Annotated in this window: 101 protein-coding genes, 1 tRNA gene and 1 pseudogene (1 of these 103 running past the window's edge); 52 read left to right on the forward strand and 51 right to left on the reverse strand. The window is 36.9% G+C overall.

Annotated elements, in window-relative coordinates; genetic code table 11:
• From DLD82_RS05250 to DLD82_RS05260, 3 genes and pseudogenes are all read left to right on the forward strand, one after another.
• Nucleotides 1-634 (forward strand): IS1634 family transposase (locus DLD82_RS05250; protein ID WP_455323826.1); only part of this gene is annotated, 634 nt, incomplete at its 5' end.
• 31 nt (nucleotides 635-665) lie between these two features.
• A pseudogene (locus tag DLD82_RS05255) lies at nucleotides 666-1,208 on the forward strand (response regulator); the annotation flags it as partial.
• Nucleotides 1,192-3,336 (forward strand): hybrid sensor histidine kinase/response regulator, encoded by a 2,145-nt coding sequence (locus DLD82_RS05260; protein WP_109940064.1) that lies wholly within the window; start codon nucleotides 1,192-1,194, stop codon nucleotides 3,334-3,336. The pseudogene DLD82_RS05255 and the gene DLD82_RS05260, both read left to right, overlap by 17 nt.
• A 41-nt stretch (nucleotides 3,337-3,377) precedes the next feature.
• Here DLD82_RS05260 and DLD82_RS05265 read toward each other — a convergent pair whose 3' ends face one another.
• The 5 genes from DLD82_RS05265 to DLD82_RS05285 form a co-directional block, all read right to left on the reverse strand.
• Entirely contained in the window at nucleotides 3,378-4,697 is a 1,320-nt protein-coding gene (locus DLD82_RS05265; protein ID WP_109940065.1) for a hybrid sensor histidine kinase/response regulator, read from the reverse strand.
• 53 nt (nucleotides 4,698-4,750) lie between these two features.
• Nucleotides 4,751-7,147 carry a hybrid sensor histidine kinase/response regulator gene (locus DLD82_RS05270; RefSeq protein ID WP_109940066.1) on the reverse strand — a complete coding sequence of 799 codons (2,397 nt, stop codon included), beginning with the start codon at nucleotides 7,145-7,147 and terminating at the stop codon, nucleotides 4,751-4,753.
• Between the two features lie 7 nt (nucleotides 7,148-7,154).
• Nucleotides 7,155-9,542: a methyl-accepting chemotaxis protein gene (locus DLD82_RS05275; RefSeq protein WP_109940067.1), complete on the reverse strand. Its 2,388-nt coding sequence runs from the start codon at nucleotides 9,540-9,542 to the stop codon at nucleotides 7,155-7,157.
• An 82-nt stretch (nucleotides 9,543-9,624) separates the two neighbouring features.
• Nucleotides 9,625-10,632, reverse strand: a complete 1,008-nt coding sequence (locus DLD82_RS05280) for a chemotaxis protein CheW (RefSeq protein ID WP_109940068.1) — start codon at nucleotides 10,630-10,632, stop codon at nucleotides 9,625-9,627.
• Between the two features lie 146 nt (nucleotides 10,633-10,778).
• On the reverse strand, nucleotides 10,779-11,993 hold the full coding sequence (locus tag DLD82_RS05285) for an ISAzo13 family transposase (protein WP_109940069.1): 1,215 nt from the start codon (nucleotides 11,991-11,993) through the stop codon (nucleotides 10,779-10,781).
• Nucleotides 11,994-12,148: 155 nt separating this feature from the next.
• On the opposite strand from DLD82_RS05285, the gene DLD82_RS05290 reads away from it, so the two are divergent.
• The 4 genes from DLD82_RS05290 (at nucleotide 12,149) to DLD82_RS05305 (ending at nucleotide 18,113) form a co-directional block, all read left to right on the forward strand.
• On the forward strand, nucleotides 12,149-12,541 hold the full coding sequence (locus DLD82_RS05290; RefSeq protein WP_109940070.1) for a hypothetical protein: 393 nt from the start codon (nucleotides 12,149-12,151) through the stop codon (nucleotides 12,539-12,541).
• 195 nt (nucleotides 12,542-12,736) lie between these two features.
• Nucleotides 12,737-14,329, forward strand: coding sequence for a CARDB domain-containing protein (locus DLD82_RS05295; protein WP_109940071.1), 1,593 nt, complete (start codon nucleotides 12,737-12,739; stop codon nucleotides 14,327-14,329).
• Nucleotides 14,330-14,397: 68 nt separating this feature from the next.
• The gene (locus DLD82_RS05300; RefSeq protein ID WP_109940072.1) at nucleotides 14,398-17,598 is read left to right on the forward strand and encodes a methyl-accepting chemotaxis protein; all 3,201 of its coding nucleotides are present in this window, start codon (nucleotides 14,398-14,400) and stop codon (nucleotides 17,596-17,598) included.
• Between the two features lie 41 nt (nucleotides 17,599-17,639).
• Nucleotides 17,640-18,113 (forward strand): hypothetical protein, encoded by a 474-nt coding sequence (locus DLD82_RS05305; RefSeq protein ID WP_109940073.1) that lies wholly within the window; start codon nucleotides 17,640-17,642, stop codon nucleotides 18,111-18,113.
• A 3-nt stretch (nucleotides 18,114-18,116) separates the two neighbouring features.
• On the opposite strand, the gene DLD82_RS05310 is transcribed toward DLD82_RS05305, so the two are convergent.
• A complete protein-coding gene (locus DLD82_RS05310) occupies nucleotides 18,117-18,605 on the reverse strand; it encodes a helix-turn-helix domain-containing protein (RefSeq protein ID WP_109940074.1) in 489 nt (162 codons plus the stop codon).
• A 136-nt stretch (nucleotides 18,606-18,741) separates the two neighbouring features.
• Here DLD82_RS05310 and hypD point away from each other — a divergent pair, with 136 nt between their 5' ends.
• Together hypD and DLD82_RS05320 are read left to right on the forward strand one after the other, a co-directional pair.
• Complete coding sequence (gene hypD / locus DLD82_RS05315; protein WP_109940075.1) at nucleotides 18,742-19,770, forward strand: hydrogenase formation protein HypD; 1,029 nt, start codon at nucleotides 18,742-18,744, stop codon at nucleotides 19,768-19,770.
• A 702-nt stretch (nucleotides 19,771-20,472) separates the two neighbouring features.
• Nucleotides 20,473-20,544: transfer RNA gene (locus DLD82_RS05320), tRNA-Arg, on the forward strand.
• 263 nt (nucleotides 20,545-20,807) lie between these two features.
• Here the strand turns inward: DLD82_RS05320 and DLD82_RS05325 are convergent.
• On the reverse strand, nucleotides 20,808-21,452 hold the full coding sequence (locus tag DLD82_RS05325; protein ID WP_109940076.1) for a hypothetical protein: 645 nt from the start codon (nucleotides 21,450-21,452) through the stop codon (nucleotides 20,808-20,810).
• A 710-nt stretch (nucleotides 21,453-22,162) separates the two neighbouring features.
• Here DLD82_RS05325 and DLD82_RS05330 point away from each other — a divergent pair.
• Both DLD82_RS05330 and DLD82_RS05335 read left to right on the forward strand, forming a co-directional pair.
• The gene (locus DLD82_RS05330; RefSeq protein ID WP_109940187.1) at nucleotides 22,163-22,555 is read left to right on the forward strand and encodes a hypothetical protein; all 393 of its coding nucleotides are present in this window, start codon (nucleotides 22,163-22,165) and stop codon (nucleotides 22,553-22,555) included.
• Between the two features lie 311 nt (nucleotides 22,556-22,866).
• On the forward strand, nucleotides 22,867-25,566 hold the full coding sequence (locus DLD82_RS05335; RefSeq protein WP_109940077.1) for a PAS domain S-box protein: 2,700 nt from the start codon (nucleotides 22,867-22,869) through the stop codon (nucleotides 25,564-25,566).
• Between the two features lie 36 nt (nucleotides 25,567-25,602).
• On the opposite strand, the gene DLD82_RS05340 is transcribed toward DLD82_RS05335, so the two are convergent.
• Together DLD82_RS05340 and fdhF are read right to left on the reverse strand one after the other, a co-directional pair.
• Complete coding sequence (locus DLD82_RS05340; protein ID WP_109940078.1) at nucleotides 25,603-26,757, reverse strand: Coenzyme F420 hydrogenase/dehydrogenase, beta subunit C-terminal domain; 1,155 nt, start codon at nucleotides 26,755-26,757, stop codon at nucleotides 25,603-25,605.
• A 1-nt stretch (nucleotide 26,758) separates the two neighbouring features.
• A complete protein-coding gene (fdhF, locus tag DLD82_RS05345; RefSeq protein WP_394339580.1) occupies nucleotides 26,759-28,822 on the reverse strand; it encodes a formate dehydrogenase subunit alpha in 2,064 nt (687 codons plus the stop codon).
• 20 nt (nucleotides 28,823-28,842) lie between these two features.
• Between fdhF and DLD82_RS18465 the strand changes: the two genes are divergently transcribed.
• Nucleotides 28,843-29,136 carry a hypothetical protein gene (locus DLD82_RS18465; RefSeq protein WP_181391267.1) on the forward strand — a complete coding sequence of 98 codons (294 nt, stop codon included), beginning with the start codon at nucleotides 28,843-28,845 and terminating at the stop codon, nucleotides 29,134-29,136.
• Nucleotides 29,137-30,140: 1,004 nt separating this feature from the next.
• Here the strand turns inward: DLD82_RS18465 and DLD82_RS05355 are convergent.
• Nucleotides 30,141-32,222 carry a methyl-accepting chemotaxis protein gene (locus tag DLD82_RS05355; RefSeq protein WP_109940080.1) on the reverse strand — a complete coding sequence of 694 codons (2,082 nt, stop codon included), beginning with the start codon at nucleotides 32,220-32,222 and terminating at the stop codon, nucleotides 30,141-30,143.
• An 840-nt stretch (nucleotides 32,223-33,062) separates the two neighbouring features.
• On the opposite strand from DLD82_RS05355, the gene DLD82_RS05360 reads away from it, so the two are divergent.
• Nucleotides 33,063-34,553 carry an MFS transporter gene (locus DLD82_RS05360; RefSeq protein ID WP_109940081.1) on the forward strand — a complete coding sequence of 497 codons (1,491 nt, stop codon included), beginning with the start codon at nucleotides 33,063-33,065 and terminating at the stop codon, nucleotides 34,551-34,553.
• 22 nt (nucleotides 34,554-34,575) lie between these two features.
• On the opposite strand, the gene DLD82_RS05365 is transcribed toward DLD82_RS05360, so the two are convergent.
• From DLD82_RS05365 to DLD82_RS05390, 6 genes are all read right to left on the reverse strand, one after another.
• Nucleotides 34,576-35,259: an ABC transporter ATP-binding protein gene (locus DLD82_RS05365; RefSeq protein ID WP_109940082.1), complete on the reverse strand. Its 684-nt coding sequence runs from the start codon at nucleotides 35,257-35,259 to the stop codon at nucleotides 34,576-34,578.
• 5 nt (nucleotides 35,260-35,264) lie between these two features.
• Nucleotides 35,265-36,470, reverse strand: coding sequence for an ABC transporter permease (locus tag DLD82_RS05370; RefSeq protein ID WP_109940083.1), 1,206 nt, complete (start codon nucleotides 36,468-36,470; stop codon nucleotides 35,265-35,267).
• Nucleotides 36,470-37,714, reverse strand: coding sequence for a COG1361 S-layer family protein (locus DLD82_RS05375; RefSeq protein WP_109940084.1), 1,245 nt, complete (start codon nucleotides 37,712-37,714; stop codon nucleotides 36,470-36,472). The genes DLD82_RS05370 and DLD82_RS05375 overlap by 1 nt, the downstream gene beginning before the upstream one ends.
• Nucleotides 37,715-37,797: 83 nt before the next feature.
• Complete coding sequence (locus DLD82_RS05380) at nucleotides 37,798-38,565, reverse strand: toast rack family protein (protein WP_109940085.1); 768 nt, start codon at nucleotides 38,563-38,565, stop codon at nucleotides 37,798-37,800.
• Nucleotides 38,562-39,143, reverse strand: coding sequence for an HAAS signaling domain-containing protein (locus DLD82_RS05385; protein ID WP_109940086.1), 582 nt, complete (start codon nucleotides 39,141-39,143; stop codon nucleotides 38,562-38,564). Before DLD82_RS05385 ends, DLD82_RS05380 begins: the two co-directional genes overlap by 4 nt.
• On the reverse strand, nucleotides 39,130-39,456 hold the full coding sequence (locus tag DLD82_RS05390; RefSeq protein ID WP_109940087.1) for a PadR family transcriptional regulator: 327 nt from the start codon (nucleotides 39,454-39,456) through the stop codon (nucleotides 39,130-39,132). The genes DLD82_RS05385 and DLD82_RS05390 overlap by 14 nt, the downstream gene beginning before the upstream one ends.
• Nucleotides 39,457-39,679: 223 nt before the next feature.
• Here DLD82_RS05390 and DLD82_RS05395 point away from each other — a divergent pair, with 223 nt between their 5' ends.
• A complete protein-coding gene (locus DLD82_RS05395; protein ID WP_146199701.1) occupies nucleotides 39,680-40,366 on the forward strand; it encodes a DUF4013 domain-containing protein in 687 nt (228 codons plus the stop codon).
• Nucleotides 40,367-41,087: 721 nt separating this feature from the next.
• Here the strand turns inward: DLD82_RS05395 and DLD82_RS05405 are convergent.
• The gene (locus DLD82_RS05405) at nucleotides 41,088-42,434 is read right to left on the reverse strand and encodes a COG1361 S-layer family protein (RefSeq protein WP_109940089.1); all 1,347 of its coding nucleotides are present in this window, start codon (nucleotides 42,432-42,434) and stop codon (nucleotides 41,088-41,090) included.
• A 148-nt stretch (nucleotides 42,435-42,582) separates the two neighbouring features.
• Here DLD82_RS05405 and DLD82_RS05410 point away from each other — a divergent pair, with 148 nt between their 5' ends.
• Nucleotides 42,583-43,944: a PAS domain S-box protein gene (locus DLD82_RS05410; protein ID WP_109940090.1), complete on the forward strand. Its 1,362-nt coding sequence runs from the start codon at nucleotides 42,583-42,585 to the stop codon at nucleotides 43,942-43,944.
• Nucleotides 43,945-44,052: 108 nt separating this feature from the next.
• Here the strand turns inward: DLD82_RS05410 and DLD82_RS05415 are convergent, their stop codons facing one another.
• The 3 genes from DLD82_RS05415 to DLD82_RS05425 form a co-directional block, all read right to left on the reverse strand.
• Nucleotides 44,053-45,060, reverse strand: a complete 1,008-nt coding sequence (locus DLD82_RS05415) for a PEGA domain-containing protein (protein ID WP_109940091.1) — start codon at nucleotides 45,058-45,060, stop codon at nucleotides 44,053-44,055.
• 524 nt (nucleotides 45,061-45,584) lie between these two features.
• The gene (locus DLD82_RS05420) at nucleotides 45,585-48,203 is read right to left on the reverse strand and encodes a PAS domain S-box protein (RefSeq protein WP_109940092.1); all 2,619 of its coding nucleotides are present in this window, start codon (nucleotides 48,201-48,203) and stop codon (nucleotides 45,585-45,587) included.
• 115 nt (nucleotides 48,204-48,318) lie between these two features.
• Nucleotides 48,319-48,777 (reverse strand): hypothetical protein, encoded by a 459-nt coding sequence (locus DLD82_RS05425; protein ID WP_109940093.1) that lies wholly within the window; start codon nucleotides 48,775-48,777, stop codon nucleotides 48,319-48,321.
• A 217-nt stretch (nucleotides 48,778-48,994) separates the two neighbouring features.
• On the opposite strand from DLD82_RS05425, the gene DLD82_RS05430 reads away from it, so the two are divergent.
• From DLD82_RS05430 to malQ, 5 genes are all read left to right on the forward strand, one after another.
• The gene (locus tag DLD82_RS05430) at nucleotides 48,995-50,266 is read left to right on the forward strand and encodes an APC family permease (protein ID WP_109940190.1); all 1,272 of its coding nucleotides are present in this window, start codon (nucleotides 48,995-48,997) and stop codon (nucleotides 50,264-50,266) included.
• 62 nt (nucleotides 50,267-50,328) lie between these two features.
• Complete coding sequence (locus tag DLD82_RS05435; RefSeq protein ID WP_109940094.1) at nucleotides 50,329-51,687, forward strand: TrpB-like pyridoxal phosphate-dependent enzyme; 1,359 nt, start codon at nucleotides 50,329-50,331, stop codon at nucleotides 51,685-51,687.
• Entirely contained in the window at nucleotides 51,684-52,793 is a 1,110-nt protein-coding gene (locus tag DLD82_RS05440) for an ATP-NAD kinase family protein (RefSeq protein WP_109940095.1), read from the forward strand. The genes DLD82_RS05435 and DLD82_RS05440 overlap by 4 nt, the downstream gene beginning before the upstream one ends.
• A gap of 359 nt (nucleotides 52,794-53,152) precedes the next feature.
• Nucleotides 53,153-55,654 carry a DUF3536 domain-containing protein gene (locus DLD82_RS05450; RefSeq protein ID WP_109940097.1) on the forward strand — a complete coding sequence of 834 codons (2,502 nt, stop codon included), beginning with the start codon at nucleotides 53,153-53,155 and terminating at the stop codon, nucleotides 55,652-55,654.
• Between the two features lie 76 nt (nucleotides 55,655-55,730).
• On the forward strand, nucleotides 55,731-57,227 hold the full coding sequence (gene malQ, locus DLD82_RS05455; protein WP_109940098.1) for a 4-alpha-glucanotransferase: 1,497 nt from the start codon (nucleotides 55,731-55,733) through the stop codon (nucleotides 57,225-57,227).
• Here the strand turns inward: malQ and DLD82_RS05460 are convergent.
• A complete protein-coding gene (locus DLD82_RS05460) occupies nucleotides 57,212-59,911 on the reverse strand; it encodes a PAS domain S-box protein (RefSeq protein ID WP_109940099.1) in 2,700 nt (899 codons plus the stop codon). The genes malQ and DLD82_RS05460 overlap by 16 nt on opposite strands.
• Nucleotides 59,912-60,064: 153 nt before the next feature.
• On the opposite strand from DLD82_RS05460, the gene DLD82_RS05465 reads away from it, so the two are divergent.
• Nucleotides 60,065-60,313 carry a hypothetical protein gene (locus tag DLD82_RS05465; RefSeq protein WP_109940100.1) on the forward strand — a complete coding sequence of 83 codons (249 nt, stop codon included), beginning with the start codon at nucleotides 60,065-60,067 and terminating at the stop codon, nucleotides 60,311-60,313.
• Nucleotides 60,314-60,317: 4 nt separating this feature from the next.
• Here the strand turns inward: DLD82_RS05465 and DLD82_RS05470 are convergent, their stop codons facing one another.
• Nucleotides 60,318-60,920, reverse strand: a complete 603-nt coding sequence (locus tag DLD82_RS05470; protein WP_109940101.1) for a DUF2179 domain-containing protein — start codon at nucleotides 60,918-60,920, stop codon at nucleotides 60,318-60,320.
• Nucleotides 60,921-61,049: 129 nt separating this feature from the next.
• On the opposite strand from DLD82_RS05470, the gene DLD82_RS05475 reads away from it, so the two are divergent.
• The 6 genes from DLD82_RS05475 (at nucleotide 61,050) to DLD82_RS05500 (ending at nucleotide 66,169) form a co-directional block, all read left to right on the forward strand.
• On the forward strand, nucleotides 61,050-61,493 hold the full coding sequence (locus tag DLD82_RS05475) for a universal stress protein (protein WP_109940102.1): 444 nt from the start codon (nucleotides 61,050-61,052) through the stop codon (nucleotides 61,491-61,493).
• Between the two features lie 61 nt (nucleotides 61,494-61,554).
• The gene (locus DLD82_RS05480) at nucleotides 61,555-62,439 is read left to right on the forward strand and encodes a DUF4349 domain-containing protein (protein WP_109940103.1); all 885 of its coding nucleotides are present in this window, start codon (nucleotides 61,555-61,557) and stop codon (nucleotides 62,437-62,439) included.
• A gap of 33 nt (nucleotides 62,440-62,472) precedes the next feature.
• The gene (pyrC, locus tag DLD82_RS05485) at nucleotides 62,473-63,810 is read left to right on the forward strand and encodes a dihydroorotase (RefSeq protein WP_109940104.1); all 1,338 of its coding nucleotides are present in this window, start codon (nucleotides 62,473-62,475) and stop codon (nucleotides 63,808-63,810) included.
• Nucleotides 63,811-64,178: 368 nt separating this feature from the next.
• Entirely contained in the window at nucleotides 64,179-64,454 is a 276-nt protein-coding gene (locus DLD82_RS19530; RefSeq protein WP_369333089.1) for a DUF167 domain-containing protein, read from the forward strand.
• A gap of 93 nt (nucleotides 64,455-64,547) precedes the next feature.
• A complete protein-coding gene (gene dnaG, locus DLD82_RS05495; RefSeq protein ID WP_109940105.1) occupies nucleotides 64,548-65,825 on the forward strand; it encodes a DNA primase DnaG in 1,278 nt (425 codons plus the stop codon).
• 59 nt (nucleotides 65,826-65,884) lie between these two features.
• Complete coding sequence (locus DLD82_RS05500; RefSeq protein ID WP_109940106.1) at nucleotides 65,885-66,169, forward strand: UPF0058 family protein; 285 nt, start codon at nucleotides 65,885-65,887, stop codon at nucleotides 66,167-66,169.
• Nucleotides 66,170-66,184: 15 nt separating this feature from the next.
• On the opposite strand, the gene DLD82_RS05505 is transcribed toward DLD82_RS05500, so the two are convergent.
• Together DLD82_RS05505 and tes are read right to left on the reverse strand one after the other, a co-directional pair.
• On the reverse strand, nucleotides 66,185-66,967 hold the full coding sequence (locus DLD82_RS05505; protein ID WP_109940107.1) for an ATP-grasp domain-containing protein: 783 nt from the start codon (nucleotides 66,965-66,967) through the stop codon (nucleotides 66,185-66,187).
• Nucleotides 66,968-66,983: 16 nt separating this feature from the next.
• Entirely contained in the window at nucleotides 66,984-68,471 is a 1,488-nt protein-coding gene (gene tes, locus DLD82_RS05510) for a tetraether lipid synthase Tes (protein ID WP_245920375.1), read from the reverse strand.
• 114 nt (nucleotides 68,472-68,585) lie between these two features.
• On the opposite strand from tes, the gene DLD82_RS05515 reads away from it, so the two are divergent.
• Together DLD82_RS05515 and pyrE are read left to right on the forward strand one after the other, a co-directional pair.
• The gene (locus DLD82_RS05515) at nucleotides 68,586-69,086 is read left to right on the forward strand and encodes a CDP-2,3-bis-(O-geranylgeranyl)-sn-glycerol synthase (protein ID WP_245920382.1); all 501 of its coding nucleotides are present in this window, start codon (nucleotides 68,586-68,588) and stop codon (nucleotides 69,084-69,086) included.
• Nucleotides 69,080-69,598: an orotate phosphoribosyltransferase gene (gene pyrE / locus DLD82_RS05520; protein WP_109940109.1), complete on the forward strand. Its 519-nt coding sequence runs from the start codon at nucleotides 69,080-69,082 to the stop codon at nucleotides 69,596-69,598. Before DLD82_RS05515 ends, pyrE begins: the two co-directional genes overlap by 7 nt.
• Here the strand turns inward: pyrE and DLD82_RS05525 are convergent.
• The 4 genes from DLD82_RS05525 to DLD82_RS05535 all read right to left on the reverse strand — a co-directional run bounded on the left by DLD82_RS05525 (nucleotide 69,570) and on the right by DLD82_RS05535 (nucleotide 73,687).
• Complete coding sequence (locus DLD82_RS05525) at nucleotides 69,570-70,061, reverse strand: alpha/beta hydrolase (RefSeq protein WP_181391268.1); 492 nt, start codon at nucleotides 70,059-70,061, stop codon at nucleotides 69,570-69,572. The two genes, pyrE and DLD82_RS05525, sit on opposite strands and share 29 nt — an antisense overlap.
• Nucleotides 70,058-70,213, reverse strand: coding sequence for a hydrogenase maturation nickel metallochaperone HypA (locus DLD82_RS18210; RefSeq protein ID WP_146199702.1), 156 nt, complete (start codon nucleotides 70,211-70,213; stop codon nucleotides 70,058-70,060). The genes DLD82_RS05525 and DLD82_RS18210 overlap by 4 nt, the downstream gene beginning before the upstream one ends.
• 73 nt (nucleotides 70,214-70,286) lie before the next feature.
• Nucleotides 70,287-72,095: a KUP/HAK/KT family potassium transporter gene (locus DLD82_RS05530; RefSeq protein WP_109940110.1), complete on the reverse strand. Its 1,809-nt coding sequence runs from the start codon at nucleotides 72,093-72,095 to the stop codon at nucleotides 70,287-70,289.
• 83 nt (nucleotides 72,096-72,178) lie between these two features.
• Nucleotides 72,179-73,687 carry a sodium:solute symporter family protein gene (locus DLD82_RS05535; protein ID WP_109940111.1) on the reverse strand — a complete coding sequence of 503 codons (1,509 nt, stop codon included), beginning with the start codon at nucleotides 73,685-73,687 and terminating at the stop codon, nucleotides 72,179-72,181.
• A 289-nt stretch (nucleotides 73,688-73,976) separates the two neighbouring features.
• Here DLD82_RS05535 and DLD82_RS05540 point away from each other — a divergent pair, with 289 nt between their 5' ends.
• Complete coding sequence (locus tag DLD82_RS05540; RefSeq protein WP_181391269.1) at nucleotides 73,977-74,597, forward strand: tetratricopeptide repeat protein; 621 nt, start codon at nucleotides 73,977-73,979, stop codon at nucleotides 74,595-74,597.
• On the opposite strand, the gene DLD82_RS05545 is transcribed toward DLD82_RS05540, so the two are convergent.
• Nucleotides 74,488-75,843 (reverse strand): DNA-methyltransferase, encoded by a 1,356-nt coding sequence (locus DLD82_RS05545; protein WP_109940113.1) that lies wholly within the window; start codon nucleotides 75,841-75,843, stop codon nucleotides 74,488-74,490. The two genes, DLD82_RS05540 and DLD82_RS05545, sit on opposite strands and share 110 nt — an antisense overlap.
• A 124-nt stretch (nucleotides 75,844-75,967) precedes the next feature.
• Between DLD82_RS05545 and DLD82_RS05550 the strand changes: the two genes are divergently transcribed.
• From DLD82_RS05550 to DLD82_RS05590, 9 genes are all read left to right on the forward strand, one after another.
• Nucleotides 75,968-78,157 carry a sensor histidine kinase gene (locus DLD82_RS05550; RefSeq protein WP_181391270.1) on the forward strand — a complete coding sequence of 730 codons (2,190 nt, stop codon included), beginning with the start codon at nucleotides 75,968-75,970 and terminating at the stop codon, nucleotides 78,155-78,157.
• Between the two features lie 16 nt (nucleotides 78,158-78,173).
• Entirely contained in the window at nucleotides 78,174-78,560 is a 387-nt protein-coding gene (locus tag DLD82_RS05555) for a response regulator (protein WP_181391271.1), read from the forward strand.
• A 22-nt stretch (nucleotides 78,561-78,582) separates the two neighbouring features.
• Nucleotides 78,583-79,134, forward strand: coding sequence for a CheB methylesterase domain-containing protein (locus tag DLD82_RS05560; RefSeq protein WP_109940115.1), 552 nt, complete (start codon nucleotides 78,583-78,585; stop codon nucleotides 79,132-79,134).
• Between the two features lie 87 nt (nucleotides 79,135-79,221).
• Nucleotides 79,222-79,599, forward strand: coding sequence for a hypothetical protein (locus tag DLD82_RS05565; protein WP_109940116.1), 378 nt, complete (start codon nucleotides 79,222-79,224; stop codon nucleotides 79,597-79,599).
• A 59-nt stretch (nucleotides 79,600-79,658) separates the two neighbouring features.
• Nucleotides 79,659-81,827, forward strand: coding sequence for a polyphosphate kinase 1 (gene ppk1 / locus DLD82_RS05570; protein WP_109940117.1), 2,169 nt, complete (start codon nucleotides 79,659-79,661; stop codon nucleotides 81,825-81,827).
• Nucleotides 81,828-81,839: 12 nt separating this feature from the next.
• The gene (gene ruvC / locus DLD82_RS05575) at nucleotides 81,840-82,337 is read left to right on the forward strand and encodes a crossover junction endodeoxyribonuclease RuvC (protein WP_109940118.1); all 498 of its coding nucleotides are present in this window, start codon (nucleotides 81,840-81,842) and stop codon (nucleotides 82,335-82,337) included.
• Nucleotides 82,334-82,921 carry a Holliday junction branch migration protein RuvA gene (gene ruvA / locus DLD82_RS05580; protein ID WP_109940119.1) on the forward strand — a complete coding sequence of 196 codons (588 nt, stop codon included), beginning with the start codon at nucleotides 82,334-82,336 and terminating at the stop codon, nucleotides 82,919-82,921. Before ruvC ends, ruvA begins: the two co-directional genes overlap by 4 nt.
• Nucleotides 82,922-82,933: 12 nt before the next feature.
• Nucleotides 82,934-83,950 (forward strand): Holliday junction branch migration DNA helicase RuvB, encoded by a 1,017-nt coding sequence (gene ruvB, locus DLD82_RS05585; RefSeq protein ID WP_109940120.1) that lies wholly within the window; start codon nucleotides 82,934-82,936, stop codon nucleotides 83,948-83,950.
• A gap of 181 nt (nucleotides 83,951-84,131) precedes the next feature.
• Complete coding sequence (locus DLD82_RS05590; RefSeq protein WP_181391272.1) at nucleotides 84,132-85,337, forward strand: CAP domain-containing protein; 1,206 nt, start codon at nucleotides 84,132-84,134, stop codon at nucleotides 85,335-85,337.
• On the opposite strand, the gene DLD82_RS05595 is transcribed toward DLD82_RS05590, so the two are convergent.
• The 3 genes from DLD82_RS05595 to DLD82_RS05605 all read right to left on the reverse strand — a co-directional run bounded on the left by DLD82_RS05595 (nucleotide 85,338) and on the right by DLD82_RS05605 (nucleotide 88,261).
• Nucleotides 85,338-86,759 carry a hypothetical protein gene (locus DLD82_RS05595; protein WP_146199704.1) on the reverse strand — a complete coding sequence of 474 codons (1,422 nt, stop codon included), beginning with the start codon at nucleotides 86,757-86,759 and terminating at the stop codon, nucleotides 85,338-85,340. It abuts the gene before it with no gap.
• 173 nt (nucleotides 86,760-86,932) lie between these two features.
• Nucleotides 86,933-87,826: a DUF2156 domain-containing protein gene (locus DLD82_RS05600; RefSeq protein WP_109940123.1), complete on the reverse strand. Its 894-nt coding sequence runs from the start codon at nucleotides 87,824-87,826 to the stop codon at nucleotides 86,933-86,935.
• Nucleotides 87,827-87,829: 3 nt separating this feature from the next.
• A complete protein-coding gene (locus DLD82_RS05605) occupies nucleotides 87,830-88,261 on the reverse strand; it encodes a GNAT family N-acetyltransferase (RefSeq protein ID WP_109940124.1) in 432 nt (143 codons plus the stop codon).
• A 119-nt stretch (nucleotides 88,262-88,380) separates the two neighbouring features.
• On the opposite strand from DLD82_RS05605, the gene DLD82_RS05610 reads away from it, so the two are divergent.
• Entirely contained in the window at nucleotides 88,381-89,376 is a 996-nt protein-coding gene (locus DLD82_RS05610) for a phosphate uptake regulator PhoU (RefSeq protein ID WP_109940125.1), read from the forward strand.
• Here DLD82_RS05610 and DLD82_RS05615 read toward each other — a convergent pair whose 3' ends face one another.
• The 6 genes from DLD82_RS05615 to DLD82_RS05640 form a co-directional block, all read right to left on the reverse strand.
• On the reverse strand, nucleotides 89,377-89,940 hold the full coding sequence (locus tag DLD82_RS05615) for a chemotaxis protein CheW (protein WP_109940126.1): 564 nt from the start codon (nucleotides 89,938-89,940) through the stop codon (nucleotides 89,377-89,379). It lies immediately after the preceding gene.
• A gap of 56 nt (nucleotides 89,941-89,996) precedes the next feature.
• Nucleotides 89,997-91,511: a hypothetical protein gene (locus tag DLD82_RS05620; protein ID WP_181391273.1), complete on the reverse strand. Its 1,515-nt coding sequence runs from the start codon at nucleotides 91,509-91,511 to the stop codon at nucleotides 89,997-89,999.
• 201 nt (nucleotides 91,512-91,712) lie between these two features.
• Nucleotides 91,713-92,195: a tetratricopeptide repeat protein gene (locus DLD82_RS05625; protein WP_181391274.1), complete on the reverse strand. Its 483-nt coding sequence runs from the start codon at nucleotides 92,193-92,195 to the stop codon at nucleotides 91,713-91,715.
• Between the two features lie 109 nt (nucleotides 92,196-92,304).
• Nucleotides 92,305-93,018, reverse strand: a complete 714-nt coding sequence (locus DLD82_RS05630) for a DUF169 domain-containing protein (RefSeq protein WP_109940129.1) — start codon at nucleotides 93,016-93,018, stop codon at nucleotides 92,305-92,307.
• Nucleotides 93,019-93,076: 58 nt separating this feature from the next.
• Nucleotides 93,077-93,898: an NAD(+)/NADH kinase gene (locus DLD82_RS05635; RefSeq protein WP_245920376.1), complete on the reverse strand. Its 822-nt coding sequence runs from the start codon at nucleotides 93,896-93,898 to the stop codon at nucleotides 93,077-93,079.
• Nucleotides 93,899-93,902: 4 nt separating this feature from the next.
• Nucleotides 93,903-94,679 carry a bifunctional fructose-bisphosphatase/inositol-phosphate phosphatase gene (locus DLD82_RS05640; RefSeq protein WP_109940130.1) on the reverse strand — a complete coding sequence of 259 codons (777 nt, stop codon included), beginning with the start codon at nucleotides 94,677-94,679 and terminating at the stop codon, nucleotides 93,903-93,905.
• An 85-nt stretch (nucleotides 94,680-94,764) separates the two neighbouring features.
• Between DLD82_RS05640 and DLD82_RS05645 the strand changes: the two genes are divergently transcribed.
• Nucleotides 94,765-95,148, forward strand: coding sequence for a translation initiation factor IF-5A (locus DLD82_RS05645; protein WP_109940195.1), 384 nt, complete (start codon nucleotides 94,765-94,767; stop codon nucleotides 95,146-95,148).
• Between the two features lie 6 nt (nucleotides 95,149-95,154).
• On the opposite strand, the gene DLD82_RS05650 is transcribed toward DLD82_RS05645, so the two are convergent.
• A complete protein-coding gene (locus tag DLD82_RS05650; RefSeq protein ID WP_109940131.1) occupies nucleotides 95,155-96,465 on the reverse strand; it encodes a hypothetical protein in 1,311 nt (436 codons plus the stop codon).
• A 6-nt stretch (nucleotides 96,466-96,471) separates the two neighbouring features.
• Nucleotides 96,472-97,122: a hypothetical protein gene (locus tag DLD82_RS05655; RefSeq protein ID WP_109940132.1), complete on the reverse strand. Its 651-nt coding sequence runs from the start codon at nucleotides 97,120-97,122 to the stop codon at nucleotides 96,472-96,474.
• Nucleotides 97,123-97,282: 160 nt separating this feature from the next.
• Here DLD82_RS05655 and DLD82_RS05660 point away from each other — a divergent pair, with 160 nt between their 5' ends.
• From DLD82_RS05660 to DLD82_RS05690, 7 genes are all read left to right on the forward strand, one after another.
• Nucleotides 97,283-98,158, forward strand: coding sequence for an Mrp/NBP35 family ATP-binding protein (locus DLD82_RS05660; protein ID WP_109940133.1), 876 nt, complete (start codon nucleotides 97,283-97,285; stop codon nucleotides 98,156-98,158).
• A gap of 1 nt (nucleotide 98,159) precedes the next feature.
• A complete protein-coding gene (locus DLD82_RS05665) occupies nucleotides 98,160-98,468 on the forward strand; it encodes a hypothetical protein (protein WP_109940134.1) in 309 nt (102 codons plus the stop codon).
• A gap of 5 nt (nucleotides 98,469-98,473) precedes the next feature.
• A complete protein-coding gene (locus DLD82_RS05670) occupies nucleotides 98,474-99,988 on the forward strand; it encodes an MBL fold metallo-hydrolase (protein ID WP_109940135.1) in 1,515 nt (504 codons plus the stop codon).
• Between the two features lie 54 nt (nucleotides 99,989-100,042).
• Nucleotides 100,043-100,642, forward strand: coding sequence for a 6-phospho-3-hexuloisomerase (gene hxlB, locus DLD82_RS05675; RefSeq protein WP_109940136.1), 600 nt, complete (start codon nucleotides 100,043-100,045; stop codon nucleotides 100,640-100,642).
• A 7-nt stretch (nucleotides 100,643-100,649) separates the two neighbouring features.
• Nucleotides 100,650-101,756 (forward strand): pyridoxal phosphate-dependent aminotransferase, encoded by a 1,107-nt coding sequence (locus tag DLD82_RS05680; RefSeq protein ID WP_109940196.1) that lies wholly within the window; start codon nucleotides 100,650-100,652, stop codon nucleotides 101,754-101,756.
• Nucleotides 101,756-102,793, forward strand: a complete 1,038-nt coding sequence (locus DLD82_RS05685) for a M42 family metallopeptidase (protein ID WP_109940137.1) — start codon at nucleotides 101,756-101,758, stop codon at nucleotides 102,791-102,793. Before DLD82_RS05680 ends, DLD82_RS05685 begins: the two co-directional genes overlap by 1 nt.
• Nucleotides 102,794-102,952: 159 nt before the next feature.
• Nucleotides 102,953-103,696 carry a tetratricopeptide repeat protein gene (locus DLD82_RS05690; RefSeq protein WP_181391275.1) on the forward strand — a complete coding sequence of 248 codons (744 nt, stop codon included), beginning with the start codon at nucleotides 102,953-102,955 and terminating at the stop codon, nucleotides 103,694-103,696.
• Between the two features lie 34 nt (nucleotides 103,697-103,730).
• On the opposite strand, the gene DLD82_RS05695 is transcribed toward DLD82_RS05690, so the two are convergent.
• Nucleotides 103,731-104,276, reverse strand: a complete 546-nt coding sequence (locus DLD82_RS05695; RefSeq protein ID WP_146199705.1) for an archaemetzincin family Zn-dependent metalloprotease — start codon at nucleotides 104,274-104,276, stop codon at nucleotides 103,731-103,733.
• 17 nt (nucleotides 104,277-104,293) lie between these two features.
• On the opposite strand from DLD82_RS05695, the gene DLD82_RS05700 reads away from it, so the two are divergent.
• Nucleotides 104,294-104,698 (forward strand): UPF0146 family protein, encoded by a 405-nt coding sequence (locus DLD82_RS05700; RefSeq protein WP_109940139.1) that lies wholly within the window; start codon nucleotides 104,294-104,296, stop codon nucleotides 104,696-104,698.
• Here DLD82_RS05700 and DLD82_RS05705 read toward each other — a convergent pair.
• The gene (locus DLD82_RS05705) at nucleotides 104,688-106,142 is read right to left on the reverse strand and encodes a replication factor C large subunit (protein ID WP_109940140.1); all 1,455 of its coding nucleotides are present in this window, start codon (nucleotides 106,140-106,142) and stop codon (nucleotides 104,688-104,690) included. The two genes, DLD82_RS05700 and DLD82_RS05705, sit on opposite strands and share 11 nt — an antisense overlap.
• Before the next feature lie 137 nt (nucleotides 106,143-106,279).
• Here DLD82_RS05705 and DLD82_RS05710 point away from each other — a divergent pair, with 137 nt between their 5' ends.
• From DLD82_RS05710 to DLD82_RS05720, 3 genes are all read left to right on the forward strand, one after another.
• A complete protein-coding gene (locus tag DLD82_RS05710) occupies nucleotides 106,280-107,281 on the forward strand; it encodes a methanogenesis marker 2 protein (protein WP_109940141.1) in 1,002 nt (333 codons plus the stop codon).
• Nucleotides 107,265-108,044 carry a methanogenesis marker protein Mmp4/MtxX gene (mtxX, locus tag DLD82_RS05715; protein ID WP_245920377.1) on the forward strand — a complete coding sequence of 260 codons (780 nt, stop codon included), beginning with the start codon at nucleotides 107,265-107,267 and terminating at the stop codon, nucleotides 108,042-108,044. The genes DLD82_RS05710 and mtxX overlap by 17 nt, the downstream gene beginning before the upstream one ends.
• Before the next feature lie 181 nt (nucleotides 108,045-108,225).
• The gene (locus tag DLD82_RS05720) at nucleotides 108,226-108,432 is read left to right on the forward strand and encodes a histone family protein (RefSeq protein WP_011447948.1); all 207 of its coding nucleotides are present in this window, start codon (nucleotides 108,226-108,228) and stop codon (nucleotides 108,430-108,432) included.
• A gap of 82 nt (nucleotides 108,433-108,514) precedes the next feature.
• Here DLD82_RS05720 and hisB read toward each other — a convergent pair whose 3' ends face one another.
• The 9 genes from hisB to DLD82_RS05770 form a co-directional block, all read right to left on the reverse strand.
• Nucleotides 108,515-109,096: an imidazoleglycerol-phosphate dehydratase HisB gene (hisB, locus tag DLD82_RS05725; protein WP_109940142.1), complete on the reverse strand. Its 582-nt coding sequence runs from the start codon at nucleotides 109,094-109,096 to the stop codon at nucleotides 108,515-108,517.
• Nucleotides 109,093-109,803, reverse strand: coding sequence for a 1-(5-phosphoribosyl)-5-[(5-phosphoribosylamino)methylideneamino]imidazole-4-carboxamide isomerase (gene hisA / locus DLD82_RS05730; protein ID WP_109940143.1), 711 nt, complete (start codon nucleotides 109,801-109,803; stop codon nucleotides 109,093-109,095). Before hisA ends, hisB begins: the two co-directional genes overlap by 4 nt.
• Nucleotides 109,804-109,807: 4 nt before the next feature.
• Nucleotides 109,808-110,710, reverse strand: coding sequence for an ATP phosphoribosyltransferase (gene hisG / locus DLD82_RS05735; RefSeq protein WP_109940144.1), 903 nt, complete (start codon nucleotides 110,708-110,710; stop codon nucleotides 109,808-109,810).
• Complete coding sequence (locus DLD82_RS05740; protein ID WP_109940145.1) at nucleotides 110,710-111,912, reverse strand: methionine adenosyltransferase; 1,203 nt, start codon at nucleotides 111,910-111,912, stop codon at nucleotides 110,710-110,712. Before DLD82_RS05740 ends, hisG begins: the two co-directional genes overlap by 1 nt.
• A 534-nt stretch (nucleotides 111,913-112,446) precedes the next feature.
• Nucleotides 112,447-113,478 carry a sensor histidine kinase gene (locus tag DLD82_RS05750; protein WP_109940147.1) on the reverse strand — a complete coding sequence of 344 codons (1,032 nt, stop codon included), beginning with the start codon at nucleotides 113,476-113,478 and terminating at the stop codon, nucleotides 112,447-112,449.
• Between the two features lie 63 nt (nucleotides 113,479-113,541).
• On the reverse strand, nucleotides 113,542-113,883 hold the full coding sequence (locus tag DLD82_RS05755; protein WP_109940199.1) for a hypothetical protein: 342 nt from the start codon (nucleotides 113,881-113,883) through the stop codon (nucleotides 113,542-113,544).
• A 46-nt stretch (nucleotides 113,884-113,929) separates the two neighbouring features.
• Complete coding sequence (locus tag DLD82_RS05760; protein ID WP_109940148.1) at nucleotides 113,930-114,433, reverse strand: ferredoxin-thioredoxin reductase catalytic domain-containing protein; 504 nt, start codon at nucleotides 114,431-114,433, stop codon at nucleotides 113,930-113,932.
• A complete protein-coding gene (locus DLD82_RS05765) occupies nucleotides 114,430-114,714 on the reverse strand; it encodes a glutaredoxin family protein (protein ID WP_245920378.1) in 285 nt (94 codons plus the stop codon). The genes DLD82_RS05760 and DLD82_RS05765 overlap by 4 nt, the downstream gene beginning before the upstream one ends.
• A gap of 50 nt (nucleotides 114,715-114,764) precedes the next feature.
• Nucleotides 114,765-115,343, reverse strand: the 3' portion of a protein-coding gene (locus tag DLD82_RS05770; protein ID WP_109940149.1) for a histone deacetylase family protein. Its footprint extends 510 nt past the window's final position; 579 of the gene's 1,089 nt are visible here — the last part of the coding sequence; the start codon falls outside the window, past its right edge — the gene reads right to left on this strand; its stop codon occupies nucleotides 114,765-114,767.

Raw genomic sequence — 115,343 nt, forward strand, 5'->3', positions numbered from 1 at the left:
ATACAAAGGGGATAATCTGAAGGAATCTCGTCGGATTTACATCCACTATTATTATAACATCGAACAGGCAGCTGATGATGAAAAAGACTTTGATCGAAAGCTAATCTCATTAAAGCAGGAATTAGAGTCTGGTGAACGCGTTCTACAACATGAGAAACTCTATCAGCAATTTTTCACATGGAAGACAACACCTAAACGGGGAACTCAGGTGATGGTCAAGGAGGAGAGCGTGATCGAAGCTAAACGCTATTTTGGATTTTTTGCCCTGATTACCAATGAGACCATGAATGCAGTAACTGCCCTTGAACTTTATCGGAACAAAGATGTGGTCGAAAAGGCCTTCGGAAATCTCAAAGAACGGTTGAACATGCGTCGAACCCTGGTTTCTTCAGAACAAAGTCTTGATGGAAAACTGTTTGTCCAGTTTGTGGCCCTGATTTACCTCTCATATATAAAAAAGCAGATGCAGGAGAAGGATCTTGTCAAAAGATTTTCAATTCCTGGTTTATTGGATAAGCTGGATGTGATTGAATGTTTCGAACAGCCGGGAAAAGCTCTGCAGGTGGGTGAGATGGTGGAAAAACTAGAGCAGTTATATTACGATCTTGGGGTAACCCCCCCTACATCGTTATGAGGGGGCGGGAATGTAGGCTGCAAACAACGGCACAAGTGCAGTTACCCTGATAAAAAATATCCATCCAGATCTCGTATTACTCGACCTTGTCATGCCTGGAATGAATGGTCTTGAAGTTATCAAAGAAATCCGAAAAGATCATACTCTTGATGATATAAAATGCATTGGAATTTCAGCAACGGTGACGGATAGTATTTTAAAAGATGATTTTTTCGAAAATTGTAATGACTTTTTGACAAAACCGGTCAATTTATCATTATTCTTTGAAAAAATTCAAAAATCTCTAAATATTAAATGGGTTTTGATTAAACCGTCGGCAAGTTCAGAAAAATCTATCCGGAAAGATGAATTTGATCGCCTTCCTCCCGTTTCATATATGACACGCATCCGGGAAGCAACAGAACTAGGAGATTTTACATTAGTTGAAGATATTTTAAAAGAGTTAGATAAGATGAATATTGATTATTCCTGGTTTAATAAAAAAATCAGGGATTTTTCATTACAGTATGACGACGAAGGTATATTGACTATGTTGGATAAGACATTATCAAAGGAAGATGGACAGCAGAACTGATCAAAAAGAACGGATTCTTGTCGTTGATGATTCTCCGGAAATCTTAGGAATTATCCGCGATGCACTTGAAGAAAATGGCTTTCTGGTATCTGTTGCGAAAAATGGAGAGAAAGCAATACGGATAGCAACAGAATCCAAACCAGATCTAATCCTGCTTGATATTTTAATGCCGGAAGTGGATGGCTATGCAACATTAGGAAAATTGCAGAAATATGAGAAAACACGTGATATTCCAGTAATATTTCTAACCGGAGTTGCTGATACCCGGAATAAAGTGAAAGGTTTCTCTCTTGGTGCGGTGGATTTTCTTATAAAACCAATAGAAATTGAAGAACTCATTGCCCGTGTCCATACACATCTATCGATCAATCGGTTAAAATTAGAACTTATTGAAGCAAATAGAACGCTTGAAGATCGGGTAGCTACCCGGACTGCAGAATTAACTTCACTGACAAACAGGTTATCTGAAGAAGTAGAGATACGGAAAAAAGCTGAACAGGAAGTACGAAAGAAAAATGAAGATCTCTATCTTGCATATGAACAATTATCACAAGCAGAAGAAGAATTAAGATCAAATTATGAAGAACTGAAGATACAGGGTGTACAGTTAAAAAATAGTGAAAGAAGAATCCGAGATCTCATTGAATTATTACCTCAGACAATATTTGAAATAGACAATTCAGGCAAGATTCTTTTAATAAACCAAGCCGGACTTGAAACATTTAAAGTCACTCCTGATGACATTAAATCCGGTGTTAATGTTCAGGATTACACAGCTGAATCATATCGTGAACAATCTAAAATTTTTTTTGACCGGACATTTGCAGGAGAAAAGAAAAATGGTATAGAATATCTGGCACAAAAGAAAGATGGAACAATTTTTCCTGCTGTATTATATGCAAATGCAATCATTGAGAATGATAAACCGGTTGGCGTCCGGGGCATTGTTATTGATATCACCGAATTAAAACAGGTGCATGAAACGCTGGAAAAAAAGAATTTAGAATTAATTGCTGCAAACAGGGAACTGATTGAAAAAGAGGATGCACTCAAAATCAATTATCAGGCACTTCTTGAAACAGATCAAAAACTCCGTATTTCAGAATCAAATTTCAGGGCAGTTTTAGAAAATTCCAGCGTTGCATTATTTAAGCGTAACTTCATTAAGGATTGTTATGATTACATAAGTCCGGCAATAACCGGAATTACTGGCTATCCTATTCAAGTGATGGAAAAGATGTCTCTTGATACTGTCTTCTCCCTTATACTCCCAGAAGATGTTGATACGTTTAAATCAGCGCTTGACAAGATAATTGCTACAGGTGGAGGTCTATTCACGGTCGATTACCGATTTGTTAACAAATCCGGAGTAATTACCTGGGTTCATGAAATTGGAAGAATTTTTCTGGATGAACAAGGATACCCACTCTATAATATTGGAAGTGTACAGGACATTACCGATAAGAAAACAGCAGAAGAGGGGTTGTCCAAGGCAACCAGGAAATTAAATTTTCTCAATTCCACTGTTTTTTCTGATATACAGAATGCAATATTCTCTTTAAGCGGATATCTTGAGATTGGGCGTGAATATACCCGGGATGAGACACTTCTTAAATTTTTTGAAATGCAGAATCAAATCATTATTAAAATCAGAGATTCCATGACATTTGCCCGGATCTTTCAAAATCTTGGAATGAAACCGCCAGAACGTCAGAATGTTATCCAGGTATTTTTATATGGCATATCCCACCTGGATATGAGTAATTATGAACGTGATATACAAATAGAAGGTCTTGAAATTTTTGCCGATCCTCTACTTGAACAGGTGTTTTTGTCTCTTGCAGATAATATTATCCGACATAGTGTAAAGGCAACAGCAATCCGGCTTTGGTATAAGGAAACAGACATAGGAACTACCATTTTTTTTGAAGATAATGGTGTAGGCATTCCAGATCACATGAAAGAGAAAGTTTTTGAGAGAGATGGAGAAGAGAAAAAAGGAGTTGGGTTATTTCTGTCCAGAGAGATTCTTTCCATTACTAATATTACTATTAAAGAAACGGGTATCTTTGGAGAAGGTGCACGTTTTGAAATAGAAGTTCCGAAAGGATCATACTGGATAAATTAACTACTATGTTAATTTTTTTATTCCTATTCAAAAACTTCCGGTCATGTAGTATCATCAAACCGAATAGTGTTATCAGGACAAATAATCTCAAACCTGGCCCCTTTACCCGGAATTCCAGTCTCGAAAATTGATATTCCGGTTATCGAAAGAATTTCCTGTGAGAGAAATAAACCCTGGCCGGTATTTTTTCCATATTGATAATGAAAAATCATCGCTTTCTCTTCCTCCGGAACTCCTGATCCATCATCTTCACAAATAATTCTCTTCAAATCTGACAATTCCTCATAATCAATAAGAATCCGGGTGATTTTTCCGCCATATCTGACAGCATTTTCAATTAAGTTGGAAAAAACTTTTTCGATAAGAGGATCCGCGTATATCTCCAGTGAGTCTGGAATGGCATTAATTAATGATACATGATGTAAAGAGGTATGTTGAAGTGATTTTGAAACCAATCGTTTGCAATTTTGCCAGACAGGTGATTTAATGCCGATTTCCTGGTATTCTTTGGTAAATTTTACCGTACTGACCGTCTGCTGTAAAATTACATGAGCTTTATCTATGTATGTCCATGCGAGTTCCGGATTTTCATTCCGGTCAAGCGTTGCAAGTTCCAGGTATCCCTGGAGAGAATTGAGCTGATTCAGTAAGTCATGACGGGTAATGCTTGCCATGAGTTGAAGTTTATTATTCGCAGCCTCAAGAGCAGTCTCTACCATTTTTCGCTCATGATTTTCTACAGAAAGGTCATCGTTGGATTTTTTAAGTTCTGATAGAGTCTTTTGCATCTGGTCATTTAAATAATGAAGTTTTTCCTGGGCTATCTGAAGATCAGAATTATTTTTGATGGCAACCTCATACGTTGATAATAAAATATTGATGATTTGAAGTCTTGTGGCACGAATAACATGAGACCTGTCTGAAAAAACTACATGAAGGGGTGTCGGTTTATCGTTAGGATTGGGTTTGTTTTCCGCTTTTAGGATACTGTTTATTCTGGTGTGAATGATTTCAGGAGTATACGGTTTGATGATAAAATTATCTGCACCAGATTCAAGACCTTTAATTACATCCACCGGATTAAACAGGTGAGTTACTAAAATAACAGGGATATCCGCGATATCCGGATCATTTTTCAGGAAAGAACAGAGTTCATAACCATCCATCTCAGGCATCATGATATCGGTAAGAATCAGTAAAGGTCTGGTTTTTCTAACAGTACTGATTGCTTCATGTCCGTTTGAAGTTATAACTACTGAGTACCCTTCTTTTTCCAGAATATATCGTAAATACTCTGCCTGAGTCCGATTATCCTCTACAATAAGAATCGGTGCAGAATTAGGCTGGGTAATACCCGTCATTTCATTCAACTGTTTACATAATAATTGATTCTTTCTGTAAAGAATCTTCGGATTTATGATAATAACCGTATCACGGTTCTGACAAGTTCATTTCGCTCAAAACTTCCCTTTTGAATATAGGCATTAGCACCTGATGAAAGTCCATGATCTCTGTCTTCATGTGAATCAAGCGCTGTAACCAGCACCACCGGGAGGTGACGTAATTGTTCATCCTTCCGAATCTTTTCAGTCAGAGTAAATCCGTTCATCCTGGGCATATCAACATCAGATACAACAATATCAACCTCTTCTTCATGGAGGAGAGTATATGCTTCCATTCCGTCAACTGCAGTTATTACTATAAATCCTACTTTTTCCAGGGTATTTCTAAGAAGTGCCCGGGAGGTTACCGAATCTTCAACAATGAGAACTTTTCCTGCTTTGGGAATTGTTTTTCCCGGGGTTTGTATCTGTCCGGAGAGACGAAGACCTTCCTGGATTAATTCTGGTGGATCCAGAACTAATGCAAGTTTTCCATCTGCAAGAACAGCAGCACCGGTAATGCGTTTAACCCGGCGGAGTTGAGATCCCAGCGGTCGGATTACAATCTCCTGGACCTGGCTTACTTCGTCAACACAATAAGCAATTTTTCCTGCACCATATGCAATAATTATTATTGGAACTTCCTTCATTGCCGGAGGTGGGCCAAAATCATCACAACCAAGAGCTTCTGCAAGCCGGATCACCGGTATTACTTCATCCTTATAGTGGATAACCCGTCTTACTTCTCCAGGTTCAATTAAGTCAGCTGATACCTGCACCACCTGTAATATCTGCTGAACTGGGATTACAAAAAAAGCGGTTCCATACCGGACAACAAGCCCTCGCAAGGTAGCAAGTCGCATTGGAAGGACCAGAGAAAATTTCGTTCCTTTCCCCAGTTCTGAAGACACATGAACTTCTCCTCCCATACGAGCTATGGTATCTTCTACTATAGCGAGACCTAAACCCCTGCCTGAAAGATCCGTAATTACAGGGCTGGTGGTAAGCCCGGATTTAAAAATGAGCCAAATTGCATCGTTATCATTAAGAATCTGATCCTCTTCACTTGTCAATACTCCTTTATCTCGGGCAGTATCTCTGATCTTCTGAGGATCAATACCTCTTCCATCATCTGACAGGGTTATTTCTACCTTACTCCCTGAATGGGGAGTAATTTTCATCCGGATAGTTCCTCTCCTTTGTTTTCCAAGTTCCTGTCGTTCATCCGGATATTCAATGCCATGATCAACACTATTATTTACAAGGTGCATCAGGGGAACTTTCAGGATATCGAGGATACGTCGGTCCATTTCGATATCTCCACCTTCTGTTCTCAGATCTACTTCCTTACCGAGCCTTCGCGAACTTTCCCTGACTTGCCCGCTTATAAGAATAATAATAGTGGATGCAGGTATGAGAACTGCATCATGAATAAGATCAGCAATCTCTGTTGTACTTGCTTCCAGAGCAAGCCGGTCATGATCTGTTTCATGAATATGGGCAGTAAGATCATGTTGCAAACCGGTGACAAATTCCCGATCATAGACCAGGTAATCCATCACCCTTTCAAGAAAAAGTGTTAATTCCGGAGGGAGGGTGGCACGATTACTACCAAGAATGGTGTTTTTTATTAAATGCAGATCATTGAAGACAAGATTATGGTTCCATCTCCATAATGAAAATCTGCTTATCATCTCTTCCAGTTCCTGCATCCGGTGAGTTAGAAAAAGTCTTGTTGAGAGAAGATCATCTGAACCTGCAATGAGACGATCAAGTTTTTTTGATGCGATTCTGACGGTTCCAGTATCTTGTGAAAATGCCGGCCCATATCCATCGGCAGGGTATTCATGGCTGTTGTGGTATCCGGCAGGTTTAACTTCGAGGAATGTACTGGGTGCTGCAAATACTGCCGGATCCTGACTAAGAGGCGAAATTATTCTTTTTTCTACAGATTTCATATCGGATGATGATATCCTTCCTGAATTCGTAATGTTTTCTTCAGGAAATGTCATTTCCTCTTTTGGTTCCTGCTTTCGCTCTGCAAGAAGGGCACGAAGTTTTTGTACTATCTCCATCGGCTGGGGATTTTTTGTTTCACCTTCATGGAGAAAATTCCAGATACTTTTTACTGAATCATGAAAAAGATCAAATTCTGTTGCTGATGCTGTAAACTCTTCACGTTTCATAAGAGAGAAAATATTTTCAAGATTCAGACAGACTGATTCAATCTCTCTGAGATTTACTGCCCGGGCAGCTCCTTTCAGACTATGGGTTTTCCTGAATACATTTTCAATAAGGCATGTGTCTGGATCTTCATCTGCCTCTTCAAGTTTGATAAGCCCTGCGGTAATTTCAGTCAGAAGCTCTTCTGCATCCTCGCGAAAAGTAGCAAGGAGAGAGTCGTAAAACTCATCATCCTGTTGTGTCATGAAGGTTTTATACCTGATACTGGAGGGTGATTTTTTTCAGCCTTATACCGAGTTCATGTAAGTCTTCAGCAGTTTTTTCCGCTTTCCTTGTTATCTCAAGATTTTTCTGTGCTGCCATCCTGATATTTTCAATGGCATCAGAGATCTGATCCATTCCTGCTACCTGATCCTGAATTGAACTGGTTATTTCAATGGCTTCATGTGATGAATCAGCGATGGACCTTGTCAGAACCTCAATTGCCTTTCTTGCATCAGTGGTAAGTCTTACTGCATCTGCAACGGTATTAGATCCCCGTTCTGCAGAAACCACCGTGGATGAAACACCACGTTGAATATCAGTCAGAATGGTTCGGATTGTGCCGGTGGCCTGTTTGGATTGTTGTGCTAAATTGTGGATTTCATGAGCGACTACTGCAAAACCCTTTCCGAAATCACCTGCTTTGGCAGCTTCAATAGATGCATTTACGGCAAGAAGGTTTGACTGTTCGGAAATATCAGTAACTGTTGCAATAATTTCTCCAATAGCCTGACTCTGTTCAGAGAGCTTTACCACATTCATACTGATCATATCCATCTGTCGTTGAATATGATTCATTCCGTCAAGAATTTCCTGTACTGATTGCTGACCGGTTTCTGAAACCTCAATCGCTTTCATGGCTTTTTCCGACATTGATTTTGTCTTGAGGTTCACCACATCAGTCTTTTTCCTTACCGTTTCCACGGTGTCTGATGTTTCGTTGACGGTATTTGCGGTCTGACTGCTTGCAGATGAAAGTTGTGAGGTAACAGTCAGAATTTCACTTGAAGCAACTGAAAGAACTGAAACTCCCTCAAACAGTTCTTCGGTTATAAGTTTCATGAGCCTTGAGAGTTCGATACCAATAGTGTTCAGAGCATTACGATATGCGACAAATTCCCCGGCAACAGGAATTTTTTCATCAAATCTAGCGGTAAAATCACCGGATGCATAACATCCGGCAAGTCTCATTGCTTCATTAACTGGTTCAGTGATACTTTCCAGGGTTTTATTAAACCCTGCAATGATCATCCGGTATCCTCCCCGGAATGCTTTCTCATCTCCTCTGATTGAAAGATCTCCTGCACGGGCAGCATCAGTTAATTTGATAGTTTCAATATGCAGGTGATCCAGAGATTCTACCAGAAGACGAAGTGAGGGTCTAATTTGATCCTGCTCATCTACCGGACCAGTAAATTCCTGAATATATTCACCGTTTGCAATCTTGACAATATTCCCTACCACATTTGTCTGCAGGTCATCAGCAAACTCATCCATGGTAGCTGCCATGATACCAATTTCATCTTCCCGTTTAATATTCAGCCTGGCTGAAAGATGACCATTACGTAATTCTTTGATCATCACAACAACCTGCTGGAGCGGCCCTGCAATTGAACGTCCGAATAAAATTGCAATTACTGCACCAATTATTATCGAAGCTGCAACGATAGCAAAGATGGTATTTCTGATGGCATCAATTGGCCCGGTAAAATCGGACATCTCGGCCCTTGATACGATAAACCAGTCAAGAGGTTCAAAGTAGGTATATGCATCCAGAACCGTAGTTTCATTCACATTATGGATGATGGCCCCTTCTTTTTTATCCATCATCTCCTGTACATAGTCCATACCGGACCAATCTGATCCGTCCTGTGAGGGATGGACTAAAACCATACCATTACTATCCAGGACATACATGTACCCGTTTTCGCCGACAACTGTGTCCCTGATACTTTTCTTAACAACATCAAGGGTCTGCTCTTCTTCAGTTCCGACAAATAAAACACCAATTACCGAACCATTCTTATCAGTTATCGGTTCATATGCTGTGACATAATTTACCCCGAAGAGATCCCTTCTCCCGTAATATGTCTCACCCTCTTTGACTGCCACTTCGTATACATTATCGGTCAGATGAGTTCCGACAGCTCGTTCACCATCAGTTCCTTTAACGTTTGTTGATATCCTGACTGCATAACTGTCATTAACTACCTGAAAGACCGTTGCAGCTCCCCCTACAAGATCGCGGACTCCATCAACTATTTCAAAATTATCATTTACAACAAAATTTTTCCCGTTTTTGTCGATAAGAGTCATTTTTTCATTTATTATTTCAGGGGTTCCTTTTGAGTAAAAATTCTGTCTGAGCACATTCAGGTCACTATTGACCTTGTTTCTTGCCAGTTTATAAACATCATTAGTCCACCCTTTCATATCCTGGACCTGGGTTTCCAGCAGTGTTTCTATTTGTTCATTGATTACATTTGTAGAACTAGAATATGCAACCAGACCAAGCATTAATGTGGGAATGATTGCTAAAAACAATGATATTACCAGAATTTTCGTTCCTACTTTCATGTCTGCAAAAAATTGATTCATAAAATCACCGGTTGTGTCTTTTCTTCGGTCTTATCAGGCAATCGTATTCTGATTTTATTTCTATTCTCCGAATCTGACATTTTTATGCCTCACTGTCATCAATTATCATCCTGGGATCCGCCAGTAGTGATGCTGCATTCAGAACAATGAGAGAGTCAATGGCCCCGGAGCAGTATTGTTGCCAGATTGAGTTACATTCATTTTCACATCTTTCTATTTCGTCAGAATCAATCGTTCCTATTCCTGTTATCTGATCTACCAGTATCCCAAAGGTATTATCATTGTCTGAGAGAACAATCACCCGGTTTAAATCAGTCAAGCCCTTTTCAGGTATGGAAAGAAGTATCCGGAGATCAACGAGGGAAATTATTTCACCCCTGACAGAACAGATCCCTGCAATGAAATCCGGAGTCCCGGGGACCGGAGTAATTTCAGAGGTCTGGACTACTTCTCTTATATATTTCATCTCGATTGCATATTCCTGATACATCAGATTAAACCGGATAACCATAATAAGAGGAGTTTTATCTGTCTGTTCTTCAGGTAATGAAAGGTTGTATGCACGTTTCTCCAATTCCTTTACATCCAGTGAATAATCGCGCATGTCTGCCGGAGAGTAATCACTAGAATAATCATCAGTTTTAATACCGAGGATATCTGTCACTTTCGTCGGAGAATTGTTGCCTGATTCTAGAAAATCTATCAGATCAAAGAGAATAATCAGGTCAGATTTTATAATCCTGATGCCTGGGATAATGGTCTGGATATGTTCTGAAACAAAACGCGATTCGACCTCAATTTCTTTATGCTCAACAATATGTGTCTCATCAACCCAGAACGCGACTTTCGATAGGCCCTTTTTTACAATGATAAGATTATCTGAAAGTAAAGGTTGTCTATCTCTCAACCCGAATAAATATCGTATTGAATAGGCCGGAAGAATCTCCCCATGCAGATTAATAGATCCGGCAATTCCTTTATCCATTCCTGAATAGGGAATCAGACCGACCATTCGTATCATTGTCAGGGCATCTTCGAATGGTATACCGCACCGCAGGTTGTCAACCGTAAAGAACAAAAAACGTTCCATGATTAATACAGAATAAAACCAGATTTGTCTTTTCCAGATATAATACCCAAGTACTTGCAACTGGTTTCTCAATTATGTTGTTTTTTTAAATGAAAAATTACGATTTATTTTCTCTTTAGGGGCTGTGAAAAATTAAAGTGATCATATTAGTGTGTTTGAGGCTCTATTGAATAGTTCCATTCTCCATGAAAAGGGTCACGTATGATATTGAGACTATCCATCTCTTCATCAGATATTTTGATACCTTTAGAGTAAATATTCTGATCTAAAACAGCATCAACCTGTAAACCTGTTTTTGTTTTTGCTGATTTTATCAAATTGATCATTACCTGATAACTTATCAATGGCCTGCCTCTCCAAGCAATTGAGATAAATGAGAACAATCTGTGTTCAATTGTGTTCCATTTGCTTGTTCCAGGCGGAAAATGAGATACGAATATTGATAAGTTTTCTTCATTCGAAAATTTTTGTAGTTCTCTTTTCCATAAACGGATTCTGTACCCATTACTACCGCCACAATCTGCTGTAATGAAAATTTTTTGGGCATCCGGAAACGAATCTTTACCCATAATTTTCCACCACCTTCGGATACTCTCAACAGAAAATTCAGCAGTATCATGAGTTATTCCAACATTAACCCAGCCTTTATTATTAGTTAAATCATAAATACCATACGGAATAGCCTTTTCTCCCATCGATGGAAAATCGTAGACATTTACATTAATTGGATCATCCTTTAATCTCCAATTTTTACCGTTATTTTTTTGATTCCCAATCAATTCTTTCTTTTTTGCATCTACTGATATCACAGGTTGTTTTTCCCGAAAAAAATCATTACAACGATTATATATGAAAAGGAATTGTTGATCCCTATCTACGTGGGATTTTCCTTCATCCGTTTTTTTGTTTGCTTGGAGACTAAAATCAAGAGAACTTAAAATCGTGCCCACTGTTCGATAACTAATCGCATGACCCTTCCCTCGTAATTCATCTGCAATGTCCCTCAAACTTTTAGTGGTCCACAATAAAGAGGATTCAGGATCACCTCGAATAAATGGTTCAATTGATTGATACAAATCATTTATCAGAGTTTCGTCAATTTGAACAAGGTTTTTTCTTCCACCTCCTTTAGAACGGATACGATTATTATCCTCAGTAATAATTTCTAACGTCGGTTTTTGGATCTCTTCTATTCCTTTTTTGACAGTATTTCTTGATACTCCGGTTTCTTTTGCGACAAAACTAACTCCCCCTCGACCGATAGCTAATGCTTCATTACCTAACCAAATTCTCCGTGCTTTCTCATTTAAGTGATGATTGATATTATCATAACGATTTTTTAAAGTGAGACCTGGTTCCATGTAATGATATTATTTGTCGACAATAATAGATCAAGTTATTGTTTCACAGCCCCTTAAAGGAGAATTTTTAAAGTCATATAAAATCTTTTTCTGTACATTATATGATCGATATAATAATAATATAATAAAAACAATCAAATGAATCAGGGATGGGGATGGGTCCGGATACAATGATGCATCTTTCGGATACCGATATTCAGATAATAGATGTCCTTTCTGACATTGGTTTGAAAAGCGGGGAATCTAGAATATTGGTTGTTCTCTTCAAGGGGTATGATTTAACATCACGTGAACTTGAAAGGATTTCTGACCTTCGTCAACCGGAAGTCAGTATTGCGATAAATCAACTTATTAAACGTAAATGGGTCTGGGTAACCAGCCATATAACCGAAAAGAAAGGCAGACCGGTTAAGGTATACAGTCTTTCCCGAACTATCGACGATATACTTGATGAGATAAAGGGAGACATTGAAGGAGACTACCGCAAGAAGATTGAGATCATTGAGCGTGTAAGGGTCATGGTCAAAGAAGCAAAAGAAAGTGAATAACCTTATTTTACTTTTCTCTTTTTTCGAATTCACAATGAAAACTTGAGTTTAGACTCTTTTTCCAGACTATATCCAAAATTCTATTTACACAGATAATCCACCAGAAATATCTGTGGTAAGAAATAATACCCTATTAGTTAGTATTGGTGATCATCTGTGAAATTGGTGTTCTGGGTATCAATAATATGTATTGTTATGATTATTTCTGTCGGTTTTGCAACCGGAGAAGAGATTACTGACCGGGTTATCTATCCGGAATACTGGTATCAACAAGGTGTTTCTGAATTTCTTTTAAAACATTATGACCGGGCGCTTTCACTCCTTGAAACTGCAATTGAGCAGGATCCGGAACTCTCTGATGCCTGGTACTGGCGCGGAGTAGTATTGAGTGCTCTCGGAGATGACAAAGGTTCAGAGGAATCCATAAAAGTAGCCAAAGATCTGAACCCCATGATAGATGAACCATATAAAAGAAGAGTTGGCCCTCTTTCAGAAATATCAATAACTCCTGTTCCAACCCCCCGGACCATTCAGGAAGATGACAGTCCACAGATGGTAGAGACTAACATTGATCTCTCCAAACAGCCTGATCCAACCGGACCAGATATTGTGATTACATCTTTTGAACCCAATGTTCGTGAGGGTAACACCCAGCTTGAGGTTAAGGCTACCCTAATTAATCAGGGATATCGCCCTACTACAGACTTTTTTGTAACATTTTACACTTCAGAAGACTCTACAGTGAATCGTGATGATACAGCAATCGGTTATTACCTTGTTACCAATCTGAATGAAGGTGAAGAAAAGAAATTGACCGGTTATTTCCCAATGGATACGATGACTCCCGGAACTTATTATATTGGTGCAATTGCTGATCCTGCAAATGAAATTATGGAAGTTTCCGAAGATAACAATAGTAAAACATATCCGACCAAGATTACGATACCAGACGTCAGAAGTTCATCTTACCTTGTAAGTACGGGAACATCTCCTTTTGTCCTGGAGGAAAGTGAGGGAGACAGCAGGTTTATTATTTCTAAACCTGACCTGGTCGTCTCAAAAATAACTTCTCCCCAGAGTATAAAACAGGGAGAATCACTTCAGGTGAATACCACCGTGAAAAATCAGGGTAATGTGGATGCCGGACCATTCAGACTTTCTCTCTATCTATCTCCTGATGCACTCATTACTGAACAGGACAGAGAGATTGGATCCGGCGAAGTAAGTGATCTTGCAGTGGGTATGATGAGGGATGGATCTGCTGTGATCAACATTCCGGATGATCTGAGTCCTGGTACGTATTATCTGGCTGCAAGAGTGGACTCCGGAGAAATACTATCTGAAGGAAATGAAGGAAATAATATTTTATTTGCCGACAAAATGGTTGCAGTCTCGGCTCCGGCAACTCCTACACCGGTGCAGGTTGTTCTTCCGGACCTGACAATTCCTGATTTATCTTCAGATGCTGAAGGTGAACGTGGTGGAATTATGAATGTTTTGACCTCAATCCGGAATAATGGAGGAGCGGATGCAGGTCCATTCGTCGTCGAATTATATCTATCCAGGGATGCAGCATTATCTGATGAGGATATTCTTATTGGAATGGGTGAAGTATCTGAACTTCCGGCAGGAACCCAGACTGATGGTAGTGCACCATCACCAATACCGCAGAACCTGACCCCAGGTATGTATTATTTTGGAATTGTCATAGATAGTGAACAGGATGTCACAGAAAATGATGAAAGTAATAATGTTGGGTTTGCCCAAAACCCGGTAACCATAACATAAAACCAAACTTTTTTTAATCCTTGGTGGAAGATCTATGCAGACGTTATACATTACTGCATGGTGAACTTATGACAAATATTCTTCGAGACATCCTCATCCATATTCTTTCTGATGATCCCTGTGACGAAATAACCGAAAATGTGGATTCTTTGAATTCTGATGAACAAACTTTGATATCAGATATAAATACACGTAAGAAAATTCTTCTAAATTCCAAAACACGGATGGATGCAATATTTGCTCATAGTCCACAGCCTATTCTCATCCTGAACCTTGAAGGGATTATTACCGATATTAATTTATCTTTTTTAAATATTTGCGGAAAATCAAAAGAATCATGTATAGGAAAACCTGTTTCTAATATTCTTCCCGGTTTTGTTGTACCGACTCATGATATATCGAGTAATGGAACTGATTCAGAAATATTCACTATTGAATTTCCAAGTGGAAAAAGAGTTCTTGAACAATATCCCATCCCGGTGACAGATCAATCAGGAACCCTAAATGAGTTAATTCTGGTATTTAAGGATATTACCATACGAGTCAAGGCAGAAGAAAAAGCTGAAGAGATCAGGCAGAAACTTGCTCACGATTATGGAGAGCGTGTCAAAGAACAAAAATTGTTTTATTCAGTTGCGTCTCTTATCCAGGATGATACTCGGGATGTTTACAATGTTCTACAGGAAATAACATATTTAATTCCGCCAGGATGGCAATATCCGGAAGAAACTGCTGCAAGGATAATTCATGGTGATGCTGTTTTTACAACAGAAAATTATGTAGAAACCCCATGGTTTCAAAGAGCTCATTTCAAAACCAGGTGTGGTAAAGAAGGAATTATTGAAGTATATTATCTTGTTGAGAAACCTGTCGAACACGAAGGTCCATTTCTCCTTGAAGAACGTAATCTGATTAATTCACTTGCAGAGATGCTCAAGACATTTGTCGACCGGAAAGAAGGTGAACGTGAACTTGAGCGAAAAATACATGATTTAGGAGAGCGTGTAAAGGAACAACAACTCTTTTATTCAACAGCCTCTCTCATACAGGATGATTCACGTTCTATACAGGAAATTCTTGGAGAAATTGTTCTCCTTATTCCTCCCGGTTGGCAATATCCGGAAATTACTGCTGCAAGAATCAGATATCTTTCCGAATCATTTGCATCCAGAGGGTTTACCGAAACTCCCTGGGTCCAAAAAGCTGTATTCAAAACAAAGAATGGCAATGAAGGGATTATTGAGGTGGCCTACCTTGTCGAAAAACCTGTCGAACATGAAGGTCCATTCCTCCTTGAAGAGCGAAATCTTATTAATTCGCTCGCTGAAATGTTCAAGACCTATCTCGACCGGAAAGAGGGAGAACTGATTCTGGAAAAGAAGATACATGATTTAGGAGAGCGTGTAAAGGAACCACAACTCTTTTACTCAACAGCCTCTCTCATACAGGATGATTCAAAACAATTAGCTGATGTTCTTCAGGAGGTAGTATTCCTGATTCCCCCAGGATGGCAATATCCGGAAATTACTGCAGCCCGGATTTCATATGGCGATAATTCATATGCAACATCAAATTATTCACGGACACCATGGGTTCAGGAATCCTCGTTTTTTGCTAAAACTGGTACCAAGTGCCTTATAGAAGTTGTGTACCTGATTGAAAAACCTCCGGAACAGGAAGGTCCCTTCCTGACAGAAGAACGTAACCTGATTAATTCGCTTGCAGATATGCTGAAAACATATCTAAACCGGAAAGAAGGAGAACTGGAACTTGAACAACGGATGGTGGAGATAGAGGAACTTGAACACCTGAATAATACTATTGTCCAACAGATCCCGATGCCTGTCATCCTTATCGATGAAAATCAGCAGATCCTCGTAACGAATGATGCTTACATGGGTTTGACCGGGTATACCCGTGAAGAATTACTCCAGATGACTCCTCGTGATATTACCGTTTTAGAATATTCCGGAGAAGGATTAAAGGAGCTTCTCCAAACTGTAAAACCCACTTTTGGTGAATTGACTTGTGAGTTTCCGGTTGGTACAAGAATCCTTGAACAATATGGTATTCCTATCTTTTCAAAATCTGGAAAACTGGAAAACTACCTTATTGTATACAATGATATTACCGAACGGAAAAAACGCGAAGAAGAGGTTAGTTTGCTCCTCGAAGAGTCACGGAAGATGTCTGAAGCTCTCTCAATGAGTGCTACAGAACTTGAGACAGGGATGGCAAGGATGGCAGAAGGAGACCTGCGATACCGTGCTCCTCTTACCAAAGAAGATCCATTACTTCGGATAAAGACAGATTATAATACTGCCCTTCAGGCAATTTCGCAATTAATTGAAGAACTGGAGGGTTCTATCAGTCATCTTACATCTACAAGTGAAACAACCCTGGTCCAGACGGATAATATCAACAAAGTTATTCGGGATGTTGCTGATGAAGTGAAAAAAACCACCTCCGGTGCAAGGGATCAGATGAATGAGACAAGGAAAATTTCTAATGATATATCAGAGCTTTCTCTCCGGATTAACCAGATTGTAAGTACAACGAACCATCTGATGGATCTTGCTTCTATTACGGCAAAACAAGGTATAGAGGCTGGAGAGATTGGGGGTATTGCAAACCAGAGAATGGAGTCAGTCGGTAAGATCAGTGCAGATAATATGGATCGTATCACGAGTCTAAATGAACAGATGGCACAAATTGATAAAATTGTCAGGTTAATTGCAGATATTTCTAGTCAGACAAATCTCCTTGCATTAAATGCTGCAATAGAAGCAGCGCGAGCCGGAGAACATGGCAGGGGATTTGCGGTAGTTGCCCAGGAAGTAAAAAACCTTGCTGGAGAGTCTAAGCTTGCCACAACCCAGATTGAAGAACTTATCCGGACTATTCAGGGAAAATCAGCCGAGACTGTTACATCCATTGAGGCAGCATATAATGAGATTTCAGAAGGAATATCAAGTGTAAACAAAACCATTGAAGTTCTTTCACAGATCACATCACAAGTTACGGAAATTGCTGATGGTATCAGGCAGGTCACGAATGCAACACACGAAGAAGAAGAACTCATGCATCGTCTTCATGAAGGTATTGTCACTATGAATGCTGAAAGTGAAAACAACCTCACCAGGATGGAAGAAATTTCCTGCCGGATGGAAAATTCCAAAGCTGCTACCGATGATATCGCATCCGCATCTCATGAGATTGCAGAATTATCCGGGAATCTGAAACGTCAGGCGGAGAGGTTTACTCTATGATATCCGCAGGATTATTATCCATTACGTGAAATATTAAAATTATGAAATTTTCATATGCAATTGGATCTATCCTATTTGCTCTATCTTTTTTAGTATTCCCATCTTGTGCAGGGGAATTAACTCTGACTGATGATGAAAAAGCATTTTTAACTGATATGGAAGATATGGGTATTCCAATGCTGTATCAGATACCTGAAGCCATGAATATTGGAGTATACCATGGAAGAGATACAGCAATCAGTGATATTGCAACATCAAAAACAGAGGAACTGAAAACATTTTCTGATAAAATATCCGGATATACTCTTGGAACAGAGACCTCTGTTCTTCGTGATTCGTGGTTAGATGCAGAACAGATTCTGAAAACGGATCTGGAACAGTATGGAACTCTGGTTTCAGGATGTGGTTCATGCGTTTCAACCATGAATGCGATGTATCCGGTACTTACGCAGTCTGCCGGGAAAGTAAACAAAGACCTTATCAGATTTTATGAGAAAAATCAGATCCCTCTCTGATTTTTATTCTATTCTTCGACATAATACATCAATTGCTTCCTGAAATGTCCTGTTATCTGGGCGAACGATTACCACAGGAATATCCACTATACGTTCAATAAGAGTTGCAAGAATCGGGGCACAGATAATTCCGGCAGCTCCTTCTTTTTCAGCTCTGACTGCTGCAACAATGCAGTCTTCCATGGTATTAGCAGTGTATCCTTTTACCCGGATCCTCCTTCCATTGTACTCTAAAGGCTCTCCCTCAATTTCATCAAGGAGAAATTTTGCGGCAATGATGGCTATCATGTCCTGGTCATAGGGTTCTAATGCGAGAACAATAGATTTAACAGTAGATAGTCTGGGATCGCGTTCACCGGATGTAATTTTGTAAAGGGTTGCCGGGGGTATGTCGGCCAGTTCAGCGAGTTCTTTCAGAGTCATCTGACGACGATCAAGTGCTTCTTCAAGTGCAGTTTTAAATTCCTGTCTGAAGATAGAGCGTGAAAACATAGTATCAATTATAAGTGCTCCCGGTATGTGATGGTTAAGGTTTTCATCTTCTGATTTTTTTGTCCACAGTCCGAGATTTTCTTAAAGAATATATGGTACATCTTTTTCTTCTCCGCGGTGAACCTTTAAGAGATTTATGGCCGGGAAAAATCCGATTGCAGAAAAAATACACGAACTTACTGACAGAAATCTCACTTTCATGCATGTTTGCGGGACGCATGAAGCAGCGATTGCCAGGCATGGTATCCGAAGCCTCCTCCCTGAAAACCTCAAAATTGTGATGGGTCCGGGATGTCCGGTCTGTATTACACCTCAGGGAGAGATAGATGCAGCGCTGGAATTGGCTGAAAAAGGATGTATAATAGCAACTTATGGGGATTTACTCCGAGTTCCGGGATCAAATGGTTCACTGGAGAGCTCCGGAGCTGATGTAAAGGTGGTGCAGGGGGTTCACAAAGCGGTTGAGATTGCAAAGACTACAGATAAAGAAGTAGTTTTTGTATCTGTCGGGTTTGAGACAACCGCTCCGACTGTCGCTGCAACACTTCTTACCCGGCCACCAGAAAATTTTTCGATTCTTAGTTGTCATCGCCTGATTCCTCCTGCAATGGACTGGCTTTTAGCACAGGGTGAAGCCTCCCTGAATGGTTTTTTGCTTCCCGGTCATGTCCTCGTTGTAACAGGTTTATCAGAGTATCGGAGATTTCCGGTTCCACAGGTAGTTGCAGGATTTGAACCTGATGATATTCTTCTTGGAATTCTTATGCTGGTTGAACAAGTCCGGGAAGGTGCTGTGAGATTGGATAATGCATATCCACGAGCGGTTTTCGAAGAGGGTAATCCGAAAGCTTTAGAGATTTTGCATAAGGTGTTTGAGCCATGCGATGTGGAGTGGCGAGGTTTTCCAATAATTCCAAAGTCCGGACTTAAGGTTCGGGAAGAATTTTCAGCGTGGGATGCACAGAAAAAGTTTGGTATCGAATTTAAACCGACAAAGAAACACGCGGCTTGTATCTGTGATAAGGTGCTCCGGGGTATTGCTTCTCCAACAGATTGTAAATTATTTGGAAAAGTTTGTACGCCAAGAACTCCGGTCGGCCCTTGTATGGTAAGTCATGAAGGAGCCTGTAAAATCTGGCACCACTATCATGTAAAGAATATATAATATTTTTTATTATGGAATTACATTAGTTTTTTTTAGGTTTAATTTATCTACAATCATCTCCGGGAATTAGAAGACAAATACCTCTGATGGTAGAAGTGACGGTACTACTTCCATCGCTACATGTTTCATATTTATCTTCACATAATACCCGGTATGCTCTGCATTTTTCTTTTATACAATGTACCATTTTTTCTGAGCTTGACATAAATGGACAAATTTTTAATTCATCGCTCATTTTATCTCCCTCTATTATTATCAATATTTATTTTAGATTTTTGAAAACTGAAGTTTAAACACAAAAATTTCAAATTTTGAAAAACCAATGAGCCGATTTTTTTAGTTAGAATTTTTTTAGAGGAATCCGCGAACATATTTAATATAAGATGATAAAATGGCATTTTTTTATTTGGGTTTATTATTGCATTGAGATTTTCTATAATATCTTTCCCTTATTAGCCATGAATTCATAATATGTGGTTAGTTGTAAAATAGATAATGATTTCTATATATATGTTGTGTAAAATTAAGGATTTAACCCATAATAAAATTCATTTATGCTGATATGAAATGGAATTTTTTTTAATAAACGAACTTTAGATATTCCTATAAGAAATGTTGAGAGATTAAGATATCAATTTCCGGAATTTTTGAGAACTAAGGACCACTGTGTTTATCTGTCTTAAGTGAGTATATAGTAGGGTTGCCCCGGTAGGGTAGAGGATATCCTTGGAGCCTCCGGAGCTTTAGACCTGGGTTCAAATCCCAGCCGGGGCGTTTTCTGTGACTGTTAATTTCTCAATCTTTTTTGCGGTTTCTTTTCAATTAGTTTGGATATAATTGAGATATATTATCACATATTTCTTTTAATTCGGTAAATTTTTTTCAAAAAAATACTTCAGAATTTAAAAACGGTTGAGTTAATAAAATTGCAGCAGCATTCCAAAATTTTCTAATCGACATAATGAAATATTAAAAAAAATGGAAGAGAGATAAATTCTCTCTCATAACTTTGCATTTGTCTGAGCGATTGAAAAAATTTATTTTGCTTCGTATTTTTTCAGAACAGCGACAAGTCTGGAAAGTGTGTCTTTATGGATATCTTTCATTTTTTTGGTGGCAATTTCATGTATTGCTTTTTGTGATAGTTCAATTTCCTTTCCAAGTTGTGTTTGAGTTACTTTTTTCTTTAACGTCAAATTATTAATCCGGTCGGAAATTTCTTTGGGTATCTCTATCAGATTAGTTGAGAATGAATCAGAATTAACTTTATTGATTACTTTTTTAGTTGTGATGGCCGTCTTTTTTATGGTTTTTGGCTCCTTATCAGAAACAATAGTTTGTTTTTTTACCGGAACTTTAACTGATGTTGCTTTGGAAACCGTTTTAGTGGCTGTTTTTACAGGCACTTTTGTTTTAACAGGAGTCGGTTTAACATTTGTTGCAACTGGAGGAAAAGACTGATTCTCTTTTTGTGATACCAGTGATTTGATATCTTTTATGTCTTTTTGGATGGCAATATACATTTGGTCAAGTTTTTGTATCTGTTTTGTATGTACATCAATGATTTTCTGTAAATCATTTGTATTAGATGAAACAGAGTTAATAACTGGTTTTTTTACAACTGTTTTTGGCTTAACTGGCTTTTTTACAGGTAAAGATTTAATTTTAGGTTTAATTACCATAATATCCCCCCAAAGTCTTTATGATGTATAATCAGAATATTGTTATCAGGTCCTATTTTCAATCATATGACCAATAACATTGCTATACACCTAACAGGACTTATACTGATAATAAGAATGGATATGTTATAAAATTTCGTACGAATGAGAGACGAAAAGGTCGATTTAGAAATTAGACATGTATCCATCTTCATTGTGAATTATTTTTTGATATAAAAAAATCCGGCGATTTATATTTTATTTTTTTAATACCTAAAAAAATATATTGTTTTTAAAAATAGTCTAAATTACGCTTAAAATTTCAATATCCAAATAAATTTTTGAATAACCTTTAAAAAACTAATAGATCTCTATTTAATTTTTTAAATAAAAATTCTTTTCAGAGAAAAAATCAGTAATTTCTGATAAAAACAATAGCGCCAGAAATTTCATAAAATCAGATTTGTAAAAAAAAGTAGGAAAAATTGAAACGGTTTCCAAAAAAACATCAAATGATTTTTGGGTGGATTAATTTCTAAGATTGAGTGAAAGAACTCCAAAACTTCTCTTCGATGAATTATTTTTAAATATTTAATGATTTTTTTCACTAATTTCAAAATTATCATCGAATGATAGAATTTATATCAATATATTAATTGAATTAAAAATATAAAATCGGAAGATATATTTTGCAAAAAATAGTATCAACATATAAGGGTTGGATGTGGGTGATGTCAAATAGACGCTTTTTACGATTTTCCGATAGGGATGAGGAGATCGCGAATTTATTTTTTGAAATCGGGATCGGCAAAAATTCATCTAAAGTTCTTGCACTTTTAATCAGAGAACTTGATTTTTCATCCCGGGACATGGAGAGAATATGTGATCTCAGGCAGCCTGAAGTTAGTATTGCACTTAAAGATCTGATTACACGCGGTTGGGTAAAAATTGTCAGACATGTAATTGAGAATAAAGGAAGGCCTGTCAGTATTTATCATCTGGGTAAGACACTTGATGAAATTCTTGATGATATAAAAGGTATGATTATTGGAGATTCCGGAAGAAAAATTATTGACATTGAGCGAATTAGAGATTTATTAAAAACAGAACAGCAGATGATCTGATTTTTGATAATAATAAAATTATAGTCGAGTATTTATTATACTTCATCTTCATTTTTAGAGAATACCAGGAATTAAATGAATAAATGTTAAGATAAATAAAAAACGAAAAAATAGGCAATGATTTTATTTTAAGATAAAAGATGCATTTTAATGGTAACTTTTTTCAATGGGTAGAAAAAATAAATCGCGTAAAATTTATATTATTTTTTTAATATACACATAACAATTATTATATTATAGATCAAAAGAAAAATAACCCCATAAGGAAAAAAGGTATCTCGTGGAAATATATTTAGTTTCTTAATTAATTTATGATTGAAGAAGAATCTAACCCGATAGATCGCCAGTTGTCCATTTTGTATATTGATGATGAAATGGATTTTCTGGTTCTTGCAAAATTATTTCTTGAACGTACCGGATACTTTAAGGTCCGTATACTTACTTCTGCACGAGAGGCTCTGGAGTCCTGTAATATTGGAGAATATGATGCAATAATTTCTGATTATCTGATGCCCGATATTGATGGTATCTCATTTTTAAAAGAAGTCAGATCCCGTTATGGAGATATACCATTCATTCTTTTCACCGGTAGAAGCCACGAATCAGTAGCAATTGATACAATTAACTCTGGGGGAGACTATTACATCCGGAAAAGTTCAGAACCAATTGAGATGTTTGAAGATTTAACCGATAAAATCCTAAAATCCGTCCGGAAAAAAACTCCTACGCAATCAATCCGGGATTCAGATAGACATCTCTTTGATATCATTGATTTCATTCCGGATGCTACATTTGCTATTAATCTTCAGGGAGAAGTTGTTGCCTGGAACCGGGCTATTGAAGAACTTACCGGAGTATCATTCAGAGACATAATTGGGAGAGGCGACTATGATTATGCAATCCCTTTCTATGGATACCGGAGGCCTCTTCTCATCAATTTGATCAATGAGCCTATACAAAAAATTGAAGATTATTATTTCAATGTTCATTGGGTTGGAAACTCACTTATTGCGGAGACCGATCTAAAAAACCCCAAAGGCCATCAATTATCCGGACTCATTAAGGTATGTAAACACTATAATTCAAATGGAGAGGTAATTGGAGCCATTGAAATAATCCAAAACCTTACCGATCTTAAAAAGACTGAAGAAGAACTGAGAGTCAATAAGAAATTGATCCGAGATCTGACTAAAACTTCTTTTGATAGAATTTATAACCTTAACAAAATCCGGCGATCTCTCACTGATGCTATGGATCTTGCCCAACTGGTTAATTGGGAATATGACATAATAAACGACCAATTTATCTTTGATGAGAGATTTTTTTCAATGTATGGAACCACGGCTGAACGTGAAGGGGGTATCCGGATGCCCTCTCAAACTTATGCACGTGAATTTCTCCATCCAAAAGATTTACATCTCGTTGCAGAAGAAATCAAGAAAGTAAAACAAAATACGCATCCTAATTTAATTCAACAGATTGAACACAGGATTATTCGACGAGATGGGCAAGTCAGACATATCATCGTCCGATATGCCATCCTTCAGGACGAAACAGGAAAAACTATTGGAACCTATGGAGTCAACCAGGACATAACGGAAAGAAAACTGGCAGAAATAGCATTAAAAAGAAGTGAAAAACGCTTCCTTACTGTTACCAGGAATGCGGGTTCATGGATATGGGAAATAAATCCGAAGGGAGTTTTTACATATTCAAGCCCTGTTATTGAAGATATTTTGGGATATAAGCCTGAAGAATTGGTGGGTATATACCACTTTTATGATTTATTTGCTCCTGATGTCTGTGAAGAATTAAAAACGGCCATAACCGAAACAATCCGATCAAGAAAGCCATTTAAAAATTTCATTAATCTAAATATTCATAAAAATGGTTCAACTATCATTTTATCAACATGTGCAACTCCGATTTTAGATGAAGATGGAGAATTTATTGGATATTCAGGAGTTGATGAAGATATCACTGAACGAAAGAAAACGGAAAAGGCATTAAAAGAGAGTGAAACGAAATTCCGTGATATATTTAACAATGCTAATGATTTCATAATAATCCATGATATGAATGGAAAATTTCTGGAAGTAAATAAAGTCATATGTAGGAAATTAAAGTATTCATATAAAGAATTAATGAATCTCTCTGTTTGGGATGTAGAAAAGTCAGACCATCATCAACTGGTAAAATCAAGATTTGAAAAAATGCGGGAATCCGGACAGTTGGTATTTGAAACACTCTTGATTGCAAAAGATGAAACAATTATTCCGACTGAGGTCAATAGCAGAATTATTATAATTAATGGAGAACCAGCAATAATTTCCATAGGTAGAGACGTAACCGAACGAAAACAGGCAGAGAATGCCCTTAGGCAGGCAAACCGTCAGATTAACCTCTTAACAAGTATTACCCGGCATGATATCCTGAATAAAATTTCCATTATTTTTACTTATCTTGATGCAGCGAAACTGAATCCGGAAATTTCTGCAATACAGGAAAATCTTGAAAAAATTGAGTACGCAACAACTGCAATTCGATCACAAATTGAATTTACTAGAATTTATGAAGATTTAGGTATTAATAAACCTATTTGGCAGGAACTGATCTCTGTTATGCCAATTTCTGATTTGGGCAGTATGTATAGTTTTATTCCGGATGTTAACGGGTATTCAATTTTTGCCGACCCTATGCTAAAAAAGGTTTTTTCTAATCTTTTAGATAATTCTCTTCGGCATGGAGGGCATGTATCAAAAATTCATGTATCTGCAAAGATTTGCGGAAATAATCTGAAAATAATTTGGGAAGATAATGGGATTGGTATTACTGATGAAGATAAGGAAATTATTTTCGAACGTGGCTTTGGGAGTAATACCGGCCTTGGTATGTTTCTTATTCGCGAGATTTTATCCCTTACGGGAATTAGCATTCATGAAACCGGAGAATATGGAAAAGGAGTACGATTTGAAATTTTGGTTCCAAAAAGCAGATGGATGTCTATATAATAAATATCTATAAAAATCAAAAAAATAGGTTGAGTTTTAATTTTTATAAACAGGATCTCCTAATTTGGGTTCGAAGACAATATCTGATTCGGACCGGATTGCATGGGAAAAGAGAGCAAGAGGAATATCCATAGCACACAATTCTTCACATTGCCCACAATTGATACATGAATCTGAAATATGTGCAAATCTTCTCATATGGAACATTGGATTCGGAGGTATTGTTCCATCATCAACCATAAGAGATTTCTTACCATTTTCTGATATATCTAAAGTTGTACAAACCGGACAATTTTCAATACAGGAATAACACTTGATACATCGGGACGTTTCTTTACTAATGGTTTCCCAAAGATTATTCTTAAGATTGGTAAAGTCTTTCTTTCGCCATTTCTGACCAAGTTTTAACATAGCTCCTTCTACTTTACCCCGAATATCTATACCTTTAGGTTCTGCCGGGCTGGTTCCTATTGCACCACTTTTAATGGCCTTATTGATAAGGTCAGATCCTTTATCACTACAGATCTCAACAAATGTAGCTTTACCTGCTTTTTCGCCTATAACTCCCCAGTTACCACAAGCAAGGTCTGCTTGTCTTGGGACTTTGTATAAACACCGGCGACAATTGGAACGACGTCCAAATCCTTCATTTTCGAGTTCATCTATAGAAATCCCTTTATGTCCCCCCTCAAATTCTATGATAAATTGTCCCTTATCAATTTCTTCTTTGTGAACAGTGTCCGGATCAACCTTGAAAGCTTCTTTTATCATCTTCCGGGCCTTAACAGGAGAGACAGTTCCTCCACAATTTACACCGATGAGGAGCAAATTGTTCAAATTTATCTCATTCCGATTTGCAAGTTCACAGAGACCCATTAGGTCACAACCCTTTACCGTTACTGCAATTTTTTTATCTTTTGCCCCTTTGAGATACTTTAAGATAACTTTTGATAATAATACACTTCCACAATGTAATGATCCTGCCGTATCCTTTAGATCTTTGGGATCGGTGATATAGGTCGGGACAGCATCATAAACATCCTGGCCCTTTTTTATAGCAAGAACAGCATCGACCATCTTATTTTCAAGTGCATATTTAAGAAGTGCGGTAACAGCACCACCACATTCTGCTTTTTTTGCAATTTCGGAATCTGTTGTCCAGGCATAAATCATATCCCCTTTTGCTGCCATCTTATTTCACCTCTGCAATCTTCTCTACTTTCACCGCACAAGCCTTGGACTCCGGAATTTTTGCGATTGGATCCAGGGCATTGATGGTCAGCATATTGGCTGCACATTCTGCATAATGGAATGGGATAAACATGACCCCTTTCTTGATGTTATCGGTAACACGAGCGGTAATTTTTATCTCTCCACGACGACTGACCGCTTTTACAAGTTCTCCATTTTTAATATCCAAATTTTTTGCATCTTCAGTGTTTATTTCAATCCAGCCTGTTGGTTCTTCACGCTCAAGACTTTTTGATCTCCGGGTCATAGTTCCCGTATGCCATTGCCAGAGACTTCTTCCGGTTGTGAGCAGGAATGGATAATCCTTATCCGGACGTTCTGCCTGATATTTAAATGGAATTCCAGTCATCAGACCTTTGCCATCTGGCATACCAAACTTTTCTCCATGAAGAATCGGTGTACCAGGATGATCTTTGGATGGGCAGGGCCAGTGAAGAGCTTCAGGTTTAGCCAGACGTTGATAGGTCATTCCGGCATAAGAGGGTGTAAGTGATGCAATTTCATTAAAAACATCTTCAGAATTACTCCATGCAAACTGATTACCATAACCCATGGCTTTTGCTATTGAAGCAATGATTTCCCAGTCTCCTTTAGCTTCTCCGGGAGGGTTTTGAGCTTTTCTCCACATCTGAACGCGGCGTTCAGTACTGGTCTGAGTTCCGTTCTTCTCTGCATAACAAGCTGCCGGGAGGACAACATTTGCCAGTTTTGCAGTCTCATTGAGGAAAATGTCCTGTACCACAAGGAAATCCAGATTTTTCATAGAATGTGCTACATGGTTTAAATCCGGATCTGAAATCATTGGGTTTTCGCCCATAATGTAAAGGCATTTAATTTCTCCAGGTTTATCAGAAAGGACATTCATCAAGGTGGTTACTTCATAACCATTTTCCCCTTTTGCAATACCATCCGGAAATTTCCATGCATCTTCAAATTTCTTTCTTGCTGTCTCATCTATGACCTTCTGGTATCCGGTATAAACTACTGGAAGTGCCCCCATATCGCAGGCTCCCTGGACATTATTTTGTCCACGGAGTGCATTTACTCCGGTTCCAGGTCTTCCGAGGTTTCCGGTCAGCATCTGAATATTACCACATGACTTAACATTGTCAACACCGGTTGTGTGCTGAGTAATACCCATAGAATAAAGTATTGCAGTAGCTCCGGATTTTGCAAACCACTCTGCTGCGGTTTTAATCTTTTCTGCAGGAACTCCGGTTATTATTGAAACATTTTCAAGAGAATAGTCATCCTTCATAACCTCTTTTTTCAGGTCATCGTATCCATTACATCTGTTTTGAATAAACTCCTTGTTTTCCCAACCGTTTTTAATAATAAGTTGCATCATTCCGTTTAGAAGGCAGACATCAGTACCAGAATAGAATTGAAGATAGAGATCAGCCTGTTTTCCAGTCGGAGTGAGACGAGGATCTACATAGATAATTTTTGCACCGTTTGCTTTAGCTTCCATCACACGGCGACCAATTAGCGGGTGATTCTCAAAGGTATTGGAACCGATGATAAAAACACATTTTGCATCAGCGATATCACCTATTGAATTAGTCATTGCTCCTGAACCGAAGATGTTAGCAAGACCTGCAACAGTGGATGCATGACAAAGTCGTGCACAGTGATCAATATGTTTAGTCTTAAGCACTCCACGGGCAAATTTCATCATTGCATAATTATCTTCATTAGAAGTTCTTGCAGAAGCAAGACAGGCACATTCATCAGGTTTATAGGATTTAAATTTTTCAGCAACTACTTTTAATGCTTCATCCCATGATACTTCAACAAATGCCCCATCCTTTTTTATCAGGGGTTTTGTAAGACGCTCTGGACTGTTCACAAATTCGTGAGCATAAGTTCCCTTGGGACATAATTTTCCTTCATTTACCGGAGATCTTTGGTATGGAGCAACTCCGGATACTTTTCCATCGAGAACTACTAAATTGAAAGAACACCCGGTTCCACAATACGGGCATGTAGTCTGAATATATTTCATTTCTATCCTCACTTACGAACTTGGCAAAGCCAGCAATAATTAGATTAATCTATTCTCCCGAACTTTTTTTACATATAATCTCTGATTTGAAGAGATCCAGATATAACTGGAAAATCTTTTCATGCAAATTAAAATATAAAAATAAGAATGACTTCTCCTCATTAGGAGAAACCATACATTACACGAGAGAATCCATGCTGGTACGGTCGGAAGAAGGGAAGAATAAAACAAAACTCCAAGACAGTATAGTCCTGACATTATCTGGAAATACACTAAAACATAAAGTTTGCTCCATTTCCGGATTACCTGGATGAGAGATAATTTTGTGTATACAATATGTAATATACAAAATTCAAAGAAATTCTTTGCTTCTCTCCTTTCTGGGTATGTAAGAAAACCTGCCATTGTTGTATGTAATACCAGTTAAGAAACAACTCAGGTCCTTGTCCAAACTCTGAATTGTTACTAACCGATTATCCCTTCTGTCATCTAGATCTCCCGAGTTAATTGTTACAAGCGGAAAGGTATATTGCACCTTTAATCACAAAATGAACCTCCATAATTTGATCTGAATTTAAGATAACTTCCCGTTGTTTCTTTTTTAGATAAATTCAGAGAAATATTAGTCTAATACCACTCTTTATCGATCTGGTAATTCAGATAAATAATAATCCTTCAGTTCATAATGTGAATAAACCATCTGTTATACCAGTATAGTTTATAGATTTCGGTTTTAGATTCCAAATTATTGCAATGAATGATTTAGTATGAGTCTATTTATTAAATAAATTAAATTAACCTTATCTCAATTAGCAGAATTAAATTTTATGATAAAAGCTAACTTTTATAATCTTTTCATATCTTTATCGAAAAATTTCAGTGCGCTGATAAAAAGATTTCTGACAGAAAAATTATCATAGAATAGATAGAGAAGGGAGGGAATTTCCTTCTCAAATATTACCGCTTGTTTATTTCTAATCTCGGGAAAGATTAGGATCTCGGTGATAAGATGCCCAACTTATTTTCACATTTAATGTTCGTAAGTGGACAATCAGATATTGTCATGAAAAATATTTATATGGCTGAATTTTGTTGAGCAATAGCGATAGTTTGATATAGCAGATAAATAATGATATAAAAATCACCGATTTCAGAAAATTACCCTAGAAAAAACTGTTAAAAACCATAAATACAAATATCACTGATTGTTCCTAAAAAAAGGTGAACGTCGATTTTTTTGCAGTTAGAGTAGTCACTGCCAAAATTCAGTTGGTTAACAAAATTTTGATATGAAATTTATTTACCACAAAAAAAAAATTTATCCGGTTAGGCGGATCATCGCATTTTTAATTTTCATTGTTCCTTCTGATAGTACTTCCTGCATTTCGGATAATTGTTTAAGAACTGCAGCCGCTTCTTCAGAGGCTGCTGATGCCCCTAATGCTTCTTCTGCTGTTGATGTTGCCAGAGTATTGAGTTCAGAAACACTCGCAGTAATTTCTTCTACTGAAGCTGCCTCTTCTTCTGATAAACTGGCAATCTCTACCATATGGGTGGATATCTGTTTGGTTTGATTGGCAATCGATCTAAAGAAAGATATCGTATCCGTTATTGCTTGTGAGCCTTTCAAAACTTCATTTAATGCGAGATTCATAGCTATTGCAGCTTTTTCTGATTGTGTTTGAAGGGAAGAGATAATGTTTGTAATATTTTCTGCAGATCCTTGTGAATCCTGGGCAAGTGTTTTAACTTCATTTGCAACCACAGCAAATCCCATATCTGCATCTCCCGCTCGTGCTGCTTCTATGGCTGCATTTAATGCGAGAAGATTAGTCTGATCGGCAATATTACTAATAACTGCAACAATGTTTCCAATTTCTTCCATTTGTCCTTTAATATCAGAAATTATTACTCCTACATCACTCACTGCTAAATTTATTGCATTTATACCATTTTCTGCAACTGCAGCTTGAGTAACACCTTGTACAGATGAGGTGTCTGCCTCCTGACTTAATCTGGACACTGAATCTACTTTTGATGCTACCGTCGTGACTGATGTTGAAAGATCTTCCATTGCAGTCAGAACCTGTTCTACAGACTGTTTTGTTAAATCTGCATTTGTCTGAACTTTATCTACATTCTGTGCAATTACATCGGCACCTGCTGACAATTGTTCAACAGTATTCGCTGAGGAATGTGCAGAATCAGAAAGATACTGAACATGTGTTGATATTTCATCTATCACTAATTTTAATTCTCTCCCAACATGCTCTCCTATCTGATTGAGTTTTATTTTTAATTTTAAAAGATCTCCTTTTACCAAAATTTTATCCTCAAATCTTGCATCAAAATCAACCTGTGAATAACGTTCAGCTATTTTAAGAGTCTCATCAAGGGGAACTGTTATCGCATCAAGCATCGCATTTATGTCTATTACTAATTCACGATATATGCCTTCAAATTTTGAAATATCTCCCCGTGACTGAAGTTTTCCTTCCTGTGCATCTCCAATTAGAATTGCCATCTGATCCAGAAGTGAGTTTAATGTCTCTATCATTTTATTCAAAGCTGGAGTGATTTCATCTTGTGAATCCTGATTTTGTAATAATGCTGCTTTTTCACCCTTTGCAATCTGCTTTATAGTTTTCATAACTGAAAATTGTAAAAAATCAGCAAATGAATCCATGGCTTTAGCCATGGTTCCGATTTCATCTTTTCTTTTCATCGAGAGGCGTATTCCCAAATGGCCTTTAGAAAATTCTGAAATCATTTCAACCACTTTTTTTAAAGGCCTGGTGATACTTCGTGCAAGTATATATGCCAAAATCCCACCAATCAGAGCACTGAGTATCACAGTAAGTATTATTGCATTTTTTATTGCTTCTAAAGGTCCCTCAAATTCATCAAGATAACTGCCTGAAGCAATTATCCAGTCAAACGGTTCATAATAAGAATAAGCGACCACTTTATCTCTCCCTTCCCAGACATATTTGATGTAGCCTTCTTTTTCCTTCAATATTTCCTGGATAAAATCATATTGAGCGACACTTTCACCTTCAAGATTCGGATGTGCCTGAAGAATTCCTTCACTATTGAGAACATACATATAACCAGTTGTTCCAACTGAAGTGTCGCGGATTTGTTGCTTTAAAATCTCTATAACGGTATCTTTATCCTGTGACTTCTGATTGATTTTATCTATATTTGAAGTTAGAATTTTTGTAGAAGAGACCTGATTTATCAGATTAATTTTCGTTTCCTGATTCATTACTCCAATAGCAACATAGTAAGCAATTCCTCCAACAAGGATTGGAAGGATGATACAAAAAACAAGACATAATGCAAGAATTTTTTTTCCAATACCAAAATTCAAATAGTTCTTTATATGTAAATTTTTCATACAGCCCTTTGATCGCCAACAATAATTAAAGATATGTATATGTACGACAAAATATAAGAAAATATTAACACATTAAAATTTATTTAAGAATGGGCAAAAATTCATTCGATTCCTGTAATTTATTTTTATTAATTAATTAAAAATTTGAACATCTTTAGATAACCATTTTTTAATAAATTTTACTGGATTTCTTATGGTTTTTTTACAGATAAAGAATGCCATTATAAAAACATTTTTAAATTTTATCAAAATGTCTGACAAAATCTTTTAGTTCATCTCCCTCATATTTTTGCGCTCACAATAAAAATCCCCTCAATTTTTTCGAGTAATTGATCAATTCTGAAATTTCATTATTTTTTAAATATATCTCTATTATTCTTCTTAAATGCAATATTCTAAAAATATGAGCCATGTTTTTTTTAAAACTCTCAATAACCTATTTAACCTGATAATAATAACAGAAGAATGTAGATGAACAATCAGGTTCATTGAAAGTTCGAAAGAACGAGATGAAAAACATGTCTAAAAAGCATCAAAAACAGGTATCTGTTGTTCCTGAAAATAATAAGATACCGGCAGAACAGGAAAAGAACTCATCCGGTTCCCTTAATGCCTCTAAGAAAAGACATTAATTCTAATTTATCACTTTAAATTTTTTCATTTTTATAATGTTTTTCTAAATTCTTCTCCCTGAAAAACTACTGTCACTTCTGAAAGAAAATTACCTAACAAATTATTGATTCATATCTGAAATTTCGAGTTTTTTATAAAAAAAGAGTCCCGAAAATTTTCCGGAATATATCTCACTCCTATATTATGGATACACTCTAATAATTCAGGATGGAACATTCAGAGATTAAGATTAAATCTGAAAATTTAAATCTTCTGATAATATCTATTTCCCTAGCTTCATTTATGTCCTCTTTGGATGGAACTATTGTTAATATTGCTCTTCCAACAATCTCATCTTCCTTTGACATCTCTTCCAGTACCGTAAGCTGGGTTTCGACCATCTATTTACTGGTAATGGCTGGTTGCGTCCTAATTTTTGGAAAATTATCAGATGGAATTGGTTTTAAAAAAGTATTTTTATCCGGATTTTTATTGTTTTCTCTTGGCTCATTTCTCTGCGGCTTCCTTCCGGATTTTTTGAATTCATTTGGAATCCTTATCGGGTCAAGAATATTTCAGGCTATTGGAGGTGCCATGATTACTGCAATTGCTCCGGCGATGATAACTGCATTCATTCCAATGGCCCAGAAAGGAAAAGCGATGGGCATAATAATGACCGCTGCAGCACTTGGAACTGCAATTGGGCCAACAGTCGGCGGTATTCTAACCCAGTACCTTTCCTGGCATTGGATCTTTTTTATTAATGTACCTGTAGGAATTTTTGCTGTTATTCTTGGAAAAAAAGTCATTCCAAAATCTCCAAATAATCCGCATTATAAGGGATTTGATAAAACCGGCGGTTTATTAATTTTCACCGGACTGGCCGCATTTCTTTTTGCAATAACAGAAGGTCAAATACTTGGATGGACATCACCAACAATTCTTGGAACTCTTATCCTTGCCTTTTTATTATTTGCGATTTTTATCCGACATGAATTGACCACTCCTGATCCCCTTCTTGAATTAACCCTCTTCAAAAATTATAATTTTCTGATGACAAATCTAATCCTGGGATTAGTATTTTTCAGTCTGGCCGGAGTAAATTATCTCCTCCCTTTTTATCTTCAATACGTTAAAGGTTATGGCACATCAGATGCCGGATTTATTTTGACTGCACTTTCTGTTGCTCTAATGATCTCCGGTATTATTGCCGGTTTCTTCTTTAACCGGGTAGGCGGAAAAAAATTGTGTATATGTGCAGGAATCATCCTTATTGCAGGATATTTCCTCATGACTCGCCTACGAATAGAGACTCACATTGAATCTGTTATTCTTTCTCTTCTGTTAATTGGATTTGGAATGGGTCTGATGATGACACCGATATCGAATATGATAATGAATTCAGTTTCAAAAAAATATCAGGGTATGATATCAAGTCTTACCAGTCTTGAACGATTTGCCCCAATGACCCTTGGAATTGCATTTGCAAATCTGATATTTGTTCAGGGAATATTATCCATAGCAGAACATCGGGGCATTACAGAATCTGCTCCGGTGCACATCAAATTAGAATTAATGACTGCGGGATTTGATCTCGCCTTCTTTTGTTCATTTATTATTGCAATAATCATCTTTGTATTATCATTATTTATCCGGCAGGAAATCCATGAAGATTATCTGAATGCAGATAATGAAGAAATTTTTTCTAAAACAATCTAAATTTTTAATGATTTAAAAAAAATTAATCAGATTTTTTTCCATCTGATATAATCAGCCCGTCCCGGAGGATAATAACCCGATCAAAATATTCCGTATGCCAGTCTTCATGGGATACCATAACAATGGTCTGAGCCATTTCTTTGTTGATTTGTTTGAAGAGATCTAAAACATTTCGTGAACTTTCTGAGTCAAGGTTTGCACAGGGTTCATCAGCAAACAAAATTTCAGGTTTGTTCACCATAGCCCGGGCAATTGCAACCCGCTGCTGTTGTCCTCCGGAAAGTTCATTGTGTTTATGATTGAGTCTGTCAGAAAGCCCGATTCGTTCAAGGATACTATACGTTTGTGCCTGGTATTCTTCCTTACTCGTTCCCCGAATCATCGAGGTAAGATAAACATTTTCTTCAACCGTAAGTTCAGGTACAAGAGCATAATCCTGAAAAACATAACCGAGTCTTTTCAACCTGAATCGTGTTCGCTGTCGGTCATTAAGAGTCTTCACATCCACTCCGGCAAGAGTTATACGCCCCTTTGTTGGTTTATCAAGAAGACCGAGTAAGTGAAGAAGGGTGGACTTTCCGGATCCACTAGCTCCCATAATTCCGATAAATTCACCTTTCTGAATAGTCAGTGAAACTCCCCGTAAAGCATGGACAATAACTTTTCCCATATCATAAGTTCGGGTCAGATTTTCTGCTATAATCATGAAAATCAACTCCTCATAGCGGTAAGGATATCCTCAGAAGCTACCCTCCATGCAGGAATATACCCGGCAATAAAGGCCACAATATAAAGCATAATTGTATTATTTATCAGATCAGATATCGCAACAACCGGTGTTACTTCTCCATCCGGAAACTGAAACGGGTATACGGTCAATATCGCAACCATAGATTCCACAAGGGTGGTACCAACAATAACACCAAGAGTTGTCATAATCAGAACCTGGAAAACATAGTTATGAATGATGATATTTTTCTCTACACCAAGAGCTTTTAAAACTCCTATCTGTCTCCGACTGTTAAGGGTTTTAATCATGATTACGATGAAGAGAACCACAACTGCAATGATAAGAGATACTATTATTGTAATAGAGTTGAGCATTGCAAAATTCTGAACAGCTCTGCCCATTGCTTCTTCCAATAGATCCTGCCAGGTCTGCACTTTCTCCCGTATACCAAACCGGTAAATCTGAGTTTTTACATCAGGTTCATAGGCATCCGGATCAGTTCTGACAATCATATCAGTTGCAAGATCCATATCCCTGCCATAAACCGATTCCAGTTCATCCCAGGTAATATATGCTCCTTGATCTGCGTAATATGAACCTGTTTCGATAATTCCTTTTACATGGTAAACTTTACTAATACCATTAGTATATTCTACCGTTACCGGATCTCCAGCTTTCAGATATCCAAGTGTTGCTCCCATGTCAAGACTTTCATCTTTATGTCCTGAAGTCTGAATGCCGATAATTATCTCATCATTTTCTCCATCAGCTAGATAATATCCGTCTGACATTTTCTGATAGACATCAGTAACCAACCGTTCATCATCCGGATTGATTGCAACAAGATTAGATCCCAGGGTGTTTCCTTTATAGCGTAAAGTCACCCCGGTACTGTAATGGACCGAAGCTCTGAGAACACCAGGAATCCGATTAATTTTTTCCTGTAGTGCAAATGCATCCTCAATATATGCTTCATCCTCATGAGGAGAAATCAGGATATTTCCAGTCTGGTAGGTGATTATCTGGTCCTCTGCTACCTTGATAAATCCCAGGATAATCGAAGGCATAAAGATCATGTTGGTAAAAACCATTGCAATGATGAGGATGGTAAGATATAGACTCCCTCTGCTTCCCCTGAGAATTCCCCTTATGGCTAAAAAGAATGAAACCCTGAGGTCAAGAAGCATCAGTCATCCCCGTTTTTACGCCTCATGTACCAGAAAGCACCTACCCCGCCTATCACAATGATGATTATAATTATCATCAAACCGGAGGAATCACCGCCATCTGCAATGGTTAATGTCAAATCCTTCTCAAGAATATGTGTTCCCCAGTCATCTATCGAAGTAATTTTCATATGATACTGGTATTCTCCGGAATCTGTACCTTCAAGGACAAATGTTGCCGGAGCATCATTACCGGATTTAATCCGTCCGATAAATGCTTCATTTGCTCCTTTAATCGGAAGATCAATAATTGCACTGACGGATTTTGCTTCTCCCGTCCCCGTATTTTGTACACGGATAATGAGATCAAAAGGTTCTCCGGGATTTACCCGGGATGGTGTTGTCTCTACTGATGTGATACTAATTTCAGATTCTCCTCTGACATCAAGACCAATAGAACCAGAATCCTCAATAACCGTTCCGTCAAGGAGTGCATATGACATCCGGACGGGAACTTCTATAATTCCAGTAGGGGTGTTCTTGTCTATCAGAAGTGAAAGATTCCTTTCTTTAGACATTCCGGCTTTTAAACTATCAATCATAAATGAACTGATACCTGAAGGAATGGCATAAGGAGGTGTCCCATTAATAAAAACCCTGATGTTATCTGCCTGGGTTGAACCATCATTAAAAATTTTTATTGTCCCTTCAATCTTTGTTCCGGGTTTTACCGGTTCCGGAAAAGAATTTTCCAATGAGAGAGAGGGAGTCCTCATAACTGAAATCTGTGTATTCACATTTACGGGAACCGGGTACTTAAGACTCTGGCCATCACGTACTCGTATCCATACCTCGGGAAAATACATCCCGCTTTTTTGAGGAGCACGAATAAGAAAAGTAATGGCTACCGGTTGATCAGGCCCGATATTGCCTTCAAATTTTGAATCTCCATCTAAAACATCAAAATCCTTAGATTTAATTATGACGCTATCAATATATGGAGTAAAACTGGTGGTTGTCTGAGCAACATCTGATCCATAAGATATTGAGCTGGTGGCCGTAGTTGTTGAGATACTCTTTAATGTTACTGTAAGAGTTCCTTCTTCTCCGGGCATGAGAACCGCTGGAGATACCTTATAATCAGAAATAACTACTGAGTTCTGAGGTCCGGCTGATACAGGGAGAATTAGTATTGAAACTAATAAAATTGTATGCAACAATACTAAAAATCCAATCCCTTTATAATTTGTAACAATTTTTGTCATAATTACCTTTGTGTTTGGAATTATCTTTCATTCATTCTTAATTTATTCCTAAATTTCATCAGAAAAATTCATACTAACCATCTTCAGTTCTTTTCTGGAATAGTTTTTAGGTTTAATTCTCCAATTCCCTGGATTATTGATACATTTATGGTAGAATTATTCACAGATGAACCATTGTGAATGTATCCATTATCATTAGCGCTAAATCCGGATATGATTGAATTTACAACACCCTGGTCACGAGAAACAAAGATATCTGAGTTATCCGGGAATATCATAGTAAGATCGCCAATTCCCGTTTCGATACTTACATCCAAATTTTCTCCTTTCCATTCATGTATATCCAGATAAAGAGATCCAGCTCCATTTTCAATCCTTACATTTTTTATTTCAATTTCTCCTGAATTGAAGATGATATCACCGGTTCCTAGTTGTATATCCAGGTTAGCAGGAATTTTCTCCCCAAGATTAATCTTCCAGTTTTCCTCTCCTCCGATAAGATCATGCAGGATGTTTTTTTCCCTATCAATAACAAAATTTGCTGTTCCATTCGTTATTGTATGAGATAAGCACGGTTCAGGTAACATACCTTCAAAAAAAACTGTCCCGGAAACCATTTCAGACTCTTCGCCTGGGTTTATAATAATTGAACCAGTGTCAACCTCCAGGTCAAATTGTGCTTTTTCAATACCCTGAACAGGATAATAAAAATCAATATTTTTTTGAATATTATGATCCGGTTTATCAGACTCAAGTACTACCAGCACTGCTCCGATAACAAAACATACAATCATAATGGCAAAAAGCCATAACATTGCAGTTTTAAGTGATGGAACTATAAAACCACTCATAATTTCTCACTTCCATGTATCACCGCAATATTCCATTTCAGATATCGAATACCAAGACGATACAAAAGTCTTGCAAGCCAGAATTCACAAAGAAAACCTAAAATTCCCATACAGGTGATACCAATACCAATGAAAACTGCTGCAGGTGATGATATGGGAAGATCTGATGAAAAAATCCCGATAAGCTCTAAAAAACCGCATCCGGTCAGAATCAGGCCTGCACATCCCAGAGAAAATGCTATTACCAGGAAGATACCCAGAAGGAAAATGATGATAAATAGAGGGATTATTACGATTACCAGGTTAAATAATCCTAAACCAATAGTAGCAAGAACGGCCCTTCCAATTCCTCCAGCTGATGGAGCTTCTTCTGCTCTTTTTACTAATGTCGATGCTAAATATTCCTTTCCAATGGATCTGGGATCACCGAGTGCACGGGAAATATCTTCTTCAGATCTTCCATTAAGAGTACCCATTTCATAATGTTCAGCATAATCCGCGAGAATTTCATTTTTATTATCTTCTGAAAGACCGGCGAGAGAATTTTCTAACTGTTTTAAAAATTCATCTTTCAGCATGGGTCATCTCCTCAATAAGACCACATACAGCATTTGAAAAATCATTCCATTCTTTTATAAGTTCATTTCGTGCCTGAAACCCATTTTCAGTGAGAGAATAATATTTTCTCGCCGGGCCTTCCACAGATTCCTGAAGATATGTTGATACATAACCTTCTGTTAGAAGACGCCGGAGAAGTGGGTAGATACTTCCTTCTGAAATTTCAAACCGTTCAGAAATTTCATGAACCAGTTCATATCCATATCGATCACGAAACCCCAGCAATGCCATGACACACATTTCAAGAACACCCTTCTTGAATTGCGCGTTCATGCCTCCCCCTGACCTGTTTTACTGTAGAAACAGGCTGATTTTTTGATATTCATGCAGTTACTATCAGCTTCCTGTCATTTTTAGGTATCTTGCATTGCAAGATAGTGAATAATAGTTATATCCGGTAGTATTAAAGGATTTGCTCCTCTCAAATTCGAAATTTTATTATTCGGCATTTTATTTTTCTACAAAACCTATAAATGCCGTTTCTTCTAACCTAGCGATGATAACAATGGATTACGCATTAGCTCTTACAGATGCCGTTCGGTTTACCCGGGACACGGTATGGGGAAGATGTGGAAGATGGATCTATCTTGCTATCTCCACGATAATATTTCCATTTATGATGGGATACACTATGGAAATCTTCCGGGGAAATCCAGTGCCCCCGGAATGTAACAACTGGTTGAGAAGATTCATTGATGGTATAAAATACCTGATTGCAAGTTTCATTTATGCAATTCCAGTGATTCTTGTATTGATTCTTTCAATGATCCCAATAATTATGGAATTTATGAATCAAATCTCAAACGAATCAGTAGATTTCAGTCTTTCTGCATTTGTTCCATATATTATTCCATGTATTGCAGGCATAATTGTTGCTTTCATCCTTGCGATAATAATTGCAATTATTTCAATTATTGGTATTATCAGGATGGCAAGAACCAACAGATTTATTGAAGCGTTTAATTTCCGGGCAATTCTGAATACTATCAGGACAATCGGTTGGAAAGTATATATTATCGGGCTCGTCAATGTCTGGTTAATATCATTTATAATTGGGTTTTTATTAGACACGTTAGTTGCTGTTGATCTTACAAACTTTTTCGTTGCACTATTCATATGGCCGTTAATTATAATTTTTGAATCCAGATATCTTACCCTCCTTTATGAATCATCCGGGGAATAAATCCCCAACATGATTATTCATATAGTTTCAATGAATACACCATGGGTGTATGCAGTCAGATATGAGGGAAAAGGATGGAAAAAACTCTGAAAATTTTTCCCCGTCCTCTTTTTTTTCCCGACCACTCTTTCTTTCACTAACTATCGGAGTCCCTTTTTGCCTTTATAAAATATTATTCGGAATTTTGTTTATTCGGGCATCGTTGATGTATCATCAACCGTTTTTTATCTATCCGGGAATAATCCTGATTATATGGTCTGGTTTAGACATGATTTTTAATCTTGCAAGGGTAGGTTTCGATCTTATCGGGCAACCAGACAGGATAGAATTTTGTTCTTTGGCTCAAATAGGTAGGTTATTACATTCTTCAACAATTTTTCTTGCATTAGATACTCTCATTACTTTTACTATTATTTGTACTGCTCTCTGGTCAGGATGGATAGCAAATTTAAATTATATCGAATCAATTCTTTGGTCCTTTGCAACAACACTGAATTTGATTAGTTTATCTCTCGTAAGCTTGTGGACAGAGATACGAAGACTAAAAGCCTGAAAAAAAATTTATCCAGTTAAAAAAGATGAAAAAAATGTGGGTTTAATAAAAAATGAGAGAGGGTTTAAAAAATTAGACCTGTTGAAGATGAAAGCCCATCTCTCGTTTTATTATTGTTGAGAAAATTCCTTAAAAATTGAATACAAGGTGATTCACCAAATCCCTTCCTTATACTGAACCTGGTTTTCTTCGGGTGGTATGAAGCCGATATGCGGCACCAATTATCACAATAAGTATTACCGCTAATACAATTGGATTTGTTAAAATTGCTGACAGCCCTTCTGATTTAACTACGCTTACCTGAACTTTTATTGTATCTGATATCTGGCTGTTATCTAAAGCATCACGATATCTGATTTCTGAGTCAAGTCCATAGGTCTTTTCTATTGCATCGGAAGTAGTAGATATCTTAAATTTTGCAATTGCAGATTCTCCTGGTTTAATATCTCCGAGGTAGGCAAGATCATCATCGCTGGAAAACGGATCTACTGCACTAATACGTGCTTCTGAACTATATGCAATTGCATCACCATCATTACGATATTCAACTTCAATGACCTGTTTTCCGCCTGCTTTAACCTGAGGAGGATCGTTAATCATTGAGAACGTGATTTTCCCCCCTACGGGAACACCAATGCTTTCTGCAGGGGTATCGAGAGTTTCTTTATCTGCATTCTCATAGGTTACCATTACTTCAAGAGGATAGTCCTGGGGTTCTGCATCACGAGTAACAGATACTTTGAATTTTGCCTCAAATTCGTCACCAGGTTTAAATTCTCCGATATATACGGTACTGTCTACAGGCACCACAGGAGAATTGCCCGAACGGTTTAATTTAGCGATTGCTTTATGACCGGTGTCAGCACCGCTGTTTTTGAGAGTTACTGTAACAAAACCCTCACCGCCGGCATTAATATCTTCAGGTGTAACTTTGAGGATGTCCAGATTAATTGCTGATCTTACGATAAATGGTACATTTAGTGTTTGTTTTTTTGTATTAAACCGGTTTATTACACTGTCTGTTCCAACCTGTTCTGCATCTGCAAGATAGGTATACTCAATCTGAACCGGAAGACTATAAATTCCGGCATGACCATCATCTTTTACCCGAATCTGGAATTTTATGGTTTTTGTTTCTGAACCAGCAATATCTCCGGCCATCTGGGAATCAGATTTAATCAGAATTGGTGCACCATCAGGAAGAAGAGTGACCCGAACCATTTTTGCGGTGGAAGGGATATCATCTCTATCTACGATTCCGGATTGAACCATTTTCATATAATTCAATCCGGAATTTTCAATATTTATGGGCAACTCTATTGTCGTTCCCGGAGTAAATTCATTAATACCGGATATTGAGACAGTAAGATTTGGTTCTCCGGACATATACTTCGTCCCTGCCATTACCGGGGAAGCACAAAAAACTATCAGACATAGTCCAAGGAGGGCAAGCCCTGAAAGTCTGAAAATTGAAGTTTTAGAGAAAATGGATGAATGTTTTAAAAATTTAGACATACTTAAACACCTCATTTTTTAAGTTGTGTAATAATAGATGGTAAAAATCTATATTTATAATTTTCTCCCATGTGTTACAAATAATTATAACAATTATTTGTTCCTGACAATAGTAACATATTTGTGTGACTGGCCCTAATATTAGATCATGCATCGGTTGTCTGATGAACTTACCCAGATAAAGGAGCTTCTCAGAAATCATCCTCGTGGGATGACGGTAACAGAGATAGCTGCAGCTCTAGGGAGGAATAAACATTCAACCGGGCGATACTTAGATATACTCCATGCTGCCGGACATGTTGATTTAAGAACTTTTGGAATGGCAAAGGTTTTTACTCTTTCAACCCGTGTCCCTCTATCAGCTCTTCTCTCCTACACAACAGATCTGGTACTTGTGCTAGACAGCGATTTGCGGATTATCCAGGGAAACGATACTTTTTTTGAATTTCTGGGATTGCCTGGTGAAAAAATTCTTGAAAAGAAGATTAACCAGATCGTAACTGATGGCTCGGATAGTTCATATTTTCTTTCCAAACTTATCGAAAAAGTATCAGAAAAAACAGATCAATTTGAAATCTCTATTAATGGTACCAATAATAAACCTCCCAGATATTTTCAAGGAAAAATTATCCCAACATCATTTGATGATGGGAGTTCTGCAGATACCATTATTTTAGAAGATATTACTCTTGAAAAAGAAGCTATACGCTCACTTAAGGAAAGTGAACAATTCTTCCGGAGTGTATCTGATCATCTATCAGATGGATTGATCGTATCTGAATTACAGGCAGGAAAGAAAAAAATTATCTTTCATAACCAACGTCTTTGTGAGATAACTGGTTATAGTAAAGATGAAATTCAATTTATCAGACCAGAAGATCTGCCTCTTCCGGAAGAAAAATCTCGATTTAAAAAGGCAGTTAGTGAAGCTGAACTTGATCAGGGATCAATGAAAGAAATCAGGTTCTGGGCCAGGAAAAAAGATGGTTCTCCGATTTATATATCGATACGAATAAAACTGGTTCCTTTTGGAGATTTGACACGCGGTTATATTTTAATTACGGATATGACAACCTGGAAAAAACAAGAGGAAGCAAGACTTTTACAGGCAACTCTTATTGAGCGGTTACTTACTAATTTTTCTCATCCGATTTTTATTGTTGGAGAGGATGGCAAATTTTTTACTGCTAATTCTGCATTCTGTGAACTCATTAATGTAAAACATGAAACCATTTCTGGAAAACATGTTAAAGAAGTAATGCCGGAAAAAATAGCAACAGATTTTCTTAAAGGAAATGATGATCTTATCCTGAAGAAAAACTCAATCAATGTACATATGAGAATTTCGTTTTATAAGCCAGATGGTACATTAGGTGATGTCTTAATTGAAAAATCCTCAGTATCATCTGGTGAAAATGCTCCAACATATATTTTTGGGGTAATTATTCATGAAAATGATTTTCCATGCCTCGACTGTATCAGCAATAAAAAAGTTCATGATGAGCGGTAAGAAATTTGATTATGATAAATCCTGATTAATTTAATTGTTTTTTCCGATACAATATAGAAAAACAAAAGATTTCTCAATTATCATTTTATAATCATCTACAAAATGAAATTATTTTATTGATTTCAAAGTTCTTTCGATTATTATATTTTCTCCTTCCTTTGGTTCTATCCATTCACTAACATTTTCATATCCTAAAAGAGATATCGTAAGATAATATCGGTTAGATGGAATATTTTTTACTTCCAGATACCCTAAAATCGGAGTCTGTCCGGCCCAAATTCCACTTAACATCACATCAGCACCATAGGGATTCGTTCGAACCTTTAAAGATGCAGATTTAGGAATTGCATTAATTGGCTCGAGAATAAGATCCAGATTGGTGGATATAAATTCCTGAGTGACTACCTCTGTTACTATATCCTTATAACCAGTTAATCTTGTCTTAACAATATGTTTGCCATCGATTAATGGCCCGATTTTCAAAGGAATTGAACCAAGAGTTGTTCCCCGATAGATACCATCAACAAGAATTTCAGCATCCGGGGGGGATGTCATTACCACAAGTACCTTGTTTTCAGTGTTGGATATGAGAAAAACTTGTAGAACTATATCTTTATCAGCATTTACAAATAATTGTGAATTTTTATAGGTTTTATATCCTGATTTACTGACAATAATAGAATGGTTTCCAACCGGGACTTTATCATAGGTATATGGGACTTCTACGGGCTTATCTCCATCCAGACTCACGAGACTTCCATCAGGTTTTGCCAGAATTGTAATCCTTCCAAATTGAGGAGATGGTTTTAAGGAGATAGAAATTGTGATAGTATTGCCAGATTGTGGTAATTCAGTAATATTTCTTACTTCTAAATAATATCCGGGTTTTATAATTTCAAATATAAATGGAACTTTTAAATCAGAAGATGGAATGTAAAGTAAAGGAGTTGTTCCAAGGGAAAAATTTTGAAGAATTATTTCTGCACCCGGAGGATCAGTTGAGATAGAAAACATTCCGGGAATTTCAGACCGTTTTGTTTCCTCACAATAACCAATACTAGTAAGAAATATTATAATTAAAAAAATCATTGAAAATATTCTCATGCCCTTACCCATATTTTATCCCTTCAGGGAATTCAATAGTTAAATTTAAAAAAGTTGTGTTTTAAATATCAAAATTTATTATAGTATCATGAGGTAATTTTTAAAATTTTTAAATCCAGGATGAGGTTCATTCATCATATGATGCTATTTTTAAATCTCATTTTAAATTTTTTTAAAATTTTTAATAATTAGATCCTGGATTTATTAAAATTCCTAGTAAAAGACCAGGTGAGAAACTCTCAATACCTGGTCAAAAATTAAACCCTTTAAAAAAATATAGAAAACTTGTAAAAACGGAGAAGATTTCGATGAAGATGATGAGCCAGATCGATTAAGAAAACTGATAATTGACCGGGCATCATCGATCCCCCCAATCTTTTTCAGATTCTTCTCTATTTAATAATATGCCATGCAATAGGACTTATATTAATAAAAGAATAAAACCGATTGAGAGTTTTTTTAATTACTATGTGTAATCTTTAAGTTAATCCGGTGATTCATTCAGGGTTTTATAAGATTATCAAAAATTTGATGCCTTATTTGATAAACCGATACAGTCCATTTTTTATAAAAATCTCAAATCTGACACCTTTCTCATAAGTTCCTGATTCATGAATGGAAAGCCCCGTAAGAGACAATATCTCCCTTGAAAGAAAAAGACCCAGACCTGTATTTTGTCCATATCCATGATTAAAAATTAATTCTTTCTCCTCATCCATGATCCCACAGCCATCATCGGAATAGACAATGATTAATCCTTCGTCATTTACAATGGATTGCATCGTGATATTTGTTACATGCATCCCATGACGGATGGTATTCTCAAAAAGAGTATAAATAACCTTCTCGAACATCGGATCTGCAAATAATTCCAGATTTTCAATAAGATTATGAAAAATTACTGAATTAAGATTTATTTGATCAAGAACTGACTTAATGATGAAAGCAATATTCTGCCAGACAGGTTCCTTCAATCCTATTTCATGATAAAGACGTGCAAATTCAATCTGATTATAAATAGTAATACCCACTTTTCGTTCAACTTCATTCCTTCGAATTTGTTCCTCATCTGACAGATCTTCTTTATCCAGATGAAGAAATCCCATAAGGACTGTTAACTGGTTTTTTATATCATGCCGGGTTATCGAATTCAAAACATTCAATTTATGCAAAGCAAATTTTAGTGAATCTTCAACCTGCTTTCTTTCAGTAATGTCATGAGCAACTCCGGTAATAAAAATGAGTTCGTTATTAGAATTATAAACCGGATTGAAAACAGAGCTGTACCAATGAATCATATCATTAGAATGAACAATTCTGAAAATTATTGTATCTGAACGTTTAATCGTTTTGATAACATTTTGAATGATATTATGGAATTCATCAATATCATCATGGTGAATATAATCCGAATATGAATGCCCAAGTGTATCAAGAATGGTAAAACCAGTATTTCTTTCCCAACTGGGTGATAGGAAAGTAAACATCCCTCGTAAGTCGATATTAAAAATTATATCATAAGAATTTTCAATAATAAGTTGATATTCTTCTTTTGATGTTATCAGTGCTTCTTCAGTCGCTTTTAAAATTGAGAAGTCCCGGATAGTTTCAATTACCGCGATAATGTCTTCGTTCTTATCGTAAACAGGTCCAGCTACTGCTGAAAGATACTTCTCTTCAATTTGGCCCGAAATGGTCAACCAGCCTTCACTATGTAATATTTTTTGATTTTTATCATCAAAAAAAGGAATTCTACGTTTCAACCCAGGTTCAAGAATGAGATTGGCAAGAAGACAATCTCCCTCCGGATAAAAAATATGAGTATATACCTCCCGATCAGATCCAATAATGTCCGTACTAGAAAACCCAGTGAGATCTTCCATCGCATTATTCCATCCTATAACATTGTGAGATGAATTAATAATCAGAATAGGTTCAGGAATGCTCTTAATAATCTGATTTAACAGTATGTTTCGTTCAATTAATATCTGATTATTTAATTGTTCAGAAAGAATACTTTCTTTTAAGCGGTAAATAGCATTTGTTAAAGAATTGAACTCATCAATTTCAGGATCGCGAATGGTATGATTTAAATCCCCCTGTGATATTTGATTGATGTCCTCAATAATATCCTGAACCGGTCTTGATAACCGTATTAAAGTAAAATATAATAGTATTCCGGAAATAACTATCACAATCAAAAAGAGATTGAACATACCTAAATAAATTGAGAGAATCTCATTTTCAATCAATGAAACATCCGTATTTACTTCGGCGACAAATGAAGCTTCATACCCATAAATTGCTCTTTCACTTTTTAAGTAAACCAGGTAACGTATTGGAATACCATTAGCATAATCAATTATGGATGCATGAGTTTCAAAAATCTGATTGATTCTAGAATCCTGAAGAGGATTTACATATTCTGATGATGTAGCTACGGGATCTTTTTTGAAATTAAATATTGAAATATCATGAATATATGGATTCGAAAATGTTGTATCACGAACGATATCAGAGAGATTCATGATAATATCACGATCAATTCCAAAAGATTGCTCCTTTATACCGATTTCCAAAACATATTTATGATCAGATGTTGGCATATATGCCCATTTTCGAAGCTCGATGCCATTTAGTTCTCCGGTAACCTGATCAGGAAAAAAGCCATTATTATTCCGAATTGTGTCTAAATAATCAGCAAATTTCGGAGCATTTTCTCGAAAATTTAGATTTAAGTCTTGTTTATTTGTTGTTGCAACAATGACATTGGATTCATTTATTATGTAAAGATCTATGTTTTCAGGATTTTCGTTAATTTCTGTTTTTATTAAGTTTAGATCTAACTTTTTGATATCTTCTTTATGTAATTCATAGGTGTTAAAAAACGGAATAAATGCATCTTTTAACCGGATATTTAATGTGTCATCATATAATTTGAATGCAGCAAAACGAAGTTGAATACTTTTTTCCAATGAATGGAGAGAAAGATTATTCATTGACTGAATATTCTCTTTCAATTCCGTAGTCTGATTGTGAGCATATAATAAAGCAAATACTCCAAAAAGAATTATGAATAAAAAAAATATCCTGACTAGAACAGCTGTTGAGAAACGTTTTCTAAAGTTTTTAGAAATTTCATCCAACAGTTCCATAGGTTACATATATTTTTTTTATACCTTAATTGTACTCATTTGACGAATAATAAAAAGAAAAATTGGGCGGTTATGATAATCCCGATTTTTTTATCAGACACATATTATAAATTTTTTAATTTTCCAATAATATGTCCCCACCAATTACTGAAAAAGGTAAAATTGCTCTACCATTTGAAATAAAAAAAAGACGATGGGTGATTGATAAGGATTTGTCGAATTTTTGAATTGGATAAGATAATAAAAATTGTTCGTCAGATTTAGATATTTTCTCTAAATTTTCTTTTTCAAAAGTAGATATGATAGTCCCATCGCTCAAATCCAGTACTTCAATTTTTGTAAGACGTAACTCTTTATCTTTGTAGGGAGATGTGAGAAGAGAATACGATATTAACATTGTATCATTATTTCTTTCAATTTCAGAATGCTCTAATATTGTAATTGAAATGTTACGAATGTCTGAATTATCGGTTACAGGTGGATGACGATCAGATGTTGTCAATAATAAAAGGGCAATCAGTACTGCAATAATAATAAAAAGAAATCCGATAAATTTTATCCATTTTTTATCCATGTACTTCCAGATATTATGTAAATATCATCTTATTAGAAATTTCGGATTATTATGAATGGCATACAAATTCATAATTAGAATAATTCCGGAAAATTTTGCTAACGAGAAAAATTTTCTCATTCATTCACTCAAAAAAGAAAAACCAAACTCATCTTTTTTTCTTCTTGCAGAACCATAGTTAAGGTCCCAATAAAAACCAAATAAATTGGTGATATCTGTGGAACCATCAATACCTAAAACTTCATCGCTTACTCTTACGCAAATAATTCCCCTATATATAGGATCAGTTCTGGGGTCAGGGATTTTGCTACTGCCAGGACTAACCGCTGATTCATCCGGCCCTGCATCACTTCTTGCATGGATCCTTATGAGTATATTGGCAATACCTATGGCGTTAAGTATGGGTTTTTTATCAGTAAAATATCCTCATGCCGGAGGCGTTTCATATTTTGTATCAAAAGCATTTAACCCGGAAATTGGAATGCTTGTCGGCTGGTTTTTTCTTCTATCCGCAATTATTGCGGTCCCCATTATTGCTTTAACCGGAGCAGGGTATGCATCTTCTGCTTTTGGTCTGGGAGATTCAGGAAGAATCATTATTTCAGCAATTATTATGGTAATTGCAGTAGTGTCAAATTTTTTCGGGATGAGACTTACCGGAAAGGTTCAGATGACTGTTGTAATCGCTACAGTATTGATTCTCATCGGAGCGATAGCAGGAAGCATACCTTCAATTAATATGGAAAATTTTATTCCGTTTATGCCTAATGGCTGGATAAGTGTGGGTCATTCAGCTACCCTTATCTTCTGGTGTTTTCTTGGATGGGAAGCAATTTCTCATGTGACTGAAGAATTTGAAAACCCGGGACGGGATGTAGTCAGAGGCACTATCATTTCATCAATTATTATTAGTATCCTCTATCTGGCAACAGCATTCGCAGTTATCGGAACAAAATGTTATGGTCCCGGAATATCAGATGTCTCACTGATTCATCTGATTAATCTTTCATTTGGGACATCAGGAATGATAATCGCCGGGATAATAACATTATTTATCACAACTGCTCCTGCAATTGCATATACCGGAGCTGCAGGAAGATTAGCATACACCATTTCAAAATCAGGTTATGGACCAAAAGTCTTTACTTTATTACATACGAGGTTTTTTACTCCGGTTGGTTCTCTCATTTTTTTAATTATCTGTTATTTCTGCATTCTTTTAATATTCATGAGCGGAAAAATTTCTCTCGATATTCTAATACAAATTCCAAACACAACTTTTATTCTTACCTATTTTGCGGGATGTGCTGCAGGTCTTATTTTATTAAAGAATGATAAAATTGGTTTAATTGTAAGTTTTATCTCATTAATATTAACCGGAGCAATCTTTTGTTTTACTGGAAAAGCGATGTTTTGGCCATTGATATTAATCCTTATATGGATATTATTCTTGAAATTTCGTAAACAATATCAGTCAAATAATAATTAGACGGTGGGGACCATACTTGTTCGAAAATGTATAAATATGTGCAACCACATACTAACATATACATGGACACGAAGATAATTCTGGATGAGAATGAATTACCGAAAAAATGGTACAACATTCAGGCGGATCTAAAAACACCATTAGAACCACCAATGCATCCACAGACAAAAAAACCCCTATGTTCAGCAGATCTGGAACCAATTTTTCCTAAAGAATTAATAAAACAGGAAATGTCCCAGGAACGTTATATTGACATTCCTTCAGAAATCAGGGATATTTTAACTTTATGGAGACCATCCCCCCTCTTTCGTGCACATCGGTTAGAGAAACTTCTGAAAACTCCGGCAAAAATTTTCTATAAATATGAAGGAGTCAGTCCACCAGGATCTCATAAACCAAATACTGCAATTGCTCAGGCATATTATAATATGAAAGAAGGTATTGAGCGTATTGCAACAGAAACTGGTGCAGGTCAATGGGGTTCATCTCTCGCTTTTGCAACACAACTCTTTGACATGGAATGTAAAGTCTACATGGTCAGAGGAAGTTATGATCAAAAACCCTACAGAAAGATGATGATGCAGACATGGGGGGCATCATGTGTTCCTTCACCTTCACCAGATACCAATGCAGGACGAACCATCCTTGAAAAAAATCCTGATACTCCGGGATCCCTGGGAATTGCTATTTCTGAAGCGGTTGAAGATGCTGCAACTCATTCCAATACTAATTATTCACTTGGTAGCGTATTGAACCATGTCTGTCTCCATCAGACTATCATCGGACTGGAAACACAAAAACAACTTGAAATGGTGGACGAAACTGCAGATGTTGTCATAGCATCCGCGGGAGGAGGATCAAATTGTGCAGGAATATGTTTCCCTTTTATTAAAGACAAGATTGATGGTAAAAATCCGGATATTGAAATACTGGCAGTTGAACCTTCTGCATGCCCTTCATTAACCAAAGGACTTTATGCTTATGATTTCGGAGATGTTGCAGGCCTTACTCCTCTCCTGAAAATGTTTACATTGGGTCATGATTTCATTCCTCCTTCAATTCATGCAGGGGGTCTTCGATATCACGGAATGGCCCCTCTTATCTCTAAACTTCATGCTGATAATCTGATTTCCTCAACTTCTGTTTATCAGAATGAAGTTTTCGAAGCTGCAGTAATGTTTGCCCGTTCAGAAGGGATTATTCCGGCGCCTGAATCTGCTCATGCGATACGTGCGGTTATCGATAAAGCAATTGAATGTAAAAAATCTGGAGAATCAAAAACGATTATATTTAATAATAGTGGACATGGTCATTTTGATCTTTCAAGTTATGAAGCATACTTTAGCGGTTCACTGGTAGATTATGAATACCCCGCAGATTTAATAGCAGAATCATTAAAAAACCTTCCAATAGTCGCATGACCTCTATCGGGTTTATTATAAATCCTTATGCAGGAATGGGAGGAGCAGTTGGACTGAAAGGAACGGATAACTCCATAAAAGAAGCAATATCATTAGGAGCAGAACCCCAGTCAGCAACAAAAGCCCTAAGGTTTCTTTCCGGTCTAAAAGAAAAAGACATCCATTTTTTTACAGTTAATGGAGAAATGGGTGAGAATGTATTAAGAAAAACCAATCTTTCTTATACAATTGTTTACCATTCTGAAAAAAATAATTTAGATCCAATAATTAAAACCAGTGCTGCTGATACCAAAAAAGCCTGCCTTGAAATTATGAAAGCCCACGTAGATTTATTAATTTTCTGTGGTGGTGATGGAACAGCAAAAGATGTTTTTTCTTGTACTGGAAACGCTGTACCAATTTTAGGAATCCCAACAGGAGTAAAAATTTTTTCCGGAGTTTTTGCTACAACACCCGAATCTGCCGTTCATATTCTCTCGCAATGGAATGGAAATAATCTGATAGATGGAGAGGTTCTGGATGTTGATGAGGAAGAATACCGAAATGGAAATTTAAAGACTACTCTATTTGGAATTGCAAAAATACCTTATGTTAAGGGATTGTGTCAATGTAGTAAACAAGTTTCCTTTGGTGATGAAGCAGATAACATGGAAGGAATAGCAAATTTTATCATTGAAATTATGCAGGATGATACGCTTTATCTGCTGGGAGCTGGAACCACAACAAAAAAAATAGCAGATACTCTGAATATTTCAAAAACCCTCCTTGGAATAGATGCAATATATCAGAAGAAATTATTAAAATCAGACCTTAACGAAAAAGAGATACTCACCTTACTCAACTATTATGATAAAGTAAAAATTATTATCAGTCCAATTGGCGCTCAGGGATTTATACTGGGGAGAGGAAACCAACAGATAAGCAGGGATGTAATAAAAAAGATCGGAATTAACTCGTTGATTGTAATTGCATCAGAATCAAAATTACAAAACACGAAATCTCTGTTCATTGACACTGGGGATCCTGACTTGAATTCTTCATTTAGTGATTCAATCCTGGTGATTAGTAATTATAAAATGGGCATTCGAAAAAAACTAATTCATTAACTCAATAATTCTATCCAGAAATAATAAGGAAAACGTTCATACTATTCCAATAGCAGACCAGAGTCACGGTTTTATCTTCAATCCTCCTATTGGAAATGAGGGAAGATATTGTAGCCACAATAGTTTTAATTTGATTTTCAGATATTTCCTGGCCCATAATGTTAGGAGAAACAGTAATGGCTTTTACATTTTTTTTTACTTGTTGCAAGTAGATTTTTAATATACAATTAACATAAAATTCTGAATTCATAATCTCTGTCAATAATCAGGAATGTCCGGCAATAATCTTTAACAAACTTATAAATATCTATTATGCAACAGAAACGATAGGAACAAAATAACCCTCATAATCAAAGGTGATGATCATTTCGAAATATATCTGTGTTCATGGACATTTTTATCAACCTCCTCGTGAAAATCCCTGGTTGGAAGAGATAGAAATAGAAGAATCCGCATATCCTTTTCATGATTGGAATGAACGGGTGACTGCTGAATGTTACGCTCCGAACGCATCATCCAGAATTCTCGGATCTGATAAAAAAATTATAAATATCGTTAATAATTATGCAAAAATTAGTTTTAATTTTGGTCCAACCCTTCTTTCATGGCTTGAACAACATAACAAAGATGTCTATAGAGCTATTTTAAACGCTGATAAAGAAAGCCAAAATAATTTTTCCGGGCATGGTTCTGCTATCGCTCAGGCATACAATCATATTATACTACCTCTCGCTTCTTATAACGATAAAAAAACTGAAATTTTGTGGGGAATTAAAGATTTTATATATCGTTTTGAAAGAATGCCTGAGGGGATGTGGTTACCGGAGACCGCAGTAGATATTGAATCGTTGGAGATTCTAGCTGAACTAGGAATAAAATTTACTATTCTTGCACCCCATCAGGCTAAAAGAATTCGGAAAATCAGCCAGGAAACCTGGTTAAATATTACACAGGATACCCTTGATATCTTTAGACCATACCTGTGCATTCTCCCATCAAGTAAAAAAATTTCTATTTTTTTTTATGATTCAGGTATAGCAAATGAAGTCGCATTTCAGAACATTCTTGAAAATGGTGACTTATTTGCGGATCGTTTAATACGAAGGTTTCCTGATTCTCATGAATCTTCGGAATTATTATCAATCGCAAATGATGGTGAAACCTATGGACATCATCACCGATTTGCAGATATGGCACTCGCATATGCATTAAAGAAAATTGAATTGGAAAGAGTTGCATCAATCACAATTTACGGCGAATATTTGGACAAGTTTCCTCCGGAATATGAAGTATCTATTGCAGAGAATACATCCTGGAGTTGTATACATGGTGTAAAAAGATGGGAAGATGATTGCGGTTGCAGAGCGATGTATGCCTGCCTTATTACTGATACTTCTGTTTGTTACCCTATTGCATTACAGGATAAAAACTCTTTAAAGAACATTAAACCCTGGAATCAACAATGGAGAAAACCACTTCGGGATGCCATGAATTGGCTCCATTCACAATTAAACCAATTATATGAAAAAGAAATGGAATCTCTTTTTCAGTATCCCTTTACCGTCCGTGATGATTACATTGATATTCTTATTGATAGATCTCCGGAAAAAATTATTCGTTTTTTTAATTCGCATGCCAAACGTAATCTTTCTCACGATGAAATTGTCAGAAGCATAAAATTACTTGAAATTCAGAAAAACCTTCTCTTCATGCAAACCAGCTGTGGATGGTTTTTTGATGATCTTGCGGGAATTGAAACAGTTCAGGTTATGATGTATGCCTGTAGGGCCATGCATCTTCTTCGTGACATAATAGGCATTGACCTGGAACCAGAATATGTTACATTACTAACAAAGGCAAAATCTAATGTTTTGGAGATTGGAGATGGGGGCACAATATATAATAATTATGTAAAAAGTGCTATTTTTGATATAAACCGAGTCGCCTTTCAATATGCAGTCACTTCTCTTATCAAAAACCAACCAGATGAATCAGCAGTTCCGACTTACGATATTTTTAATAAATCATTTCAAGAAGGAAATGCCGGGAGAATAAAACTTGCAACTGGATATGCTTTATTCAGATCGAAAATTACTCTAAAAGAATCTACTCTGATATTTGTTGCTCTTCACTTGGGAGAACACAATTTTATTGGTGGAATAAAACCCTTTACCACAGAAGAAGCATTTAATGAAATTAATAATGATATTTGGACATCGTTACAAAGAAATGATTTACCCAGGTTGATTCTTGGGATTGACCGGAATTTTGATTATCATTCCTTCTCTTTATGGCATTTATTTCGAGATGGTAAACGAAAAGTTCTTTATAGCATCTTAAATGAAGCATTATCTGATATTAATTATGAATATCAGCTGTTATATAAAAGATATTATTCTCTGGTTACGGCAATGAAAGAATTGCATATTAAGCCCCCTACATCACTTGAATTTCCGATACAATTTTCTCTCAATAATGAACTCAAAATATGTTTATCAAAAATGGATTATGATGAAACACGTTTATCCCAAATAATTACTGATTTAACCAAAGGGAAATTCCAACCAGAAATAAAAACTCTTTCAATTTTTATTGAAGAATTATTTACACGGTTTTTAGAAGAAGTAGAGAAAAACCCTTTTGATATAAATAATATTCAGAAAACCAATCGGTTGTTTACAATCATTTCACCACTCTCATTATCACTGGATTTGAGGAATAGTCAGAATTCTTACTTCAGGTTAAGGAAAATGATTTATGAACGAATGAAAACAGATGAGGAAGCTCAAGATGAATCCGCTAAAGAATGGTTGGAACAATTTATAATTCTTGGAGATAACCTGGATATTTTATCCATTTAACAAAAAATTGACATTTTAATATTTTTCTAAATTAAATCATGAATTTTTACTTTGATTAAGACAACGGAGTGAATAGATGAAAACAAGAGGTAGTGGAATTCTCCTTCATATTACATCCCTTCCAACAAAATTTGGTATCGGGGACCTAGGACCTGTTGCACATGAATTTATTGAATTTCTCCAAAAAGCAGGGCAAAGATATTGGCAGATTCTTCCTATTCATCCAACCGATGAAAAATATGATAATTCACCGTACCATTCACTTTCAGCCTTTGCAGGAAATCCTCTACTCATCAGCCCGGAATTTCTAGTGGAGGATGGATTTTTAGATGATTCAGATCTTTTTCCAATTCCTGAATTTAACATAAAATTTGTAGATTTTCCATCCGTAATATCTTATAAAAACCAGCTTTTTGACATGGCCTATCACCGGTTCAAATTTTTTGGTCATAATCCGGAATTTACCAATTTCTGCAGAGAGCAATCCTGGTGGTTAGATGATTATGCCCTCTTTATGGTTATTCGAAGTCAACACCCGGATACTAATTGGTCAGACTGGCCATTAGAATTAAAAAACCGAAATGATGAGTATTTAAAAGAATATACTCAATTATATTATACCGAAATAGAAAAAGTCCGATTTATTCAATATCTTTTTTCTCTTCAATGGGAAAAATTTTTAAAAAAGTGCCATGATTGTGGTATATGGCTAATTGGAGATATTCCAATTTATATCGACTATGACAGTAGTGATGTCTGGTCAAATCCAATCTGGTTTCAATTAGATGAAAATAAGCGCCCTATTTTTGTTGCCGGAGTTCCTCCGGATTATTTTAGTGAAACGGGTCAAATCTGGAACAATCCTTTATACGCATGGGAAAGAATTGAGAATGACAATTTTACCTGGTGGAGACGACGAATCCATAAAGAACTCCAAGGTGTAGATTTTCTCCGAATTGATCATTTCAGGGGTCTTGCAGCTTTTTGGGAAATCCCTGCAGGATCAGATACGGCAATTCAAGGCAGGTGGGTAAACGCACCAGCATGGAAATTTTTACAAACGATGGAAAAAAATTTTCCTTACCTCCCCATTATCGCTGAAGATTTGGGTATTATCACGCCGGATGTACGGGAAATATTAAGAGAATTTAACATTCCTGGGATGAATGTACTCCAATTTGCATTTAGTTCAGATACATCTGATAATCCATATATTCTCCATAATATAAAGAAAGAATCACTTGTTTATACAGGAACTCATGATAATAACACAACCCTGGGCTGGTTCTTAAAAGACTCTACAGATATTGAGAAACAACGGTTGTTTTCATATATTGGAAAAGAAATTTCATCAAGCGAAATATGTGAAGTTTTCATCAGATTGGCAATGATGAGTAATGCAAATACTGCAATTATTCCGATACAGGATATCTTAAACCTTGATGAATCAGCCAGAATGAACCGTCCCGGAATAGATACGGGAAATTGGAAATGGAAAATGCAAGAAAAAATGTTAACTGATGAGCTTACTTTTCGTCTTCGGGCATTATCAAAAATTTATGGGAGGTATTGATGAATTTTTTTAAAAAATTTTTCAGGAATAGTAATTTCAAATAATGCTCCTTCTCCGGGTATTCCAATTTCACAAATCGAGATACTGGTAAGCGATAATATTTCTTTAGTTAGAAAAAGACCGTATCCGGTGTGACTTCCTACGCCTCGTTCAAAAATTCGTTCTTTCATTGACACAGGAATTCCAATACCATCATCTGAATAATGTATAAAGAGACTATTATCTCTTTCAAAAGTTGTAATATTTATGTGAGAAACATGCTCCCCATGCCGGATAGAATTGTCAAGAAGGTTAGAAAAAACTCTCCCTAACAGTCCATCTGCATATAATTCATATTCACAATATTTATTGGAAAATAAAATCCCGGAAGGCAGATTACAAATAACATGTTCCTTAATTAATTCTGATAGATGCTGCCAGTACGGAGCAGTAATCCCGAGGTTTTGATAATCACGGGTAAAAAGTATTTGTCGGTAAATGGTATTAAGTGCTTTATCAACCGGATTGATATAATTCATCGTTTTAGTATCTGTTATCTCGTCTCTTATTAAATCAATAGCACCGGTTAATACCGTTAAAGTATTTAGAATATCATGACGGGTTATATCTGCAAGAAGATTTAATTTTTTATTCGCCTGTCGAAGACCTTCTTCATTCATCATCTGATCAGTAATGTCCTCCAGAGTTTCCAGAGCACCCCAAACATTTCCATCTATATCCCGTAGTAATGCCCCGGTAAAATAAAGCCATATACCTTGTTTTCCCAGATGTGAAAAAAAACCAATGGCTGAATATGCATCATCAACCAAATAGGATTTTTTTGCACTATCTCCATACCATTTTACAAGATCCTGAACAGTATTCTCCAGAACTAAATCCACCAGACATGGACGTTTATTCTTATAAAAAGCTCTCCAATGTTCTGAAGTTCCGATTATTTCACGAGAATTAATGCCACTATACTTTTCTAATGCATGATTCCAATAGATAATCTGATGGTTCTTATCAATAACAAATTGGGGAATCGGAGATTCTTGTAAAATGGCATTGAGCATTGATTTACTTTCACGTAAAGAGTGTTCCACTTGATCACAAATGGCAATTGCAGAATGAGTTGTCCCAATACAGGCTTTTTTACTCTTATAATGACTTATCCGCAATGATAATAAAACTGGAATTTTCTGATTGTTTTTTTTATGAATTAAACAGGTTTCATATGATTCTAAAATGACTGAAAATTCTTCTGCATTGTGACATTTCCAGATTAATTCATCACGATTTTCCGAACCAAAATAATCAAAAATAACTGAACCGATTAATTCATCTGGATCATAACCTATTGTCTTAGCAAAAGTATTATTGCAAAAGACCAAAATATCATCCTGAACTATAAATACCCCATCTTCAATATGTTCCACCAAGAAGCGATATAATTCTTCTTTCTCTAATAGAGAAAGGTTTGCAGCCCTTATATCAGTAATATCCCTAAAATTACCTTCTATTCCTGCAACAGTTCCATTCCCCTTGTAATAATAATGACTGTTCGTTGAAACATATACCGGAGTTTTATCCTTTTTTATTAAAACCACTTCAAAATTAGATACTGAACCAGATTCATTTAATTTCTTAACAAATTCATCCCGGTTTTCCGGGTTTAGATAAAAATTTTCTGCGATATTTTTCCCGATTATCTCATCCATGGATTCATATCCCAATAATGATAAGATACTCGGACTCGCCATGATAATCCTGCCTTTTTCATCACTTTGATAGATTACATCCTGAGCATTTTCAATAACTGAACGATATCTTTCTTCACTTTCTTTTAACCTTTCTTTACTTTCAATTAATTCTTCAAATTGATGCTTTAGTTCATCTTCTGAAGAAGCTATTTCTTCATATGCTGCGTTTAGTTCATTCAATGCCTTCTTGGTTTCAGTGATATCTGAAGCAACTTCAAGCCTTACTTCACGGCCATCAGGCCATCGAATTACCCTATCAATAATTGAAAAATAACGTTCAAGAACAGGATTATAAAATTCCCAGGAATATGGTTTTGGTTTTTGTTCTGTAATAATCTGATTTGTACAGAAACTGCAGGGAGCATTATTATTTTGAAATTCCTCATAACAAATTTTTCCAATAACATCCTTATTGAGGACATTTTGAAAATATTGGTTTACATAAAGTATTTCATAGGTATTTATATCTGAAACATAGACAAATTGTTCAAGACTATCAAAAATTGAAAGGAGTTGTTCCCGTTCTTGTTGAAGTGCGAATTCTGCCTTTTTTTGGCGGATAGCATGCTCAACTTTTGATTTTAATTCTGCAAATTGTGCAATAGGGTCTCCACCCTTTTGCAAATAAAAATCCGCCCCATTATTCAATGCTTCTATAACAACCTCTTCCCGACCTTTTCCGGTAAAAATGATGAATGGAATGATTTTGCCTTCTGATCGAATTATTTTAAGTAATTCTACTCCATTCATATCCGGCATTTCATAGTCAGAAATTATTGCATCATATTTATTATTGGATATCTTTTTAAGAGCATCTTTTCCTGAAATTGCGGTATCAACTTTAAAATCTCCTTCTTTCTCTAAAAAAATCCGGCATAAATCCAGGAGAAAAATCTCATCATCAACATAAAGAATCTGCTGAGAAAAAGATGATTCAGACATTTGTTTTTTTTCTCCGGCTATTATACCTAATAATATTTTATATTAATAAAGTCTTTGCAAGAAATTATTATTTTTTATATGCCTTTTTCCAGTAATGGCCATATCAATACAATTATCAATTAATGAGCATTACCATAATAAAAGACAATATTAATGATTCCTGATATTAATACAAGAAAATTCAGACCTTGTGAAGACTGTGTATTTTTTAATACACAGGAAGAATATTGCACCCTTTATGAAAATACAATACATCCGGAACAATTAGATCGATGGGAATATGATGATCCATTATTGCCATGTATATACAATTTTTCTGTAGATGAAATTATGGACCTGATAAATAACTCTGAAAATTCAAAGGAAAAATTATTAAAAAATTCAATATGGCAGGCCAGATAAATAATTATTTTCTTTTACTAATAAAATAAAAGGGCTTTTTAAAAATTTCAAACGGATTATTATCACTATCTTGTGGAAATATTCCCTCACAAGCAGATCTGACATCTTCAATGGTATAAAAAGCATTTGGATTAAAATCCCGAATTAGTATTATGAGTTCAGGGATCCTTGACCTTTTAACCACCATAAAAATAATCGTTACTTTACTTATAGCTCCCTCTGCCATAATACTCGTTACTCCATATCCGTACTGATGTAAACGTTCAATAAAATCAACCGCAGGTAATGGAGTAATTAGACGGACAATAGCCATGCCCAGCCTCATTCGTTCTTCAATCATCATCCCGATATAAGTACCTGCTGCAAACCCTCCCCCATAGGCGATATAACAGATTGGATTTGATATATTTCCCATGGCCTGACCAATAGCCAAAAGCCAGATAATTACTTCAAAAAATCCAAAAATTGGAGCAATTGTTTTAAAACCTCTTGAAATCAAAATATAACGAACAGTTCCAATAGAAACATCACATATTCGTGCTAAAAATATCAATAAAGGAACTATCACAAAAGTAAAAATTTCCGGAGAAAAAAAACTAAAGTCCATGAGAGGTTCCTTTCAATACATCATATCTTCCAGTTATTAAGTCTGACGAGTATTTTTTTATCAAGTTTTTTTACTAATGATATACAATCCGGCATACTATTAAAGTATACAGTGTATATTCTGTGAATAATGGCTGGAACAATGCTTGTAGCAGTTGATGGTTCTCCAGAAGCTTATAACGCTCTCGTCTGGGTTTTAGAGCACATAAAAGAAGAAGGCAGAGCTTGTGTGGTATATGTTATTTCTCCTGCAAAATATGCTGCTATTGAAGGAGCAGCAGGTTATGAAGGAATTTCAACATTACATGAGATAAGAGAGAGGATTGTAAACGATGAACGAGATCAGGTAATGGCAAGAGTAAAAGAACTTGCATATGACCGGGGTGTCGATGTTGAAATCCTGGTACGGACAGGTGATCCAAGAAGTGAAATATTAAACGCTGCTGAAGAAATTGGTGCAGATCTAATTGCAGTAGGTTCCACCGGAAAGGGATTAGGAGCTCGTATTCTCCTTGGTAGTGTAAGTACTTACATTCTTAGCCATGCCCGGGTATCAACTGTTGTAGTAAGATAAAGACTTCAGAATTTTTCGAAGTTACCATTGATCTTTTATTTTTTGTCGTATAGTATACTCTATGAAATTTATTTCAGCAATTATTTTTTTAATGGTTTTGGTTGTTTTATTTACTGCAGGCTGTATGGCCTATGAGAATGTAAATCCGGAATCTGTCATAAAAATGGCTTCCGATGAAACAGATTGGACTAGTGCCCAGGAATCTCCTTCAGCTCCAATAGCTATGAATGTGAGGGCAACAATAGCACCTTCTGGTTATGGTGGAAATACTGAAGAAAAACCAGTATCATCAGATCAAAAAATAATAAAAACTGCAGAGGTAAAAATTGAAGTGCAGAATGTTTCTTCTTCAGCAGAAATTATTCAGAATATTACAGAAAAATATGACGGAATAATTCAATCTTCTTCCATTATCGCGGGAACGAAAAACAAATATTCAGGAACTGTTGTGGTTCGAATTCCCGCGGATTCTTTTGATATAGCTCTATTAGAACTCAAATCTATAGGGAAAATTCTTTCCAGTTCAATAAGAGCAGAAGATGTAACTGAAGAATATATCGACCTTGTTGCGCAAAAAAATTCTCTTTCGAATCAACTTGAACAATATAACCGGTTACTGGTTAAAGGACAAAATGTATCTGAAATTCTTGAAGTTCAAAAAGAAATTGAACGTGTTCAGGTTCAACTTGATCGAATTGTGGGTCGAATGAAATACCTTGATAATAGGACTTCATTTTCCACAATTACTATAAATCTTTTAGAGCCTGCACAGGTTGAAACACCATCAGGTTATTCTATTCCAGAAGTTATCAGCGAGGGGATAGAAGGGTTTTTTAATACCGTAGTATGGCTATTCATTGTAATTCTTACTCTTTTACCTCTCATTCTGGTTGGAGGGGCAGGGTTTTTTGTATTCAAAAGATGGAAAAAGAACCGGATATCATAACCGGTTAAAAATTTTAAATATATGGTATAAAATATGATCTCCGAGCATAACAATCTGGTTTTACGGGATGTATTAATTCCAGGCGGAAGGATTGCGGATATTACCATTGAAAATGGAATTGTTACCCATATTGGATCTTCTGAAAATTGTAATGATAATATAGCCTGTAAAGGAAAAATTGTTCTACCTGCAGGAACCGATGTTCACGTTCATATGAGGGACGGTCCCCAGCATGAGAAAGAGACTTGGAAAACCGGAACGAAAAGTGCTCTTGCAGGGGGAATTACCGTTGTTATTGACCAGCCAAATACCATCCCTCCTTTAACTACCCCGGACCGGATAAAGGATCGGGTTAAACTTGCTCACGAACAGGCCTTTTGCAGATTTGCGATAAACGGAGCTGTAACTGCTGATACAGATTTGGCTGGAATATGGAAAGAAGGGGTCTTTGCCTTTGGCGAAACATTCGCTGCAGCTTCCAGTTATGGAGAAGCAATTGACAAAACTACCCTGCAAAATGCAATGACCCGGATTTCTGCCTGGGATGGACTCATGACCATTCATGCAGAACAGGTAACTGATGGAGTAGATGATACCCTTATCTCTCATGATTTACTGAGATCTGAAAATGGAGAAAAAGAATCAGTATTGAGTGTTATTCAGCAGAATAAATCTAAATGCAGACTTCATTTTTGTCATCTCTCCTCACCTCTTGCAATAGACGCAATTTCCGCAAATGCAGCAACAATTGAAGTGACTCCTCATCACCTTTTCCTTTCCCGGGATCTTTTTTCTCCCGATGATACCAGAGGAAAAGTAAATCCTCCTCTCAGATCAGAAAAAACCAGAAAATCATTATTTTCTTATTGGGATAGGATACAGATTATCGCTTCAGATCATGCCCCTCACACTGCCAAAGAAAAAAATCAGGCATTTCATCAGGCACCTTCTGGTATTCCAGGTATAGAGACAATGATACCTCTGCTCATGGGTTGGTATCATGAAAAGAAAATACCACTAACAGAAATAATTGAAAAAACTTCTTTCAACCCTTCACAAATGTTAGGAATAAAAAGTGCAGGGTTTTCACCTGGTTGTAGGGCTGACTTCGCAATTTATCCAGATGAAGTAACAAAAATTGAATCTGAATCCCTTCACAGTGCCGCGAACTGGACTCCTTATGAGGGTATGACTGCCATTTTTCCTGAAAAAACAATTCTGGGAGGTATGGTTGTATTTAATGAAGGAGATTTTTATAAAATGCATAAAACTGAAATAAATAATAATACAGATCCTTTTACATCGGTTCTGAATAATAACCCATCACTATGGATCCCAGGAAGAGGTTATAATCTCATAGAACATATGTAGTAGGAGTGCCTTCTCCTCGTTTCCATAGGTCCCCGGGTGATACGATGAGGAATCATAGAGTGATCCATGGGACAACCCGGAAACGGTACAAATTTATGGCACCGCCTGGCTGAGGGCGTTTAATAGGTGAAGAACGGCAAAAGCCACTTGTGATCCATATTTGTTAGTGCCAGGCGACAATCATTCATAAAGTCTTGTTTTTTACGATTCATTGTTTATCACAATGTGCAATGTTTATCCTTTTTTAATATCTGTTTAACAACAAAATTTTGTTTCCTTAAGAGAACAAAATATAAGATGGGTGATTCAATCTGACATTATCATCATCGGATATAGAGAAAACAATACAAGATACTGATGATGGAATTATTTTTAGCATTGAGGTTACAACCAACTCAAAAAATCCCGGATTCCCAATTGGATTTAATATATGGAGAAATGCTTTTGGTATTGCAGTAAAAGCATCGCCAATTGAAGGAAAAGCAAATAAGGATATTATCGCGCTCATTGCTGAAACACTTAAAATACAGAAAAATACTGTAACTATTATTTCAGGCCATACTTCTACGATTAAGAAGGTGAAAATTTCCGGAATATCGCGTGAAGATATTTTAACCCTCTTTCAAAAAGCTGAAAGAGATTAAAACCCAGAACCCGGATACCAATACTTATATAGTTTCTGGTAGATGAATCTCCGGTACATATGATTCATTTTATTATTAGTGGAGGGTTTTTGAGTGTATGAACAGGATACTACTAAATATCGTATTCATCTGGCTGTCCAGACAGACGGGGTGGTAGACCGTTCAGACGTTGTTGGAGCAATTTTTGGTCAGATCGAAGGATTACTGGGTTCGGAACTGGAACTAAGAGAACTCCAGAGGCAAGGAAAACTCGGACGAATTGATGTGAAAGTATCAAGTAAACTGGGTAAATCTTTAGGAGAAATTATCATTCCAACATCAATTGACAGAGCGGAAACAGCCATCCTTGCTGCATCCATGGAGACAATAACCAGAGTCGGCCCCTGTACATCAGAAATTTCGGTAATTCAAATTGAAGATGTAAGAATAACGAAGAGAACACAGATAATTGAGCGTGCAAAAGTATTACTTTTAGAATTTGAAGAACCAGGTATTGATCCGGAATCTTTAATTGATGCCGTTCGGGAAAGTCAACGAATAGAGAAAATTGCAACAATTGGACTGGATAATGTTCCCGCAGGGCCAAATGTTCTGTTATCAGATGCAATTATAGTCGTTGAAGGAAGAGCAGATGTGATAAACCTTCTCAAATCCGGTATCAAAAATGCAGTTGCTGTAGAAGGGACAAGTATCCCAAAGACTATCATTGACATGTGCAGGAAAAAAACTACAACCGCATTTTTTGATGGAGACAGGGGGGGAGACTTAATCTTACGTGAACTCCTGGAAGTCACTGAGATTGATTTTGTAGCATACCCTCCCAGGGGAGAATCGGTTGAAGATTTAACCAGAAAAGAGATAATAAAAGCACTCAGGAATAAAGTTCCAATTGAATATGTTCAGGAAGATAGAATCGCTGAATACCTGGCATCTCATAATGAACAAAAAGTTGTAGAGTTCAGAAATTATCCTGAACAAAAAGAACAACCATTACCGGTAGAAGATAATACTGAATTAGAAAGTCCAGTAGAAATTCTTACTGAAGAAGAAAAAATTCAGGAAAAACCGGATGATATCATTCCAGAAGAGCGTCCAAGAACTGTTTTCGCCCATATCAGAGAAGTCAGGAATAATGGAACTGCGAGATTTATTGGTCCGGAAGGAGAGAAAATTGTTGAGATGCAGGCAGGAGAGATTGAAGATTCAATTGACATACAAGGGAAAACCATTGAAGGACTGGTAATTGATCAGGAAGTAAACCAACAACTTCTGGATCTTGTATCCCTGCAAGGTATCAGGTATCTTGCTGCACCCGCATTTACGGGCATAGTAAGGACGCCTGCAACATTGCGACTGATCCCATTTAAATAACACCGACCATCCTATTTTTTTTTATAGATCTCTCACCAAACAAATAGTGGAGATACAGTGTGCATAAAGAAGAACTGATATCACTTCATACTATGCTCTCGGATGTCCGAGTTTACCTGCAGGAACAAAACCCGGAAGCTGATTTTTCTGAATATGATGCTTTGGAAATAACTCCCTCTCAAAGTCATCGGAGTAAAGTAGAGCATAAATATGCAATATTCGTGCTTGGAAATGCTATTGCAAAAGCAATGCGAGAAGTAGATAATCCATCTGCTGCCCGGATGGCTGATAGAATGCATGAACTTGCAGAAAGAACATTAAAAGAAATAGAAATGGGTGCCTGAAAAGGCACTTTGTTCTTATTTTACCTGTGATATCAGGTATTCTGCAAGAAATTTCGGGATTGGCGCCTGCATACAATGCCAGTTTGGTGTTCCGTTGACTTCCAGAACCGTATATGATCCATTATAACACAAGAGGTCAACACCACCATAATCTACTCCTACACATTTCGCTGCCTGTACTGCAATTCTTTCCATTTCTTCAGGTATCTCAATAGCGAAGCCACAACCTCCCTGATGAATATTATGGGTAAGGTGATCAGAGACACGCATAATTGCTCCAACAGCCCGATTGCCTATAACAAAAACGCGAAAGTCTCTATCATTTGGTATATATTCCTGTAGATAGTAGGGCGGATCTCCAAGATCATTCAACTTTTCAACCAGGTGAATTCCAACTCCATCAAATCCATACACCGGCTTTGATACAGCCCGGGAGAATTTTTTTATAAAATTCCCTGCTATAATTTTCGATTCAGTAAAAAATGTTTTAGGTGTAGGAACGTTATTTTTTATCAATAATGCTGAAGTCATCACCTTACTGGCACAGGTAACAATTGCCTCAGGAGAATTTATAATCCGGTTTTTAAGTGAAAGAGCCTGCAATGATTCAAAGTTGTGTCCATTCTGCCTTATACCACAAATCCAGATAGTTTCATTAGATAAATCATCAGAAAAAGGATCAATTGCTTCAAGGAACCGAACCTTATAGGGATATCCCATTCGGTCCAGTTCATCCATGACCATCCGGGTTGAATTATCTGAGGGTATGTCAGTTGGTTTAGGAATAATTGTTAGCATAAATAAAAAATGAAAATTAATCTAACGGCTGACTATATTTTTTCCACACTTGTTCTCTGAAAACCGGGCCACTGTTATAGGAACAGAATGGAATTAATGTTCCATCTGGTGTTGCATAATGTATACAACATCTGCTCACTCGTTCGATATCATAATTATAATTATCCATAAAATGCATCATTCCAATAAAAAGTGCATTCCAATGGAATTCTCTAAGAGAATCAAAATTATGTGTAATAAGTGCCTTTCCAAGACTGGTCCAGAGTTCTTTTCCTCCCTCTTCACTCTTTTTGATAGAGGAATAGAGTTCCTTAATACCGTTTATTGCAACCATCTTCCGGCTAATTGGCCCCGCGGAGGAAAGTTGTGATGTCAGACGGTCTATTGATTCAAAAAATGCATCAACATCTATCATCCGGTTAATCGGAACAATTTTTTTATCTCTGACAAATACGTAAGTAGCTGCACCACAATGTTGATGTGCAGTAAACCGTAACTGTGGTTTTCCCGTGTATGCTTCAACAAAATCACTGATTGGAACAACACAAGGTACCGGATAGAAATCTTCCTTTTCTACTTCTCTTTTAGTTTGTGATTCTATTCTATCGAGTAATTCAGGAATCGTAATTCTCTCACGGGTAATATCTTCAAGGGAAGCTGCTCCGGTAAATGAAACCGGCTGGAAATTTACTCCCCTGATGACATCAATGTTTTCAGCTGCAAATCTGACAATGTCACCAAGCTCATGATCATTTTTCCCTTTGATAATTGTGGGAACAAGAACAATTCCCTGTTTAGCTTTTCTCAGGTTTTCAATTGCCTTTAGATCATGGGTTAATTTAAAATTTGTCTCCTTTGAAACACCATCAAAATGAAGATAAACAGTAGAAAGGCCGGATTGTCTTAATTTTAAAGCAAATTCCGGATCTTTGGCAATCAAAATACCATTTGTTGCAAGTTGTACCTGCATGAAACCCATAGATTTGGCCAAAGCAATAATCTCAAAGAGATCTTCCCTGAGCGTTGGTTCCCCACCTGCAAACTGAACTGCTGGAGCAGGAGTTGGCTTTTCTGAACGAAGCAGTTCAAGCATGGATTTAACCTGCTCAAAAGTGGGTTCGTAAATATAACCACACGCACGTGCATTGGCAAAACAGAAATCACAATTAAGATTGCATCGGTTTGTTAAATCGATATTCGCAAGCAATGTTGTAGATTTATGGTTATTACAAAGACCACAGTCAAAAGGACATGTGCTATTATCACGAATAACCTGGGGGTTACTCACACCATTCCCTTTAATATCAAAGTCTTCATATCTGCGCCATGCCTCGGCATCATCCCAGTACAAATACGAAAAGAATCCATGATCAGGACAGGTCCTATCAATATACACCTTTCCGTTTTTTTCCACAATCTCTGCTTCCAGTATTTTTTTACAAATTGGACAGAGACTTTTCGTTTTCTTGAGGAGTATACTATCACCACCAATTGGTATTTCCATACCCTGAACCATCTTCTGCTCATATGTATGCAGAAACCTAACCTTATAGGTATGGTGAATTTTGTATCTTTTGTCATAGAAGGAGCGGTTCTTATCGGCTCTGCAATATGGCTGATGCTGCCCGCGTATCTTCCTAATAATATTGCAGCAATTGGAGGAGGGGGGACCCCCATAGATTTCGGCAAGAAATGGACAGATAATAAACGCATCTTTGGAGACGGAAAAACAATACGGGGATTTATTTTGGGAGTGTTCGCAGGAATTCTGATTGGCTTTTGTCAAATATTTGCCGAGAATTCTGGAATGGTTCCCTGGTTTTTCCCTCATTCAATTATTGCAGTTATTACTCTCGCGTTTGGTTCATTATTAGGTGATATGATAAAAAGTTTTTTTAAACGACGAAAAGGGATTGAACGCGGGGGTGAATGGTTTCTTATAGACCAATATGATTTTGTGATAGGAGCTCTTTTGTTGACACTATTATGCGATCCTGAATGGATGATTAATACGATGAATTTTTCTTTATTAATCACCATACTTGTAATAACTCCTCTTCTGCATCGAACAGTGAATATTATCGGGTATAAAATGGGACTGAAGAAGGTACCATGGTAACACAAACATTAAAAGAGATGCTTATCTCTGCTGAAGCAATAAAATTTGGAGACTTTACTCTTGCTTCCGGGAAAAAAAGTTCAGTATACATAGATATCAAAAAAGCGATTACAAATCCGGAGATACTAAAAAAGATTGCATCAGAAGTAATTGATATCGAAAATAATTTTGATGCTGTTGCCGGAGTCGCAGTCGGGGCTGTACCCCTTGCTGTATCAGTATCACTTGCCTGTGGTAAACCCTATATAATTATTAGAAAGGAACAAAAGGGACACGGATTAGCAAGTCTTTTCATCGGAGAAGTATCTGGGAAAAAAATACTTCTGGTTGAAGATGTGACAACTTCAGGGGGATCTGCTATTTTTGGTATTGAACAGATAAGAAATGCTGGTGGGATCATAGAAAATGTGATTTCTGTCGTAGATCGAAATGAAGGAGCAACTGAAACAATGAATAAAATGGGAATCAACCTTGTTCCATTAGTCAGAATGGAAGAACTGATTCAAAACTGATTTTACCTTTTTCTCTGGGGATAATATTTACCTGTGCATCATCAGTTATACCGGAAATAGTAACTCCATCTTCAGTTTTCTGAATAACAATTCCGGTCATTTTTTCTGAACCACAAAGTAGATGTTGTTCCGGATGAGTACCACGCTCAATTGAACAGTTAAGTTCAATCATATCACCAGCAGAAACTACCATCCTCAATCTTTTACTCCCGGGGTGATTCTTTGGTAGAACGATTAATGGTGAATGATATTCACGGATTAGTTCTAACAAAATTATTGCCTGACCGATATCTCCATCTTCAGGAGCTGATACAATTACCAGTTCACCATATTCCAGATATTGACAATATTCTTCAGAATACGTTTCAATAAAAAGAGTAAAAGGGCTGAGAACCCTCCCTATGAGGATAAACGCATTCTCTTTACGAACACAAAGATATTCATCCGTGAACTTAAAAATCATGCATCTTCAGTGCAATTATCTGAACCACAGGTGGGGCAGCGAATGTTTTTTCCGATAGTATTAAAACTACTGCCGCAATCCTTACACTTATAACTTTTCGCTTTAAGCCCTTCATCAAAATCAATATCCACGGGTCCGCCAACGGTGCACATGCTCTATCACCTGATAGAATACTCTTCCTGCATAGTAATAAAACCGATCATCTTTCTATGAAAAAAAAGATAATTATAACTCAACACGGGTAATTACACCGTGTACCTTGTGAGAAGGTAACCGATGATATTGTACAAATGAAGGGCAGAGTCTTTTTAAAGCATTAAATATTTTCCAGATAATATTGTTGGTAACAATTTCTTCCATGCCATAAAAGATGGTCTTCTCCTGGATATCTGCATCACGAATGATTCGCATAAGATCAATAATCTGCATGTATCCATACTGAATAGAAAGATGTGAGAGACCTTCCTCAATTTTTTTATCAAAATGCCAGGAGAAACCATATGGTTCTTCTTTAATATCAAGAGAAATTATCACATTTTCTTCGTAGATAATCTCATTATTAAACATGGTCCGGGAGATATATGCAGGAACCTGATCAAGAGATCTGGCAAAATAAAGTGCCGTTCCTCTGAGATGCCTGGCATTTTTGTAAGCGCGAGTGTATTTTTTTATAAACTGATCGTAACTCATTGGTTTCATAGCCTTATACAGAGCCTTCTGACCATTGATATAAATCAAAATTATTGAAAAGGGAACGGCTGCGATCACCAGGGAGAGATATCCGCCATGAGGTATCTTTGAAACCGTTGATAAGAAAAATGAAATATCAACAAGAGTTACCAGCATCGCAAGACCCACATAGAGATATTTTCGCTTACAAAGAAAAATCGCAATCATGAAAGAACCGGTAATTGACATTGTTCCGGTGACTGCAAGACCATACGCATTTGCAAGACGTTCAGAGTACTGAAAGATTATCAAAACACAAATTACTGCAAAACAAAGCAACCAATTTACCGTATTAATATAGATCTGGGTTCGTAATTCATCGGAGGTATAATCCACTGGAAGCATAGGGAGAAGATGAGTAGTAATAGCCTGATAAATAATAGAGAAAATTCCACTTATTACTGCTTGTGATGCGATAATTGTTGCCAATATCATAAGGATTAAAAATGGAATATAAAGAATTTGTGATTCAGAAAAGATCATCTCAAATAAGGGATTAGATACATCAGTATTTCTTAATAAAAATGCCGCCTGACCGAGATATGAAAATAATACCGCAATAAAAACAAAACCCCAGGCATACTGAATTGGTTCACGGCCAAGATGGCCCATATCAGCAAACAGAGCTTCTGCACCAGTGGCACAAAGGACTATCAAAGAAAGAGAAAAAAATCCCATTGCTCCATTATTAAGAAAAAATTGTATTGCATAATAAGGATTCAATGCACCAAGTATTTCAGGACTATATGAAACAGATATTGCTCCGGTTACAAACAGGGTAATAAACCAGACTACCATTACAGGACCGAAGGTTTTTGATACTCCCTCAGTACCTCGTTTTTGAAATAAAAACAATCCTAATGCTATAATAATTGCAAGAAATATCAACCAGTCCTGTGAGATTAATTCAAGACCTGGAATTTGCCTTATTCCTTCTACGGCGGAAAGTATTGAGATAGCAGGAGTAATAACACATTCACCAATCATCAGTGAAATTCCAAGAGTGGCTAAAAGTGTGAATATCGCCAGAACACTGGGCTTTTTTAACAAGGGCAGAAGGATTCCTTTCAAAACCAGAGTTCCTCCTTCACCTGTTTCAGAAAGTCGCATCGCAAGAATAGTGTACTGAATTGTTACCATGATAATGAGTGTCCAGAATACGAGAGAAATTGTACCCATAATATTTTCCGGACTGGCTGGAAGAAAAAGAAATAAAACGGCAAGAGTATAAATCGGGCTGGTTCCGATGTCACCAAAAACCAGACCTGCTGCTTTAATTATTGAGTTACCTGATGGGTGAACCATGTCTCTTACTTATTCTAATCCATATTTCAGTTAATAGTTACTCATGCTATGGTACAATAATAAAAAAAATTGGATACAAAAAATTATTTTTCAGGACAGCGGATAAACCAACCGGTCTTGGTTTCATCCAGAATTTTTTCACTTACTGGTTCTGTTGCAAGGCTTACAATTATCATCGCAATTAATGATACAAGGACTGCATAGAAACTGAAATGAAGAGGTAATTTCTCGATGTATTGGTAGTATGCACCAAAAATTCCTGCAGATATAAGACCTAAAGCCATACTCACAATTGCTGCTGTACCTGTGGCACGCCGCCAGTATAATCCGGCAAGTAGTGGGACTGCAAATGTTGAGAGCATGATTCCAATTCCCATCCATATCAGGAAAGCCAGCATTTCAGGTGGATTTAAGGCAAGAATCATGGTTACTAAAGCTGAAAGAACCACTACAACTTTGCTGATTAATAGTACCTGTTTATCAGGAGCATCAGGACGAATTATCTTTTTGTAGATATCCCATGAAAACATTGCCCCAATCGTGAGCATCAGCCTGTCAGTAGTGGACATGACAGCAGCAAGAACTATTACTGCAAAAATTGACCAGAGTGCAATATGGGGAATGGCATTTTGTATCCCATATAAAATTACAAAGTCCTGTGCATTGGCAACATCAGGAAGGGTAAATACTCCTTCTTTTACCAATACTATTCCTGCAAAACCAGCAAATTTTAACAAGAACATGACTACTCCATATATCAAAAATCCTAAAAGCGGAGCCCATTTAAATAACCGTGCATCTTTCACCGCCAGGACATTGTTAATAACGTGAGGAGCACAGGCAAGACCTATCATTAACAAAATTCCAAAGGATACCAGATATGATGGTGTGAAAACCATACCTCCCGGCATCCAGGGCTGGACAAGGTTTGGATCAACTGATGCCATGAATTCATTAACATGGGTAAAACCACCAGCATAAAAAATAATGATCGGGGCCATTATCAAAACACCACCGATAAGAATCAGTGACTGGATTAACGCAGCCCATGCCACTGCATATAGACCCCCAATAGTAGTGTATATGGTGACTACCAGTGTAGCAATAATAAGGGCCAGCCAGAGTGGAATTTCGAAAAGCCACATGAGTACGATAGCAATTGCAGTATACTGACCAACCAGATATACAAATGAGACAATTATTCCTGCAATGGCTGATAATGTTCTGAGTGTCATCGGACTGTCATAGCGATGTGCGAGATAGTCCTGGACAGTAATATACCCGGTTTCTCTCGTTATTGCATGTAACTTTACCCCAAAGAAAATGATACAAAATGCAATAGAAAGAGGTACGAAAATCTGTTCCCAAATTGTGGGCCAGCCAAATTTAAATCCTAAACCAGAAACTCCAAGGAGTGACATCCCTGAGCATACCGTCCCCACCATGAGCAGGACAAAAACCCAGAATCCCAGTGATCTTCCGGCGACAAGGTAATCTTCTGTATTCTTCACTTTTTTTGAAGCCCAGCCCCCAATACCAATCATCAAAAGACAGTATATCGTTACAATGGCGATAGTTGTGATATCCGCCATCAGTTACCCTCCTGGTAAAAAAAGCCCCAAAACAATAGCAGTAACGTAATAATAATCACAGCTCCTCCAACTGCAAGGAGCGTTATTGCAGGTAAGCCAAACATATTCCTGCTACTATGAGCCATGCTAACATTTAACATGCTCGATTTATTCTCGCTACAAATATTTGAATACCTAAAATAGTCCTTGTTTAGACGATAATAGCATATAATCATGAAACGGATTAATAACGATGATAAAAGAATTTCTAAAAGCGCATTTGCTCTTTACTTTATCAATTTTATTTTTCATGGGATTATTTTTCACACCTGCTTATGCCGGACAAATGGAAGGTCCACTTGTGGATGCTGTTTCATATTATAATCAGGCTGTTGATGCAGCATCTCAGGGATCTGATCAAATGGCAATGGATTTTCTCGATAAAGCACTCTCCCTTCAACCTGATTTTTATCTCGCACAAATCACAAAAGCGGGACTTCTCTCTAAAAATGGTAATAATTCGGAGGCAATGCAGCTACTCGAGGATGTAAACAAAACACATCCGGATAATAAATATTACCTTGCTACCATGACATCAGTTTTTATTAACACCGGACAATTTGAAAAAGCAATAACAAGCGCAGATGCCGCTTTATTAAAAGATCCAACATTAATTGAAGTATGGATATTGAAAGGAACAGCTCATGGTGCTCTTGGAGAATTTGAAGAAGAAATTATTGCATCCGAACAGGCATTAAAAATAGATCCGGAGAATATTAATGCAATATCCAATTTAAATTATGCCCGTGAAATGATTACCGTTAAACAGAATAAAACCCATCAAGGTGGTGTTGAGACGACTCCGATTTCAGTATTTTTTGTTTTGACGGGCGTCCTCGTCTCTTTTTTATTATTTCGGCTTCGGGATTGATATTCTTATTACTACTTTTTTTAATACCTTTATCACCATTTGAAGAATTTTTTGTAGTTAATCCGGAGATCCGATCACGGGCAATCTCACAATATTCAGAAGATATATCAATCCCCAGATAATTTCTTCCAGTCTTCGCTGCAACAAGAGTACTTGTTCCGGCCCCGTTAAAAGGATCCAGCACAATGTCACCTTTAAAACTGAATAATTTTAGACACCGTTCAACCAGTTCTTCAGGAAACATAGCCGGATGATTAAATTGTTTCATTCTTCTTTCAGGACCCATTGACCATTTCGCAACGACCCATGATTTAAATTCTTCGTCACTTATATCAGCATTTTCAGATTTTCCTGGTTTTTTTAATGTCCCTTTACAAAAAATTTCGATAAATTCCCAGGTATACTTGAGATAAGGACTACTTGGGCTTTTCCAGCTCCCCCACGAGGTGTATTTACAGTTATAATTATTTTTTTCCCATAAAATTTCACCTTTCCAAATCATTTTATTATTCATAAAGAAATTCGAAAGAAGATGATGTAAAGGAATATAATCAGAAAAAAGAGGCTGGACATTTACAATAAAACGCCCTCCATACTTTAAAACCCTGATTCCTTCTGAAAATACACAATATAATTTTTCTAAGTATTGATCCCATTTTTTGCTATCTCCTGAAGATGAATATTCAAGTCCAAAATTGTATGGCGGAGAAGTAATAATTATATCAATACAATTATCCGGAAGGGTCGATAGAACAACCTCGCTATCACCACAGAGAACCTTATTCATGTATTCTGCAGGCAATTGATTTATATTACTGGAAAAAGAGTTATTGTTTGCATAAAAAAAAGAACCACGATCAGAAGATTTTTCCTTTCTTCCGATAACTTTCCGTTCATCTGCATATCCTGCATATACTCTTTTTCGATATCTGATTCCATAACTTTTAATAGAGAATATTTTTTGTATCAGTAAATGAAACGGGTTATTCAGTTCATTTTGATATCGTTCATTTAGACCGGATAAAAGGATCAGTTCATCGATAACTTTTTGAAAATGATCCGGATCGAGTTTAAATAAAAATGCATTTAGGGATCTTCCATCTGGTGACAAAGAAATTTCAGCTGAAGAGATTTTTTTATTTATTTTTGAAATTATTTGTAATTCTTCTGAAAAAAAATCCCTGTCCAATTCAATTGTTACAATGACTGGTTCAATATTTGACGATTTTTGAATATCACTAGTCATGCATAATACCTTAAATGATAAGCAGTCGAATCATTTACTTGTATCTGGAAGTTTTAGAAATTTATTAGGATTTACCAACAGACTTATTTTCAAAATTACGATTTTTAAATCAGGTGAACAGGTAGTGTCTGACATAAATAAAATTACCCGTAATCCGGAAAAACAAGAATTATCTGAAGATATGTCTTCTCATGATCAAACAGAAATTACAACATTATTAAAATTAATTCTGGAAATTACCGGATCACATGTTTTAGATTATCACCCGGAAGAGAGAATTCAACAAATTATCAGCCGGGTAGGTAAGGTAATGAATATAAGATACTCTTCATTTTTAGATATCCAAACCGAATTTGAGAAGATAAAAATCCGGGAAAAATACCTCTGGTCTAACAAATATGGATATCTTATCGGATCTGATTTTGATAATATCGAAACAGATCCTTGTTTTATGACGCTTTTGTTACAATTGCAAAAGCATCATCCAATAATCATTAAACAAAATGATACTTCGGGAATAATAAATGAACTCATGAGGGAAAGGCAATCAGGTTCAATGATCATGGTTCCTCTGATTCATAATAATATTATAAGTGGAATTCTGGTTTTTTTTAATGAATCAGATACCAGGTCATGGATACACACTGAAATTACCACCCTGAAAATTCTTGCCAGTGTGATAGAAACAGGGATTTCCAAAAAACAGATTGAAGACATCTTAAAGAGAAGTGAAAAAAAATTTCAGGGTCTTATCGATCAAATTGGGGACATGTATTTTATGACCGATAAATCCGGATTTTTAAAAACGGTAAATCGATCCATGGTCAAGACCCTGGGTTATGAAACATTTCATGATTTAGAAGGAATTTCATTTGAAAATATTATTCATCCTCCGGAATACTGGCCAATTTTTTTATCTGATATCATCAGTAATGAAGGAGTAAAGGATTATGAGATTCAGCTCCTCACCTCGGATAACCATATTTTATATTCTTCAATTAGTTGCAGATTAATTTATGATGACGAAGGAATGCTACAAGGCATTGAAGGGGTCATAAGAGATATTTCCAGAAGAAAACAATATGGAGATCTCCTTTCTGACATTGAATGGAAACTCGAGGAGGCGCAAAAAATTGCCAGAATGGGAGTCTGGTCCTATGATTCTTCGTTAAATCTTTTTAGAGTTTCTCCTGAAGTATTCACCCTTTTAGGAATTCCAGCGGAACAAAATTATGTGAATCTTGAAGATTTTATTCAGCGTTCATACCCCCAGGACAAAGAAAAATTACAAAAATATTTCCCTAATGCATTAAAATTAGGTTCCGATTTTGATTTTGAATTTAGGGTTAGTCTTCAGGAAAGAAAATTTAAATATCTACGGATAAAAGGTAAACCCTTAATAAAAAAAGGCATTAAACAGGGTTCTTTTGGAATTTTACAAGATATCACGGAGAGAAAAGATGTAGAAAAACATCTGATGAAATATGCTACAGAACTAGAACAAAAAACTCTTGAACTGGATGCAATGAGAACTCAGCTTCTTGATATGAACCGTGAACTTGATATCAGGGTACGGAGAAGAACAATCCAGATTGAAGAACTTCTCAAACAAAAAGATGAATTTATCCAGTTAATCGGACATGATATAAAAACCCCTCTGACACCTTTAGTTGCTATTCTTCCATATATCAGAAAGAAGGTATCAGATCCGGAAATTGGAGAACTTCTTGATAATTCTATTGAAGATGTCGCTACTATTCGAAAGTTGGTCTCGAAAATTCTCGAACTCGCTCAGATGAACAGCCTCTATATGATTTCTGATATTCAGGAAATTGCAATATGGGAAATGGTCAACCAGGTAATCAGCGATAATGCATATCTTATTCATCAAAAAAGTCTTGAAATTATAAATATTATTCCAAAAAATTATAAAATCATGATGTCACCAATGCATTTTGAAACGGTGGCAGGAAATCTTATTGGAAATGCAATAAAATATTCATTTATTGAAGGAAAAGTAACTATCCAGGCACAAGATATCGGTGATTCTATCGTAATTACCATTGAAGATATTGGAATAGGTATAGAAAAAGAACACATTACCCGAATATTTGATGAATTTTATCGTGCAGACAATTCAAGACATGAACGGGGATCTCATGGTCTTGGTCTGGCAATTGCCAAACGGGTGGTAGAAATATATTCAGGAAAAATTTCTGTGTTTAGTGATGGGGCAGGGAAAGGAACCACATTTCAGGTACAACTAAATAAAAATCCGGACGTTAATATTAAAAGAAAATCTGGTTTATTATAAATCTGAGGAAATTAAAATGAATGAAATAAAAGGAGATATAATGATTGTCGATGACGATGCACATGTAAGAATCGCCGTCAGAACAATCCTGTCAGATGCCGGGTTTAATGTTATTGCTGCAAGTAGTGGAAAAGAATGCATTAATTTTTTAAAAGATGGCTTTAGCGGAGTTTTATTACTTGATATTATGATGCCTGAAATGGATGGATGGGATACCATTTCTGCAATTCTTGAAAGCGGGCTTGAAAAAAGAATCGTGATTGTAATGCTTACTGCAAAAAATAATCCGGATTCAAAAATGATTGGGCTTCAGGAATATGTTATCGATTATCTGACCAAGCCATTTGATAATGAAGAACTGATAGAAAAAGTAGGGTTTTTTTTGAGATATATCCCAAAATAATTTATTTCAGGTAAATACTTTCATGAAGATTGTAATAATTGGATCATCTACCGGGGGCCCTTATATTTTAGAGAAAATACTCGCAGGTTTTCCTCTCCTTAAAGTGGCAATCATCATTGTTCAGCATCTTCCTCCGACATTTACCAGAACCTTTAGAAACCATATTGCAGCACTCACACAAATGGAGGTAATCATAATTAATGAAAATTTACCATTAACCGAAGGAAAAATTTTTATTGCTCCAGCAGGTTCCCATTTGTTATTAGAAAAAAACAGGATATTTAAACTTGATAATAATGAAAAAATTCATGGTGTCCGTCCAGCTGTTGACATGACCTTGCTCAGTATCCAAAAAAGAACCGAGGATAAGATTATGGGGATAATTCTGACAGGAATGGGAAGGGATGGAGCAAATGGATTATACCATCTGCATAAAATTGGCGGGATCACTATTGCCCAGGATCCTCTTACATCACCCATTAAAAGCATGCCACAGGCTGCAATTGAGACCGGAGAAATAGATCATATACTAAATCCGGAACAAATTCGTGAAAAAATTATCTCATTTTCTTAAAAATAAAAAAAGATATCCCAAATACCACAAACAATTCATTATAATAAAAATAATGCATAATTACATAATAAAAAACCTGGAAAAAACATGAAACAAAATTTCTCAATTTTTATAATTATCTTAAGTCTGATTCTTGCAGGGATAATGCAGGGAGTTCTTGCTGAAGAGTCAAATCTGACTAATTCTACAAATATCTCAGTAAATAACCTGACAAATGGAACGAAAGATATCGAATATCCACTCAATGGAGATGAGTTAGCAGAAGGTATTGAATATGATATATCTGCTAAAGATTATGCTGTTGCTGGAAAAATAAGTTCAGGGTTTTCCGGATCATCAATTGAGGGATCGGAATCAAATCAGAGTCCTTCAGTAGTAATGTCTTTCTCTGATAAAAGTTCTGTAAGTGGTTTTATCCATAATTTTATGAAATCTTTCCAATATGAAAGTGGAGTAGATCTGTAAATTCTCCACAGCCCGTCAAGTACTTATTCTTTTTTCTCCTTATTATTCTGGAAATATTTATGAATCCTGACTCAGACAATCCAAATCCTATTAATCAAAAAGACAGACTATACCGGGATTCATCCCTATATATAAATAGAGAAATTTCATGGATACAATTTAACAACCATGTCCTGAATGAAGCAAAAGATACTAGTCATCCATTACTTGAGCGGGTAAAATTTCTCGCAATTTTTGCAAATAATCTCGATGAATTTTTTATGATTCGAGTTTCCGGGCTTCACCAGCAATTGCGTGAAGGAGTACTTAAAGCACCTCCGGATGGCCTGACACCGGGCCAACAGCTTGATGCAATATATCAAAGCATCCTGCCACTACTGCAAGAATCTGTTTCTATCTGGAATGATGACATTATACCGGAGCTCAAAAGAGCCGGAATCATAATTCACTCCTATGATACATTACACGAAAACCAAAAACGATATTTAAGAAATTATTTTATAAAAGAAATATTTCCGGTTTTAACCCCATTGGCCTTTGATAAATCCCATCCTTTTCCCTTTATTTCTAACCTGGCATTAAATCTTGCAGTTATTTTGCGTGAACGCGGAGAAACAGAAGACCTTTTTGCCAGAATAAAAATACCAAACCGGTTATTTCCAAGACTTATTCCAGTTCATTCAGAAGAAAATAATGAAGATACTGAAATCTCTGAATTTATTTTTCTTGAGGAAGTAATATCTGAAAATCTGGACATTCTTTTCCCTGGAATGGATGTCAGGGCATCATATCCATTCAGAGTAACCCGTGATGCCGACGTTGAAATTGAAGAAGATGAAGCAGACGATCTCCTTACTGCAGTACAAGAGTCTATTGGAAGAAGGTGGATTGGAAAACCGGTACGTATTGAAGTTTCCTCCTGGATGGATCAATCAGTTTGTGCCATGATGGCTGAAAAAATTGCGGGATATCCTCATATGTTCTATCGTATGAACGGTCCGATAGGAATGTCAGATCTTATGTGTCTGTTCGAACTGGACCGACCGGATCTGAAAGATATTCCATTCATACCATCGGTCCCGAAATTTCTTGAGAATGAAAAACAGATTTTTAACAGAATAAGAACACGGGATGTTATTCTGTTCCATCCTTATGAGAGTTTTCAACCGGTTATCAATTTTTTACATCAGGCAGCACATGATCCGGATGTCCTGGCCATAAAAATGACATTGTATCGGTCAGGATCGAAATCACCAATAATAAGAGCATTACTCGACGCCCGTGAAAATGGGAAAGCAGTTTCTGTTGTTGTAGAATTAAAAGCAAGATTTGATGAAGAAAATAATATTGGCTGGGCCAGAGCACTTGAACATGCCGGAGTTCATGTTGTCTATGGAATCATGGGACTCAAAGTTCACGCAAAATTATGTCTTATAGTCAGACGTGAACGTGATGGAATAATCCGTTATGTTCATATGAGCTCTGGAAATTACAATGACACAACTGCACGTATATATACAGACATCGGACTTTTTACTGCAGATCCGGAGATCGCATCTGATGTTTCCAATCTTTTCAACACCCTTACAGGTTACTCAAATTACATGTCATATAATCACCTGATGGTTTCTCCAAAATATATTCGAAGAGGAGTTCTTTCTCTTATTGACCGGGAGATTCAAAGACAAAAAGAACACCATGACGGACATATAATTTTTAAACTCAATGCCCTTCAGGATCCGGAAATGATTAGGGCACTTTATAAAGCTTCTGAAGCAGGGGTGAAAATAGACCTTCAGATACGTGGAATATGCTGCTTAAGACCCGGACTACCAGGTATTTCGGATAATATCACAGTGAGTTCAATTGTTGGAAGATTTCTGGAACATTCACGAATTTACTATTTCCATAACGGAGGGGATGAAATTATTCTTATGGGTAGTGCCGATCTCATGCCGAGAAATTTAAATCGGCGTATCGAAGTTTTATTCCCGATTCTTGACAAAGAAATTCGAACCCAGATTATATCAACCATCTTGCCGATTCATTTAAGGGACACTACAAAGAAACGGATTTTAAAACCTGATGGTACATATGTCAGGGTTATTCCTCATATGGAAGATGATAAAATAAATGCCCAGGAATGGTTAATTACTCATAAGGGTATCTGGAATGAACATCAGGTTGATGAAGAAAAAATAATCCGGAAACATCCCGCGGATATTTAATAAAGGGATTTTGTGAAAGAACAATTAAAAATCATACTTGGAATTGATCCAGGATATGGCAGCTGCGGTTATGGAATTATTAAGAAAGATGATAAATTTCCGGATGTCCTAAAATGGGGTTGTATTAAAACAACCCCGAAAACCGGAGAACCTCAGGACAGACTACTGGTAATTTTCCAAAAAATTGAGGAACTAATAATTAATTATGGTCCTACATCTATGTCCATTGAAAAACTTTTTTTTTCCCGAAATACCACAACAGCCCTTCAGGTAAGTGAGGCAAAAGGAGTGATTCTTCTAGCAGCTGCTAAACACCAGATTCCGGTTTTTGAATACACTCCAAAACAAGTAAAATTAGCCATTACCGGTTCAGGAAATGCTGATAAAAAACAGATGCAAATGATGATTACAAGAATTTTACATCTTACAGAAATCCCGACACCGGATGATGCTGCAGATGGATTGTCTCTTGCTCTCTGTCATATGAACTGGATACGTGACTTACGATGATTGCACGAATTCGTGGAGTTATTGTCCACAAAAGTGAAGGACATATAATTATTGAGACAGGGGGAATCGGATATAAAGTGCGGGTTACTGATAAGGTAATTAATACATCATTATCTGACCAGGAAACTATCCTTTATACTGAGTTAATAGTAAGACAGGATCTTCTCCAGTTATTTGGGTTTTCATCACCAATCGAAGCGGAGCTTTTTCGTCTGCTTATATCGGTTTCACATATCGGACCCCAAACAGGACTATCAATAATAAACAAACTTTCAATACCTGAAATCTATTCAGCAATTTTTAATAAAAAAACGGATGTTCTAGCAAAAGTTCCAGGATTAGGTAAGAAAGGAGCAGAAAGAATAATTCTCGAACTGCAAAATAAAATATCTGATGTTATTACTGAACATGATATAACAGATGATGAATCTGTTCCGATGCAGGATGCATTATTAGCTCTGATATCCTTAGGTTACTCCAGCGATGAAGCGGAACGGGCATTACTTACAGTCAGAAAAGAAATTGATCAGGAAAATTCCACAGATATTGTGAAAAAGGCTCTCGTTGAACTTAGGAAAAAATAATCTGATTTTTTTATGCAGACAAAACACATTAATCCGGCTATACAGGAAGAAGACCATGATGAACCCTCTATACGACCAGGATACCTTACAGAATTTGTTGGTCAGGAATCTGTAAAAGATGCTCTTTTAGTTGCTATTGAATCTGCTCGAAAAAGAAACCGTCCTTTGGATCATATTCTCTTTTCCGGACCTCCAGGACTTGGAAAAACCACGCTGGCCAATATTATTGCAAAAGAGATGCAATCAGGAATTGAAACAACGAGTGGACCTGTGCTTGACCGTCCGGGTGATCTGGCAGCACTTCTGACACCATTAAAGGAGAAAGATATCCTTTTTATTGACGAGATTCACCGTCTTTCTCCTGTCATTGAAGAGATACTCTATCCGGCAATGGAAGATTATTCTATTGATCTTCTCATAGGTGAAGGGCCATCAGCACGAACAATTCAATTACCACTGGAACGTTATACTCTTGTTGGAGCAACAACCAGACTTGGACTCCTGGGATCCCCGTTTAGAGACAGATTTGGAATTATACTCAGATTAGATCTCTATGATCCGGTTGATCTGAAGGTCATCATAATTCGCTCTGCTTCAATCCTTAACATTCCCATTACAGAAGAAGGAGCTTCAGAAATTGCCTGCAGGTCAAGAGGGACACCAAGAATTGCCAATCGTTTACTAAAGCGAGTTTATGACTATGCGATTGTCCGGGGTACCGGGTGTATTGATAAGAATATTGCAGATACTGCTCTTATCGCACTAGGTGTGGATTCAAAAGGTCTTGATATCCTGGATCGCCGGATTCTTGAAGTAATTGCCCGTGATTTCGGGGGAGGTCCGGTAGGACTTAAAACGATTTCTATTTCAGTTGGAGAAGAACCAAGAACAATTGAAGATGTTTATGAACCTTATCTTATTCAGATGGGTTTTATCAAACGCTCACCTCAAGGCAGAATAATAACTGAAGCGGGAAAAGGGCATCTGGGATCAATATTTCAGGGTCCGCTTTCATCATTTCTTGAATAGATTTTGCAGAGATTTTAAAAAAAATCATAATTATCATATGATAGCAAGAAAAAATTTTATCATACATACCTTTCTCCTAGTAATTTTTTTTATCAGTTTTCCAGTTTCTTCAGATATCTCAAATCAAACGTCCTTATTAACAGAAGGTTCCCTGATTTTTGCGGATTTGGAATTATCTGATTTGAACATCATATCTTATGGAAAGGCAGGACAAGACCTTGCAGGTTCATTTATTGTAAAAAATAACGGACCAGTACCTGCTACAGATATACATACAGAATTTGTGCTCATTAATTATCAATCAGGTAATTATTCTCCGATATGGATTGGAAGTAAATCAACAGAAATTTTACCCCCCGGGATACGGGGAAAAGTCCCATTTTCCTTTACAATTCCTAAAGGAATGCCGCCGGGAGAATATATTCTGGAAGCTACGATCTATTCTAATGGGAAAGAAATTGTAATTGATGACAATACCATCACCTCACTGAGACCCTTAACTATTTTTGAAGGTGAACCCTGGAAAGGAGAGTATCCAGATCTTTCAATAATAATTGATTCGGTGAATCCAACCAACACTTCTGTGGGATATCCTCTGATTATTACATATACTCCGGTCAATAACAACAACAATAATGCAGGATCATACCATATTGGGTTTTTTTTGAGTTCAGATCAAAAGATATCATCAAAGGATTACCTCATTCGTGATGTGAAATCTTACCAGGTTTATTCCAATATGAGCGATACGGTAAGTTCAATTGACATCATCCCAACTGAAATTCCTTCAGGTCAATATTACCTGATAGCAGTAACTGACTATACCGGAATGATACCAGAAACGGATGAATCAAATAATTTAGATATCTATTCCAATCCAATTCTTATTTCAAAAAATTATAATCTTAATTCAGAAGAATATGCAAATGAAATTTCAGGGCTCATATTTTTAAAAACTAATAAATATCGTAATTTTAATGGATTAAATTCTCTCATTTATGATCCTCTGCTGAGTGATATTGCATATGGACATACATCTGATATGATTGAGAGAAATTATTTTTCACATTACACCCCTGAAGGAATTGATCCCAAAGGAAGATCTGACATGGCTGGTTATCCTACCACTAAACAAATGGATGATGGCAGTATCAGAACGGGAATTGCAGAAAACATCATTCGCATTGCTGCCGGACATATTATTGGAAAATCATATTCAGGTTTTGTAGACCCTGCCACTCCGGAAGAAATTGCTGACGTTATAATGATAGATTGGATAAATAGTCCTGAACATAATAAAAATCTCATCAATCCGGATATCGAAAAAATTGGTATCGGGACAAAATTTGATGGGGAGTTTTTTTATGCTACTCAGAACTTTTTTTGATTATTTTTTCTTAGCATTATCCATTGCTTGAAAAATAGTTACTATATCAGCATAATCTGCACGTCCATTTTTATTAAAATCAACACGAGTTGATATATTACTCTCCCCAATCCACCGGAAATTCTGGAATAGTAATACCAAATCATGCATGTCCAAATGTCCATTTCCATTCAAATCTTCAAATTTACCATCATCATCAGTATCTTTCATTTCCTGAACCATTGATTTGTTAAACCCGATTGGTATAGAAATATCTGCACGATATTCAAGGTTTTTCATATCAGAAACGGATGGGTTCCCAATAACTGTTGTGCTAATAATCATGGCTGAACTTACTCCGGAAACTCCCGTTTTTGCTGATGATTCTTTATATGGTGAAGAAATACCAGAATCATGGGGCGCTGGGGTGGGTCCGGCAAATACACATACCGGATTTCCATATCCCATTTCTGGTAACTGGAACCGGGAAGTGATAGCATGCTCGGAAACCTGAATCGAACGGTCACCTTCAGAATTATAAGTAATCATTCTTTCTGCAGTAATCCCATCGGACCCGGTAACCTGTTTTTGTACACTCGTATTACCTCCATTGGTTAACATATCTGATGAATATACAGATGTTCCAAATACTATTGATCCGGGTATGGAAACATTTGAGATATACTTCTCTGTCATTACTGTTTTTTCTGATATCGAACCTTTTGCGCTAGTCAGTCCTGTCATCTCAAAAGTATCTCCTCCATGATATGTCCGATAAAATTTACTAATAAGACCTGAAACCAAAGACCTGTCATATAGAGTTTTCACATCACTTGCGGATTCGGTTTTGCCTTCAAACCGGGTCCTGATCGTTCCATCTAATCCAATAATTGTATCATTCCCTGGTTGTCCGGTTTGAATAGAATAATCTAAAATCCCATCTGAATATCGTCCACCTGATGAGAAAATTAATTCCTTGGCATTTGATACAGAGGTGGAAGCTAGTTGTACCTGTGCATAAAATGAAGATCCATTGTAAGGATCTTTAAAACATATCGAATCTGAAGATATATTTGAAAGAGAATCTGATGAAGATAATAGCAATTCATTAGCACTCAAATGTGCTCCATCGACAGAAGAGTACTGCATCAATTTCTGTGTTTCGAATTTCGGAGATGTCGATGTACTACCAGTCAATCCGATATTTTTATAGATTGAGAAATTTCCCCCATTAGTAATTTCTGAATCCGTATAAACACCAGAAATATTCGTACTATTATCTTCCTGACTGTGCCAGTTTCCGGAAAATTTCTCATGAACCATACCGGTAGTTTCAATTACCGTCCCTATTGAATAATCTGCTGAGGATATTGTTATAACCAAACCAGTAACTAGTACAAACAATAAAATTGCTACAGGTATACCGGATTGATTGGTGGTCATTATCTCAATTCAATTATTGATATAATTAGTATAAAATTCGTTGGATAAATATCATCCTTCCTTCAGAAATTAAATAGTAATTAAAACCCACTCTCTTGTAAGATAATATAACTTAATAGATAATGGCAGAATAAATATTTGGTATTATATAATATTATACCTATAAATTTGATTCAATTATTATCGAGATAGTATAATTCTACCATGTGATCAGGATGATATCGTTCTTTTGCTTCCCGAAGTCCTGGAATGCCCATATCACTTTCCCGATTGATATAGGTATATTGATTTTGAAGGAAGATTGCAGTTTGCATATTAATTTCCTTGTAAATACCTTCACAATCAGGTAAAGCTTTCTCATAATGAACAACAGCAGTTGAAGGATTGAGTTCTTCAAAAATTGAGATAGCTCCTACAGAATCTTTAGTATTTATCGTTAAACCGGAAAGACCAATCTCTTTAAAATTTGATATCGCTTCTTTAATGGCTTCTTTCTCATGTTTTAAAATAGTATACTTATCACATTCTCGCTGTTGACACCATTTCATTAAAAATTCAAGTACTTCATCCATATTTGATTCATCAATCTGATTTACAGTTGATGGACATTTTTTTCTGAACTTATTCAGATGTTTCCGTAATGTAAGATAATCCTGTCCGGGGAGTGTTGCAAGAATATCAGTCCTGTAGACATAATCAAAAAAATTTCTATCAGGCTTTAATTTTAATTCAGGTTTATTTTTTTGCATCCACTGGTATTGGCCGGGTTCCAGAATAATTAAGGGAGCCTCCTCATCAAGATCCAACGCAAGATTAATTGTAGCTTCTATCACATCCGGACAAATATGACCAAGCGGAAAACGATAAGACCGATAATCTTCTGTTTCTCCTTTAATGATAAGACAACCGTCGTGCTCACATAATGAATAATGTCCGTACTTTCTCCAGCAAAAAAGTGTCGCGAAAGTATTCTCAGAATGAAAAATAGGATTCCTGGAATAAATTCTATCAAAAATTTTCTTATCTTCCAGTGAAATAGGGTGAAAGTCATCTTCATGGATTTTCATGAGTTATTCCTGATATGTATGTAAAAGAAATATCTGGTTTCTATCAGAGATAAAACCTGATTTTTGATAAAGAAATTCAGTGCCCGGTTCTGCAACAAGAATTATCCGGAATAATCCGGCATTTTTTGCAGAATCTATCATAAAATCGATGAGTAATTTACCGATTCCTTTTCCCCTGTATTTTTTCAGTACGCATAGATCCTGAATAATCCCATAAAACCCATCAGAAATCACGCGACCCATGGCTATTATTTCCTGTGTCTCTTTTGATAATCCAATAATAAAAATAAAACTTGATTCTATCAGACGGGGGATTTCCTTCGGATCATATTCCTCTTTCCACCACCCTGCGTCTCTATATAGTTTTAATATTGAATCAATATCTGCGTTTTTTACTGAAATAAATGACACCTGATTAAATTTTTTATTCTCCATGTTACTATTTCCAGTAAAATTTTTATGAATAATTTTCCATATAAACCTAAAGACCAATATATATATTTGGCTTTACCTATACATATACGATAGTAAATATGGAAATACGACGGGTTCAAATGACTGGAGGATCATCATATGTGATTACTCTTCCAAAAGACTGGGTCGAATCTACTCACATAAAGAAAAATGATCCACTCGGAGTTATTGTTCAACCTGATGGAACACTGCTTATTACAAAAAATACAACTGGTGACCAGGTTCAAAGAATTAAAACACTGGAAATAAATTCAGGAATCGATCCAGACTTTTTTTTGCGAATTCTCATTGGAGTGTACATAGCCGGATATAATGCAATTCATATTACAACAAAAGACAGGATAACCGGTTTAATCAGAATGAAACTTCGTGAATTTTCTAATATGGTTATTGGGCCAGAATTCGTAGAGGAAACTGATTCCAGCATAATAATAAAGGATCTCTTAAATCCTCTGGAAATGCCAATTCAAAACTCCTTAAAAAGAATGTTTGTAATTGTTAAAGGCATGCATACCGATGCAATTGATGCTTTCATCGCGCATGATAAAGACCTTATTACAGATGTGATTGAACGTGATAATGACGTAGACCGACTTTTCTGGCTAATCGCACGACAAACAAATATGATAATGCATAATGTTCATCTTTCAAAAAAGATGAATGTCAACATTTCTGAAATGCTCCCTCATTTTCAAATTGCCAGGATAATTGAAAGAGTTGGTGATCACAGTGTTCGAATTGCGAAAAATGCGAATAGAATTATGAATGAACAAATACCCAATGAAATCCACAATCACGTCAAAACTGCATCAACAGGAGCACTAAACACTTTTGAAAAAAGCATTGAATCATTCTTTACTCATGATCTCAAAAAGGCCAATAAAACAATAGAATACATGTATCAACTTGAAGATACGTATTCAATAATTAATACAGAAATATTATCTCTTCCTGTAAATCTAGCCGTTCCAATCAGGAATATTACAGATAGTATCAGAAGGTCTGGAGAATATTCTGCAGATATAGCCGAAAATGTAATAAATTATGAGATGATGATGGAGAAAAATACCCTTTAATTATATATGACCCATATTCCGGAGTAATAATTTTACATCAAGCCAAATCACAAGTTCAGTACTATCCTTATCCCTATCTTTTATCTTCTTTTTTATAATTCCCAGAATATGAGATGATTCATCACCCGCAGTTGCAGTCTGATCTATCTGACTTGCATAATATGTAGAAACAGTAAGAACATCATCTACCATTATTCCTATTTTTGCATGAGTAAGCCGGTCGTCAAGAACAATTATTCTGGTTTCCTCTTCAGACAAAACAGTACTTGAAGTAATTGCAAGTTGTTGTTTGAGATCAATAATTGTAGTAATTTCTCCTCTTAAATCAATAATACCTTTTATATAGACCGGACTGTTAGGAAGTTTAGTAATCCGGGTATATTCAACTACTACCTTGACATCAAATAGTTCTATCGCAAAATGCTCATTTCCAAGTAAAAATTCAACAACCTGAAAAGATTCTTCCGTTGAATCATTAGAAGAGTTATGATTTTTTTTCGATCCAAATAATCCATTCGTATCATCAGAAATTATCGATGATGATCCTGGAATACTGACTGCCATAAGATAGTATTTGAATGTCTGAATTGAAATACTCTTTTTAAAAAAAATAAAAAAAGTTAACAGTAACCAAAAACACAAGGGCCGATTACAAATCTTCCAACATTTATATTATTTGATTTATCAAGTTCAGGCATCTCATCACCACAATATGACATAAATGAACAGGGATCGATAACAGAATACCAATAATATACACCATTTTTTAGTTCTGAAAGAATTGTGACCGGGGTGGTTTTTACTAACTGTTCACCGACACATATCCTGTCAACGTTCCATACACCAAGATATGTTGCAGTTGACGGATCAAAATCTGAATACGGTGAAAGGTAGTATGCAACTGCAACATTATTGGCACAGGCGTTACCAATATTTGTTATTGTATCGATAATTTCAACTGTATCTCCCGGAATGCCACGGGGAAATTTTGTATTTATGTGTGTTAGATCAGGTATTTTTGCTGTCGGACTATATTCCACACGAACAGGACGGTTACCAGTCCAGTAATTATTATCAGTGTTTACTTCCGGGGGATTTGATGTTACAGAAATTTTTTTAGAAAAATAATATATTCCGGGTCTAATATTGGAAGGGATTCCTAATGTTTCCTCTGAAGATCGAATTTCGCCAGGTTTTACATTATGCATAGTCCACCAGGCAAGATGAGTTCCTTTGGAACCATCATCATAAGAAGAGAGCAAATATTCGACCCGGACTATTCCTGCTACTGTGCCCCCGATATTCTGAACTGAATCACTTATTTGAAAACTTTCTCCGATATTCATAATATCCGGATATTCAGTTTTTACGGTAGTTAAATCTGGTTCACTCGTAGTTTGAACCTGATTAATTGTCACAACAGGAGTCACTAGGGGTTTTGCATTTTCCACAAAAACAGGATTCTCAGAAACCCAGTAAAGTTCTGAATAACCTTCGGATACTCCAATAGGTAGGAAAGAGGCAATAAGGTAATAATCACCTTCGGGAATTTGTTCATGTACTATGATTCTGCTATCTTCGTACGACTCTCCCATATTGGCTATCGTAATTTCAGGACTTTCTCCCAAAAAAATCAGATTTTCATCAATAAGACCGGTAGCAGATAAATAATAAGATAATTTTGAGATAACGGGATATGTCTCATTTGTATTTCTAATCCAGGATTTTATTGAATATTCCTCTCCTAACGGTAAAGAAGAATCAAAAGACTCAAAAAACCCAGATAGACTTCCCTCCTCTAAACCCATAATAGTAATATCGGAGAGTAATCCGGAAACTTCCATTTCAGATCCAGAGGAAAGAACAATATCATTTACCTGTATGATTCGGATGACATGATATGTTCCAGGAGCCATATCTGCTGGAACAGGAGATGAAAAATTGAGTGTTTTTTGTCCGCCAGGGACTAAATTGTCAACTATCTGAGTACTAATGTAGGTATCAGAATCCGGATCTGATTCTTTTTCTAAATAATATTGAAGACTGAACGGACCTGTTGATGTAGAACCTTTGTTTCGAATCGTATCGAGAATATGAAGATAGGTTCCTGCCTGAATCACAGAAGGTATCTCCATTTTTATTCCGGAAATTTCAGGTATTTCATTAATTTTATCATCTGCTCTCACAAATGACGAAAATAATGAAATGTTATGATATCCAGGAATAGAAAAGATTATTCCACTAATTAAAAGGAAAAAAATGATAAAATTTATGCGTTTTTTAAAATTCATATATCTGGGTATATTCTGTCTGATAAAAGTCTTTTGGGATAAAAATTATTTATCTCCCATGTACCTTTGTGCGATACCAAGTACGGTTATAAGAGCTAAAAATGCAGACAGGGGAGACATTGGTGTTTCTTCCTTTGTGCCACCTTTAAGAAGAAGTTCTTTGTCAATCCGATACTTAACAACATCAGGATCAATTGCTATTGCCATATCATAGGCATAAGCTGCTTCAGGATACTTTCCAAGAAGTCCATAAGCGGTTCCCATGTTATCGTAGGCCATAGAGGAATTAGGAACGAGAGTTACCGTCTCATTCCATGCCATTATGGCTTTTTCATAATCTTTAAGTCCCGCGTACGCAAGACCAACATTATACCACGCATTTGCTGAGAGAGTCGGATCGATATTTTTTGCCTGGAGCCAATATTCTATGGCGTGTTCTAATGATCCATTGGCATAATATGCATTTCCCGTATTAAATAAATCCTCTCCGGCCTGCATGGGTGTTGCAGAAACACCCAGTATAAGCATGGGAATCAAAATAAGGATTAGTATTTTTTTATGCATCCTGATACTCTTAACTATCTGTATTCAGCCTTTGTTAAGATTCTTCTCATACCAGGAAAAAATCGAAAAAAAATTATGATGATCCTGCTGCCCCGGTTACAATACTTAAAGACGATACTATTTCAGAAAGCATCTCAATTGGAATGCCCATTACCATCTCTCCATCTTCAATTCCGGAGAATTTTCTTGAACCATCACATCCCAATGAGTAATTTGGTGTACCACTCAGATAGACCTGCGCACATGCATCTGAACAGACTGATTGTATTCCGGAGAAATTTGAAGTGATTCTTCCTCCCAGACGATACAGATTACTTTGAGCCAGTTTTAACATTGCTTTTGGATTTGTTACAATTAAAACAAGAGTTGGATCAAAGGGAGTATTTTCAAGGGGAGAGTACAATGTTGCATGCGTGGTCAGAGATTCAACATGTGGAACACGATCAATTGTTCTTTTACATGCAGGCCAGCTTTCAAATTTACCAAGTTTGTAATAAAATTCTCCGGTTTTCAGACTTGGAGTTAACTCACGAAGACCAAGAGCCCATGATCCACCCATACAGGCATGGTTTTCAACCGTTGCATAGAATATTTTCCCTTCTTTTCTTGCAAGTCCCACCATCTGACAATGTCTCATATTTTCAGAAATGTGGGTCATTCCCTGGGGGATATCTTCTGCAGTTTTACAAAATTTAAATGCAACCGGAGATCCTTCAAGATTTAGAGTATTCTTTAAAATTTTCGATGCCGCTACATAATCAATCCTGGTTCTGATAGTGTCCTGCATAATAATCAGTCCTCTTGACCATATCTGATGAAGAATAAGTTATAGTTTTCTTAAATGATCAGAGGTGTCGAAGTTTGTGATTAATTTTTTCAAAAAAATTCTGTCCGGCATCGATGAATTGTGCAGGGGTTGGAGATTTTGATAATTCTATCTTACAACTTTCATCCAGATGAATCTCAGTCTGACCATCAATAACCAGTTTAACGGGCTTTACTCCTTCGAGTGAAACACAGACTATGCGGGAAGAATCAATCAGATGCGGACGATTGGACAACATAAAAGGAGCGAGAGGAACCATAAGAAATCCTTCAACCCTTGGATCTACAATTGGCCCACCTGCGCTCATGGCATATGCAGTTGATCCAGTCGGAGTGCTGATTATCAGACCATCTGATCTAAACCTCTCAGCAATATTTCCATTAATAAAAATGGAAAATTTTAACATTTTCGCAGGTCTTTCAGTTACGATTAGCGCTTCATTCAGGGCATTCCCTATTATTTTACCATTTAACCGGAATTCAATCCTCATGCGAGTTTCTATTGGAAGAGGTTTAGAGAGACCAAGAATAAATGAACTGGCATTTTCCGGTTCAATATCAGCTAAAAATCCTACTTCACCATAATTAATACCAAGAATTGGTATCTGTACGGGCATTCTCTGAGTTGCCAGCAGAATCGTTCCATCTCCACCAACGACAACTAAAAGATCAGGAATATTTTCTGGATTGAAAAGTAAAATTCCAGGATCCGCAATGTCTTTTTTACATATTCGGACACGATTTCCATTCCGGATTAAATCATCCCGCAAACTATCTGAGAAAGTGGCGGCTCTATCATCAGCAAATCTGGGCAGAATTAAAATATCCATAGAACTTGCCATTGATTCACCGTAGATATTCAATTACTTTTCTATGCAGGCATTTATTTGTCCCGACCAGACAGTTACCAATACTTACTTCATCAGGAAGTATGAGACGGTTACCATCCCGGTCTGTCACAATTCCTCCTGCTTCTTCAAGGATTAATATACCCGCTGCAGCATCAGTTGCTCTGAGTGTCTGCCTTAGATCAACAAAACCATCAATCTTTCCGGCACCCACATAAGAAAGTTCCAGAGCGGATGCTCCAAACTGCCGGAATCTTCTGATTTTTCTGATTAAATTTACAACCCGATCATATTGGAAATGTTTTCCATAAATACTCATTGCGCTTGTATGCAATTCATTGGTATCAGAAACTCGTATCGGTTTACCATTTAATGTTGCCCCTTTGCCACATGAAGCAGTAAAAATATCACCATTTGCCAAATTTCCTACAAACCCGTGTAAAATTCTTCCTTCTTCAGCATAAGCAATTGAAACGGCAAAAAAAGGGATATCCATTATTGCATTATATGTCCCGTCAACAGGATCCAGAAATATTGTCCCTTTATTTCCGGTTACTTCTACTTTTCCGGCTTCTTCACTAATAATCAGACGACACAATTCATTTTTTCGGAGGAGTTCAATTGCGATATCCTCTGCAATTTTATCTATAAATTTTGTCGGAGTTCCGTCAGCCCCTAATCCAGTAACCAGATTTCCCTGTTCAGTACCAACCAGAGGAATGATAGCAGAGCGAATCGAAGAAAAGATGTTTAAGCTTACTGAATTAAAGTCCATAACTTTCTCCGGTATTAAAAAAATCGTGCGGTGTATTTATGTAAGGGAGATACATAAATATAACCAGCTTTTCCCAAGGTGTTTTATGAAAGAACAGACCGAAGTAGGCAAACTGAAAGAAGGTAAATATTTATTAGTCGAAGATGAACCGTGCAAGATCCTTTCAATATCAGTATCCAAACCTGGGAAACATGGTGCAGCAAAGGCTCGTCTTGACGTTATGGGAATTTTTGACGGTGTCAAGCGTTCAATCGTTCAACCGGTTTCAGCAAAGGTATATGCTCCTATTGTAGAGAGGAGAAATGCGCAGGTAATATCGATTGCTGGTAATGTTGTCCAGATGATGGATCTTGAAGATTTTTCAAACTTTGAAGTAACTGTCACAGACGATGTTGTCGGGAGAATTGAAGCGGGTAAAGAGACAATGTATATTTATTCTATGGAAAAAAGAAAAATCGATTTTCTTTAACTTTTTTTAAAATCTTATCGTTGGAAATGTATTAATTTTCCAGTATCCGTTTTCAATAATAAAAGATATTTCATAGGGTGTTTCATATTCTCTGGAATTTGTGTTCCACAAAAATGATCCTTTGACATTGCCCTCATCTAACCGATAAAAGGAATTATCAATCCTATAAGAAGTAATATTCACACCAGATTGTTTCATCAGATATAAATTACGAATAATTGTATCCTTTCCATTTTTCTCAATTATCTCATTAGAGAATAAATTAATAATTTCATTTTTAATTGGATCAGTTAAAAAATCTGAATTATACAAATTCACATAATAATCCATCATGTTTTTAAAATGTGAGGCCGGTTTATTTTCAGAATTTTGCTGTGTAATATTTGTATCCTTGCTTAACTGATAAGCAGGATCTGGCAATTTAATCTCTATTTGATATGATTTAATGTTTTGAGAAATGACTTCAACGCTATATGAATGATAACCTTCAAAGAATTTTTCTTTCCAAGGCCTTGGATCCCAATTTATTTGGATTTCATCCCCTTCTTCAGTCTTAATTTCATCCAATTCAGCCTTGCCACCACTATATGTTTCTTTATATGGGATTTCATCATCTCCTCTCCCGAATGTTCCCTTCCAAACTTTTGGATCTAGACCTCCTTCGGGTATGATTGTTTTAACTTCATTGGTATCGAGGTTTTTTACAATTATTTTAAAATATGGATTAAGGGCTGAAAGAGATTGAACGATATTTTCATCTTCATCAACTTCTTCAAGAATGGGGTTTTGCAAATTTTCTGGCAGATCAACGGTATACCAAAGTTCCCAATATTTTGAGGGAATAAAAACAGGACTTGAGAGTTGAGAATATTGACCATTAATAGTAGAAAATGTTTTTAAATTAACTGCAGGTTCTTTAAACGAATATCGTTGATATGAGGCAATATATTCCCGGGGAACGATTTTTTGACGAGTATCAATTCCAGGTTGCAACGTAACGGGAGATCCATTCCATGGTTCAAAACCCGGAGATGAAAAGTTTATATTTTTAGAATCATTTGTCAGATTACTTTCATCAAAAGAGAGATTCTGCAAATTAATTGTTTCATTAATTTCACTCGTATTATTAGAGTAAAAAGTCCCATTGTATGATGCATTATCAAGAATAAGAGATTCATTCTTGCCCCCGAATAATCCGGATATTTCATCCGGAATTAATTTTGCTTCTTTTCCGGTTACAAGAGGTTTGATATACATTGCCATTATCATAACGATAAGTATCGCCACGACGATAACAATCATATCCCGTTTTTCCATACCTACCTAGGTATCGCGTATGTACTTTAAAGGTATCTGGATAGTGATGCGATATTCATCCAGTTGATTTGCATTAATATTCAGGAGATATTCTTTTCCACCTTCAAAAAACCGATAATCCTGGGGATTTTCTTCCTTTCCTTCTTTCCAGGTAATTGTCCGGATTGTCTTGAAAGCCCCATCAGATACCTCCTGAACATCCATGGAAAAAACTGCCTGCTGATTTGACGGAGTCACATTATAATGAATTTCCCAGTAGGGTGTAGGAATCCTAAAAGAGGAAGTACTTCCTGCATATTTGCCTACAATTTCAGCATAATTTGTCATTTGAACTGCAGGCATTGGATTATCTGGCTCCGGTTGCCAGGTCATTGGTGTAATTTCTGGAGTTGGTTCAAGCGCAGATGTTTCTTTCACAACAGGACTTGCTATTGACTCAACAAACTCCTGCTTCTCAGGTGTTTTTTGTTCAACCGGAGTTGAAACCGGTTCACTTGGAAGAGGTGTTTCAAACTGTTCTATTGGCGTAATTTCCAGAACAGGAGATTCTGGAAGAAGAATTACCGGTTGGCCGGTAAGCATTGGTTTCACCACGACAGCCATTATGAGTACTATAATTATTGCTGCGAAAATGACAATTATATCCCGCTTTTCCATCAGGTACCCCTCATCTGATAAAACTTGGGTGACTTAAATATATATGTATCGTGAACCTCTCCTTGTCAAAAAAAAATCTCCATTTCAACAATTGAATCATGATCGTATTTATGCTAAAGAGAAGTGAATAATATGGAATCACTGATGAGGAAGAAGAATAATGGCAGATAGTAATAAACCAAATCCTGAAACCTGTGATAATAACTGTTCATCATGTCCCTCCGGGGCAACCTGCCCGTCAGCAGGAGGAAAACTCCCACCCAAGGCAAATATTGATGCGAAGCATACAATTCTTGTTTTATCCGGAAAAGGAGGAGTGGGAAAATCGACTGTCGCAGTAAACCTTGCATATGCCCTGTCAAATCATGGAAAAAATGTAGGTCTTCTTGATCTCGACATTCATGGACCGAATGTCCCAAAGATGCTTGGTATTGAAGATCACAAACTCCTGGCAGATCAGAATAAAATCGTACCGGTAAAAGTTACCGGAACCCTTCAGGTTGTTTCAATGGCTTTTCTCCTTCCGGAAAAACATTCTCCGGTAATCTGGCGTGGAGCGATGAAATCAGGTGCAATTAAACAATTTCTTGAAGATACCGAATGGGGTAGTCTTGATTATCTCGTAGTCGATCTTCCCCCGGGAACAGGAGATGAAGCTCTTACAATTGCACAACTCGCGCCTAATGTTCGTGGTGCAGTAATTGTCACAACCCCGCAGGAGGTTTCCACTCTGGACTCGACCAAGGCCATTACCTTTGTTGAACAACTTAATCTGAAAGTTATCGGTGTTATTGAAAACATGAGCGGATTCATATGTCCGCATTGTGGTGAATCAGTAGACCTCTTTGGAAAAGGTGGCGGAGAACGTATTGCAAAAGAACACAATGTTCCATTTCTTGGCAGCCTGCCATTAGATCCAGAAGTCAGAAAAGCAGGAGATGAAGGCAGACCATTCATTATCCGACAAAAAGATTCTCTGACCTGGAAAGCAGTAGATAATGTTATGGAACAACTGGTAAAAATTGTTGAAACTTAATATGGATTATGTAAGAGTTCTCTGTGGGAAAGAAGAAAAACTTCCCATTTATTCAGATATTGCACATTGTCTTGAAAACATTACACAATTTCCTGACCTGATAGAACCCATATACCGTGATGCTATCACCCAGAATGAAATCACATTAGAAAAACTTCGGTTTGCGCTACTACGATTGCAGTTATATTCAGAAATACATCGGAATAGTGACATGGAAGAAGCACAAAAAATGCGATTTGTTTCGGAAATGATAGAACGCACAATTTTTGGGGGGTTATTTATCGAACGGGAAAGTTATGTATCAGAGTAGATATCATGTCCTCGGATAGGAATGAATTTTTTATAATCAGAATTCCTGATACCGGTTCAATTTTAGAAGCAGTTCATATTATTGCCTCAGCAGGTCTGACCATTACCCGGTGCCATTATAACCGATCCTTAGATCCCGACACTGCTTTTTTTTCTGTATCCGGCAATGATGACGGTTATAAAAAAGGCGCCCAGGTATTATCTGATAAAAGCTATCTTCAGAAAACCATCACATATCCAAGAAACATTCGTTTTACTATAAAAGTCCCTGAAATACCAGGAACCCTGCATAATATCCTAACGATATTGAACCGATATCATGCTGAAATCAATTCACTTTCATTTGATAATCGTGGCAGGTATCCAGACCTTCTACAGGTAACTCTCCGGGTCAGAGAATCAGAAAAAATTGAAGATCTTATAGAAGAAATCCAATCTACCTATCCTGTTGAAATTGACGGATATGATTGTGGTGATAGTTGTGATGATGGCAGTCAGTTTTATGTCAGATATGCTGCTCGTGTAAGTGAAATACTACAGATATCAGATGAACCACATCTATTAAAATTATTAAACCAGTTCAGTCATCTGGCCCAGCAACTTACTGAATATGGAAAAGAATATCAGGACACCCTTGAACAGATCCTACAAAATGGGATACGTCTGAAAGAAACAACAAATGATGGCTTTTATGCCGATGTTCAAATTTTTGAAATATCTGATACTCTCACCCTCTATTGTTTCCAACTTCCAGGAGGGGGTAGTATTTTTGTCATTAATGCCCCGAACGAACGGGTAATGATTGATACCGGATATGGTATCTACCATACAGATGTTCTCCGGATGTTTGAGCATTATCATCTTGGTGGCATTAATGATTTTACTCGTATAATTCTCACTCATGGAGATACTGATCACTGTGGCGCGTCCGGATTTTTCAATGCCCCCGTTTATACTCATGAAGGGACATGGAAAATTATTGAAACAAATAACCGGGCCTTTGGAGCAACATCGCAGGATCAGGTTTTAGAGCAGGTTTATACTGTTATGATAAATCTGTTTGCACACATGACCCCTCCAAAAGTCTGTGAATTATTACCTCCCACAGGGGAAAGGAAACGCGGAGAATTTCCAATTTTGACAACTTTTTCAGCGGGCGGTTATGAATTTGAAATACTTGAAGGGCATGGCGGTCACCAACACGGATTGATTTACATTTTATGCCAGGAAGCAGGGTTGTTATTCACATCAGATACAATTTTAAATCTGAAATATTTAAGTCCCGAGAGAAGTGAATACAACAATTTTGCAGTTTATCTGGTCACAACGGTCAATGTGGATCCAGAATTAGTGAAAAGTGAACGAAAAGCATTATCCTCTCTTGCCATTACTCTTGATTCAGAACTTCAACAACAAGGAAAACGGCTTCTTCTTTGTTGTGGTCATGGACCGGTTTCTATAATGGATAAAGGGGAGATGGTGCCCGCAACAGAACCTGTTGTATATCACCATAAACCCTGATGGCAATTTTTTTCGATATTATGATGACTCTTTGACAAAAATGTATAGAGAGGTATGAATCAGCACCGTGTACAGGATATGATGCAACTGATGGCATCCCGCATTGATGCCATTGCGGATCATATTTCAGACCAGGAAGTATCCGCATTCATTTCAGAACTACTCAATGCAAAACGGATCTATGTTATGGGTGCCGGAAGATCAGGACTTGTTGCCAAAGCATTTGCAATGCGTCTCATGCATCTTGGAATGACAAGTTATGTCGTTGGAGAAACAATTACGCCGGCTCTTCAAAAAGGTGATCTGATAGTTGTATTATCCGGTTCAGGAAAAACAAAAACTATCATCGAGATTGTCCAAACTGCAAAGGAAATAGGAGGACGGATTTGTCTGATTACATCCAATCCGGATTCTTCAATCGGTAAAATCGCAGTTTCCACGGTTATGATTGAAAATTACCGAGATAATATTCCGGATGAAAGCAGGGAATATGACACCAGACAAATGCTTGGTGAACACCGATCCTTTGCTCCTTTAGGAACCCTGTTTGAAACCGCAGCAATGACTTTTTGTGATGCGGTCATATCAAGGCTGATGGAAATCACACAGACTGATGAATCCGAACTAAAAGGCAGACATGCCAATATTGAGTAAATATATTATGAAAAAGATATCACAACGAGCCCTGGATATCGAGATGTCAGGTATCAGGAAATTTTTCCAGGCTGCAAAACCAGACTCGATAAATATGACACTGGGTCAGCCTGATTTTGATACACCCGAACATGTAAAAAACGCTGCAATTCAGGCAATACATGAAGGGAAAACAGGATATACTTTTAATGCAGGTCTTCCCGAATTACGTGAGGCAATTTCAGAAAAATTTGAGCGTGAAAATTCACTAAACTATAATCCGGATCAAATTATTGTGACCGCAGGTGCCGGTGAAGCGCTTTTTATTGCAATGCAGAGTCTTGTGGATTCCGGAGATAGAGTTCTTCTGACAAATCCTGGTTTTGTCTCTTATGAAGCTTGTATCCGCCTTGCAGAAGGAAAGCCGGATTATATTCCTTTAACAAATGATCTCCATATTAACCAGGAAATATTACAGGAAAAAATATCCGGCGCCAGATTGCTCATCCTGAATTCACCGAACAATCCAACAGGTGCAGTAGAATCACCTGAAAACATCAGAGCCATTGTTGAAACCGCTATGGATGCCGGAGTGACTGTACTTTCAGACGAAGTGTATGAACATATCATTTATGATGCAGTCCATAAAAGTGCGGGAACCTATGGTGATGATATCATTACGGTTAATGCTGCAAGTAAAACCTATGCAATGACCGGATGGAGACTTGGTTATCTTGCCGGACCCGATGAATATATGGAACAATGTCTGAAAGTTCACCAATACTGTCAGACATGTGCTACATCTATCAGTCAGTATGCAGGCCTTGCGGCATATACGGGGGACCAGTCATGTGTAAAAACCATGCAGGATGAATACAAAGCAAGACGGGACATCCTGGTTTCAGGTCTGAAAGAGATGGGTGTTAAATTCCCGGTACCCGAAGGTGCATTTTATGTTTTTGCCCCTCTTGGAAAAGAGATAACTAGTAAGATTATGGATGCAGGGGTAATAATAGTCCCCGGAGATGCATTTGGAGATGCCGGAGCGGAGTATGCCCGATTTAGTTATGCTACATCAAGACAAAATATTTATGCTGCAATTGAACGAATGAAACCGGTTTTTGGTGAAGATTAATGGTTTATAATTTATTAAAACGTCTTTCAGATGCCCACGGACTTTCAGGATTTGAAAGTAACATCAAGGATATTGTTAGAAAAGAACTTGATGGCTATGTAGATGAAATTTCCGAAGATAAACTTGGAAACCTGATCGCAGTTAAAAAAGGATCAGAGACCTCCGTCATGATTGCATCACATATGGATGAAATCGGTCTGATGGTCCAGTATATTGATGAAAAGGGATTTATAAAATTTGTAGGGATTGGTGGCTGGTATAACCCCACCCTGCACACACAACGAGTAGTTCTCCATGGAAGAAAAGGACCGGTTCCTGGAGTTATTGGTTCCAAACCCCCTCATGTAATGACACCAGAAGATCGGAAAAAGGAAATTAAAATTGAAGATCTTTTTATCGATGTAGGTGCTTCATCAGCAGAAGAGGTAGATTCACTAGGAATAGAGATAGGAACTCCAGTAACTATTGAACAGGAGTTAATCAGACTTGCAAATGATAAAGTCACGGGAAAAGCACTAGACAATCGTGTGGGTGTTCTGGTTCTCATTGAAACGATGAGAAAGATGAAAACTTCCATGACGGTATATGCTGTTTTTACCGTACAGGAGGAAGTTGGTCTGAAAGGAGCAAAAGTTAGTGCCTTTGCATTAAACCCTGATTTTGCTATCGCTACTGATGTTACAATTCCGGGCGACCATCCAGGGGTTTCTAAAAAAGAAGCATCTCCGGAGATGGGTAAAGGACCGGTTCTTGTTCTTGCAAGTGCATCAGGAAGAGGACTATTGGCAGATTCCAGGCTTAGTTCCTGGCTTAGAAATGCCGGGGATAAAATGAAAATTCCATATCAGTTAGAGGTCGGAGATGGAGGAAATACTGATGCCTCCATTATCAACATGGTCAGAGATGGAATACCGAGTATCCCTCTTTCTGTTCCTTCAAGATACATTCATTCACCAGTTGAAGTAGTAGATCTGAAAGACGTTCAGGCTACAATTGACTTGCTGATTGAAGCATTAAAGAAAAAACCAAAGTTCTAGGTTTTCAATCTTCCTTTTTCAGACCAACCTTTTTCAGGTCTATGAACATTTCATAGTAATATGAAAAATCTAATTTTGTTCAACTTATTCATCTTACTCATTATCATAGTTGGTTATGGAAATGCAGAGGATTCTAACAAAACGTATTTCAACCGTACTATGGGATTAAATCTAATTCAAAATGGTTCATATGAAGAAGGAGTGACACTATTACACGAATACGCCTCGATAAATAATTCAGATGTAGAAGTATGGAATGCAATAGGTTTTGCATATAACAATCTTGGGCAATTCAATCAATCTTTAGATCTCTTATCACGCGCCACCTCTCTGGATCCTGATCATGGGTTTGCATGGACAAATACCGGCTGGGCCCTAAACGAACTGGACCGATACGATGAAGCAAAAATTGCACTCAATAATGCCGTTCTGGTTGATCCGGATAATAAATATGCCTGGAGTACATTGGGGTACACTCTTATCAGAACCGGTAATTATAAAGAAGCAATAATAGCGCTGGATAAGGCTTTACTTATTGATCCGAAATTTTCTGATGCCTGGAACAACCTGGGTTGGGCATATGGGGAACAAAAAAATTATCATCTGGCTATTTCTGCCTTGGAAAACGCTACAATATTCGATCCGAAAAATGGATATGCATGGAATAATCTTGGACGCCTCTATTATCTGCTAGGAGATAAAAACAAAGCAATGGAAGCATTATATACAGCAACCGACACCAGGCCCGACTTTGATCAGGGTTGGTATAATCTTGGAAATGTATTATATGCCGTGGGTAATTCTAGTGGATCAATAGAAGCATATCGAAAAGCAATCAAATTAAATCCTGAAAATAATATTGCAAAAGAAAACCTCGAAATCCTGGAAAATAATTTAATATAAAAAAATAGCATTCAACAAAATTAGATACAGATAATTAAACAAAAACAGACACTTTCTTTTTATTCATTTTTGCCAGACAAGAAGGACATAACATGGATTTCTTGATATCAAGATCATCAAGAGTGCTTGGATTTGCCATGATACACGAAGGATTACTGCAATGATCAAGAAATAACAAATGCCCTAATTCGTGTGCACCCTCGCGTGATAAACGATCAATCAGCATCATTTCATCATATGGAAGTCCCCAGTATTCATTATTTAATCTGGCTGAAGAAATTACAGCGGTTTTGGTTTTTGGTCTTGACAATCCGAAAACATACCGTGTATGTGGCCTGAAAATATCATCACCGGTGACCAGTAAAATCAAACGGTTTTCTTCATTCCGGCGGGAAAAGACATCAAGACAGGTAAGTATTTCAGTAGCATCAAACTGATTTCTGCTTCTGTCAAACCCGTTATAGAGCACGGGGCTTTTACATACTTCGACCGGAATATCCAGGATTTGAGAAATGATCCGGGAAACAGGCATTTCAAGACCGACCGGTGCCCCGCGATCCCAAAAAATAAGGATATTCATCTCCAATAAACTGGGTAATGAGCGGGTATAAACATATTGAGACAGTTATTGCCCGATACATTGCCGGACGATACAACTCTGTAATAGAAACTGGTGCCGGCTCAAATCTTCATGCGGCAAATCTTCTATTTAGAGCAGGAGTGTTAATTCGTTGTTCTGATATCGTCGTACCGCAATTATCACTCTCGATACCATACGTGTATGATGATGTTTTTCATCCAAATCTCTCATATTATTCAGACAGTGATTGCATCTATGCAATTCGTCCTACTGAAGAGATGATACCTGCGCTCATCCGACTTGCAAAAAAGGTACGAACTGATTTGTATATTTACCATCTAGGGTTTGAGGGGACAGATTGTCCGGCTCCGGTAAAGGGTTGCGAAGTGCCCCTTCATCATTATGTAAAAATTAAAAATTAAATAGGGTCGATTGCGATGATTTTTTATCTTTATTTACGTTAGTTTCGGATTCTTTCTCATTATCATCTATCATAACAAGGGCGCTGTCTGTCTCATTACATGAAGACAACTGAACCTTTATGTCAGGTTCGGTTTTTTTGAGAGTTCGGTTTTTTTTCGCTAAGGCTTCTTCTTCTTTCTTTTTCTTTTTCAATTCTTTTTCAAGACTTTTCTTTTCTTCATCAATTGATTTTACTATTGATTTCGCTAGATCTGGGTCATGAATTAAGATATTTAATTGATCAGCATCAAAACTGTAATCCTTCACAAAAGATTGAGGAAATTGGCGTGCAAGCAGAGAAACAGGACACAAATAAATATTTCTTACAGATGCAGATGACATATGCATCGAAATGCCAAGTTGTGAAAGAAGGTGTTCACGCATTAATTTCTGGCGCTTTGCAGTAGACATCTGTCTCCATCTTGTAGGAGGCATTATCTTTGCATACCCTGAAGGTCTTCCCTTCATCACATCATGTACGCCATATAGCATCAGAATATTTGCATACCGCCATAACGTATAATATTGAGTTTTGTATGTATATCCGAGGTACATGTCTGCACGTGACAGAGCCTGGTATGCAGCAGCATTTTTTTTCGTATCCGGTAGAACTCCGAGGTTTCCTTCAATCCATTGAAGAACGGTATCAGGAGTTTCATCCACAGTCATATTCAAATCCTGTAGAGATGTTACCTGACGATATCCAAGAGTAGCTGCCACCAGGTCAAAAATTGTGCTTCTGCTGTCTTTAGAAGATATTGATACATCATCTTCGCCCACTTTATCTTTGCCGATAGCACTGGCATAGAGCATTGTTACTGCAGACCTGATATCTCCGGATGCCTGTTCCGCAATATCATTCAAAGCAGGTAATGCACAGGTAATCCCTTCCATGGAACAAATTTCCCGGAGCCTGGGAACCAGAGATTTAGCAGGTAAGGCTTTAAATTGAATTTTAGTACAAAGATTTCTTATCGTCCCATCAAGCCCATATAAATCATTTGCGATGAGAATCAGAGGTTGCTTTGCCTGTCTGATAACCTCGGCAATTGCCCGGGCACCACCTCTGTCAGCATTTCCCTGAAGATTATCTGCTTCATCTAAAATGATGAGTTTTCGAAAAGCCCCTGAAAGTGATCCGGTACTGGCGCTTCCGCCTGCTATTTTTTCTATCACTCCCTTAGTCCGCTGATCACTGGCATTTAATTCCACCACTTCCCAGTTCATATCATTGGCCAAAGCCCATGCGCTGGATGTTTTTCCTATACCCGGTTTTCCATATATAATAAGGGGAGGAGTTTCAGTGGTCCATTGACGGGCCCATTCACTCATCTGGCGTAATGATTCACGGTTCCCAACCAGTTCAGACAGATGGCGGGGACGGTATTTTTCAGCCCAGTCCATTTCACATACTTTAACCTGCTTTATTGATAAATCACTTGAACTCTTACTGTCATTAAAGGGTATTGCTTGCCAGAATTTTAACCAAAATAAGACATTTTATGACTAATGAAACAAAAAAAAGAATGAGATTTTCGCCCATGGCCGAATACACCTGCTCAACCGAACAAATAGCACAAGCCGTCAGAATGTATGATGGAGTGAGAAGAAAGAGTGAAATTGGTGCAATGGTTCGGGACCTCCGGATTGATTCACAAGAAGTAATAGCATCCTTTGGAGAAGATGCTGCAGTAATCAGGAACCATAATGATGCATTGCTTTTAGCAGCGGATGGAATCTGGAGTAAATTAATGGATGCTGATCCTTATTGGGCCGGATATTGTTCTGTCCTTGTTAATGTTCATGATATTGCAGCAATGGGGGGAAAACCCCTGGCAATGGTTGACATCTTTTCTATATCCGATATAACAATAAGAGATCTGGTAATTCAGGGTATGCATGATGCATCCCGGCAATTTGGTGTTCCAATTGTCGGAGGACATCTTCACCCGGACACACCTTATAGTGTAATTGATGTTGCGATTCTTGGCATTGCACCCATTGATGGTGTAATCTACAGTAATACCGCCCAAGTCGGAGATACCATTCTGGTTGCCATCGACCTGCATGGAAGAGTTCATCCATCATGTGTTTTGAACTGGGATTCAGCAACACTTCGTTCTGCAGAAGAAGTGAGATCTCAGATTGCAGTGATGCAGGAAATCGGGACAAAAAAACTGGTTACTGCAGCTAAAGATATTTCTAACCCAGGATTATTAGGTACCCTTGGAATGCTTCTTGAAGTATCAGGAAAAGGGGCAAAGGTAGATCTTGAAAAAATTCCCAAGCCGGATCTTTTAGCGAATAATATTTCTTTTGATCACTGGATCAGAATGTATCCGGGAATGGGTTTTATCCTGACCTTAAAATCCGAAAAAATAGATTTGGTAAAGGAACTGTTTGAAAAAACGGGGATGACTGTAGCTCCGATTGGAACAGTTGATAATTCGAATGAACTTACCATCCATTATCAGAATTCTTCATCCCGTGTATTTGACTTTTCAAAAGATGGGGGCGTAATGCATCTTGGTTCTTACACATAAATATCAGAAGATAATCGGCATCGGTATTCAGGAAGATTCAGAACATATTTTTCGTGATATTGTAACCTATGCGGGACCTTGTACAATTCAGTGTTATGTATCCTCGGAGATTAGTGTTCCTCCGGAATTAAAAATTCATACCAATATATCAGATAATCCTGAAGAATCCCTGATTACCGATCTTTTCTCTGGACAGATCCATGCTGCAATCAGAGGAACATTGGAATCGCATAAAACTCTGAAATTTTTGAAAGAAAAGGCAGGAGTAAAGGAACTTGAACGAATTGTTCTTCTTGAAACCCCTGATGGGCATAAATTTTTTCTAGCTCCGGTTGGTGTTGATGAAGGTTGGTCAGTAGAACAAAAAATTTCGATAATTAATCGTTCAAAAATTTTTTGTAAAATGTTCGGGCTTTCAGATACCGTCGCAATCCTATCCGGCGGAAGATTGACAGATATTGGCAGACATCCAGTAGTTGATCAGACACTTACTGATGGAGAACTCATTGCACGCCTTACCGGAGCCATTCACTATGGTATTCTGATAGAAGAGGCAGTAAAAACATCAGGTCTTATCATTGCACCAGATGGAATTTCAGGCAACCTGATATTCAGAACCCTGTTATTTCTCGGTAGAGGGCTTTCTCATGGGGCACCGGTCATAAATATCGGGAAATCTTTCGTAGATACTTCGCGCGTCAACCCGGATTACCATTACGCGCTAAATCTTGCATGTACACTGATGAATGGAAATTTTTTCTAAATATCAATAAATTACGGGTTTTTTCTTATCTTTACGTTAATCCTTTCAATTGTTTTTCTCTTTATTCAAAATGCATGAAAAGAGAAAATATACACTTATCATGTCTGAAAATCGAAAATCTCGGGATTATCTCGAAATATTTAAATAGATATCAATATACTTTGTTTTGAGGTAGAGGACTATGGCAGACTTACCTATTGCAGCAGTTGTAAGAATTGCAAAGAAGAATGGGGCTGAGCGTGTGGGAAGCGATGCAGCAGCAGCTCTTGTGGCAAAGGCAGAAGATTACATTGCAAACCTTACCAGGGAAGCAAATCGTCTTGCACAACATGCAGGCAGAAAAACAATTAAGGAAGAAGACGTTAAAATGGCAGCAGAGAATGCCTAAAGCATTCTCCACCTTTAAAAAATAAAACAGTTATTCTTTACCTCACAGATAGATTTTGTGTGGTTTTGATGTTTTCACTATTTTAGAGAATGCCTTTTGTGCTTGGTATTGAGGCATTATTATCTGTTATTATTATTGCATATCGAAGTGCCCTGCCAAAGGCCTTAAAAAGAGCTTCACATTTGTGGTGATCTGAATTACCACTAACCTGCATATGTGCTGTAATTTTTGCATTTTGAATAAAACTTTCAAAAAAGTGACGAACCAACCACGGTTCTAAAATCCCCTCAACAGGTCCACTGAAAGAACCATCAAACACAAGATATGATCTCCCTCCCACATCAACAATTACCTCAGCTTTTGCTTCATCCATAGGGACAGAAATGTTTGCAAATCGCTCTATGCCTTTACCATCACCAAGAGCCTGAAGAAAAGCCTGTCCAAGAACGATTCCAATATCTTCAACGGTATGATGAGGACCGACTAAAAGATCTCCTTTCGCTTTCAGGGTAAGATTAAATCTTCCGTGCCTTGAAAAGGAATCAATCATATGATCAAAAAAGGGAAGTCCGGTATCAATGACTGATTTTCCTTCCCCATCAAGGATAAAATTTACAAAGATATCTGTTTCTTTTGTCTTCCTTGCAATTTCTCCAATCCTCATACTGCAACCTCCAGTGCTTTCTGAAGAGATATTTTTCCGGAATATAGCGCAGACCCTAAAACAATTCCCGCTGCATCTGTATTTTTAATTGTAATGATATCTTCTTCAGTAGTTATTCCTCCTGCCACAATAACAGGAACACTGACTTTACTCAGAAGATCGCGAACAGGTTTTGGATCAATTCCTTTACACAAACCTTCAACGCTGACATTGGTGTACAAAAGAGAACCAGCTCCCTTTTTTATAAAAAGGTCAGACCATTCCAGAAAATTTCCTGCTGAATGTTCCCATCCATGGGTGACTAAATTTCCGGCTCGTGCATCAACACCAGCCATAATTCTTTCACTCCCATATTCATCCGCGAGTATTGTCAGACAATCAGGATTCTCCACTGCATATGTAGAGATAATAATCCTGTCTACCCCACAGTCAAGCCATGATTTTGCATCTTCAATGGACCGGATACCCCCACCTAATTGGGTATCAACACCAGTTTTAATAACTATTTCAGTAATTTTCTCAGCATTTAATTTGGAAGTTCCAAATGCTCCATCAAGATTAACGATATGAAGAGCTTCAGCTCCCTGATTAATCCAGGATTCTGCACAGGAGAGGGGATCTCCATAACTAGTGGCACTTTCACGTTTCCCCTGTACAAGTTGAACACATCGGCCACCAAGAATATCTACTGCTGGGAAGACAATCATAATTTCACCGAATAAGACGTTCAATATTCATAACAAGAATATCTTTTGCACCCGCTTGTTTCAACCGGTTAATGAGTTGATAGACTTTCTCCTCATCTACTACCGCATGAACTGCTACAATGTCCGATGATGAAGCGACTTCCATTATCGTCGGACCACCCATTCCTGGAATAATAGTCCTTATCGTATCTACTGAAGTTCGCTTCACATTCATCATCAGATAACATTTCCCTTTTGCATTAATTACACTCTCAAGGGCCAGGTGAATCTCATCAATTTTTTCTTTTTTACTCGTGCAGGAAAGAGGATTTGCAATAAGAAATGTACTGGTATCAAGAACCGTATCAATTACCTGCAAATGGTTTTGTCTTAGAGTCGTTCCTGAACTTGCAAGGTCTACAATAGCATCTGATATTCCAAGAGAAGGTGTCGCTTCACATGCCCCTCCGACCGGGATAATTTTTGGAATAACACCAATTTTTTTAAAATATTTTCTGGTTATTGCAGGAAATTCTGTGGATACTCTTTTTCCTTCCAAGTCTTTTGGAGTCTTTAATGCGGAATCATCCGGAACAGCAAGTACAACTGAAGCGTTACCAAATCCAAGATCGAGTAATTCAGTAACATGAGAACTTCTCTCAATTACCATATCATGGCCGGTAATACCAAGATCAGCTACTCCTGAAGCTACATATTCAGGTATATCAATTGGTCTTGCATAAAGAATTTCAACATGTGGATCACGGGTACGTGCAATAAGAGTCCGTTCTCCGTTATCGAAAATTCCAAGCCCTGATTGTTCTATTAATTCTCTGATAGGGATGGAAATTCTTCCTTTATTAGGAATAGCAATACGGATTGAAAAAATTTGGTTCCGATCCTGAATCGGATTCGTGCTATATGTCATTAAAATGTCTTCAATTCGCCTTTGATTACCCGCTCAGTTACTGAGGAGATATTCTCAAGACCTGAATCAAATATCTCATAAACATCTTTTTCAATGTCTTTAAGGGTAAAGGAGGGTTTCGGAATTATCTGAGCGCTTGCAATGAGAGGCTCATCAATAGGCATTCCAATCTGGGACAATAACCTGACCTGAATCTCTGCAATCCCGTCAACCTTCTCAACACATTTATGTGCAAGTTCATTTGAGAGAAGATTGTAAATTTTTCCGATGTGGTTTATTGGATTCTTCCCACTGGTAGCTTCCATGCTCATCGGGCGGTTAGGAGTAATAAGACCATTTGCCCTGTTCCCGCGACCAACAGAACCATCATCACCCATCTCAGCAGATGTTCCGGTGACTGTTAAAAACAGGCTGCATTCAACATCACAATCTGCAGTGTTAACATTGATAACAACCTGTTTGTCAGTACAGGTCTTTGCAATTTTGAGAGCTTCTTCAGCAAGTTTTTCACGATAGTCAATGTAATCTGACAAAGATGATACATACCGGTCAACCATTGCACAACATATGGTGAGATTGATAGAATTTCCCTGACGAAGTCCCATGATTTTAATATCCTGACCATAAACCGGATATTTTGGTCGGAGGGTATTATCAATATAGGATGAAATTTCCCTAATGCACCGTTCAATATCTGAGAACGGTGCATAAGACACACCAAAAGAGGTATCGTTTGCCCGGGGAATCTTTCCGGTTTCAGGTTTAAAAACATCGCGAAGATCAGTTGATCCAGTGCCAAGTCTGCAATCCATTATCAATTCTTTTTCAATGTCAAGTTCAGGCAGGATGGTTTTCAAATAATCTTTAGCAGCTTTCAGTGCTACTGTTTCAGCAGATATCTTTTCACCGTTAAAATCTTTTGTTGCCCGACCGTCAAGAAGGATAAAAATTGGTTTAATAATTTTTCCTCCTCCAAATTGAGGCAAAGACTCACCAGCGACAATCTCACCCTGATCAGTGTTATGATGAAGAACACCACCAAACTGATCGATATAGGTATTACATAACGCACGACTGACTGATTCTGCAATACCATCAGCAATGCTATCAGGATGGCCAAGGCACTTACGTTCCACCAATTCTATCTGTTGATCGTGAACCGGAATCTGGTTCAACATCTCAATTGCAATATTTCTACTCATTAAAGACCTCTGTAGAACTTAATCATGAATATATACCAAGCACTGGTACAGAATACTGTACTGATTCGGTGAGAATTAAATAAGAGATTACCGGAATATCTGATGATAAGCATATTTGGTAACTCTATCAGCATAAAGGAAAATTATGATAAATACGGAAAAAAACAAGATGAATTATGTTATTCTTTGCAGGAGTACCTTTTGGTTCCCCCGGAATATATTTTTAATACTATTCATTATCTGACTCACAGCGCGAGATTACTCTGCCTCATCACACCATCTATAAATCTTCATTTTTTTGATTACTCGAATTTATCGAAAAAACCTCATGAAATATCCCAATTATCATCAAAAATTTTTTTTACTGAAAAAATATTCATGGGACTGGTTCTTCAGGGTTTCTGGAATATGAGAATAGAAAAATCAGAAACACGCTAATATCCGGTACGTATCTTTCTCGAAAATACCTCACTTTTCAGGGAACATTTCTTAATTAAACCATTCAATATAAAAACCTTATGACAAAATAATTCATTAATCCAACGCACGAATGTTAAGAATAGAAGAAGGAATGGATAATTCAAACCTTGCTCCCTGACCCGGAAGTCCTTTTTCACAGATGGTAATACCAAAAACCGACAACAGTTTTTCCGCGAGAAAAAGACCGTAACCGCTCCCTGAACCAAACCCTAAGTCAAAAATCCGATTCTTCTGTTGTTCCGGGATACCACAACCATTATCCTCAATTACAAGAATTCCCCCGGATTCTAAAGCACTGAATGATACTGTGACAATAGTTGCTCCTTTGGCATGTTCAGGAATATTCATAAAAATTTTTCCCAAAGCGAGATAAAAATTTTTATCAACAAATAGTGCAGCATTATTACAATTTATTGAGAGATTTATAGGATTTAGGACAATTTCATTTAAAGATTCATGGATTGCATCATCTATTGGCACCCATGAAAATTCATACAGACCGATTTTTTGATATTCACGAGTAAATATTAATCTGTCCCTGATTTTTTCAGCAGCGTTCTGCTCTTTTTTTGTAAATTCAATTAACATCGGATCTGAAATTAAATCTCCGGATAATTCCAGGTAACCAAGAATTGCAGTAAGCTGATTCAGAATATCGTGCCTTACTTTAGAATTCAAAGTATTCCAGGTTTCTGAACCTTTTGATAAAAGTGCCCATTCAACTGGAAGAACACTCATCCACAGATAACTTGTAGCTTTTAAAAGTGCCCCGGTTTCAGAGTATGATAAGGAACAATGCTCTTCTATCCATCTAAATGAGGAAGATGTCTTCAATCGGTATCTAAGTTGCACACTATCCTTATACTGAAGAATCGCTGCACCCAGTTTCCTGCTCACGAGGTTTTGATCATCCGGAAAAACATCAGAGAGGTAATCAGTTTCATGACCTGAATAATTTATGAGGATCCCATGAAGTATGTGATTCCGTGAAATATTCCTTATCTTCCAGATATCGTCTGGATTTCTCTCAAAAACTACAACCGGAGCAGAATCAGAGAGTTCACCTGTAGATGTTTCAAAGGTCATCTTCTAACCGGTATTTCTTTATTTGAAAATATTATACATTAATGCAAGATAATTTTCGATTCATTAGGCAGCCATTTCACGTAAAATTGCCTCACGAATTGGTTCCAGGGAGATCCTCCCTACCGGAATAATCGCACCCTGAACAAGAACCATGGGAATAGCCGGATGATCACGTTCATAAATATCTTTGATATAATCAGGAATATAGTCGTCCAGAAATGTAAGCTTCATACTGATGCTGTCACCAAATTCCTTTTTTAATTCATCTTTCAGAGCATCAAATGCTCTCTCAAGGCTTGCTGAAGGGGCACAGGAAGTAAGACCGCATGTCCGGTTTTCATCACATGGAAAGGGGGAGCATTCTGAATTTTTATAACCAACAATTTCAAGTGTTACCAAAGTCACGAAACTTAATTTCTCCAGATAAGAATAAGATGATATTGGTTTTCGATCAGATGAAGATCTCAAATCTATCCTTGTCTGCTTTACATATCGGACATTTTTCCGGAGGACTGGTTCTGGCGCAGAGATAACCACATACCTTACATCGGAAAACAGGATATGGCAACTGACCTGGAATTGTGGCGTTTACTGGTTGCAGGTTTCTATCATGTAAAGAAGGTCTTCGTTCCGGTACAACCGGGGCAGGTGAATTTTTATTTATGAGTGATTCAGAAAGATAAAGCCCGCAAAAACATGCACCATATTCAGATAAATCATCATCACGATAATCGCATGGACAAATAATATCCAGATCCTTCTCTTTCTCACCAAAAGACAGCCTGCAGGGACATGACTCATATCCATATCGCTCAGCATTCAGTATGAGCCCTTCAACAAGACCACGAGTAAAATCCATATCCGGGTTTAAAAAATATCCCGATTGTTTTGCCTCACTATCCAGAATTTTTAATCGGCGTTCAACTTTCTCCGGAGAAACGACGGTAGATATCATCCCAATGCTTCCTTTATCTCATCAAGCCTGCTTCCTACGATGACTTTACTATTATTAATTACCAATGTCGGAAAAGAACCTCGCGGATTGAATTTTTCGATATCCATGAGAACTGAATTCATATCCTCTTTGTTTAACTTGTCAACATACAGGTAATCATACGCAACATGCAATTCATCAAGTAAATTTCGTGTCTGCTTACAATGAATACAGGTTGAAAGGGCATAGAGCATTATCTTACCCTTATCAATTCCATCCACATGATCCGGATTTATGGTCATAATATGTCTCTCATACGTTATTCGGTATAAATAGTACAGTTATTTTTCTTTTAATATGAACGATGAATAAAGTACCAATGATTAGATAATTTCTTTTTTAAATTAGAAACCATTTTTAAAACTTTAGGAAAAGCTTCCTCTGATACTGACTTTTGTAATAATTCCTGATAAATAGCAGGCTCACGAATACCGGAGATATCAAGTCCGGCCATTGCTGCAATTAGACCTAGATTAGTATAGGGAAGACCCCCCTCTACACTATAACCACCTTCTAGTACTGCGATCAGTCTTCCATAACAAATTGAATCAGCAACAATACACATCTCCTGCATAAGTCGGGCATATCCTTGCGCGGTTAATGCAAGACCTGTGAGCGGATCAGAAAAATGATTGTCCTGACCCGCTGAAACTGCAATGACATCAGGCATATACTCTTCAGCCAGGGGAATAATTATCTCTTCAAGAAGATATCGGTAAACTTTATCTGAACTTCCGGCAGGAATCGGAAGGTTAATATTGTATCCTTTTCCGTCACCAACACCAATATCGTCAATCCTTCCTGAACCCGGGTAAAAGGGGTACTGATGAACTGAACAAAAAAGAACAGTCGGATCATCATAGAATATTTC

The sequence above is a fragment of the Methanospirillum stamsii genome (assembly GCF_003173335.1).
In the GTDB taxonomy this organism is placed as follows: Archaea; Halobacteriota; Methanomicrobia; order Methanomicrobiales; family Methanospirillaceae; genus Methanospirillum; species Methanospirillum stamsii.

What these genes read in the sequence shown, in the direction of transcription:
- DLD82_RS05260 (WP_109940064.1), top strand. Translation starts at nt 1,192, where the DNA reads ATGGACAGCAGAACTGATCAAAAAGAACGGATTCTTGTCGTTGATGAT.
- DLD82_RS05265 (WP_109940065.1), bottom strand. Translation starts at nt 4,697, where the DNA reads ATGACGGGTATTACCCAGCCTAATTCTGCACCGATTCTTATTGTAGAG.
- DLD82_RS05270 (WP_109940066.1), bottom strand. Translation starts at nt 7,147, where the DNA reads ATGACACAACAGGATGATGAGTTTTACGACTCTCTCCTTGCTACTTTT.
- DLD82_RS05275 (WP_109940067.1), bottom strand. Translation starts at nt 9,542, where the DNA reads ATGAATCAATTTTTTGCAGACATGAAAGTAGGAACGAAAATTCTGGTA.
- DLD82_RS05280 (WP_109940068.1), bottom strand. Translation starts at nt 10,632, where the DNA reads ATGGAACGTTTTTTGTTCTTTACGGTTGACAACCTGCGGTGCGGTATA.
- DLD82_RS05285 (WP_109940069.1), bottom strand. Translation starts at nt 11,993, where the DNA reads ATGGAACCAGGTCTCACTTTAAAAAATCGTTATGATAATATCAATCAT.
- DLD82_RS05290 (WP_109940070.1), top strand. Translation starts at nt 12,149, where the DNA reads ATGGGTCCGGATACAATGATGCATCTTTCGGATACCGATATTCAGATA.
- DLD82_RS05295 (WP_109940071.1), top strand. Translation starts at nt 12,737, where the DNA reads ATGATTATTTCTGTCGGTTTTGCAACCGGAGAAGAGATTACTGACCGG.
- DLD82_RS05300 (WP_109940072.1), top strand. Translation starts at nt 14,398, where the DNA reads ATGACAAATATTCTTCGAGACATCCTCATCCATATTCTTTCTGATGAT.
- DLD82_RS05305 (WP_109940073.1), top strand. Translation starts at nt 17,640, where the DNA reads ATGAAATTTTCATATGCAATTGGATCTATCCTATTTGCTCTATCTTTT.
- DLD82_RS05310 (WP_109940074.1), bottom strand. Translation starts at nt 18,605, where the DNA reads ATGTTTTCACGCTCTATCTTCAGACAGGAATTTAAAACTGCACTTGAA.
- hypD (WP_109940075.1), top strand. Translation starts at nt 18,742, where the DNA reads ATGGCCGGGAAAAATCCGATTGCAGAAAAAATACACGAACTTACTGAC.
- DLD82_RS05325 (WP_109940076.1), bottom strand. Translation starts at nt 21,452, where the DNA reads ATGGTAATTAAACCTAAAATTAAATCTTTACCTGTAAAAAAGCCAGTT.
- DLD82_RS05330 (WP_109940187.1), top strand. Translation starts at nt 22,163, where the DNA reads ATGTCAAATAGACGCTTTTTACGATTTTCCGATAGGGATGAGGAGATC.
- DLD82_RS05335 (WP_109940077.1), top strand. Translation starts at nt 22,867, where the DNA reads ATGATTGAAGAAGAATCTAACCCGATAGATCGCCAGTTGTCCATTTTG.
- DLD82_RS05340 (WP_109940078.1), bottom strand. Translation starts at nt 26,757, where the DNA reads ATGGCAGCAAAAGGGGATATGATTTATGCCTGGACAACAGATTCCGAA.
- fdhF (WP_394339580.1), bottom strand. Translation starts at nt 28,822, where the DNA reads ATGAAATATATTCAGACTACATGCCCGTATTGTGGAACCGGGTGTTCT.
- DLD82_RS05355 (WP_109940080.1), bottom strand. Translation starts at nt 32,222, where the DNA reads ATGAAAAATTTACATATAAAGAACTATTTGAATTTTGGTATTGGAAAA.
- DLD82_RS05360 (WP_109940081.1), top strand. Translation starts at nt 33,063, where the DNA reads ATGGAACATTCAGAGATTAAGATTAAATCTGAAAATTTAAATCTTCTG.
- DLD82_RS05365 (WP_109940082.1), bottom strand. Translation starts at nt 35,259, where the DNA reads ATGATTATAGCAGAAAATCTGACCCGAACTTATGATATGGGAAAAGTT.
- DLD82_RS05370 (WP_109940083.1), bottom strand. Translation starts at nt 36,470, where the DNA reads ATGCTTCTTGACCTCAGGGTTTCATTCTTTTTAGCCATAAGGGGAATT.
- DLD82_RS05375 (WP_109940084.1), bottom strand. Translation starts at nt 37,714, where the DNA reads ATGACAAAAATTGTTACAAATTATAAAGGGATTGGATTTTTAGTATTG.
- DLD82_RS05380 (WP_109940085.1), bottom strand. Translation starts at nt 38,565, where the DNA reads ATGAGTGGTTTTATAGTTCCATCACTTAAAACTGCAATGTTATGGCTT.
- DLD82_RS05385 (WP_109940086.1), bottom strand. Translation starts at nt 39,143, where the DNA reads ATGCTGAAAGATGAATTTTTAAAACAGTTAGAAAATTCTCTCGCCGGT.
- DLD82_RS05390 (WP_109940087.1), bottom strand. Translation starts at nt 39,456, where the DNA reads ATGAACGCGCAATTCAAGAAGGGTGTTCTTGAAATGTGTGTCATGGCA.
- DLD82_RS05395 (WP_146199701.1), top strand. Translation starts at nt 39,680, where the DNA reads ATGATAACAATGGATTACGCATTAGCTCTTACAGATGCCGTTCGGTTT.
- DLD82_RS05405 (WP_109940089.1), bottom strand. Translation starts at nt 42,434, where the DNA reads ATGTCTAAATTTTTAAAACATTCATCCATTTTCTCTAAAACTTCAATT.
- DLD82_RS05410 (WP_109940090.1), top strand. Translation starts at nt 42,583, where the DNA reads ATGCATCGGTTGTCTGATGAACTTACCCAGATAAAGGAGCTTCTCAGA.
- DLD82_RS05415 (WP_109940091.1), bottom strand. Translation starts at nt 45,060, where the DNA reads ATGGGTAAGGGCATGAGAATATTTTCAATGATTTTTTTAATTATAATA.
- DLD82_RS05420 (WP_109940092.1), bottom strand. Translation starts at nt 48,203, where the DNA reads ATGGAACTGTTGGATGAAATTTCTAAAAACTTTAGAAAACGTTTCTCA.
- DLD82_RS05425 (WP_109940093.1), bottom strand. Translation starts at nt 48,777, where the DNA reads ATGGATAAAAAATGGATAAAATTTATCGGATTTCTTTTTATTATTATT.
- DLD82_RS05435 (WP_109940094.1), top strand. Translation starts at nt 50,329, where the DNA reads ATGGACACGAAGATAATTCTGGATGAGAATGAATTACCGAAAAAATGG.
- DLD82_RS05440 (WP_109940095.1), top strand. Translation starts at nt 51,684, where the DNA reads ATGACCTCTATCGGGTTTATTATAAATCCTTATGCAGGAATGGGAGGA.
- DLD82_RS05450 (WP_109940097.1), top strand. Translation starts at nt 53,153, where the DNA reads ATGATCATTTCGAAATATATCTGTGTTCATGGACATTTTTATCAACCT.
- malQ (WP_109940098.1), top strand. Translation starts at nt 55,731, where the DNA reads ATGAAAACAAGAGGTAGTGGAATTCTCCTTCATATTACATCCCTTCCA.
- DLD82_RS05460 (WP_109940099.1), bottom strand. Translation starts at nt 59,911, where the DNA reads ATGTCTGAATCATCTTTTTCTCAGCAGATTCTTTATGTTGATGATGAG.
- DLD82_RS05465 (WP_109940100.1), top strand. Translation starts at nt 60,065, where the DNA reads ATGATTCCTGATATTAATACAAGAAAATTCAGACCTTGTGAAGACTGT.
- DLD82_RS05470 (WP_109940101.1), bottom strand. Translation starts at nt 60,920, where the DNA reads ATGGACTTTAGTTTTTTTTCTCCGGAAATTTTTACTTTTGTGATAGTT.
- DLD82_RS05475 (WP_109940102.1), top strand. Translation starts at nt 61,050, where the DNA reads ATGGCTGGAACAATGCTTGTAGCAGTTGATGGTTCTCCAGAAGCTTAT.
- DLD82_RS05480 (WP_109940103.1), top strand. Translation starts at nt 61,555, where the DNA reads ATGAAATTTATTTCAGCAATTATTTTTTTAATGGTTTTGGTTGTTTTA.
- pyrC (WP_109940104.1), top strand. Translation starts at nt 62,473, where the DNA reads ATGATCTCCGAGCATAACAATCTGGTTTTACGGGATGTATTAATTCCA.
- DLD82_RS05505 (WP_109940107.1), bottom strand. Translation starts at nt 66,967, where the DNA reads ATGCTAACAATTATTCCTAAACCAACTGACATACCCTCAGATAATTCA.
- tes (WP_245920375.1), bottom strand. Translation starts at nt 68,471, where the DNA reads ATGGAAATACCAATTGGTGGTGATAGTATACTCCTCAAGAAAACGAAA.
- DLD82_RS05515 (WP_245920382.1), top strand. Translation starts at nt 68,586, where the DNA reads ATGCTGCCCGCGTATCTTCCTAATAATATTGCAGCAATTGGAGGAGGG.
- pyrE (WP_109940109.1), top strand. Translation starts at nt 69,080, where the DNA reads ATGGTAACACAAACATTAAAAGAGATGCTTATCTCTGCTGAAGCAATA.
- DLD82_RS05525 (WP_181391268.1), bottom strand. Translation starts at nt 70,061, where the DNA reads ATGATTTTTAAGTTCACGGATGAATATCTTTGTGTTCGTAAAGAGAAT.
- DLD82_RS18210 (WP_146199702.1), bottom strand. Translation starts at nt 70,213, where the DNA reads ATGTGCACCGTTGGCGGACCCGTGGATATTGATTTTGATGAAGGGCTT.
- DLD82_RS05530 (WP_109940110.1), bottom strand. Translation starts at nt 72,095, where the DNA reads ATGGTTCACCCATCAGGTAACTCAATAATTAAAGCAGCAGGTCTGGTT.
- DLD82_RS05535 (WP_109940111.1), bottom strand. Translation starts at nt 73,687, where the DNA reads ATGGCGGATATCACAACTATCGCCATTGTAACGATATACTGTCTTTTG.
- DLD82_RS05540 (WP_181391269.1), top strand. Translation starts at nt 73,977, where the DNA reads ATGGGATTATTTTTCACACCTGCTTATGCCGGACAAATGGAAGGTCCA.
- DLD82_RS05545 (WP_109940113.1), bottom strand. Translation starts at nt 75,843, where the DNA reads ATGACTAGTGATATTCAAAAATCGTCAAATATTGAACCAGTCATTGTA.
- DLD82_RS05555 (WP_181391271.1), top strand. Translation starts at nt 78,174, where the DNA reads ATGAATGAAATAAAAGGAGATATAATGATTGTCGATGACGATGCACAT.
- DLD82_RS05560 (WP_109940115.1), top strand. Translation starts at nt 78,583, where the DNA reads ATGAAGATTGTAATAATTGGATCATCTACCGGGGGCCCTTATATTTTA.
- DLD82_RS05565 (WP_109940116.1), top strand. Translation starts at nt 79,222, where the DNA reads ATGAAACAAAATTTCTCAATTTTTATAATTATCTTAAGTCTGATTCTT.
- ppk1 (WP_109940117.1), top strand. Translation starts at nt 79,659, where the DNA reads ATGAATCCTGACTCAGACAATCCAAATCCTATTAATCAAAAAGACAGA.
- ruvA (WP_109940119.1), top strand. Translation starts at nt 82,334, where the DNA reads ATGATTGCACGAATTCGTGGAGTTATTGTCCACAAAAGTGAAGGACAT.
- ruvB (WP_109940120.1), top strand. Translation starts at nt 82,934, where the DNA reads ATGCAGACAAAACACATTAATCCGGCTATACAGGAAGAAGACCATGAT.
- DLD82_RS05595 (WP_146199704.1), bottom strand. Translation starts at nt 86,759, where the DNA reads ATGACCACCAATCAATCCGGTATACCTGTAGCAATTTTATTGTTTGTA.
- DLD82_RS05600 (WP_109940123.1), bottom strand. Translation starts at nt 87,826, where the DNA reads ATGAAAATCCATGAAGATGACTTTCACCCTATTTCACTGGAAGATAAG.
- DLD82_RS05605 (WP_109940124.1), bottom strand. Translation starts at nt 88,261, where the DNA reads ATGGAGAATAAAAAATTTAATCAGGTGTCATTTATTTCAGTAAAAAAC.
- DLD82_RS05610 (WP_109940125.1), top strand. Translation starts at nt 88,381, where the DNA reads ATGACTGGAGGATCATCATATGTGATTACTCTTCCAAAAGACTGGGTC.
- DLD82_RS05615 (WP_109940126.1), bottom strand. Translation starts at nt 89,940, where the DNA reads ATGGCAGTCAGTATTCCAGGATCATCATCGATAATTTCTGATGATACG.
- DLD82_RS05620 (WP_181391273.1), bottom strand. Translation starts at nt 91,511, where the DNA reads ATGGAGATACCTTCTGTGATTCAGGCAGGAACCTATCTTCATATTCTC.
- DLD82_RS05625 (WP_181391274.1), bottom strand. Translation starts at nt 92,195, where the DNA reads ATGCTTATACTGGGTGTTTCTGCAACACCCATGCAGGCCGGAGAGGAT.
- DLD82_RS05630 (WP_109940129.1), bottom strand. Translation starts at nt 93,018, where the DNA reads ATGCAGGACACTATCAGAACCAGGATTGATTATGTAGCGGCATCGAAA.
- DLD82_RS05635 (WP_245920376.1), bottom strand. Translation starts at nt 93,898, where the DNA reads ATGGCAAGTTCTATGGATATTTTAATTCTGCCCAGATTTGCTGATGAT.
- DLD82_RS05640 (WP_109940130.1), bottom strand. Translation starts at nt 94,679, where the DNA reads ATGGACTTTAATTCAGTAAGCTTAAACATCTTTTCTTCGATTCGCTCT.
- DLD82_RS05645 (WP_109940195.1), top strand. Translation starts at nt 94,765, where the DNA reads ATGAAAGAACAGACCGAAGTAGGCAAACTGAAAGAAGGTAAATATTTA.
- DLD82_RS05650 (WP_109940131.1), bottom strand. Translation starts at nt 96,465, where the DNA reads ATGGAAAAACGGGATATGATTGTTATCGTCGTGGCGATACTTATCGTT.
- DLD82_RS05655 (WP_109940132.1), bottom strand. Translation starts at nt 97,122, where the DNA reads ATGGAAAAGCGGGATATAATTGTCATTTTCGCAGCAATAATTATAGTA.
- DLD82_RS05660 (WP_109940133.1), top strand. Translation starts at nt 97,283, where the DNA reads ATGGCAGATAGTAATAAACCAAATCCTGAAACCTGTGATAATAACTGT.
- DLD82_RS05665 (WP_109940134.1), top strand. Translation starts at nt 98,160, where the DNA reads ATGGATTATGTAAGAGTTCTCTGTGGGAAAGAAGAAAAACTTCCCATT.
- DLD82_RS05670 (WP_109940135.1), top strand. Translation starts at nt 98,474, where the DNA reads ATGTCCTCGGATAGGAATGAATTTTTTATAATCAGAATTCCTGATACC.
- hxlB (WP_109940136.1), top strand. Translation starts at nt 100,043, where the DNA reads ATGAATCAGCACCGTGTACAGGATATGATGCAACTGATGGCATCCCGC.
- DLD82_RS05680 (WP_109940196.1), top strand. Translation starts at nt 100,650, where the DNA reads ATGAAAAAGATATCACAACGAGCCCTGGATATCGAGATGTCAGGTATC.
- DLD82_RS05685 (WP_109940137.1), top strand. Translation starts at nt 101,756, where the DNA reads ATGGTTTATAATTTATTAAAACGTCTTTCAGATGCCCACGGACTTTCA.
- DLD82_RS05690 (WP_181391275.1), top strand. Translation starts at nt 102,953, where the DNA reads ATGGGATTAAATCTAATTCAAAATGGTTCATATGAAGAAGGAGTGACA.
- DLD82_RS05695 (WP_146199705.1), bottom strand. Translation starts at nt 104,276, where the DNA reads ATGAATATCCTTATTTTTTGGGATCGCGGGGCACCGGTCGGTCTTGAA.
- DLD82_RS05700 (WP_109940139.1), top strand. Translation starts at nt 104,294, where the DNA reads ATGAGCGGGTATAAACATATTGAGACAGTTATTGCCCGATACATTGCC.
- DLD82_RS05705 (WP_109940140.1), bottom strand. Translation starts at nt 106,142, where the DNA reads ATGGACTGGGCTGAAAAATACCGTCCCCGCCATCTGTCTGAACTGGTT.
- DLD82_RS05710 (WP_109940141.1), top strand. Translation starts at nt 106,280, where the DNA reads ATGGCCGAATACACCTGCTCAACCGAACAAATAGCACAAGCCGTCAGA.
- DLD82_RS05720 (WP_011447948.1), top strand. Translation starts at nt 108,226, where the DNA reads ATGGCAGACTTACCTATTGCAGCAGTTGTAAGAATTGCAAAGAAGAAT.
- hisB (WP_109940142.1), bottom strand. Translation starts at nt 109,096, where the DNA reads ATGAGGATTGGAGAAATTGCAAGGAAGACAAAAGAAACAGATATCTTT.
- hisA (WP_109940143.1), bottom strand. Translation starts at nt 109,803, where the DNA reads ATGATTGTCTTCCCAGCAGTAGATATTCTTGGTGGCCGATGTGTTCAA.
- hisG (WP_109940144.1), bottom strand. Translation starts at nt 110,710, where the DNA reads ATGACATATAGCACGAATCCGATTCAGGATCGGAACCAAATTTTTTCA.
- DLD82_RS05740 (WP_109940145.1), bottom strand. Translation starts at nt 111,912, where the DNA reads ATGAGTAGAAATATTGCAATTGAGATGTTGAACCAGATTCCGGTTCAC.
- DLD82_RS05750 (WP_109940147.1), bottom strand. Translation starts at nt 113,478, where the DNA reads ATGACCTTTGAAACATCTACAGGTGAACTCTCTGATTCTGCTCCGGTT.
- DLD82_RS05760 (WP_109940148.1), bottom strand. Translation starts at nt 114,433, where the DNA reads ATGATATCTACCGTCGTTTCTCCGGAGAAAGTTGAACGCCGATTAAAA.
- DLD82_RS05765 (WP_245920378.1), bottom strand. Translation starts at nt 114,714, where the DNA reads ATGACCATAAATCCGGATCATGTGGATGGAATTGATAAGGGTAAGATA.